Below are 115,343 nucleotides of genomic sequence, written 5' to 3' on the forward strand. Positions count from 1 at the left end.
CGCGACGCCGGGTTCCTGACGCCCCGGCACGCCCGCCGCTGACACCGTCGACGGGCGAGACCCTCAGGACATCTCGCGCATCCTGGTGATCTCGCTCGTCTGCTGTGCGATCACGTCGTCGGCCATCTCCTCGATCTGGATGTTGTTGCCCTGGGCCTTCACCTCGGTGGCCATGGTGATCGCCCCGTCGTGATGGGTGATCATCAGCTCGAGGAAGAGCCGGTCGAAGGTCTTGCCCTTCGCCGCCCGCAACTTCGTGAGCTGGGCCTTCGTCGCCATCCCGGGCATGGCGGCGTGCTCGTGTCCCTGGGCGGTACCGGCCTCGTCGTGCGCCTCGAGCCAGCTCTTCATGGTGGTGATCTCCGGCCCCTGCGCGGCCGTGATCCGTGCGGCGATCCGCTTCACATCGCCCGACTTCGCCCGGTCCGGGGCCAGTTCGGTCATCTCCAGGGCCTGGGTGTGATGGGCGATCATCATCCGCGCGTAGGCGAGGTCCGCCGAATTGGGGGAGTCGTCGTCCCCGCGCCGCTCGGCCGCGTCCTTGGCGGAGAGGGTTTCGGCCGCTTCTCCGGGCTTGCCGGGCGCGATCACCGAAGGGCCGCCGGTCTCGGCGGACTCGGTCCCGGAACCGGAGTCGCAGCCTGCCAGCGCGAGCACGGCGGCGGCCAGCGACGCCGTGACCAGGGAGGTACGGGACGTATGACCAGCGAGCACAGCGGCCTCCTGCGGCACACGAATCGGCGGACATCTCACGGGTGTTGATAACCGTCCTGGCACCTGCCCGAACGTGACTGATCAAAAAACGTTCGTTGCGGCTACGTTGCCATCTGTTGATCTGCCCATGGTGCGGACGATACTTCAGGGGTCCGTGAACCGTTCAACTGCGAACGGCTACAAGGGAGAACACAGTGACCCTGTTGAACAGCCCCCGAACGCGGCGCAGACGACTGGGAGTTGCCGTAGCCGCGGCCGGACTTCTGGCCGCGCTGTTAACGGCCGGCCCGGCGGCCGCCACCCCCGACCCCGGGGACGGGCCCACCGCGCGGCAGCAGATCTCCAAGAGCGACGAGGCCGAGGCGAGGGCGGCGATAGCGAGCGGCGAGATACCCGGAGTGGACGAGGTCGTCCACTCCGACAACATCGAGCATCTCGCCAACGTCCCCAAGGAGGCCTTCACCGGCCTCAATTCGGACCTGGCCTTCCAGGGCCGGTACGCGTTCGCCGGCAACTACGACGGCTTCCGCATCTTCGACATCAGCGACCCGAAGGCTCCGAAGACGGTCGCGCAGGTGCTCTGCCCGGGCTCGCAGAACGACATCTCCGTCTCCGGCGACCTGCTCTTCGTGTCGACCGACTCCTCGCGCAGCGACAACTCCTGCGCCAGCACCTCGCAACCCGCGACGGAGAAGTCGTCGTGGGAGGGCATGAAGATCTTCGACATCAGCGACAAGGCGAACCCGAAGTACGTCGCCGCCGTCGAGACGTCCTGCGGCTCGCACACCCACTCGCTGGTCCCCGAGCGCAAGAACGTCTACGTCTACGTCTCCTCGTACTCGCCGAACGCCACCTTCCCCGACTGCCAGCCCCCGCACGACGGCATCTCGGTCATCAAGGTCCCGCGCAAGGCCCCCGAGAAGGCGGCCGTGGTGAGCTTCCCCGTGCTCTTCCCGGGCGAGGGTCCCGACGGCGGCGGGAACCCGGGCGGGCCCACCAACCCGGGCGTCTCCAAGACCACCGGCTGCCACGACATCACGGTCCTGCCGTCGAAGGATCTGGCCGCGGGCGCCTGCATGGGCGACGGCATCCTGTTCTCCATCAAGGACCCGGAGAACCCGAAGGTCATCGACCAGGTCGAGGACAACGTGAACTTCGCGTTCTGGCACTCGGCGACCTTCAACCAGAAGGCAAACAAGGTCGTGTTCACCGATGAGCTGGGCGGCGGCGGTGCGGCTACCTGCAACGCGGCGATCGGTCCGAACCGCGGCGCCGACGGCGTCTACGACATCGTCGGCAGGGGCGACCACCGCAAGCTCGTCTTCAAGAGCTACTACAAGATTCCCCGCCACCAGGCCGACACCGAGAACTGCGTGGCCCACAACGGCTCGCTGATCCCCGTCAGGGGCAAGGACCTCATGGTCCAGGCCTGGTACCAGGGCGGCGTCTCCGTCTGGGACTTCACCGACTCCGCCAACCCCAAGGAGATCGCCTACTTCGAGCGCGGCCCGCTGTCCGCGGACACCCTCCAGATCGGCGGATCCTGGTCGGCGTACTACTACAACGGCTACATCTACTCGAACGACATCGCCAAGGGCTTCGACGTCCTGAAGCTCAGCGACCGGCGCACGGATCCGGCCAAGAAGGTCCACCTGCGCGAGCTCAACGTCCAGACGCAGCCGGACTACTTCGACTGACCGTCCTGCGGCCCCGGTTCGGTCGCGAAGAAGCGGGACAGATCCGTCTCGCGGGTGCCGCCGGACGCCTCGGCGTCCGGCGGCACCCCCATCTCCCAGTCCAGCCGGTAACGCTTGAACAGCTCGGCCCGCAGCACCGGAACGCTCATCGGCACCCCCGGGACCAGTGCCGCGTACACCGCGCCCATGAGCAGTGCGCGCAGCATCGGGTAGTCGCTCGTGACCTGCTGCGAGCCGTACCGTGCGACGGTGTCTCCGAGCAGTTCGGAGAGCCGCCGCTGCTCGGGGCACTGGACGAACCCCTCGGCCTGGAGCAGTCCGGCCATGTGCTGCCGCATCAGCACCGGCTGGTCCTGGGTGAGGCCCAGGATCGCGTCGATGGCCCGCGCCATCCGCTCCCTGCCGTCCTCGGTGCGCGGCTCGCGTTCGAGGGCCTCCTCCAGCGTGCGGTGCATCAGCCGGTGCACCGCCGACTGCAGGAGCTGTCGTTTGCCGGGGAAGTAGTACGACACGAGTCCGCGGGCCGATCCCGCGCGATCCGCGATGTCCCCGAGCGTCGTGGCCTCGTAACCGCGCTCGCTCACCAGCTCCACCGCGGCCTGCAGCAACCGTTCCCGGGAACGCCGCCGCAACTCTTCATTGACCGAGGCGCTTCGCGGGGACATGCTGTAACTCCTGCGTTGACTGGCTGCCAGCCAACTATACTCAACGCGTCCGGACCAAGGCCCTCCGCGGGTCGGTCCCGGGCTGCCGCCGACCTGGGGCGACGCGGGGGATCGCCTCAGGTCGGACGCGCGGCAGCGCGCGTCCGGGGAGCGCTGTCCGATCACCTGCCGGCCACCGGCTCATGAACCGGCCTCCCGCTCCGCGCCCTCCTCCCCGTGAAGCGGGCGCCGGGACGTCGCGAGGTGGACGCGCCACCAACTGGTGACCGTGTACCAGCCGACCGACAGACTCAGCAGCACGTTGCCGACGAGGGTTTCCCGGTCGTGGCTGCGAGCCGTGTTGTACAGGGCGGCGCCGGTGACGTACGTGAGCAGGCTGGCGAGGAGAATCCAGAACGCTGTCTTCATTGCGGACCTCGGGAGTGTGCGGCGGGGGCGCCAACTTAGCCATGGCCAACGCATTTGGGGTCCATTGCACTCTCTTGGTCTTCTCTTGACCGGACGGGGTCGCTTGCGACCAAAGGCCAGCCGTTCCGCGTCGGGATGCCTGGCGCGTTGTGATCTCGGAGCGCGAACAGCCGTTCCCGGGCTGACGTGGGCGTTCGTATGCCGACCTCGCCTGCCGGGGTGGCGCGGAAGATCGCCCCGGACCGGACGCACGGCTGCGCGGACCGTCGCCCGGGGCAGCTCCCCATCACTCGCAGAGCCCCCGAGTCCTCTTTAGAGTGGCCTGGAGCCCCGAGGAGGATTACGGACATGGATCAAGAGCAGATCCTGGCCAGGATCACGGCGATGGTGGACGACGAGCGGCGGCTGCGCGACGCGCTGGCGGCCGGGCGGATCGACGGCGCCACGGAGCACGCGCGGCTCGGACAACTGGAGCGCGATCTCGACCAGTGCTGGGACCTGCTGCGCCAGCGGCGCGCGAAGTCCGAGTTCGGCGAGAACCCGGACGAGGCACAGGTGCGTCCGTCGTCGCAGGTCGAGGGCTACCAGGGCTGACGCGGGGAACCTCCCGGCTCTCCTGTCACGAGGGCCGCCGGGCGCGCCGCCGAGGCCCGCACCCCGTGCGGAGCCGGCGGCCGGGCCGCCGCGCGCCCAGCGGGCGGCATCACGCGAAGGCCTTGGGCGAAGACGCCCGCACCCGGGTGTCGCACCTGGGCGAAGCCCACCGGCTGCCTGCCCTCTCCTGAGACCCCGGCCCGCCTGAGACCCCGGCCCGCCTGAGACCCGGGCCGGCGTGTCAGCCGGCGAGATCGAGAACCGGCCGCAGGCCGTCCGGGCGATCCGCCACCGGCAGATGGTCCACGAAGTGCACCGCGCACCCCAGGGCCGCCGCACCGCCGTCCGCCCGCCGGTCGTCGCCGACCATCAGGGCGTCCGCGGGAGCGACGCCGAGTTCGGCGCAGGCGATCGCGAAGAGCCGCGGATCCGGCTTCTGGATGCCGTGCTCGTACGACAGGACGTACGTACCGATGTACGCGTCGAGACCGTGCTCGCGGAAGACGGGTCGCAGGTCCCAGCCGATATTGCTGACCACCCCTACCGCGAGGCCCCGCTCGCGCAGCGTGCCGAGCACCTCGGCGGCGTCGGGATAGGGCTCCCAGGCGGCGGGCGTCATATGGCGGTCGTAGAGCGCGTCGTGCAGACCGGGATCAGGCAGCCGCACCTGCCGGGAGAGTCCGGTGAACGCCGCTCTGTGCTCCTCGGCGCTCCGGTCGCGGACCTCCCACGGCGCCGCGAGGTGCGCCGGTACCGGCCGGCCCGGGTGGGCGCCGCCCGGGAGCGCGCCCGCCGACTCCAGATCCCGCGCCTTCCGGGCCAACTCCCGCTCCGGGAGGGTGTGTCCGCTCTCCGTGAGCACAGCGCGCAGCCATGCTTCGGCGGGCTCGACGCGGAAGAGGGTTCCGGAGAAGTCGAAGAGCACGCCCTTGATCGTCATGAGGGCAATCCTTCGCGGCGCGGCCGGTGCCGGTCAAGGCGGCCTCGCTCGCCCCACCGTTCGTAGGTCGCCGTCGACAGGGCGACGATCAGGGCGCCGATGAGCCAGCCGCCCACGACGTCGGACACCCAGTGGACGCCGAGCCAGACTCGGGTCAGTCCTACCCCCACGGCGCTCACGACGGCCAGAGCCAGTGCCGTACGACGCAGGGCGCGCCCCGCGTCGTACAGGCGCAGCAGCCACAGCAGGAGGCCGCAGGCGACCGTGGCCGTCAGGGCGTGGCCGGAGGGGAAGGCCGCGTAGTGGGCGGAGTCGACGGGGTCGGGCCAGACCGGGCGCTCGCGTCCGACTGCCGCTTTCATCCCTTGCTGGGTCAGTGTGCCGAGCGCACATGTGGCCACCACCCATAGAGCCAGCCCCCAGGCCGAGTGGCGCCAGACCAGCCACACCACGGCTCCCGCGCACAGGGCTCGCATGGTCCAGGGGTCCCACACCCAGTCCGTCAGAATCCGGAACCCGTGGGTGACGCCCGAGGCGTCGACCGCCCAGATGTGCGTGGTCCGGGCGATGTCACCGTCGAGGCTGATCAGCGGGTCCCAGGAGAACGCGACGAGCAGGAGAAGGACGACGGCGACCAGGGCCAGTACGGCCGCACTGAGCGCCGCCGTGCGGGCGCCCGGCGTGGGGGAGTTCATGGAACGATCCTCGCCGACCCGATACGCGTGAGGGCGATAGTCGCCGCACAGGGGCCCATGGGCGGCCGGCCTCACGCACCCGCGGCCGCCGTCGCACGGCTCAGGCCTGCCCGCGGAGGCGCGGGCGCCCGACACCGGCGCCGGAACGGCTAGCCCAGCGCTCGCAACCCCGGCACGAACGCCACCAGGACCGGGACCACCGGCACCAGCGCGGCAGCCGCCGTCAGTTGCAGCCGACGGGCCGCGGTGAGCCGGTGCCGGGGAGTGAGGAGGCGGTCGACCCGCTGCGGGACATGCGCGCCCGGGGTCGGGCAGGGCCCGAACACGCCCCGGTCCTCGTTGAGTTCGACGAGTGCCAGAGCGATCGTGAGCCGGCCGAAGCGGTGCGACGCCACGTCGTCGGCGGCGAGTTCGACCAGCCGGTGCATCTCGTCGCGGAACGCGGCGAAGACGGGCACCTGGGGAAATCCGTTGGCCAGCGCGGCCGAACAGTGCAACAGCCAGTCGTGCCGGGCCCGGGCGTGCCCCTGCTCATGGGCGAGCACGGCGTCCAGTTGGCGCCCCTTGAGACGACGCAACGCGGCGGTGGTGATGACCAGTTGGGGAGCCGCGCCGGGCAGCCACCAGGCGTCGGGGCGCTCTCCCTCGAGGACGACGAGACGCTCGGCTCTGGGCTCCTCGCCGGGCAACAGCGGTGAGCGCACCAGGAGTTCGGACCGGCGCTGCCGACGGCGCAACCGCGCCCGGGTGATCTCGCGGGCCAGCATCGCCGCTGTCCAGGCGCCACCGCACGCCAGTGCCACGGCGGTGGTCGCGGCCCAGGGGCTTCCCGCGCTCAGCGCGTAGGCGTCGACGACCGACGCCGGTGCTCCGCCGAAGACATGGCCGCGCACGACCGCCCAGGCCGCGGACGCGCTGAGCGTCATCGACAGGGCGCAGCACAGCAGAACGCCCGCCACGACGCATTGCCACACCCACAGGGCGACCACCGGTTCCCGGTCCGGCCAGTCCGCCCGGGCGAGCAGTCGCGGAGCGACCACGGCGGCCAGGGCGCCGAGCAGCAACAGTGCCGCGGGGACCATCATGGGCCGAAGCCTATGAGCGGGGCGTCGCCGCTGGATACGGGCAGCGACGCCAAGTGACGTACGCCACGGCTCCGGATCAGAGCGTGACCAGCATCGCCAGCATCGAGATTCCCATCGACAGGCGGCAGGCCTGGGAGAGTTCGGGGCGGTCGCCCCAGCCGACGGCGCGTGGTCCCCCGCCCGAGGCGACGGTCCCCGACGCGACGGCCAGGGGCAGCAGGCGGACACCCGAGCGGAGTACGTAACCGGTGAAGTAGAGCAGGAGCACTCCGGTGAGGACGGGGACGCCCGCGCCGCCGTGGACGTGGTGCGCCGGGGAGGCGGTCATCACGGCCGCCATGTAGACCATCGCGAAGGCGCCCATCAGATGGTGCAGGTGGTGCCGGCTGCTCCGGGCCGTCCAGAGCGCGCGCAGCGCGGTGACGCCGAAGACGACCGCGCAGGCGAGCCAGACCCAGGGCGGCGGGGACGCCACGGCCGCGGGTACGGCCATCGCGGCCATGCCGAACCCCATGAGCGCCTCGCCGCCCGCGGTGCGGCGCTGTTCCTCGACCGGGCTGCGCATCCGCAGCAGGCAGTAGGCCCCGGTCGCCGCGCACAGCGCGACGAGCAGCCAGCCGGGCGAAGCCGGTCCGTGCACCGCGTACCTCCCCGTTCGACGATGTCGGAGACGCGATGCCGGGCGGGCGGTGCCGGACATCGACCAGTCGGTCAGGGCATGCCCCGGGCGGTCGGTGCGCATACGAGCGCAAGGGTGTACGCGGGGGAGCGTGCGGGAGTGCACCGCAGGTGGGGGCGATGGTGAACAAAATGCTTTACAGGTAAAACACCTGCTAAGGTCTGAGGTATGAGCAGTGCGACCCGTTCCGTCCCCTCGCGTGCCCGCCGCCTTCCGCTGGCGGGTGTGCTGCGCCTCGGCAGGCCCTCCGACATCTGGTTCAAGCCCGCCCTGAGTGTCGTCGTCGCGGTCGCCCCGCCGAATCTGACGCTGCTGGCGCTCGGCCGTCTGGACCTGGCGATGTACACCATGGCCGGGTCGCTCTGCGCGCTCTACGCCCACAACCGTCCCTACGCCGCCCGGGCCCGCGCCCTCGCCTGGGTGGTGGTCGGGATGCTCACCGGGCTCGGCGTCGCCCTGGTCACGGCCTCGCTCACCACGAACGCCGTCGAGCTGGTCACCGTCGGCGCGCTGCTGGCCGCCGCCCAGAAGGCCCTGTGCGACGCCACGCGCGTCGGCCCGCCCGGGCACGTGGTCCTCGCCTTCATCTCCTCCGCGTCGCTGTTCGTACCGCAGAGCCTCGGTCAGGTGCCGGGCCACCTCGCGCTGGGCGCGGCGGCGGGCGCCTGGGCGTGGATCGTCGGCATGGCCCCCGGCCTCGTCCGCCCGCACGGCCCGGAGCGGCGTGCCACCGCACACGCGCTGAACGCCGCGGCGGTGACCGCCGGGGCGCCGGACGACGCCCGTGCCCGCGCCGCCGCGGCCGCCGCCGTGCACGCCGCCTGGCAGTCGCTGCTGTCCACGGGAGCCCGCTCCGCGCCCCGGCGCGCCCTCGAGCGGCTCGTCGTACGGGCCGAGGTCGCGATCGCCGCACCCTCCGAGACGGACCCCGAGCGGTTGCGCGGCTGGGCCCGCGCCCTGTCCGGCACCGGCCCCGTCCCGCGCCCCGACGGCCTCGGGGAGGCCGCCGACGAACTGCTCGGCGTCGAGGCCGCGCTCGCCTCCACGGAACAGCCGCTGCTCCGCCGCCTCGGCCCGCTCGCCCCCATCGCCCTGCGCACCGCGCTCGGCTGCGCCCTCGCCGGTTATGTCTCCCTCGCCCTCGGCGTCGGCCGCCCCTACTGGGCGCTGGTCACCGCAGCCTCCCTCTATCAGGCCAACGTCACCCTGACCTGGAGCCGGGGTGTCCAGCGTGTGGTCGGCAACCTCCTCGGTGTGCTGGCCTTCGCCGCCCTGGCCCCGCTCGCCCACGTCGGCCAGGCGGCCCTCGTCCTGTGCTGCCTCGCCCTGAACTTCGGCGCCGAGGCGCTGATCGGCCGCAACTACTGGCTCGGCAGCGTCTGTGTCACCCCCATGGCCCTGCTGATCACCGAGTTCGCGCGCGCCCAGCAGCCCGGAGAACTGATCACCGACCGGGTCCTGGACACCCTCGTGGGCGCGCTGGTCGGCTTCGCCGCCGCCATCGCCGTCACCAACCGGCGGGTCGGCGACCGCATCGAAGGCGCACTCTCCACGGTGGAGCGCGCCCGGGAACACGCCGCCGGACTGCTGGCCGAGGAGCGCCCGGAGCCCGGCTCCCTGGAGGCCGCCCGACGCGGTCTGTCCGCCGCCGTCGTGGACCTGCGGTCCGCCGCGGACGCCGCGGCCGGCGAATGGTGGCAACGCGCCCTGCCGGAGGAGCGGGTGATGCGGGCCGAGCAGGCCGGACACCGTACGCTCGCGGCGACGGTACGACGTCAGGGACTGCACTGCTCGGAGGGCGCACAGGCATGACGACAGCGGACGGGCGGAGCGCGGCGGCGGACGGCGACCCGGCGACGGACCCGCCGGTGCCCGCCGACACGGTGGCGGCCGTGGTGCGCCAGTGGGAGACCGTGCGGCCGGATCTCGACACCGGGCCCATGGAGGTCATCGGACGGGTCAACCGCTGTGCCGCGCTCCTTCAGCAGGCCGAGGACGCGCCGCTGCGCCGGGCCGGGCTCACCCGTCCCGAGTTCGACGTGCTCGGGACGCTGCGCCGTACCGGGCACGAGCTGACCCCGAGCGAGATCGCCCGCGAGACCTTCTCCTCGGGTGCCGCCGTCACCAAGCGGCTCAAGCAGCTGACCGAGCGCGGTCTGGTCGAGCGGCGCGGTGACACCCGTGACCGGCGCGTCGCGCACGTCCGGCTGACCGACGCGGGACGCGAACTGGTCGACGACGTCCTCCCCGATCAACTCGCCTACGAGACGAAGGTCCTGTCCGGGGTCGACCGCGAACGGCAGCGTGAACTGGCCGGACTCCTGGGCGAGTTGCTCGGACAGCTGGAGGGCCGGCTGAGGCTGCCGCGCGCCTGACAGCACTCCGGCGGCGGCGCGTCCCCCCGTGCGCGCCGTCCCGCACCGCTCCCGCGGTGTCCGCCGTCGTCCGGCCCCGTTCGACCGTTGACACGCGTCGCGGACCCTCCTACGTTCGGCCGCATCGGTTCGGCCATTCGGTCGACGTGCGAAATGTCGAACCTCGGGGCTCCGGCGGGCGCCGAGGCCGCGGGGACGGGAGACGGCGTGACACTCACCATCGACCTGGGGACCGACACCGGGCCCTTCCACGGCGGTGCGAGCGGCACCCTCTACGGCCTGTACGGCGACGGCGTGCCCAGCCGCAACGTCGTCGAGGGCATGTACCTCCGCACGGTGTCCACCAAGGCCCAGGACGGCGCCCAGCACCCCGGTGCCGACGCGCTCGACATCCTGGCGCCGTTCGTCGGCTGCGGCGGCCGGGACGTCTACGTCTACCTGACCGACATCTACCGCGGCTTCCCCTACCAGTGGCCGGGGACCTCCGGGGAGGAGCGGCTCGCCGGATATCTGACGCTCGTCGAGCAGCAGGTGCGGCAGATCCGGGCGGCCGGTGCCCTCGCCTCCCATGTCGTGTACGTGCCGTTCAACGACCGCACAACCTGTCTGACCAGGCACGTCAAAGCCGTGGTCAAGGAGTTAGCGGGCCGGGCCGGGGCACGTTTGCTGGCGATACTCGCGATGGGCCTGTCTCGTCACACGGCACTGCGCACCCTGTTGCGTATTCCGTTGCCCGCCGGGCGGGTGCCTCGCGTGATCGGCGTCGACGATTTCGCTCTGCGCCGGCGGCACCGCTATGCCACCGTGGTGATCGACGCCGAGACCCATGAGCGGATCGACGTGCTGCCCGACCGCCGACACCCTGGAGACATGGCTGCGCGAGCATCCGGGCGTCGAGGTCGTGTGCCGTGACGGCTCCGCGACCTACGCTGAGGCCATCCGCCGCGCCCTGCCCGACGCAGTGCAAGTCGGTGACCGCTGGCATTTGTGGCACAACCTGTGCGAAGCCGCCCTGAGCGAGGTGAAGGCGCACAGCAACTGCTGGGCCACCGTGCTGGACGCGCCCCTGTACGACGGGCCCCGCGCACAGACGACCCTGGAACGCTGGCATCACGTACATGACCTGCTCGGCCAGGGCGTGGGCCTGCTCGAATGCGCCCGCCGTCTGCAGCTGGCCTTGAACACCGTCAAGCGGTACACCCGAGCCGATCAGCCCGAGCGGATGCTCCGCGTCCCCCAATACCGGGCCAGCCTCGTCGACCCCTACCGCGAACACCTGCGCGAACGCCGGGCCGAGGACCCCGCCGTCCCCATCCTGCACCTCTTCGAAGAGATCAAGGCCCTCGGGTTCACGGGCTGTCTCAACCTCCTGCACAAGTACATCAGCCAAGGCCGCGCGGACGCGGACCGCAGCCACATCTCCTCTCGCAGGTTCGCCCGGATGCTGCTGACCAGGCCCGACAACCTCAAGTCCGAGCATCACGACCTCCTGGCCCGGCTCATCGCCGCCTGCCCCGAAGTGACTCAACTGGCCGCCTGTATCTGGGCTTTCGCCCCACTCCTGAAGCCTCACCCAGGAAATGCCAGCGCGCTCGAGCTCTGGATTGCCCAGGTCCGCGCTGCCGATCTGCCGCACCTGCACGCCTTCACCCGGGGTCTGCAGCGAGACCGCGCCGCTGTGATCGCCGCGTTCACACTCCCATACAGCAACGGCCCCACCGAAGGCGTCAACACCAAGACCAAGCGGATCGCGCGGCAGATGCACGGCCGGGCGGGCTTCACCCTCCTCCGCCACCGAATCCTCCTCGGATAGCATCACCCTCCGCTACCACCGAATGTGAGCCAGGGCCGTTGACCGTACAGACCCACACAGGGCGGAGCCCGTCACAAGATCTCCGGCTGTAGTACCGGGAAATGGCCGGGTAGGGCGTGAAGAGGGGATTGGCGAGCCAGCTGCGCAGATCGGCCTCATCGACGCTGAAGTCCACGCCGATTCCCTCGAGCACCTGCATGAGGTCGGGACCGAGAGGCATGTCGCCTGCGGCCAAGGGCGCGCCTGTAGGAGTACCAGTTGTTCGATCGCCCGCAGTGCGCTCGCGTCGACGCTGATGTTTTCGCGGCAACTGCCCGAGCGCGTTCTCACGCCAAAGGGCCGCGTCGGTCCTGATCGGGCTCGGGCCGGGTTTGCGGAACTGATGCGGAAGGGGAATGCGGTGTCGGTTGGCGATGCAGCGCGCGATCTTGGCCTGGTCCTCGGCGGAATGGCGGCCCCTTCCAGCCCACGAGCCGACAGGAGTTCGATCACTTGCTGCTGACGGCCGACGTCCAGGGCCTTGAGGTGTCCGACGGCCTGCTGCGCCATGGCGTCGAGGTCACCGTCACCGGTCGTCCGGACGAGCCCGGCGGGAAGCTCAGGGAACGGGAACGAGCGGCTGCCGTCGCCGCGGTCGACGGCCGGCGCATCACGGTCGAGATCGAGGCCGGAAACGAGCTGTATTTCGAAGCCGGCGATCTGACACCCGCTCATTGACGCAGCGGCGTCCCCTGCCTGTCACCAGGAGAGCCGGGGGTACCAGTCGCCACGGCCTTGCGGGGTGAGGTCGAGCAGGTGCCAGACGGGGCTGAGCAGGTCGGTGGCCTGCTGGCCATTGCCGTCGGCCATCCGCACACGGGTGCTGTAGAAGTGGCGGACCGCGCCGCCTTCGTCGCGGGTGAACACCGACAAGGTGGCGTCCTGACCACCGGCGGAGTCCTCGCTGCCCAGGTCGTACTTGAAGCGGCTCGGTGCCGCGCTGAGCAGCCGCAGTCCCGTCCAGCCCCGGTCCCTGGCATACGCGCGCAGCGCGGGCAGCTCGGCGGCGGCCACGACGGCGAAGTCAACGGTCCCGGCCAGGTGGTCGGCCACCGAATTGAAGCCGTCGATCGACATCGTGCACGAGGCGCAGGGCCGGTCCTGTTCCTTGCCGTACATGAAGTGGTAGAGCATCAGCGGCCGGTCGGGCCCGGAGAACAGCTCGCTGAGCCGGACTTCGCGCACCGGATCGTCCCCGGCTGCCAGCTCGGCCGGCCCCTCGTGGAACAGATAGTCCTCGACGACCGGGCCCTCGGGCAGCCGTTGCTTCAGCTCGGCGACGTGCTCGCGCTGGCGCATCAGCTCGGTCTCCGCCCGGCGCAGTTCTTCCCTGGCGGCGGTGTACTGAGAGGATTCGTTGCCGAAGTTGGTCACGCGCATGCTTCCTCCTCGCCGGCCGTCGCTCGGCGCGGCACATGCGCCCAGAAGACCCGGTCGGCCCGCCGGGGTGTGCCAGGCGCGCTACGCGGGTCACCTGAAGCGACCAGTTGCGGCTGGTTCCGAGCGGTAAGTCCCCGCCCGGACGACCATCCGGCGCGGGGGCTCTCTGTTGCGCTCAGAACCGGCCCGTACAGGCCAAGCAGAATCAAGGGAGCCTTTGGCGGCGCTCCGCGCTGGTCTTGCGGCCACCCTGGACAGACCTGACCAGCCTGAACGACGGTCTGGCTATCGGGCGGCCCGGGAACCTCTGGCGCCCTGGGGATCTCGACGCACGGCCATCGTCCCCATGTCCACGACGGTCGCGACGCCACCGTCCCCTTGGCCCATTACGTGACGTTCGGGGTGGGGAATTACGCATCCGGTAGTCGAAACGACGCTGCACGGCCGCATCGGTGAGGTGCGGGTGGCGGGCCGTGTGGAACGCCAGCCCGAGCAGGACACAGTTCGGAGCTTGGGTGACGCGGCGTACAAGACCAAGGTCGGTGGACAGGAAGAGTGCCCGCCATTGGTCGGCGTACGGGCCGCCCGGTTCAGGCCACCCGGTGCGGTCGATGCGCGCGCACTGGCGGAGGAACTGCGCACCGGCGACGTGGCGGTGGCCGGGTCCCAGCCGGTCGAGGCGGGCCCGGCCCCGATGGTGATCTTTCAGCTCGTGTGTCAGCTTTAAAGATGCCCTGGGGGGCGTCCCGGCAGCTGGGACGAAAGCTGGTCGCACACTGGAGATGAGGCCGATGCCGGTCGTCGAACCCAAGGCAGCCCACGGAATGGTGGTGGTGGGCGAGGAGACGGTTTACCTGTCCCACCTCCCCATGTTCATGCCTCCTCATGACTTCCAGGTCCTGCTCGAAGTGACCCTGCAGAACGGGTCCGGCAACGCGCAGGAAATCTATGCCGAGGACCGCAGGACGACAGGAACGGACCTCTACACGCTGAACCCCGAGGCATTCCGTCTCTCCGATCTCGTCACGCCCGAAGGACAGCCCAGGATCACCTCGTTCAACGGGAAGCTGTTCCGGGGGCACTTCGAGCGGGGCGGCACCGAACTCATCGACCCCGTGCGGGTCGAGGTCCGACGTGTGGTGCATTTCCGGCACCTCGACGCGCATGCGTCCCGGCCGCCGGCTCTCACCTACCTCGCCTTCGGGAAGGGCAGCGAACTGTTCCTCGCGCATGCGGTCGTCACGCCGCCCGACTTCGACCACCTCATGGCCATCGGGAACGTCAGAAGTGTCTCGGGCACCTCGCTCACGGACGAAGTCCTGGCGAAGGGTCCTCGGCTCGTGATCCCCGGAAGGACCGACAGTCCGCAGGACAGACTGGGCGAAGGACAGCAGGTGGCCGCGAGTCTTCTGGACGAAGGGGACAGTGTCCCGGACGGCATCGATCTGCGGTTTTCGCTGGAGCGGGAGTTCTACCTCGAGGAGGGGGAACTGGCCTCAGGAGGCCATTCCCACTGATTCCCACTGATTCCCTGGAGTGGCCGTGCACCTCGACGATGTGGTCCGCTGCGAGATCCATCCCTCCATCGGTATCGCCCGAGTCGGCGACAGCCCCGACGGCTTCTTTCTCGGCCCGGAAGCCCCGGGCATCCCGCCACGGCCCGACGGAGGCTTCAAGGACTCCGTCGGCCGGATCAAACGCCAGGCCGCCCGGTTCCGGGTGTACGGGTACGACCGGGACGGCAACGTCCTCGGGGAGATCACCTCGGCCGAGGCGCAGATCACCTGGACAGCGGAACTGGCCAACGCCAAGGGCATGTGGTTCGAGTTCGCCGGGCGCTTCCCGCAGTCATCCAACCGCCGCAACCGGCACATCCACCCCGCCGATGCCACCGCCCGTGCGCGACTGGCCGTCCGGCCCGGTCCCCGCAGTGTGAGCGGACCCTCCCAGGGCGGCGTGGACGCCCGGTTCGACACCGGGACCTTCCTCGGGACTCCGGTACCGCTGGGTGAACTGCGTACGGACGAGGCCGGCCGGTTGCTGGTCCTCGGCGGGTTCGGAAAGTCCTTCTCGGCCAAGCCCGCCTACCCCGTCCACCACTACGCCAACAACGACTTCTGGTGCGACGACATCTCCGACGGCCCGGTCCGCGCGATCCTGTCCCTGGGGTCGGAGGGCCGGCAGGTACCGGTGACCCCCGCCTGGTGCCTGGTGGCACCCCCCGACTTCGCCCCGTACACAGCGAGCCTGATCACCCTGTACGACGTCGCCCTGGAGGTCGCCCGCGCGTCGGGGGCGCTGCCCACGCCGCCGGAGGTGTCCTTCACCCGCGACATCTACCCCATGCTCGCCCGGCCGGTCGGATTCGCCTGGGTCAATGAAGCGGCCCGCTTCCGGCACGGCGACCGCGCGAGGAACTTCTTCGAGCCCGCCCGCTTCGCCCGGCTGGCCTCGAACGCCGTCGCCGACGCCCCGATGCGCCGCGCCGTGTTCAGCAAGCTTCGTACGCCGGGGGCGATGGACGTCAGCCAGGCCAACAGGGGGTTCATGCCCCTCCTCGCGGCGGACGGCGACCCGCAGGACGACGAGCCGCGGACCTGGCTGACCCTGCTTCCGGGCCAGTACGAGCGGATGCGGCGCTGGGCCGACGGTGACTTCGTCGCCGACTGGGCCGGCCGGGTACCCGACCCGGTCCCCTTCGACGTCCTGCCACCAGCGGACCAGCCGCACGCCCTGGTGCGGGCGGCGCTGGAGCCGGCCAGCGGCGGAGGATTCTTCCCCGGCATCGAGATGACGTTCATCGCCGACGAACCGGCCACGTGGTCCGCGCCCTTCCGGCTGCGCGAGGACCTGACGGCCGGAGACCTCACCAAGTACATGGCCGTACCCTGGCAGGCCGACTTCTACGCCTGCCAGACCCACTGGTGGCCGGCTGCCCGCCCCGATGAGGTGCTACCCGAGTCGGAGCTCGACGCATTCCTCACCGGTGCGGCCGGAGCGTTCCAGGAGTGGGACCGCGGCGTCGGCGACGGCAAGGAGGCCGTCGGTATGAACGAGATGGTCACGAAGTGGAGCACCCTCGGATTCATCGTGGCCCGGCCGGACGGCAGCGAGTCCCTGGTCGAGACCGAGCGGACCGCCCCGGACTCCCCGTAGTCCGGGCTGGGCGGGCCGGGCAGGAGCGGTGCGGTGAGCGGAACCGGGTCGGGTGCCGGCGTGACGATCGGCAGCTGTGACGTTCTCGTCGCCGGTGGCGGCCCCGCCGGGTGCGCGGCGGCGCTGGCCCTCGTGCGAGCCGGGGCGGACGTCGTCATCGTCGCCCCCGTCGCAACGGCCGACTGGCAGGTCGGGGAGAGCTGTGCGCCGGCCGCCCGGCCGCTGCTGGAGCGTCTGGGCCTGCTCGACCGGGTTGCCCTGGACGGACATGCGCCCTGCTACGGAATCCAGGCTGCCTGGGGCGGGAACGGGCCCATGGAGGTGAGTCAGGTGTTCGGGCCGTACGGCGAGGGCTGGCACCTGGACCGGGCCCGGTTCGACGCCGCGATCCTGGAGGCGGCCCGAGCCGAAGGTGTCTGCCGGCATGTCGGGCGCGTCCGCACCGCCCGGCGGCTACCGGACCACTGGCAGTTCACCACGGGTGACGGCAGCGTGCTGCAGGCCGGCTATCTCGTCGACGCCACGGGCCGGTCGGCGCGGCTGGCCCGCCGTCTCGGAGCGGCGGTGATCCGCTCGGACCATCTGATAGCGGTCGCTGGGCAGTTGGGTCCGCCGAGGACGGAGGCGGGGGCGGGGGCGGCCGAGCCGGACCGAACGTCGCTGGTGGAGTCCACTCGCTGGGGCTGGTGGTACACCGCCCCGCTGCCCGGCGGTGGACGGGTGGTGATGGCCATGACCGACACCGACCTCCTTACTGGCTTGCACCTGCTCAATCCGGGCGTGTGGTGGGCCCAGGCGCAGCGCGCCGGTCACATCCAGGACCGCATCTCCGATTGGGAGGGCCCACCCCAGCGGCTGCGGGTGCTGGCCGCCGGCTCCGCCCGCACCAGTCCGGCGGCCGGACCGGGCTGGGCAGCAGTCGGTGATGCCGCCACCGCGACCGACCCCCTGGCCGCCCGGGGGATCATCACCGCCCTGGCCACCGGCCTGGCCGCAGCGCGTGCGATCCTCGCGGACCGGGCCGGTGACACCGGTGCCCTGCCTGCCTACGCTCGGCGCATCACGGCCGTCCACGCCGAGTATCTGCATGCCAAGGCCACACAGTACCGACGCGAACAACGCTGGGACACCCCGTTCTGGGACCGTCGGCACTGAGCGGTGCGGTTCTCCGACACGGGGTCGCCGCACCCTTCCGCGTGGCATCACCAGGGCTTTCGGGATGCCGGTCAGGCCCGCGGTCTCCGCGTACAGCAACTCATGTGGCAGGTCAGAGGTGACCTGCCGGTACATCGGCTCCCACATCGAGCGTGTCCGGTCCTCCGCTCTGACCGGATCGCCGAGACGGCTCTGGATGCTGCCGGGCGTCAGCACACCAGCCTGCCCGGCGAGAAACTGACCGCCAAGATGGTGCACACGCTCGCGCGGGAAGTGATGGCCCTCAACCAGCAGGTCGCCGAACTCGACAAGGCGATCGAGGCCCGCTTTCGCGAACATCGGGACTTCGAAGTGATCACCAGCATGCCGGGCCTGGGCGTGATCCTCGGTGCCGAGTTCCTGGCCGCGATCGGCGGCGACATGAATCTCTTCGGCACTCCTGACCGCCTCGCCGGCTTCGGCGGCGTTGCTCCCGTGCCCCGCGACTCCGGCAAGATCAGCGGCAACCTCCGCCGCCCGCGACGCTACAACCGCCGACTCCAACGCGTCTTCTACATCTCCGCGTTGTTCAGCATCCGAAGCTGTGAGGATTCCCGCCGGTTTTACGAACGCAAGCGAGCCGAAGGCAAACGCCACATCCAGGCCGTCCTCGCCCTGGCCCGCCGCCGAGTCAACGTCCTCTGGGCCCTCCTCCGCGACGGACGGACCTACGAACCCGCGCCACCAAGCACACTCGCGGCTTGACAGACCGCATTCGGAATCCTTGACCGTCAACGGCGAGAATCTGGGGAGCCTGGGAGACCTGAGGCGTTCCGGTCGGCGCCCGGGCGTCCCGCTGTTTCTCGCCGGGGGCGTCAACAAGCTGACGTTCACGGCGACTTCGGACCGGCTCGTGCTGGACCGGCTGCTGGTCGGACCCGGAACGGGCGCTCTGAGGTCCACCGTGCATCCCGCCGAGGAGGGGGTAGTGACGGGCACCGCCCACGTGACGGGCGCCCAGCGTCTCGCCACCGGGGGAAAGGCTGTCGACGGCATCGGGGGAGGAGCCGCCAACGCGCTCACCCTCACCGTCACCGCCGCCCGCACCGGCCGCCACGCCCTCACCGTCCGCTACTCCAACGGCGAACAGGCACCGGCCACCCACTACAACCCCGACCCGGTCTGCCGCCACGCGGACCTCTCCGTCAACGGGCAGCCGGCGCGGCGCGTGCTCTTCCCCACCACGTTCCACTTCAACGCCTTCTGCGACCTCACCGTCCCGGTAACCCTGGACGAGGGTCCCAACACCCTGACCTTCACCGCCGACGCCCCGCCCAACCGCGACGGCACCCGGCCCCACCCGGACCAGCACCGCAGCGCCCACGCCCCCGTCATCGACCGGGTGACGGTGACACCGGTCGCCTGACGTCCCTCGGCGCACCTTCCGCGACAGCGGCTCGCGCGTCATCCGTCCCCGGTCGACGCGTAGATCCCGAAGGCCGCGCCCTGCCGATCCCGCGCGACGGCGATGCGCCGGCCGGGGCCTTGCGACATGGGTTCCATCAGCAGGTGGCCGTCGGCCATGAGGACCGCGTTCGCCGTGGCGTCCACGTCCTCGACGGCGAAATAGGGCAGCCAGTGCGAGGGGACCTCGTGCGGGAAGTTCTCGTCCATCGTGACCATGCCGCCGAAGTCGGCTCCGTCGATTCCCCACTGCGGGTAGCTCTCCGACGCTCTCACGGTCCAGCCGAACACGGTCGTGTAGAACTCCGTCACCCGGTCCGGTGCCCGGGTCAGGAGCTCCACCCAGCCGAGGGCTCCCGGCGCGTTGAACAGCCCCGCACCGGGGAAGGCCCGTGCCTGCCACATCTGGAAGGCGGCGCCGCCCGGGTCGAAGGCGACCGCGAACCGGCCCACGTCGAGCACATCCATCGGGGCGAGGACGATCGTCCCGCCGGCGGCCCGCACGGCCTCCGCGGCCGCGTCCGCGTCGTCGACGGCGAACGACACGTTCCAGGCGACGGGCTGCGACTCCTGGTAGAGCGGGGAGATCGCCGCGACGGCCGCGTCCCCGATGTGCGCGACCGTGTACCCGCCCGCCTCCTGACGCGGGTCCGTCTCCGGACGCCAGCCGAACAGATCGGCGTAGAAGCCCTTGGCGCCCTCCAGATCGCTGGTGCCGAGCTCCGTCCAGCAGGGTCCGCCGGTCACCGGCCTGTCGAGCTTCATGAGGTTCCTTCCGCAGCGAGCCCCCTCAGCACGCTAAGCCCGCCATGGAGCACCGGCCAACCGGGCGCCGCGTCCGGCAGGCGGTCACCGCCCGCCCGGCGCCGTGCTGGACACCGTATAGGCCCCATATAGCGACCGAACCCACGCTCGACTCACTCGAACGAATGAGGGGGCTCGGACATGGGGCGGGACGGGAGCGCGACACGAGTGGCGGTGGTGACCGGCGGGTCGCGGGGCATCGGACGCTCGGTCGCCGTACGGCTGGCGCAGGACGGTTTCGACGTGGCGATCTGCTACCGGTCGGACGAGGCGGCGGCGCAGCTCGTGGCGAAGGAGATCGAGGACGGGGGCAGCAGGGCGCTGGCCCGCAGGGTCGACGTAGCCGTCCGCGAGGAGGTGCAGGAGTTCGTCTCCGCCGTGGAGACGGAGCTCGGCACCCCCGAAGCGGTCGTCACCTCGGCGGGCATCACCCGGGACCGGCCCCTCGCTCTCATGGGGGACGAGGACTGGCACTCCGTCCTGAGTACCAATCTGAGCGGCACCTACCATCTGCTGCGCTCGGTGATCCGGCCGATGATCCGCGAGCGGGCCGGAGCCGTCGTCACCCTCTCCTCGGTGGCCGGGGTGGCGGGCAACGCGGGCCAGGCCAACTACTCCGCGTCCAAGGCGGGGATCATCGGCCTCACCCAGTCGCTGGCCAAGGAGGCCGGGCGCTACGGGATCCGGGCCAACGCCGTCGCACCCGGCTTCATCGAGACCGAGATGGTCGCGGGGCTGCCCGACAGCGTCGTCGAGGGAGCGCTCACCCGTATCCCGCTGGGGCGTTTCGGACAGCCCCGCGAGGTCGCCGACCTGGTCTCCTTCCTGGTCTCCCCGAAGGCCGCGTACATCACCGGACAGGTGCTGCGCGTCGACGGGGGCATGGCGCTGTGACCTCCGACGCCCCGTGGTTCCGCCGCTATCCGGCGGCGCGTTCTCCGCGCGTCCGCCTGGTGTGTCTTCCGCACGCAGGCGGGAACGCGCAGCTCTTCCACGGCTGGCCGCACCGGCTGCCCGGCGACGTCGAACTGCTCGCCGTGCGCTACCCCGGGCGCCAGGAGCGGATGGCCGAGCCGTGCGCCACGTCGATGGAGGAGCTCGCCGACCCGATCGCCGCGGCCCTCTCCGGACACCGGGACGTACCGCTCGCGCTGTTCGGGCACAGCATGGGCGCCGCGGTGGCGTACGAGGTCGCGGCCCGCCTGGAGAAGACCGGTCCCGGGCCCCGCCACGTGTTCCTCTCCGCGCGCAACGCCCCGCACCGCGCGCCCCGCACCAGCCTGCACCGCGCGGCCGACGACGTCCTGCTCGCCTCCGTACGACGGCTCGGCACCCTGGGCGGGGACCCGTACGGCGTCCCCGAACTGCGCGAACTGCTGCTGCCCGTGCTGCGCGACGACTACCGCCTCATCGAGACCTACGCACCGAGGAATCCGCCCATGCTCCGGGCCCCGGTCACCGCGTACGTCGGTGCCGCCGATCCGGGCTGCGACGTCCGACGCGTGACCGCCTGGGCCGACCTGACCACCGGCGGCTTCGACCTGCGGACCTTCCCCGGCGACCACTTCTATCTGGCCCCGCGGGAGGCCGAGCTGACCGCGGACATCGCCGCGCGGCTCGCCGCACCGCCGCAGGGTCTCACCGCATCCGCCCGCCAGGCCGCACGACCGGCGGCCACGACCGCGAGGACAGCTCCATGACCAACACCGAGACCTGGGCACCGCTGGAGATCACGGCCGAGGACGGTGGCGGCGCCGACGAACTGCTCGCCCGGCTCGACACCCTGGACCCCGGCCCGGACGACCTCCTGGTCCGTGAGAAGGGCCTGGTCTTCCGTGGCTTCGGCATCACACCCGAGACGCTCGATTCGGCGTTCGACCGGCTGCTGCCGCACCGCCTGGCCTACGTCCACGGCAACTCGCCGCGCACCAAGGTCGGCGGAAACGTGTACACGTCGACGGAGTACCCGCAGGAGTACACCATCTCGATGCACAACGAGATGAGCTACGCGCACGCCTGGCCCACCCGGCTCGCCTTCTACTGCGAGGTGACGCCCGGCGGCGGTGGCGCGACCCCCGTCTCCGACGCCGCCCGCTGGCTGGCCGCGCTCGACGACGAGGTGCGCGAGGCCTTCGCGGGCGGCGTGCGCTACCTCCAGAACCTGCACGACGGGTACGGCCTCGGCAAGAGCTGGCAGGACACCTTCGAGACCAAGGAACGCGACGAGGTCGAGGAGTTCCTGTCCGGCACCGGCGCCGAATGGACCTGGCGCCGCGACGGCAGCCTGCGCGTCGAGTCGGTCCGCCCGTCCACCACCCGGCATCCCGTCACCGGCGCCGAGGTCTGGTTCAACCAGGCCGACCAGTGGCACCCGGCGGGCCTCGGCGACGACACCGCCGCCGAACTCGCCGCGATCCTCCCCGAGGACGAGCTGCCGCAGATGGTGAAGTTCGCCGACGGGAGCCCCATCCCCGCCGCGTACGTCACCCAGATCCGGGACCGGGGTCTGGCCGTGGCCGTCGACGTCGGCTGGCACCGCGGTGACCTGCTGCTCATCGACAACGTCCTGCTGGCGCACGGACGGCGGCCGTTCACCGGCGACCGCCGGGTCCTCGTCGCGATGTCCGACTGAGCCGGGGGACGACGACATGACGACCCCGGACCAGAAGCCGCTGCCCGGCTGGGCCGGCACCGGTACCGCACCCGCGCTGTACAGCGCGGCGGGCGACGGCGCGTCCGTCCTCGACGACATCCGCCGGCGCCGCGCCGAGCTTCGGCAGTCCCTGAACCGGCGGGGCGCGCTCCTGCTGCGGGGCTACGCCGTCGGCGGGGTCGACGGCTTCGACGCCGTCGTACGCGCCTTCTCCGGCACCCCGCCCCTGGCCTACGCCGAGCGCTCCTCACCCCGCAGCACCATCAAGGGCCAGGTCTACACCTCGACCGACTACCCGCCGGCCGAGGAGATCTTCCTGCACAACGAGAACTCCTACCAGGCCGTATGGCCCGGCACCCTCTACTTCTACTGCGCGGAGCCGCCCGTCACCCAGGGCGCGACCCCGCTCGCCGACACCCGGCGGGTGCTGGCGGGCCTCGATGCCGAGGTGCGCGAGGAGTTCGAGCGGCGCGGCTGGCAGGTCGTGCGCAACTTCCACACCGGCTTCGGCGTGCCCTGGCAGGAGGCGTTCAACACCACCGACCCGGACGCCGTGATCGCGTACTGCAAGGAGCGGGACATCGTCGCCGAGTGGCGGCCCGACGGCGGGCTGCGCACCACCGCGCACCGCGCTGCCGTGCACCGCCACCCCGTGACCGGCGAACACGTCTGGTTCAACCACGCCACCTTCTTCCACGTCAGCACGGTCGCCGCCGAGGTCGGAGCGGGCCTGCGCGCGATCTTCCCCGACGAGGACCTGCCCACGAACACGTACTACGGCGACGGGGGAGCCATCCCGGACGAGGTGACGGACCATCTGCGCGCCGTCTACCGGGCCAACTCCGTGCGCTTCGACTGGCAGCGCGACGACGTGCTGATCGTCGACAACATGCTCACCGCGCACGCGCGCGAGCCGTTCACCGGGCCCCGGCGGATCGCCGTGGCCATGGCCGAACCGTCCGACACCCGCTCGGACGAGGGGAATTGAGGACGTCATGTCACAACCCGAGGTGAGGAAAGCTCCGTTGGACACCTATCTGACCCCGCCGACCCACGGGTCCCGGATCACCGGCATCGCCGCCTACCGGCCCGCGCGGCTGCTCTCCAACGAGGAGCTGTCCCCGCGGACTACGGTCTCCCCGGAGTGGATCGAACAGCGCACCGGTATCAAGACCCGGCACCACGCGAGCGAGGCCGAGGACCTGGTCACCATGTCCGTCGCCGCGGGCGAGAAGGCCCTCGTGATGGCCGACATCGACCCGGCCGAGGTCGACCTGACCGTCGTCGCCACCGCGACCCGCAAGCGCCGTATGCCCGGCATCGCCCCGGAAGTGGCCAGCCGTATCGGACTGCCCAACTCGGGCGCCTACGACCTGAACGCGGTGTGCGCGGGCTTCACCTACGCGATGGCGATGGCCTCCAACGCGGTGCGGCTCGGTGAGGCACGGCACGTCCTGGTGGTCGGCGCCGAACGCACCAGCGACTGGATCGACCCGAACGACCCCGACACCTTCGTCATCTTCGGCGACGGAGCCGGCGCCGCCGTCGTCTCGCGCTCCGACCGCACCGGCATAGGCCCCGCCGTATGGGGGAGCGACGGCGCCCGGCACAGCGTCCTCGGCCTGACCGAGCGGCCCGACGGACGCGAGTACGTCTCCATGAACGGGCCCCTGGTCTACAAGTGGTCGACAGCCACCATGCCCGACGTCGCCCACCGGGCCTGCGCGGCCGCCGGGATCACCATGGCCGACATCGACTGGTTCGTGCCCCACCAGGCCAACAACCGCATCATCAAGACCCTCACCCGCGAACTGGAACTGCCGCCCGAGCGCGTCGTCAACGACGTCGTCGACACCGGCAACACCTCCGCCGCCTCGGTGCCGCTCGCGCTCAGCCGCCTCTACGACAGCGGCCGCTCCACGCCGGGCGAGCACGTCCTGCTGCTCGGCTTCGGCGCCGGTCTCACCTACGCCGGACAAGTCGTCCGCATGCCCTGACGGGCCCTTCCTCGGCACACCCGGCACCACCGCACTCCTACACAGAGACGGAACCTCATATGACCACGCACGAGCCCACCACCGATGTCCTGACCGCCGAGGTCATCGCACTCGTCAAGCGCACCGCCCCCGACCTGGAGGGCGACATCGACGCCGACTCCAGCTTCGAGGAGATGGGCATGGACTCGCTCACCCGGGTCGACCTGCTGGCCGCCGTCGAGAAGACCTACAGCCTCTCGGTGCCGGACGAGACGGTCGCCGACCTGCTGCGGGTGCGTGACGTCGTCGCCTTCCTCGCCACGGCGAAGGCGGAGGTCTGACCGTGCGACTCGACCACGGGGGGTCGGCGATGCAATCCGCCCACGGAACGCCGACGGCCGAACCCGTCCTCGACACCCGGCTCCCGCTGTCCGTCGGGCAGGAGGGCCTCTGGCTCCTCCAGCGCCTGACCCCCGACAGCTCGACGTACAACCTGGCCGGCGGCGCCCGGATGACGCCCGCGCCGGACCCCGCGATCCTCGCCCGCGCGGTCCGCGCGCTGACGGACCGTCACCCCATGCTGCGCTCCCTCTACACGGAGACCGATGGCCAGCCCTGCCGTGTCGTCCAGGAGGTCGGCACCCTGGGCGAGTTGACGGTCCATGAGATCCCGGACGCCTCGGACGAGGAGCTCGACGAGCTGGTGAAGGCCGAGGTGCGAAGGCCGTTCCGGCTGGAATCCGAGGGGCCCTTCCGTGCCGTACTGCTGCGCCGGCGCGGCGACGCGGTGGCACTTGTCGTCACCCACCACATCGCGACCGACGCCTTCTCGCAGTGGCTCCTGTGGCGCGACCTCCTCCAGGCCTACAAGGCCTTCGCGACCGGCGCCGGGCACCCCGGCTGGGACCCCCTTCCCGTCACCTACGACGACTCCGTCGAGCGGGAGCAACTGCTCCTGGAGTCCTCGCGGGGCAAGCGGCAGGCGGAGTTCTGGCAGGGGGAGGCCGCCGGAGCCCGCGCCGCCGAACTCCCCACCGACCGGCCCCGCCCCGCCGTCTCCTCGCAGTCGGGCGCGAGTCTGCTGCGCCGGCTGCCCGACCGGCTCTCCGACAAGGTGCTGCGCACCGCCGCGAGCCGCGGGGTCTCCCCGTTCGCCCTCACCCTCGGCGCCTTCCAGGCACTGCTGCACCGATGGGGCGGCCAGCGCGACTTCCTGCTCGCCTGCCCCGCGTCCACCCGGCGCTCCTCCGCGGCAGGGGTCGTGGGCTACTTCGTCAACCCGGTGCTCATCCGCGCCCGGTTCGACCGGCAGACCACGCTCGCGGACGCGATGGCCCAGGCCGCCGACCGGGTCCGGCAGGCCACCGCCCGCGTCTCCTACCCGTACCCTCTGGTCGCCCGTGACGCGGGCACGGCGGGTCCGCTGTACCGGATCTCCGTGACGATGGTCTCCACCGACCGGTTCGGATCCGGCATGGGCGGCGCCGCCTCGGGCGAGCCGATGAACGTGGCCGGCATCGAGACGACGTACATGGAGATCCCGCATCTCGAAGGCCAGTGCGACCTCTCGCTGGAGATCACCCGCGATGTGTACGGCCTGACGGTGGCCCTGCGCTACGACACCGATCTCTTCGAACAGGCCACGGTCGAGAGGCTGTTCGACCTTTTCGTCCGGTTCCTCGAAGCGGCCGCGGACGACCCCGACCAGCGCGTCTCCCGCATCCCGCTGACCGACGACGCCGAACGCCGGGCCCTGCTCGCCCTCGGCGGCACCGGCGGCTCTTCGTGAACGACCGCTCGGGGCACCGGCAGACCCGCCCCGCACGGCACCCCACGACCGACCACGACCCCGGCAGGAGTCCGCGGCCATGACGCCACGACCGGTGCTCGACGGCATCCTCGACGCCATCGGCGACACACATCTGGTGGAACTCGGCGGCCTGCTGCCCCGCTTCCCCTCCCGAGTCCTCGCCAAGCTCGAAGGGTTCAACCCCGGCGGCAGCGTCAAGGACCGGTCCGCGCTGTCCATGCTGCTGGGCCGGATCCGGGGCGGCGAACTGATCCCCGGCCGGTCCACGGTCGTGGAGTCCAGCTCCGGCAACCTGGCCATCGGCATCGCCCAGATCTGCCGCTACTACGGGATCGACTTCATCTGTGTCGTCGACCCCAAGACCACCCGGCAGAACCTGGCGATCCTGCGCGCCTACCAGGTCACCGTCGACATGGTCACCGAACCCGACCCGGACACCGGCGCCTACCTCCCGGCCCGGCTCGCCCGGGTCCGGGAACTGGTGGCCGCGACCCCCGGCGCCTACTGGCCCAACCAGTACGCCAATCCGCTCAACCCACGGGCCCACACCCGCACCATGCGGGAGATCGCCGAGGCGCTCGACGACCAGGTCGACTACCTGTTCTGCGCCACCGGCACCGGCGGCACCCTGCGCGGCTGCGCCGAGTACATCCGCGACCACGGCCTGTCCACGACGCTGATCGGCGTGGACGCCCTCGGCAGCGTGCTGTTCGGCGGACCGCCGGGACCCCGGCTGCTGCCCGGACACGGCGCGGCGGTCCGCCCGGCTCTCTTCGACCCGACGCTCGCCGACGAGGTGGTGCTGGTCTCCGACCTCGACTGCGTGGTCGGCTGCCGGACCCTGACCCAGCGCGAGGCCATCCTCGCCGGCGGCTCGTCCGGCGCCGTCACGTCCGCGCTGCACAGGTTCGCGGACCGCGTCCCGGCCGGCAGCACCTGCGTGCTGATCTTCCCGGACCGCGGCGACCGCTACCTCGACACGATCTACGACGACGAATGGGTGCGCCGCCAGTTCGGCGAGGTGAGCCACCTGTGGAAGGAACCGGAGCACACCATGGCGGTGGGAACATGCTGATCATCGGCCACCAGACGGTCGCGGGACTCCTCCAGGGCCGCGAGAAGGAGGTCATCGACCTCGTCGCCGACGCCTACCGGCGCCACGACGAGGGCCGCACCAGCCTGCCGCACTCCGTCTTCCTGCGTTTCCCCGACCGGCCCCGGGACCGGATCATCGGTCTGCCCGGCTACCTCGGCGGCAGCGGGGCAGAACGGGGTGCCGGCACAGGCGCGGACGCGGGCGACGACGGGATCGCCGGCATGAAGTGGATCGCCTCCTTCCCCGGCAACATCGCCGACGGAGTCCAGCGGGCCAGCGCCGCCATCCTGCTCAACTCGCTGCGCAACGGACAGCCCGAGGCGCTCATCGAAGGCTCCCTGATCTCCGCCCAGCGCACCGCCGCGTCGGCGGCCGTCGGCGCCCGCATGCTGCTCGGCGGCCGCAGGCCCTCCGGGATCACCCTCATCGGCTGCGGAGTCATCAACCGCGAGGTGCTGCGCTTCCTCGGCGTCGAACATCCCGGACTCGACCGGCTCACCGTGTACGACACCGACCCCGAGCGCGCCCGGAGGTTCACCGAGGACAACGCGCGGCTGCTGCCGTCCGCCGCCGTCCGCCACTGCGACTCGCTCGACGAGGCGCTGGCCGCCCACGACCTGGTGTCCATCGCCACCACCGCCGCGACCCCGCACACCGGACTCGACGCCTGCCCGCCCGGCACGGTGGTGCTGCACGTCTCGCTGCGCGACCTGACCACGAGCGCCGTGCTCGAAGCCCACAACGTCGTCGACGACCCGGACCACGTCTGCCGCGAGAACACCTCCGTGCACCTCGCCGAACTGGCCACCGGCGGACGGGAGTTCATCGACGCCAGCATCGGCGCGCTGCTGCGCGGCACCGCGCGCCTCAACCCGCTCCCGGGCAGGCCCCTCGTCTACTCGCCGTTCGGGCTCGGCGTCCTCGACCTCGCGCTCGCCCGCTTCGTACGGGACCGGGCCCGCGCCGGCGGACTGGGCACCGACGTGACGGACTTCCTGCCGGCCCCCGCCGCGTAACCACGGGCTTCCGGTGCGCGACCACCGGCCTCCGGGCGCCCACCACCGGAATCCGACGCGCACACCGGCCGCTGCCGCGCGCACCCTCCTTCGTCCTACGGGCCCCTGCCGCGCAGGGCCGCCGCACCGCCGCACGTGCGTTCACCATCCCTGGAGAAGAGATGACTGTCCCGCTGCACGAACTCATCGCCCATCAGGCCGTGTCGACCCCGCTCGCCGTCGCGGTCGACGGCGCCCAGGGGCCGCTGAGCTACGAAGCGCTCGACCGGCGCGCCAACCGCGTCGCACGGCTGCTCGCGGCCCGTGGCATCGGCGCCGAGGACCGGGTCGTCGTCTGCCTGCCACGGGGCCACGACCTGGTCGCGGCACTGCTCGGCGTCTGGAAGGCGGGCGCGGCCTATGTGCCGCTGGACGCCGGGCATCCGCAGGAGCGTACGGCCTGGGTGGTCGCGGACAGCGGTGCGGGCGCCGTCGTCACGACCGCGGCCGATGCCGGGACGTTCGAGAAGCTCCTGCCCGGTGGCGTGGTGACCCTGGACTCCGAGATCCTCGACGAACTCTCCGACACAGCGCCCCCGTCGAAGGTGACCGCGGACCACGCCGCCTACCTCACCTACACGTCGGGCTCGACCGGCCGCCCCAAAGGTGTTCTCGTGCAGCACGGCGGCATCGCGGGGCGCGTCGCCTGGTCGCTGGACAACCAGGGGCTGACGACGGCGGACCGGGTGCTCCAGAAGACCGTACTGACCTTCGACGCCGCCGGCTGGGAGCTGTTCACCCCGCTCGCCGCGGGCGCCACCGTCGTCATGGCGCCGCCGGGGGCCGAAGCCGACCCGGCACTGCTCGTGGCGACGGTCGCCGACACGGGGGTGACCGTCCTCCAGGGCGTGCCGTCCGTGCTGCGGCTCCTGGTCGCCGAGCCCCGCTGGGCGGACTGCGCGGACCTGCGCCTGGTGTGCTCGGCGGGCGAGCCGCTGGACGCCGAACTGTGCCGCCGCCTCGCGGAACCGGGCGGCGCCCGGGTCTGGAACACCTACGGGCCCACCGAGTGCTCCATCGACGTCACCGCCCAGCTCTTCGACCCCGAGCGGCACACCGAGGCGGTCCCCATCGGACGCCCGATGGACCACATGCGGGTGTACGTCCTCGACGCCGAGTTCGACCCGGTGCCGATCGGCGTCGTGGGGGAGCTGTACGCGGCGGGCGACGGTACGGCGCGCGGCTACGCGGGCCGCCCGGGACAGACCGCCGAGCGTTTCCTGCCCGACCCGCACGGCACCCCCGGCAGCCGCATGTACCGCACCGGGGACCTGGTGCGCTGGCGTTCCGACGGCGCCCTGGACTTCCTCGGCCGCGCCGACCAGCAGGTCAAGGTCAACGGCGTCCGGATAGAACCGGCCGAGGTCGAGGCCGCGTTGAACGCCCACCCGGACGTGCGGGGCGCGGTCGTCGACGCCCGGGTCGCGGGCGACACCAAGAGGCTCGTCGCCTATGTGACGGCCGGGCGCCGCATACCCAGGGACGAACTGCGCACCTTCCTGCGTGGCCGGCTGCCCGAGCCGATGATCCCCTCGGTCTTCGTGCCGCTGGACGCCTTCCCGCTGACCAGCAGCGGAAAGGTGGACCGCGGAGCCCTGCCCGACCCGGTCCAGGAGCAGGCACGCGGCGCCGAGTACATCGCCCCGCGCACCCCCGCCGAACGGCTCGTCGCCCAGGTGTGGGAGCAGCTTCTCCAGATCGAACAGGTCGGCGCGCACGACGACTTCTTCGCCCTCGGCGGCTCCTCCCTCGTCCTCACCCGGCTCGCCGACGCCCTGCGCAAGGCGTCCGGGGACGACATCCAACTCCGCGGCTTGTTCGGCGCGTTCACCGTCGAGGCGCAGGCGAGGCTGCTGGAGGACGCACGGCCGGCGGTGCCCGGTGTGACCCCGGTCGGCCGGGACCGGCCGCTGCCGCTCTCCTTCGGGCAGCACCGGCTGTGGTTCCTGGACCGCATGCACCCGGGCAGCCCCGAGTGGGTGGCACCCTTCTTCCTCCGGCTGCCGGCGGGTACCACCCGCGACGCCGTGCAGGCCGCGCTCGACGCCCTGGAGGCCCGCCACGAGTCCCTGCGCACCCGCTACCCGGTCGAGGGTGAGGAACCCCGTCAGGAGGTCGTCGCGCCCGGGACGGTCGAACTGCGTGTCGAGGACGCCTCGGAAGCGCACCTGGAGCGTCTGTTCGGCGAGCAGTTCGGCCGCGGCTTCGACCTCACCGACGGACCGTTGTGGCGGGCGTTGCTGGTCCGGGTGCCCAAGGGCGGCCCGGTCCTGCTGGTGACGACCCATCACATCGCCACCGACGGCTGGTCCACCGTCCTCCTCGACCGCGAACTGCGCGAGCTGTGCGCCGCGGCGAGCGAGGACCGTTCACCTCGACTCGATGAACTCCCGGTGCAGTACGCCGACTTCGCGGCCTGGCAGTCGGCACACGCCGACGACATCGCGTCGTCGCGGGAACTGGACCACTGGAAGCAGGCCCTCGACGGCCTGCCCGAACTCCGGCTCCCCACCGACCGGCCCCGACCCGCCCGGCGCGACGCGCACGGCTCCGGCGTCCGCTTCTCCGTGCCGGCCTCGCTCGCCGACACCCTCACCGGCATCGGCCGACGGCACGGTGCCACCCCCTATGTGACCCTGCTCGCCGCCTTCGGCGCGCTGCTCGGCCGCTACAGCGGCCAGGACGACTTCGGTATCGGCAGCCCGGTCACCGGCCGCACCCGCCCCGAGACCCAGAACACCGTCGGCTTCTTCCTCAACTCCCTCGTGATGCGCTGCGACCTGACCGGCGACCCGACCTTCGCCGAACTCCTCCAGCGCGTCCGCGGCACGGTCATGGCCGGCTTCGCCCACCAGGAGCTGCCCTTCGAGCGCCTGGTGGACGAACTCCAGCCCGCCCGTGACCTCTCCCGCACCCCGCTCTACCAGGTCGCCTTCGACCTCCAGGACGACGGCGCCACCTCCGTGGCAGCCGACGACGTCCTCATGGACGCCTTCCAGGGCGCCTGGCGGGTGGCCAAGACCGACCTGACCCTCTTCGTCTGGCGCCAGTCCGACGGCTCCCTGATCGGTGCCTTCGAATACGCCACCTCGCTCTTCGACCACGACACCGTCGAGCGCCTCGCCCACCACTTCGTGCAACTCCTCGAAGCCGTCGCGGCTGACGCGGACGCCTCCCTGTCCGCCGTCGACATCACCTCCGTCCAGGAACGGCGACTCCTCAAGGCCTGGAACGACACGGTGGTGCCGGTGGGTGAGGTGTCGGTGCCGGAGTTGATCGCGGAGCGTGCGGTGGTGTCGCCGGGTGCGGTGGCGGTGGAGGCGGGTGGTGTTCGTCTGACCTTCGGGGAGTTGGAGGTTCGGGCGAACCGGCTCGCGGGTGTGCTGCGTTCGCGTGGCGTCGGTGCGGAGTCGTCGGTGGCGGTGTTGCTGGATCGTTCGGTGGATCTGGTGGTGGCGTTGCTGGGTGTGTGGCGTGCGGGGGCGGGTTATGTGCCGCTGGATCCGGCGCTTCCGGAGGGTCGGGTTGCCGGGATGCTGGTGGATGCGGGTGTGTCGGTGGCGGTGACGTCGGCCGGGTATGCGGATCGGTTCGCGGTGGAGGTCGTCCGCGCGGACGAGGACCACCCTGAGCCGGTGGCGGGTGGTGTGTTGCCGTCGGTGGATCTGGACGCATTGGCGTACACGATTTTCACGTCGGGTTCGACGGGTCGGCCGAAGGGTGTGCAGGTCACGCATCGGAGTCTGGTGAATCATGTGGACTGGGCGGTGCGGGAGTTGGCGTCGTGTGGTGCGGGTGGTGCGCCGGTGTTCTCGTCGGTGGCGTTCGATCTGGTGGTGCCGAATGTGTGGGCGCCGTTGGCTGCCGGTCAGCGGGTGTGGCTCTACGGCGGTGAGCTGACCGAGCTGGGCGGGGCGTTGGTGGGGGCGGGGCCGTTCTCGTTCCTGAAGCTGACTCCCGGTCATTTGGAGCTGCTCGGTGGGCAGTTGTCGGACGAGGAGATCCGCTCGTTGACGACGCGGATCGTGGTGGCGGGTGAGGCGCTGCCGGGTGCTCTGGTGGAGCGCTGGCGACGGCTGCTCGGTAATGGACGCATGGTCAACGAGTACGGTCCGACCGAGGCGACCGTCGGCACGTGTGTCTTCCCGATCGAGACCGCCTACGAGGGTGTCGTGCCCATCGGCCGGCCCCTGCCCAATGTGCATATGCGTGTCCTGGACGTCGAACTGCGTCCTGTGCCGGTCGGTGTGGTGGGGGAGTTGTACGTGGGCGGGTCCGGTGTGGCCCGTGGCTATACCGGTGATGCCGGGCGGACGGCTCAGCGGTTCTTGCCCGACCCTTACGGTGGGCCGGGTGCCCGGTTGTATCGGACCGGGGATCTGGCGCGGTGGCGTGCGGATGGTGCGGTGGAGTTCCTGGGCCGGATCGATGACCAGGTGAAGGTGCGCGGGTATCGGATCGAGCTCGGGGAGATCCGGGCCGCTCTGGCCGCGCATCCGGCGGTGTCCGACGCGGCCGTGATCGTGACCGAGGACCAGCGTCTGGTCGCCTATGTCGTCGGTGAGATGGACGGTCTGCGCGAGGCTTTGGCGGGTGTGCTGCCCGAGTACATGGTGCCGTCCCTGTTCGTGGAGTTGGAGAAGATCCCGCTGACCGCGAACGGCAAGCTCGACCGGCGCGCTCTGCCCGATCCGGAGACCGGCGCCGCCACCGACGCGTACATCGCGCCACGCAGCGAGACCGAGGAGACGATCGCCGAGGTCTGGGGCCAGGTCCTGGGCCTGGACAAGGTCGGCGTCGAGGACAACTTCTTCGACCTCGGCGGCCACTCCATCCTCGCCGTACGGCTGATCTCCCGGCTCCAGGCCGAGTACGACCTCGATCTGCCGGTGCGGGTGGCCTTCGAACGGCCCACCGTGGCGCAGCTCGCCGTGGAGATCGAGGACCGGGTGCGGGCCGAGATCGACGCGCTCCTCACCGAAGCGCCCTGAGCGCTCCCGCCCCGCCATCAGCCCGCCCACGAGAAGGGACCCCCATCGTCATGGGATCCGTGCGACACCTCATCTCCATCACCGACCTGACCGACGACGAGCTGCGCGGGATCGTGGCGCGAGGCGTCGCGTTCGCCACCGGCGAGCGGGCGAGGACCATGGACGGCGCCGTCGTCGGCGTCTACTTCCGTCGTACGTCGACCCGGACCCGTACGGCGTTCACGGCCGGCGCGCTGCGGCTCGGCGCGCAGACCGTGACGTTCGGGCCCGCCGATCTCCAGACCAACACCGGCGAGACCAGCGAGGACACCGGCCGGGTGTTTGCCGGGATGCTGGACCTGCTGGTGGCCAGGACCGCCGACGCCACCGAGGAACTGCGGACCTGGGCGGCGGCCGGGGACATGTCGGTGGTCAACGCCATGAGCGCCGAGGAGCACCCCACGCAAGGGCTCACCGATCTGACCACGCTGCAAAGGCACTTCGGACGGGTGGACGGCATCCGGCTGCTGTACGTCGGTGAGGGCAACAACAGCGCCGCCGCCCTGGCGCTGGCCCTCACCCGCTTTCCCGGCACCGAACTGGAGCTGCGCACACCGCCCGGCTACGGAGTCGCGCCCGACGTGCTCGCCCGGGCCACGGAACAGGCCGCGCGAAGCGGCGCGAAGATCGTGGAGCGGCACGACATGAGCGCGCTGCCCGCGGATCTCGACGCCGTGTACACCACCCGCTGGCAGACCACCGGGACCAGCAAGCCCACCGAGGACTGGCGGGAGGTCTTCGCTCCGTTCCAGGTCACGCGTGCCCTGTGGGAGGGCAGCCCGAAGGCCGTGTTCCTGCACGACCTGCCCGCCCACCGCGGCGAGGAGGTCACCGCCGAGGTGCTCGACGGGCCGACGAGCATCGCCTTCACCCAGGCCACGCACAAACTGCACAGCGCGATGGCTGTCCTGGAGTGGTGCTGGGCGGGCAGTCGATGAGCACGGAACTCCAGGTGCGGGACGGCGGCGAGGAGAAGCCGCCTCCGCTGCGCAGCAACGTGCGTTTCCGGTTGCTGTGGGGCGGATCCGCGCTCTCGGTCATGGCGGAGCGCTCCTCCACGATGGCCTTCACCCTGCTCGTCCTGTGGCACACCGGGTCGAAGAGCGCCGCCGGACTGGTCGGCTTCAGCGCCCTGCTGCCCATGCTGGTCATGCAGTTGCCGGCTGGTGTACTGGTGGACCGCTGGGACAGGCGGCGGGTGATGCTCTTCTGCGTGGCGGGCCGGGCGCTGGCCATCGGGTCGGTCGCGGTGTCGCTCGTCGGGGACGACGTGCGCGTCTGGCACATCGCCCTGGTCGCCTTCGTCCAGGGCAGCCTCACCGTCTTCTACCAGCTGTCCGAACGCGCGGCGGTACGCGGTGTCGTACCGCCGCAGCAGGTGTCGACCGCGATGGCGCAGAACGAGGCGCGGTCCCGGGCCGTGAACTTCGTCGGACATCCGGCGAGCGGTGTGCTCTTCGGCCTGTCGGCGTGGGTACCGTTCCTGTCCAGCACCGGCCTCTATCTGCTGTCCCTGCTGACGCTCACCCGGCTGAAGATCCCGAAGCGGCAGGCCGGCGGAGCGGGCAAGAGCGCCCGGGGGATGCGTGAGGAGATCTCCAGCGGACTGCGCTGGGTGTGGGAGCGCGCCTACTTCCGCTCGGCGCTGCTCGTCATCGCGGGGAGCAACCTGGTGTTCCAGGGACTCATTCTCACGGTCGCCGTGCTGGTCAGGGAGCAGGGCAGACCGGCGAGCACGGTCGGCCTGATCATGGCGGCCGGCAGTATCGGCGGACTCCTCGGGGCCTTCAGCGGAGGGTGGCTGACCCGGAGGCTGCCGATGCGGCGCGTCATGATCTACGCCCATGTCGCCTGGGCCCTGATCATGCCCGGAACGGTATTTCTCCTTCATCCGGTGACACTTGGGATTCTCTTCTTCATAACGTCGCATATAGGAGCGGCTGTTACCGTCTGCGGCATGTCCCATCAGGTGCGCATCACACCCGACGCCATGCAGGGGAGGGTCGGCAGCGTCGTCATGCTCCTGGTTTCCGGGGCGAGTTCGATCGGCGCGCTCGGCACCGGCTATCTCCTCGAAGGTGTCGGCACGCGCGGGACGCTGGCCATCGCATCCGGAGTGATGGCCCTGCTCGCCGTGGTGGCGACCGTCGTGTTCACCCGCCGAGGGGCGGAGCTCGAAGACCGGAGCGCCCAGGACGAGGCGTCCGGACATCAGCGGGAGCTGACGGCCGGTCCCCCCACCACCATGACGCTACGGAGAATCGATGAATGACGCAGTGCGGCTGGAGTCGCTCAGCAAAACCTATGGCTCGGGCAGCGGCGCGGTCAGCGCGTTGCGCGACGTGGGCCTGTCCTTCCCGCGCGGCAGTTTCACGGCCGTCATGGGGCCTTCGGGTTCGGGCAAGTCCACACTGCTGCAGTGTGCCGCCGGGCTCGACCGGCCCACGTCCGGGCGGGTGTTCATCGACGGTACGGACATCGGCGGCCTGAACGAGACCCGGCTGACAGAGTTCCGCCGGGAATCCACCGGCTTCGTCTTCCAGGCGTTCAACCTGCTGCCCTCGCTGACGGCCGCGCAGAACGTCGGCCTGCCGCTGCGGCTGGCCGGCCGCAAACCCGGTCGCCAGACCGTGCTGAAGGCCCTTGCCCAGGTCGGCCTCGAGGATCAGGCCGGCAAGCGGCCCAGCCAGCTCTCCGGCGGCCAGCAGCAGCGGGTCGCGGTGGCCCGAGCCCTGGTCACGCGCCCGGCCGTGCTCTTCGCGGACGAGCCGACCGGCGCCCTCGACATCACGACCGGCCGTGAACTGCTGGAAGTCTTACGGAAGCTGGTGGGCACCCCGGTGACCGGGGGGCGGGGTGCCGACGACCCCGAGCCCGACCAGCCGACCACGATCGTGATGGTCACGCACGACCCGAACGTCGCCGCGTACGCGGACCGCGTGGTCTTCCTCGCCGACGGCGCGCTGGTCGGCGAGCTGAAGGACCCGACGGCCGAGGCGGTCGCCGCCCGCATGACCGATCTGGCGGTGTCGTAGTGCTCGGCATCGCCCTTCAGACGCTCCGGGCGCGCTGGGTGTCCTTCCTCGGCACCATCGTGGCCCTCGTGCTCGGCGTGGCGCAGGTCGCCGCGATGGGCATCCTGCTGATGACCATGCTCGACCTGCCCGACCGGCCGCCGGAGCGGTTCGCCCGGGCGTCCGCCGTCGTGCTGCCCACCGACCCCGACTGGGACCCCGCCCACCACGACCTCGGTGTCCGCTCGCTGCCCGAGGCCGAAGGCGTCTCCCCGGACCTGCTCGACCGCGTCCGGGCCACCGGCGAGACCGTCGTCGACCGGGCCTTCTACGCGCAGCTCCACGACGGCCCGCGCAATCAGGTCGGTCACCCCTGGGCGGTCGCCCGGTTCGGCGGCTACAAGCTGACGAGCGGCTCTCGGCCGTCGGGCGACCGGGAGATCGTCGTACCCTCCGACCAGGCGCACACCGGCGACAAGGTGACGGTCATGACCGCCGCCGGCGTCGCCCCCTACACGGTGTCCGGCACGGTCGCCCCCGTCGGCTGGGAGAACGCGGTGTTCTTCGGCGACGCCGAGGCGGCCCGGATCTCCCCGCGCATCCAGGCACTGGTGGCGCTCGGCCCGCCCGCCCAGGTGCGCGACGCCGTCGGCAAGGACGCCGAGGTCCTCACCGGCAGCGACCGGCACAAGGCCGACGCCAGCGAGGCCGAGGACCGCGAGACCCTCGACAACACCATCACGCTCGTCCCGGTGATGGCGTCCGTCGCGGGCACCACCTCCGTGTTCGTCGTCGCGTCCACCTTCGCCTTCGCCGTCATCCAGCGCCGCCGCGAGGTCGCCCTGCTGCGCACCGTCGGCGCCACGCCCAAGCAGGTCCGCCGCATGATCCGCGGCGAGGCCCTGCTCGTCGGCACCCTGGCCTCCGCGCTCGGCGCGGCCCTCGGTGTGTACGGGGCACAGCTGCTCACCGACATGCTCATCGACCTCGACATCTCACCGCCCTGGTTCCAGGTGCGGCCGTCCCTGCACTGGACGGTGACCGCCCCGCTGGCCGGCGCGTTCCTCGTCGGTGTCCTGGTCGCGCTCTGCGGAGCCGCCACCGCCGCGTACCGCGCAGGACGGGTGCGGCCCGTCGAGGCGCTGCGCGAGGCCGCCGTCGACGACTCCGGCATGACACCGTCGCGGCTGCTGATCGGCGCCCTCGGTATCGGAGCGGGCATCGGCTTGGCCGCCTGGATCGCGGTCGGCAAACCGGCCACCATCCTCTCGCCCAACACCTACGTCACCGAACTCCTCGTCCCCGTCCTGGCCGCCGCCGTCATCGCCCCCCTGGCGATCGGCCCACTGGCCCGGCTGCTGATGTGGCCGTTCCGCAACACGGCGGGACCCACCGCGATGCTCGTGCGGGAGAGCGTGCTCAGCTCACGCCGCCGCACCGCCGCCACCGCGGCACCGATCCTGCTCACCGTCGGACTCGCCCTGTCGCTGCTCGCCGCCACCGACTCGCTCGGCGCGGCCCGCGACCACGGCCTGCGCAACCAGATCGCCTCTCCGTACGCCCTCGCCCCCGACGGCACCCCGGGCATCAGCCCCGAAGTCGTCGACAGGGTCAAGAAGATCGACGGCGTACAGATCGCGGCACCGCTCCTCACCACGGTCTACACCCGCGACGAGGACCGCTACGACGAGAACGACGGCATGGTCGTGGACACGTCCGTGCTCAAGTCGACGATGGACCTCACCATCACCCAGGGGTCCCTGGACAAGCTCGACGACAACAGCATCGCCGCCCCCGACCTGTGGGGCTGGGACGCCGGCACCTCGCAGAAGATCCTGCTCGGCGACGGCTCGGAAGCGACACTGAAGGTCGCGGCGGTCTACAAGGCCATGCGGGGCGAGGACGTCGCCTACCTTCCGGAGCGCTTCGCGCCCTCGGCCGCGTACGCCCGGGACGGACTGGCCCGGCGTGCCTACATCAACCTGGAACCCGGCACGGACGAGGCCGCCGCGACCGCGGCGATCACCAAGGCCGTCCAGGGCAGCGGGGCACACTTCCTGACCCGGGCCGAACTGGTCGCCTCGGAAGCCGCCTACGCCCGCCATCTCATCGAGGTGAGGCAGCGCTCCACGGCCGTGATCGTGGTGCTGTTCTGCTTCATCGCGATCCTGAACACCCTCCTCATGGCGACCGCCGACCGCCGCCGCGATCTGGCGGTCCTCCGTCTGGCCGGAGCCACGCCCCGACAGGTCGTACGGTTCTTCGTCGCCGAATCCCTGCTGGTGGCCGCGATCGGTGTCGTCCTCGCCCTGATCGCGTCCGCTCTCAACATCGCCGCCCTGTGGGCGGCACTGCTCCAGCTCTTCGGTACCACCCCGATCGTGGCGCCCTGGCTCGTGGTCGTCGGCATCGCCGCCGTCTCCACGGTCCTCGCCGTCATCGGCACGGTGCTGCCGGTCACGGCGGCACTGCGCTCCCGGATCGTCCAGCTCGTGGGCGCCCGGGAGTAGCCCCGGCCGGGGTGCTCGCGCGGCGCGCGAGCACCCGTCCCGAAAGACCGCGCGCGGCCTGGTCCCTCCCCCCGTGGGGACCGGGTCGCGCGCTTCGTCGTGCCCGGCGCACCACCCGCAAACTCCTTCACCCGTACGACAGTTCGCGTAGAGGCCCGGTATAGGCCCCCACCGGAAGCTGACGACGGATCCGGAATCGCCTTCCGGTCCGCTGTCCGAACAGACCTCCGAGAGGGAGAGCCGACATGGCTGACGAGCAGACCGACGACCGCGTGTACCGGGTGGTCCTCAACGACGAGGAGCAGTACTCCATCTGGGCCGCGGACCGGGACCTGCCCGCGGGCTGGCACGCGGAAGGAACCGAGGGGACCCGGCAGGAGTGCCTGGACCGCATCGAGGAGGTCTGGACGGACCTGCGCCCGGCAAGCCTGCGCCGGCGCATGGAGCAGACGTCCGCCTGACCCGCGCACTCCGCACAGTCAGGCACACGCACACAGCACCACGGCCGGAAACAGAGAAGCACACGGTGGGGGAGGAGCGCTCAGCATGAGCACGGGCGAAGTTCGTACGGGCCAGGAAGCCAGGGACCAGCGCGAGGAACTGGTGCGCGCCCGGCTCGCCGGCGCCCGCCGGGGGCGGCGCGCCGCACTGCGGCGGGCCGACCGGGACGGCCCGCTGGCCCTCTCCCACGGCCAGCAGCAGATGTGGTTCCTCAGCCGCCTCGACCCGGACAGCTGGGAGTACAGCGTCCCGGTCGTGCTGCGGCTGCGGGGACCGCTCGACACCGACGTGCTGCGCCGCGCCTTCGAGGCCCTGCGGTCCCGCCACGAGATCCTCCGCACCCGCTACCGCCTCGACGGCGCGGAACCGGTCCAACTCATCGGCGCGCCGGGCCCGTTCGACCTCCCCGTCGACGACCTGACCGGACTCGCCGACGGGCCGGAGCGGGAGCGGCGCGCGCTCGCCCTGGCCGAGGCCGAGCCCGGCCGCCCGTTCGACCTGGAGCGGGGCGACCCCCTGCGTGCCCGGCTGATCCGCGTCGCGGAGAACGACCACATCCTCGCGGTCGTCCTGCACCACGTGGCCTGCGACGAATGGTCGGTCGGGCTGATCCTCGGCGAACTCGCCGCCCTGTACGAGGCGTTCGGCGCCGGCCGGCCCGACCCGCTCACCCCCGTCGACTTCCAGTACGCCGACTACGCGGCCTGGCAGCGTTCCCGCCTCGCCGACGGCACGCTCGACACCCACGTCACCTACTGGCGCGAGCAGTTGCGGGGCATCACCCCGCTGGAGGTGCCCACCGACCGGCCCCGCCCCGCCACCCGCAGCTGGGCGGGCGACGCCGTACCCGTCGTGCTGCCCGCCCCCCTCGCCGAACGGCTCCGCGCCCTCGGCTCGGCACACGGCGCCACCCTCTTCACCACCCTGCTCACCGGATATCAGGCCCTGCTGTCCCGCTACACCGGACGCGACGACATCCCCGTGGGCACCGTCGTCTCCGGCCGCGGCCGCCCGGAACTCGAGCAGCTCGTCGGCTACGCCGTGAACACCCTTGTCCTGCGCGGCCGCTGGCAGGGCGACCCCTCGTTCCATGCCCTGCTCGACGGCACCCGCGACACCGTCCTGGACGCCTTCGACCACCAGGAGTACCCCTTCGCCCGGCTGGTCGACGAGCTCCAGCCCGAACGCGACATGTCCCGCACCCCGCTGTGCCAGGTCGCCTTCACCCTGCACCAGGAACGCACCGAGGGATTCCGGCTCCCCGGCGTGGCCGCCGAACCGCTGCGCGCCCCCTCCCGGGTCTCCCGCTTCGACCTCACCCTCCAGCTCGGCGAGCGCGCCGACGGCTCCGTCCACGGCACGCTGGAGTACAGCACCGCGCTCTACGACCGGGCCACCGCCGAGCGGCTCGCCCGACACTACGTACGCCTGCTGGAATCCGCCGCGGCCGACCCGGACCGCGCGCTCTCTCTGCTCGACCTGCTCGACGACACGGACCTCGCCGTCCTCGTCCCCGAACCCCGGCTCTTCCCCGACCCGGACCGATGCGTCCACCAGGTCTTCGAGGAACGGGCCGCCGCCACCCCGGACGCCACCGCCGTCGTCTGCGGCGGACAACGGCTCAGCTACGCCGAACTCGACGCCCGCGCCAACCGGCTCGCCCACCATCTGCGCGAACTCGGCGCGGGAACAGGAGCGTTGGTCGGCGTCAGCCTCGACCGCGGACCCGACCTCCTGCCCACCCTGATCGGCGTCCTCAAATCCGGCGCCGCCTACCTCCCCCTCGACCCCGAGCACCCGGCGGAGCGCCTCGCGAGCACCCTCCAGGACGCCGGCGCCCGCATCGTCGTCACCTCCGACGCCCACGCCGCCCACCTTGCCACCGCCCACGACGGCCACCTGGTGAACCTCGACGGCGAGCGCGAGAGCGCCGCCCTCGCCGCGGCGCCCACCACCGCACCGGCCGTGGACGTCCGCCCCGGCGACCTGATCTACACCATCTACACCTCGGGCTCCACCGGCCGGCCCAAGGGCGTCGGACTCACCCACGCGAACGTGCTCCGCCTGTTCACCATCACCGAGGAGCACTACGGCTTCGACGAACACGACGTCTGGACGCTCTTCCACTCGTACGCCTTCGACATGTCCGTCTGGGAGATGTGGGGCGCCCTGCTGTACGGGGGGCGCCTCGTCGTCGTACCACCCGACACCGCGCGTTCCCCCGAGGACTTCCTGCGCCTGCTCGCCGACGAGCGCGTCACCGTCCTCAACCAGACCCCCTCCGGCTTCCGCGGCCTGGTGGCGCTGGCCGGGGACGGCCACCCGCTGATCGACGAACTCGCCCTGCGCGTGGTCACGTTCGGCGGCGAACGCCTCGACATGCCCGCCCTGCGCCCGTGGGTCGCGCGCCGCGCCCTCGACCGCACGGCCCTCGTCAACATGTACGGCATCACCGAGACCACCGTGCACACCACCTACCACCCGGTCACCGAAACCGACCTGGACGCCGACCACGGCAACGACATCGGCGTCCCGCTCCACGACCTTCAGGTACAACTGCACGGGACACACGGCGAGTTGGTGCCCATCGGTGTCCCCGGCGAGATCCACGTCGGCGGACCCGGGGTCGCCCGCATGTACCTCGGCCGCCCCCGGCTCACCGCTGAACGGTTCATACCCGACCCGTACGGCCCGCCCGGCACCCGCCTCTACCGCAGCGGCGACCTCGCCCGCCGCCGCCCCGACGGCGGCCTCGACTACCTCGGCCGCATCGACCACCAGGTCAAGATCCGCGGCCACCGCATCGAACTCGGCGAGATCAAGGCCGCGTTGACCGCCCACCCGCTGGTCCGCGACGCCGTCGTCGTCGCCCGCGAGGACACCCCCGGCGACAAGCGGCTCGTCGCCTACGTCGTCCCCGCCGGTGAGGCCGTCGCCGCGCCCAGTGAACTACGGGCCCTGCTCGGCCGCACCCTGCCCGCCTACATGATCCCCACCGCGTTCCTCGCGCTCGGCAGGATCCCGCTCACCGTCAACGGCAAACTCGACCAAGCCGCCCTGCCCGCCCCCGACCGCGACGCGCTCGCCGTCGGGCGCACCCAGGTCGCCCCGCGCACCGCCGCCGAGGAGCGGATGACCGACCTCTGGCGCGAGGTCCTCGGCCTCGACCGCGTCGGTGTCACCGACAGCTTCTTCGACCTCGGCGGCGACTCACTGCGGGCCGTGTCTCTGGCCGCGGCCCTGCGCGACGCCGACTACGACGTCACGGTCCGTGACGTCTTCGCGCACCGAACCCCGGCCGACCTGGTCGAATACCTCACCGGCCGCCCGGCCCCGGCCCGCCCCGAGCCCGGCGTGACCCCCTTCGCGCTGCTCGCCGACGAGGACCGCGAGCGCCTGCCCGAGGGCGTCGTGGACGCCTACCCGCTCGCCCAGGTGCAGCTCGGCATGGTCGTGGAGATGCTCGCCGACGACGGCCGCAACCACTACCACAACTCGACCTGCTTCCGGATCCTCGACGAGCACACCTTCTCCGCCGAGGCACTCCAGCAGGCGGTACGGGTCGTCATCGGCCGCCACGAGATCCTCCGCACCTCCTTCGCCCTGGACGGCTACTCGGTACCGCTGCAACTCGTCCACGACCCGGCACGGGTCGACACCACCGTCCGCACACGGGATCTGACATCCCTCGACGCCGCGGCGGCCGAACGCTCCCTGCGCGCCTTCATGACGGAGGAACGCGCCGAACTCTTCGACCTCACCCGCGCCCCGCTGATCCGCTTCACCGCGCACACCCGCGACGACGGCAGCTGGTGGCTCACCCTCACCGAATGCCACGCCGTGCTGGAGGGCTGGAGCCATCACTCCCTCCTCATGGAACTCGTCACCACCTACCGGGCCCTGCGCGACGGACAGCCGCTCCAGGAGCCGGAACCCGCCGCCGTGCGCTACGCCGACTTCGTGGCCGCCGAGCTCAAGTCCCTCGACTCCGAGGAGGACCGTGCCTACTGGCACGGCGTCGTGGAGAGCCACCCCAAGTTCGTCCCGCCGGCCGGATGGGGCGACGACCCCCTCACCACCCCGCGCGGTCTGCACCGGGCCTGGGTCCCCTACCACGACCTCGAAGCAGGGCTCCGCGCCCTGGCCTCCGAGGCCCAGGTCCCGATCAAGAGCGTGCTGCACGCCGCGCACCTCAAGGTGATGAGCCGCCTCACCCCCGACGAGACCTTCCGTACCGGCCTCGTCACCAACGCCCGCCCCGAGGCCGTCGGCGCCGAACGCGTCCACGGTGTCTACCTCAACCCCCTGCCCTTCGCCTTCCGGCGCGGTGCCCGCACCTGGCGCGACCTCGTCCGCCAGGTCTTCGACCAGGAGATCGAGGTCTGGCCGCACCGCCGCTACCCGCTCGGCGCCATGCAACGCGAGTTCGGCGCCGCGGAACGCCTCGTCGACGTCCGCTTCAGCTATCAGAACTTCCGGCAGGTCGACCAGGACGTCATCGACTACGCCGCCACCATCGACGACAGCCCCACCGAGTTCCCTCTCGGCGTCTCGACCCGCGCCGGCTTCATCGTGATCACCGCCAACCGCCACATCATCGGCCGCACCGGCGTCGACCGCCTTGCCTCGATGTACCGCACCGTCCTCGAAGAGATGGCCACGAACGCCGACGGCGACGCCGAACAGGCGATCCTGCCCGGTGGCGAGCGGGAGTTGGTGCTCTCCGCCTGGAACGACACGGTGGTGCCGGTGGGTGAGGTGTCGGTGCCGGAGTTGATCGCGGAGCGTGCGGCGGTGTCGCCGGGTGCGGTGGCGGTGGAGGCGGGTGGTGTTCGTCTGACCTTCGGGGAGCTGGAGGTTCGGGCGAACCGGCTCGCGGGTGTGCTGCGTTCGCGTGGCATCGGCCCGGAGTCGTCGGTGGCGGTGTTGCTGGATCGTTCGGTGGATCTGGTGGTGGCGTTGCTGGGTGTGTGGCGTGCGGGGGCGGGTTATGTGCCGCTGGATCCGGCGCTTCCGGAGGGTCGGGTTGCCGGGATGCTGGTGGATGCGGGTGTGTCGGTGGCGGTGACGTCGGCCGGGTATGCGGATCGGTTCGCGGTGGAGGTCGTCCGCGCGGACGAGGACCACCCTGAGCCGGTGGCGGGTGGTGTGTTGCCGTCGGTGGATCTGGACGCATTGGCGTACACGATTTTCACGTCGGGTTCGACGGGTCGGCCGAAGGGTGTGCAGGTCACGCATCGGAGTCTGGTGAATCATGTGGACTGGGCGGTGCGGGAGTTGGCGTCGTGTGGTGCGGGTGGTGCGCCGGTGTTCTCGTCGGTGGCGTTCGATCTGGTGGTGCCGAATGTGTGGGCGCCGTTGGCTGCGGGTCAGCGGGTGTGGCTCTATGACGGTGAGCTGACCGAGCTGGGCGGGGCGTTGGTGGGGGCGGGTCCGTTCTCGTTCCTGAAGCTGACTCCCGGTCATTTGGAAGTGCTCGGTGGGCAGTTGTCGGACGAGGAGATCCGCGCCCTGACGACGCGGATCGTGGTGGCGGGTGAGGCGCTGCCGGGTGCTCTGGTGGAGCGCTGGCGGCGGCTGCTCGGTAATGGACGCATGGTCAACGAGTACGGTCCGACCGAGGCGACCGTCGGCACCTGTGTCTTCCCGATCGAGACCGCCTACGAGGGTGTCGTCCCCATCGGCCGGCCCCTGCCCAACATGACCATGCACATTCTGGATTCACGTCAACTGCCGCTTCCGGTCGGTGTCGTCGGGGAGTTGTACGTCGGTGGCTCCGGTGTGGCGCGTGGCTATACCGGTGATGCCGGGCGGACGGCTCAGCGGTTCTTGCCCGACCCTTACGGTGGGCCGGGTGCCCGGTTGTATCGGACCGGGGATCTGGCGCGGTGGCGTGCGGATGGTGCGGTGGAGTTCCTGGGCCGGATCGATGACCAGGTGAAGGTGCGCGGATATCGGATCGAGCTCGGTGAGATCCGGGCCGCTCTGGCCGCGCATCCGGCGGTGTCCGACGCGGCCGTGATCGTGACCGAGGACCAGCGTCTGGTCGCCTATGTCGTCGGTGAGATGGACGGTCTGCGCGAGGCTTTGGCGGGTGTGCTGCCCGAGTACATGGTGCCGTCCCTGTTCGTGGAGTTGGAGAAGATCCCGCTGACGGCGAACGGCAAGCTCGACCGGCGCGCTCTGCCGGATCCGGAGACCGGCGCCGCCACCGACGCGTACATCGCGCCACGCAGCGAGACCGAGGAGACGATCGCCGAGGTCTGGGGGCGGGTTCTCGGCTTGGAGAGGGTCGGCGTCGAGGACAGCTTCTTCGATCTCGGAGGCCACTCCATCAAGGCGATCGCCCTGGTCGGAGCCCTGAGGGCCCAAGGTTTCGAGGCATCCGTCGGCGACGTGTTCCGGCACCGGACCGTGGCCGGACTCGCGGCCGCGCTCGGCACGCCCGCAGGCACTCCCGAGGAAGCGCCCCCTGTCGTGGCCCCGTTCTCGCTGCTCTCCGAGGCGGACCGGGCCGGCCTCCCTGAGGGACTGGCGGACGCCTTCCCGCTCGCGCAGGTGCAACTCGGCATGCTGGTGGAGATGCTGGCCGACGACGGCCTGAACAAGTACCACAACACCACGACGTTCCGGATCAGGGACGGAAGGCCCTTCGACACGAGCGCGCTGGAACTGGCCGCACGGGCCCTGGTGGAGCGCCACGAGATGCTGCGGGCGTCCTTCGCTCTGGAGGGCTACTCGTTGCCGCTCCAGCTGATCCATCCGAGCGCGGAGATCCCGGTCACCGTGCACGATCTGCGGGGCCAGGACGAGGAGAGTCAACTGGTAACCCGGCGCGAGCACATCGCGTCCGAACGCGCGACCACGTTCGACCTCGAACGCCCGCCCCTGCTCAGGATCTCCGCGCTCGTGGAATCCGACGAGGCATGGTGGCTCTCGGTCAGCGTCTGCCACCCCATCACCGAGGGGTGGAGTCACCGTTCCCTGCTCAGCGAGATCGTCGAGAGCTATCTGCGCGTCCGGGGCGGGGGGACACTGCCCACGCCCTCGCCGCCCGCGGTCCGGTACGCGGACTTCGTCGCGGCCGAGCGGGCCTCCCTGGAGTCGGACGACGACCGGTCCTACTGGCGCGGTGTAATCGAGGGCCATGCCAAGTTCGAGCTGCCGAGCGGTTGGAGCGATGCCTCCACGTCGGGCGGCGCGGCGCACACGGTCCGCGTACCGCTGGCGGACCTCGCGCCGTCGTTGCGTGCCGCCGCGAGCGACACCGGCACCTCTCTCAAGGCCGTGCTGCACGCGGCGCACCTGAAGGTGATGAGCCTGCTCACCCCGGAGGAGTCCTTCCACACCGGGCTCGTGTGCAGCGGACGCCCCGAGATCCTGGGTGCCGAGCGCGTCTACGGCATGTATCTCAACACCGTGCCGTTCGCGTTCCGGAGCGGTGCCCGCACCTGGCGCGAACTCGTGCGCCAGGTCTACGACCAGGAAGCCGCCCTCTGGCCCCACCGTCGCTATCCGATGCCGGTGATGCAGCGCGAACTGGCCGACGGTAGCCGCCTGTTGGACGTCCGCTTCAGCTACCTCGACCTCAAGGACGCCCAGGCCGAATCCGACATCGTCGATGCGGACTCCGGCATGGGCGAGGGCGCCACGGAGTTCGGCCTCGCCATCGCGGCCCGCGCGAGCGGACTGCTCCTCACGGCCGACCCCCGCCGGCTGGCCCGGGACGCCGTGGACCGACTCGCATCGATGTACCGCACCGTCCTGGAGGCGATGGGCCGGAACGTCGACGGTGACGCGGAGTCCACGTACCTCCCCGACGGTGAGCGGGAGTTGGTGCTCTCCGCCTGGAACGACACGGTGGTGCCGGTGCGTGGGGTGTCGGTGCCGGAGTTGATCGCGGAGCGTGCGGCGGTGTCGCCGGGTGCGGTGGCGGTGGAGGCGGGCGGTGTCCGTCTGACCTTCGGAGAGTTGCAGGAGAGGGCGAATCGTCTGGCGCATCGCCTGCGCAGTGAGGGCGTCGGTGCCGAGCAGTCCGTGGCGGTGTTGCTGGATCGTTCGGTGGATCTGGTGGTGGCGTTGCTGGGTGTGTGGCGTGCGGGGGCCGGTTATGTGCCCCTCGATCCGGCACTTCCGCAGGAGCGGATTGCCGGGATGCTGGTGGATGCGGGTGTGTCGGTGGCGGTGACGTCGGCCGGGTATGCGGATCGGTTCGCGGTGGAGGTCGTCCGCGCGGACGAGGACCACCCTGAGCCGGTGGCGGGTGGTGTGTTGCCGTCGGTGGATCTGGACGCATTGGCGTACACGATCTTTACGTCGGGTTCGACGGGTCGGCCGAAGGGTGTGCAGGTCACGCATCGGAGTCTGGTGAATCATGTGGACTGGGCGGTGCGGGAGTTGGCGTCGTGTGGTGCGGGTGGTGCGCCGGTGTTCTCGTCGGTGGCGTTCGATCTGGTGGTGCCGAATGTGTGGGCGCCGTTGGCTGCGGGTCAGCGGGTGTGGCTCTATGACGGTGAGCTGACCGAGCTGGGCGAGGCGTTGGCGGGGGCGGGGCCGTTCTCGTTCCTGAAGCTGACTCCCGGTCATTTGGAAGTGCTCGGTGGGCAGTTGTCGGACGAGGAGATCCGCTCGTTGACGACGCGGATCGTGGTGGCGGGTGAGGCGTTGCCGGGTGCTCTGGTGGAGCGCTGGCGACGGTTGCTCGGTGATGGGCGCATGGTCAACGAGTACGGTCCGACCGAGGCGAGCGTCGGCACATGTGTCTTCCCCATCGAGGCCTCGTACGAGGGTGTCGTCCCGATCGGCCGGCCCCTGCCCAACATGACCATGCGGGTGCTCAACGCGCTACAGCAGCCCGTTCCGGTCGGTGTGGTGGGGGAGTTGTACGTCGGCGGGTCCGGTGTGGCGCGCGGCTATACCGGTGATGCCGGGCGGACGGCTCAGCGGTTCCTGCCTGATCCGTTCGGTGGGCCGGGTGCCCGGTTGTATCGGACGGGGGATCTGGCGCGGTGGCGTGCGGATGGTGCGGTGGAGTTCCTGGGCCGGATCGACGACCAGGTGAAGGTGCGCGGGTATCGGATCGAGCTCGGGGAGATCCGGGCCGCTCTGGCCGCGCATCCGGCGGTGTCCGACGCAGCGGTGATCGTGACCGAGGACCAGCGTCTGGTCGCCTATGTCGTCGGGGGTGACCCGGAGGACCTGGGGGAGTGGCTGGGCGGCACACTCCCGGAGTACATGGTCCCGTCCGCGTTCGTGCAACTGGACCGGATTCCGCTGACGGCCAACGGCAAGCTCGACCGGCGGGCTCTCCCCGACCCGGAGGCCATCGCCACCGACACGTACATCGCGCCACGCAGCGAGACCGAGGGGACCATCGCCGAGGTCTGGGGGAGGGTCCTGGGCCTGGACAAGGTCGGAGTGGAGGACAACTTCTTCGACCTCGGAGGCCACTCCATCAAGGCGATCGCCCTGGTGGGCGCCCTGCGCGCCGAGGGCTTCGACGCGGCGGTCAGCGATGTGTTCCGGCACAGGACCGTGGCCGGACTCGCGGCGGCGCTCGGCGCGCCGGCCGACACGCCGGGAGAGGCTCCCTCCGCCGTGGAGCCCTTCGCCCTGATCCCCGCCCGGGTGCGGGACGCACTGCCCGAGGACGTCGTCGACGCCTACCCGCTCTCGCAGGTGCAGCTCGGGATGGTGCTCGAAATGCTCGCCGACGACGGCCTGAACAAGTACCACAACAGCTCGACCTTCCGGATCAAGGACGGGCGGCCCTTCGACCGGGACGCGCTCGCGCGTGCCGCGCGTACGGTCGTGGGCCGGCACGAGATGCTGCGGACCTCCATCGAGTTGGAGGACTTCGAGGTGCCGCTGCAACTGGTCCACGCGGCGGCCGAGGCGCCCGTGGCCGTAAGTGATCTGCGGGGCGGGACGGCCGAGGAGTTCGAGGAGGCGCGCCGCCGGCACATCGCCCAGGAGCGCCGTGACCTGTTCGATCTCAAGAGGGCGCCGCTGCTGAGGATTTCCGCGCTCGTCGAGTCGGACGAGGCCTGGCACCTCGGATTCACCCACTGCCACGCCATCACGGAGGGCTGGAGCCAGCAGTCCCTTCTGATGGAAGTGCTCGGCCTCTACCACGCCTACGGGAAGGGAGAAGAGCCCGCGGAGCCGGAGCCCGTGGCCGTGCGGTACGCCGACTTCATCGCGGCCGAACTCGCCTCCCTCGACTCCGGGGCGGACCGCGCGTACTGGCAGCGGATCGTCGACGAGCACCATCCGTGGAGCCTGCCGGCCGACTGGGGCGACGAACCCGGCACGCCGCGTGAGGACTTCAAGCTGTCGGTGGAGTTCCGCGACATCGAACCCGGGCTGCGGGCGCTGGCGGCCGAGACGGGGACCTCGTTCAAGGCCGTGCTGCTGGCCGCGCATCTGAAGGTGCTCAGCACCCTCACCCATGAAGAGGCCTTCCAGACAGGTGTGTTGTACAGCGCGCGGCCCGAGGTCCCGGGCGTGGAGCGGGTGTACGGCATGTACCTCAACACGCTGCCGTTCGCCCACCGGCGGGGCGTCCGCACCTGGGGCGAGCTCGTCCGCCAGGTCTTCGACCGCGAGGCAGAGGTGTACGAACGCCGACGGCATCCGCTGCCTGCAGTGCAGCGACTCGCGGGCGGCCGAAGGCTGTTCGACGTCATGTTCCGCTACCAGGACTTCCACCAGGTCGACACCGGAACGGTCGACGTGCGGGCGGGCGCCGGCGACAGCTCGAACGAGTTCACCCTCTCCCTCGCCAATGTGCCGGGGCGGCTCGTCCTGCGAGCGATCAGCACCGGGCTGAACCGGTCCAACGCCGAGCGGCTCGCCGGAATGTACCGGGCCGTGCTCGAAGCCATGGCCGCCGGCCAGGGCGGCGACGCTCAGGCGACGGTCGTCCCGGAGGCGGAGCGCGCGCAGATCCTTGAGGACTGGAACGACACCGAGGTGGAGTGGGAATGAGCAATCCCCGACAAGGACCACGCCGCGTGCACCAGGTGTTCGCGGACACCGCCGCCGACCGCCCGGACACCGTGGCCGTCGAGGCGGTGGACGGAACCCTGACGTACGGCGAACTGGACCGACAGGCCAACCGTGTCGCCCACCGGCTGCGGGCGGCGGGGGTGGGACCCGAGTCCGTGGTGGGCGTGCTGCTGCACCGCCGCCGGGGCCTGCTGCCCGTGCTCCTCGGCATCTGGAAGGCAGGCGGCTCCCACCTCCCGCTGGACCCGGCACTCCCGCGCGAACGCCTCGCCTACATGCTCGGCGCGGCAGGCGCCCGGCTCGTGGTGACCGAGACGGACCTGGCGGAGCGCGTGGCGGCCCGCCCCGACCGGCCGCGACCCGACTCATCGCGCCCCGACGCCCCGCGTACGGGCGACCCGCGTTCCATCGAGCCGCGTTCCCTTGAGCCGCGTTCCCTTGAGCCGCGTTCCCTTGAGCCGGGGTCCGTTGAGCCGGGGTCTGTTAAGCCGCGGTCCTTTGAGCCGGGTCACGTCGAGCCGGGTTCCGGCGGGCCGGGGCCGGACGTCACCGGCCGCTTCGACGGCGTACTCCTGGATCTGGACCAGGAACGGGACGCGATCGCCGGACAGCCGGACACGGCACCCGAGTCGGACCTCGGGGCGTCCGACGGACCGCGGGACAGCCTGCAACACAGCCTCGCCTACACGCTCTTCACCTCCGGCTCGACCGGACGCCCCAAAGGCGTGCAGATCGCCCACCGTTCGCTCCTGAATCTCCTCTTCTCGATGCGGGAGCGCTTCCGGTCCGGCCCCGATCACATCTGGCTGGCGGCGACTTCGCTGTCGTTCGACATCTCCGCGGCCGAGCTGTACCTGCCGCTGATCACCGGTGGCAGGATCGTGCTCGCCGGTGACGAGCAGACGGGCGACTCCGGGGCGCTGCTGGAGCTGATCGACGGCCGGGGTGTCACCCATGTGCAGGCCACCCCCGCGGGCTGGAAGCTGCTGCGAGCCGCCGGGTTCGAGCACCGGACCGTCACCGCCATCACCACGGGGGAGGCCTGTCCGCCGCCCCTGGCACGGGAGTTGCACGGGCATGTGGAACGGCTCGTCGACCTGTACGGGCCGACCGAGACGACCATCTGGGCCACCGGATGGGAGGTCGAGGCCGGAGTGGCCACGGTGCCGATCGGCCGCCCGATCCACAACATGCGGGCCTACGTGCTCGACACGGCGCTCCAGCCCGTCCCGGTGGGCGTGGTCGGTGAACTGTATGTGGGCGGCACCGGTGTGGCCCGCGGCTATGTGGGCCGGCCCGCCCTGACCGCCGAGCGGTTTCTGCCCGAGCCGTTCGGCGGGGCGCCGGGCTCGCGCATGTACCGGACCGGTGACCTGGCGCGCTATCGCGCGGACGGCGAACTGGAGTACCTGGGCCGCGAGGACCATCAGGTGAAGATCCGCGGCTACCGCATCGAACTCGGTGAGATCGAGGAGCGGTTGCTGCGCCGGGAGGGTGTGCGGGACGCCGTCGTCGTGGTCCGTGAGGACCCGGGCGGGGAGAAGTGGCTGGCGGCGTACGTCGCCGTCGACCCCGCCTCGGCCACGGACCAGGAGACGCTGCGCGCCGGCCTGACGGCGGAACTCCCCTCGTACATGGTGCCCGCGGCGTTCGTCCTGCTCGACGAGCTCCCGCTGAACGCGGCCGGCAAGATCGACCGCAAGGCGCTCCCGGCCCCCGGCCGTTCGGCGCTGGCCGCCGACGGGGCGTACGTCGCGCCGCGCACCCCGACCGAACAGCGCATGGCGGACGTCTGCGCCGAGGTGCTGGGCGTCCCGGACGTGGGTGTTCGTGACCGGCTGGCCGATCTCGGGGCCGATTCCATGCGGATCGTCCATGTTCTCGCGGCCGCCCGTCGCGCAGGCCTCGCCCTTACCTTGCGCATGCTCCTCGACAACGGAACGATCGAGGACCTCGCGACGGCCCTCGAAGCGACGAGAACGACTACGGGAGAGACACCGACGATGACGACCGGCGGCGGCAGCGGTCCCTCCTCGGACGAGATCGAGCGGGTCATGGCACAGCACCGGATCCCGGGCGCGGCCGTCGCGCTGCTGCGCGACGGAGAACCCGTCGGCGTGCACGCCCACGGAGTCCGCTCGACCGAGACGGGCGCGCCGGTCACCCTGCGCACCCGCTTCCAGGCCGGTTCCATCAGCAAGCACATCTCGGCCTACGCCGCGCTGCGCCTCGTCGACCGCGGCGCGCTCGACCTCGACGGGGACCTGGACGGCGTGCTCATCAGCCGTACGCTGCCGAAGGCGCCCGGCGGACGGCCCGTGACGCTGCGCCAGTGTCTGTCCAACACCTCGGGTCTCGCGGGCACCCAGGCCACCTGGTGGCGTCCCGACGAGGTGATGCCGGACCTCTCCGGCATCCTGGACCAGGTCCGGGCGGAGCACGAGCCCGGCTCCCTGTTCCGCAAGGACGGTGCCCAGTGGGCGGTGGTCGAGCAGGTCGTGGCCGATGTCACGGGCCAGGACTTCGACAAGGCCGTCCAGGAGCTGGTCTTCGAGCCGCTGGGTATGCGGGACAGCGCCTTCGGGGCGCCCGGCGGCGCGGACGCGGCGACGGGACACGACCAGCACGGGCGTGAACTCGCCGGCGGCCACCGGGTGCGACCGGTGCGGGCGGGCAGCGGTCTGTGGTCCACCCCCGCCGACCTGGCCGTCTTCGCGGGGGCCCTGCGGCGCGCGCACCGAGGCCTGTGCGACCTGTTGTCCGCACGCCTCGCGGGCGTGATGCTCACCGAGGCCTTTCCCGGCAGCTTCTACGGATTGGGCACCGTGATCGACGGCACGCAGGGTGAGCCCGAGTTCGGCCACGGCGGCCAGACCGCCGGATTCCGCGCGCTCTCCTCGGTGCGGCTGCGGTCCGGCACCGGCCTCGTCGTGATGACGAACTCGGACAACGGCAAGGAGGTCCACCGGGCCGTCGCCGCCGCTCTCGGAAGGATCATCTCCGCCTAGCGCAAGGCGCAGCCAAGCCAAAGAAGGCGACGGATAACGCAGGAATAACGGTCCTCCATAGTTTTTCCACCGAGTCGAGTTCCGCACATGTCAGAACGGGGGGTGCCGAATGGACTTCCAAGTCCTCGGCCCGGTGGAAGCCCGCAAGGGTGGCGTAAGAATCGCACTGTCCGGATCCAAGGTGCACACGGTCCTCGCGAGCCTGTTGCTCGCCCGGGGACGCGTCGTCTCCGACGATCGACTGAGCTCCATGCTGTGGGGGTGGGAGCCGCCCGCCACGGCGGGAGCGCAGATCTACACCTACATGTCGCGCCTGCGCAAACTGCTCGGCGCCGACGTCGAGATCGACCGGCGCCCGCCGGGCTACGTCCTGCGGGCGCCGCACAGCACGATCGACCTCCTGGAGTTCGAGCAGCTCGACCGGGAGGGACGCACGGCTCTCGGCCGCGGCCGCCATCGGGAGGCCAGCACCCTGCTGAGCCGGGCGCTCGGCCTGTGGCGCGGCGCCGCGCTCGGCAACGTGACGGAGTACTTGGCGGGTGCCGAACTGGCCCGCCTCGAAGAACTGCGTCTGCACGCCCTGGAGAGCCGCGTCGAAGCCGACCTGGAGCTCGGCCGGCATGAGCAGCTCACCGCCGAACTCACCGGCCTGGTGGCCGAGTTCCCGCTGCGCGAGAAGCTGCGCGCCCAGCTGATGACGGCCTTCTTCCGCTGCGGCCAGCAGGCCGACGCGCTGCACACGTACCACGAGGGCCGCAAGGTGCTGGACGAGCAGCTGGGCATCGAGCCCGGTGAGGCCCTCGGCGCCACCTATCAGGCCGTCCTCGTCGGCAGCCTCGGTGCCAGGAGCCGGAGCGTCACCCCGCTCCGGACGGCCGTGTCCGCCGCGTACGCCGACGGGGACAGCGGCGACCCCTACGGGCCGAGCCCGGCCACCCTTCCTCCGGACATCGAGGACTTCATCGGGCGTGAGGAGGAACTGGCCGCCCTGTGCGGGCAGTTGGCCGAGTCGCGCAAGGGCGGCGGACCGCGCGCCCTGTTGGTGACCGGCATGGCGGGCGTCGGCAAGACGGCGCTCGCGGTACGGGCCGCGCATCGCAGCGCCGGGCACTTCCCCGACGGCCAGCTCTTCGCCGAACTCGCCCACCCCGACGGCCGCCCCAAGCGGTTGGAGGAGGTCCTGACGGTCCTCCTGAACGCTCTCGGGGCACCGGTGGAGGGTACGGGGCGCGGCGCCGGGATCGACGAACTGATCCGCCGCTACCGGACCCGTACGGCGGGCAGGCGCCTGCTCGTGGTCCTCGACGGCGCCGTGGACAGCCGGGAGCTGGACCTGCTGCTGCCGGGGTCGGCCGCGGCCGCCGTCCTCATCACGGGGCGGGCGAGGCTGACCAGAGTGACCCAGGCGAGGACCACCGTCCTCACCCCCTTCGAGCGGGACACCTCGTACGAGCTGCTGGCGGCCGGTGTCGGCCGGCGAAGGCTGCTCGCCGAACCCGAGGCCACGAACGCGGTTCTCGCCTCCTGCGCGGGGCTGCCGCTCGCGGTGCGCATCGCGGGCAGCCGGCTGGCCGCCAGGTCGCACTGGCCGGTCTCCTGGCTGGCGTCGCGGCTCGCGGAGCCCGAGCATCGGCTGCGCGAACTCTCGTACGGAGGGCTGGAGTTACGTCGCTCACTCCTTCCCTCCTTGAGGCAGCTGCCCGGACAGGCCGGGCGCACGCTCGTCCGCCTCGCGGGGATCGGCACCGAGCCCTTCCCCGCCCAGCGGGCCGCCCGCCATCTGGCCGAGCCGGAGTCCGCGGCCGAGGAGAGTCTGGAACACCTGGTGGACGCCGCGCTGCTCGACATCTGCGGAGTCGACCGTCTGGGCCGGCCGCTGTACCGCTTCCACGAGCTGGTCCTGCTCTTCGCGGAGTCTCTTGCGAGTGCACATTGCGAACGGGAGTGGTCCGCCGCGGCGAGCTGATGACAGCGGCGCCCGCAGTTCGGGATACGGCCTGAATCGGGCCGACACTGGTCCGGCTCCGCCGATGCGGGGCCGGACCGGTCTGTCGACGGTGGCTGCTCAGTGCCAGTCCTCCTCGTCGAGGCCGACGACCGTCGAACTGGCCGGACCGGCGGCGGTCGTGGCGGCGCCGGCGAGGGGTCCCGCCGCGCCGAGCGCGCAGAGCGCGATGATCCAGACCGTGACTATCTGCCTCGCGGCCGTACTCCAGTTGTGCTGCATGGCGACTCTCCGTTCGTCGGCGGTGGCGGGTGCGCCGGGTGACGGTGCCCGGCACCGACGCCCTCGTTCGCAATCGAAACTACGGGCGCCGGGCTTCGGCCCCCTATCGATCCGCTTTCGTCCCACACCTCACCGACCCCCGCTACACCGAAAACCGCCACGCCCGCCCACCGGCTCAACACCACCCACCGACCCGCCGGCCTGCCGACCCGCCTGCCCACCCGCCCCTGGTCCGCCGGCCTCCTGGCCCACTGGCCCCTGGTCCGCCGACTCGCCGGCCCACCGGCCCCTGGTCCGCCGACCTGCCGACCCGCGTGCCCACCGGCCCCGGCCCGCCGACCTCCCGGCCCACTGGCCCTTGGCTTACCGGCCCCCGGGCCCCCGGGCAACAGGCCTCCCGGCCCACCGACCCCCCGACCCGCGCAGGGCCCCGCCCGGATCCCGGCCCCGGCGCACCCGACAGCCCCGCTCGTGCCGTTCCGGACGGACGAGGGGACGAGCCGGGTCCTGCTCCGGGGAGCGTGGCGGACGTCGGTCCGGGTCCCGCTTCGGGGCGTACCGCGACTCAGTGCCGGCGGGCCGGCGCCGTGGCCGCGGTGCGTGTCGCGCCTCCGCGTTGCTGGGAGTCGCCCGACGAGGCCCGCGTCGGCGGCTGCGACGAAGCGCTCTCCGGACGCAGCGCGTCCAGGGCACCGTCGACCCGTTCCAGCCAGGACTTCACATCGATCCGGGCGAAGCAGTCCCGGGCCTCCGTCAGATGGCGCAGGGCGCGGGCCCGGTGACCGCACTTGGCGCAGGCCTCGCCCAGGACCAGCTTGATCCTCCCCTCCACCAGCGGATTGCTGACCTGCTCCGCCGCGTCGAGGGCCTGCGTCAGCGTCATCCGGGCCTGCTCCCAGCGGCCCGCCCCGAGCCGGACCTCGCCGAGCGCGAGGAGCCCGTGCGCGAGCCCCAGCGTGTCGGAGTTGTCCTGCACGATCCGGACCATGCGCAGCAGGGCCTCCTCGGCCCGGACGAAGCGCCCCTGGGCGAGCAGCACCCGGCCCAGCCGGTGGGTGGCGAGCGCGAGACTGCGTGAGCCGCCCTCCCCGATGGCCTCGGCGACCCGGACGGACTCCCGGGCCAGCTCGGCCGCACGGTCGACGGAGCCGCGGTCGAGCTCGATCTGCGCCATGTTGTTGAGCACGTGGGCCTCCGAGGAGAGGTCGCCCACCGCACGGAACACCTCGAGAGCCTCTCTGCTGCGGCTCATCGCTCTCGTCAGCTCGCCGCGCATCTCGTCGATCATTGCCATGCTGCGCAGCACCAGCGCCCGGCCGTGCCGCTCCCCGGCCCGGGTGTGCAGGGCCAGCGCGGCGGCGAAGTTCTCGTCGGCCTCCGGGAAACGCCGCAGCCGCATCTCCAGGGCACCCAGGATGTGCAGCATCGCGCCCTGCCCCCGGACGTTCCCGGCGGCCCGCGTCGCGGCCAGGGCGTTCTCCGCGCAGGCGCGCCAGTCGTCGGTGTGGTCCCGGGTCTCGAAGAGCACCACCGTGGACATGGCGAGATCCCAGGCCAGTTCGTCCAGGCCCAGCTCCGCCGCCTGTTCCACCACGGCGGACAGGGTGAGGCGTTCCGCCTCCAGCCACTGCAGGGGCCGGTCGGCGAGATCGGCGGCCACGTCGGCGGGCAGCGGACGGCGGACGGCGGTGCCGTGGATGATGCTGAAGTCGCCGCCGTAGAAGCGCCGGTGGGCCTGGTCGGCCAGGGACAGCGCACCGCTGAAGACCCGCTCGCGCGCGGCCTGCCGCTGCGGCTCGGACTCCTCGTCGTGGGCACGCTCGTGGGCGTACAGCCTGAGCAGGTTCTGGAAGCGGTAACGCGGCCGGCCCGTCGGGTCGGTGCCGGCGACGTCCAGGAACTGCGCGTCGACCAGCTGCTCCAGGAGACGCTCCGCCGTCGCGGAGTCCGTGTCGAGGGCCGCGGCGCCGAGCCACGGAGCGAAGTCGGGGATCTCCAGCAGGCCGAGCAGCCGGTAGAGCCGGGCGGCCTCGTCGCTCAGGCAGCGATAGCTCAGCGCGAAACCCGCTCTGACCTGTGACTCGCCCTCGCTCAGCTCGTCCAGCCTGCGCCGCTCGTCACTGAGCAGCGCGACGAGCCGCGCCACGGTCCAGTGCGGTTTGGCGGCGAGCCGGGCTCCGGCGATCCGCAGGGCGAGCGGCAGCCGGTCGCAGAGCTCGGCGACCCGGGCGACGGACGCGGGGTCGTCCGCGACACGCCGTTCGCCGACGATCCGCCCGAGCAGCTCGACCGCCTCGGGTGCGGTCAGGCGGCCCAGCTGCACCCGGCAACGCGGTGGCCAGGCCACGAGCTCGGCGAGCTGCTCCCGGCTGGTGATCAGCACGCAGCAGCCGGGGCTGCTGGGCAGCAGCGGCACGATGTGCGGGTAGGAGTGCACATTGTCGAGGACCACGAGGACCCGCCGATCGGCCAGGATGCTGCGGTACAGCGCGGCCCGCTCCTCGAGGCCGACGGGTATGCGGTCGGCGGGCGCCCCGAGCGCGCGCAGGAACCGGCCGAGAATCTCACCGACCGGGGTCGGTTCGTGGTTCTCGTCGTAGCCGCGCAGATCGGCGAAGAGGTGGCCGTCGGGGAAGTGCTCGGCGACGCTGTGCGCCCAGTGCACGGCCAGGCAGGTCTTGCCCAGACCACCGACTCCGGTGATGAGACCGGCCGTCGGCCCCCGTACTTCCTCCGTGCGATCCAGCAGAGCGTCCAGCAGCGTCATTTCCTCCGTGCGACCGGTGAACCCCGCGACGTCCGGCGGTAGTTCGAACGGCTTGGCCGCCGGGTCGCGTGGCCGCTCGTGCTCCGGGGCGGCCTGCTCCCGGTCGCGCGCGGCGGGCACGAGGTCGTCGTGCAGGATCGCGTCGTGCAACTCGCGTAGAGCCGGGCCGGGTTCGAGCCCGAGTTCGCTGACGAACAGCCGCCGCCCTAATCGGAACGTCTCCAGCGCCTCGGCACGACGGCCGGAACGATACTGCGCGGTGATCAGGTGGTGCCGGGTGCGCTCCCGCATGGGGTGCGCGCGGACCGTGGCGGCCAGTTCCGGAATGACTCTCTGGTGATGGCCGAGTTCCAGCTCGACGGCGATCGCGTCGTCGTAGGTGTTGAGACGCAACTCCTCCAGCCGCCGCGCCTCGTCCTCCACCGCCGCTCCGGTCACCCCCGCGAGCGCCGGGCCGTGCCACAGACGCAGTGCGTCGGAGTAGTGCCGGGCGGCGTCGGCGAGCCGCTTCTCCTGGACGGCGTGTTCGGCCCGGGAGACGAGCGCCGAGAATTCGAGGTTGTCCAGCTGATGACCGCCGACGCGCAGCAGATATCCCGGATGCGCGGTGACGATGACTTCCCCGGTGATTCCAGCTTTCCTGATTGATTTGCGCAAGGCGGCGATGCAAATCGAAACCTGGGTGCGTGCCGTGGCGGGAGGTTGGTCTCCCCAGACCGCGTCGACCAGTTTGTCTACAGATACGGTCCTCTCCGGATTGAGCAACAAGAGTGCCAGAATGGTGCGATGGCGCGGCCCGCCCACCTTCACCTGTACATCGTGTGCGAGTACGCCCAGCGGACCGAGAATCTTGAAGCGCAACGGCTTCTCCACTTGCCCTCCCCTGCTCCGAAGTCCCTGCCGAAGCTCGTGGGTGCCCCGTGACGGGCCATGGTTGATCCATTCTATGCACCCGGAGATGTGGAATTGTTAATTCCAGAGGAAGGGCCGGATTTGGTTGTTTCTGAATACGCGTCAGTAGGGTTGATGTTGAGTAAAGGATTCTGTTTGCGGATCAATAACCTGGGCGAAAGTTATTTCCTGAACAAGTCTCAGCTTCCCCGGCGGAGTTCGGCGCTATCGGCTGCGCTTCTTAGCCGGCCCCTTCAGGGCCGGTGGCGCAAGGGGTGATCGGCCGGGATCTCGACGAGCACGATTTCGGTTCCGTCCGGGTCCGCGATCCACATCTCGATCAGCCCCCACGGCTCCCGCACCGGCCCGCGCACCACCTCGACACCGGCGGCCGTCAGCTCCTCGTGGGCCGCCGTCAGGTCCGCGACCTGGAGCCACAGCTTCAGCGCGGGGGAGGGCGGCGTCTCGGACCGGCCGGCGACCTCCAGGAAACCGCCGCCGAGGAAGTACACGGTTCCGCGCTCGGGCCCCGTACCGAACTCGCGGTAGATGTCCAGGCCGAGCTGCCCACCGTAGAAGGCGCGCGAGCGCTCCGGGTCGGTCGGGCGCAGAAGGGTCCGGCTGCTCAGTACATGCACCATGCAGCCGGAGCCTAGAGGAGGGTTACGCTCGGGCGTGCCCAGCCGCGCCACTGAATGGAGAACCGCTTCCATGGAAACCGCCGCCGCCACCGGACTGACCTTCCGCGACGCCACCGACAGCGATGTGGACGCCCTGGTCGCGCTGATCGACTCGGCGTACCGAGGGGACTCCAGCCGGATCGGCTGGACCACGGAGGCGGACATCCTTCAGGGCCAGCGGACCGATGCCGAGGCGGTGCTCGCCGTCGTGAAGGCGCCCGACAGCCGGCTGCTGATCGTGGAGCGGGACGGCGCGCTCGTCGCCTGCTGCCAGCTGGAGCACCGCGGCGACCACGCCTACTTCGGCATGTTCGCGGTCAGTCCCGCACTCCAGGGCGGCGGGCTCGGCAAGGTGATCATCACCGAGGCGGAGCGGACGGTCCGCGAGACGTGGGGCGTCACGGAGATGCACATGACCGTGATCTCCGTACGCGAGGACCTCATCGCCTGGTACGAGCGGCGCGGTTACCGCCGTACGGGACGGATGACGCCCTTCCCGTACGGCGACGAGCGCTTCGGCATCCCGCAGCGGGACGACCTGCGCTTCGAACTGCTTGTCAAGCCGCTCGCCCAGGTCTGATCCTGGCGAGCGCGGCGGAGGCGGTCCGGGGCGGTCGGGCGTCCTGCCCCCGGTGAGGCTCGCGATCACGAGTGAACCCGGCCGCCCCGGCCCGGCTGCCGACCGCCAACCTCCGACCGCACACGGCGGTCGAGCCGCTCGGGCTGTCCTGCCCGGGCGGCTCCTGTGGCGCCGCTGCCTGCCTCGTCCCCGTCAGGCCGTGAAGCGGCCGGTGCGCTTGATCTCGGGGTAGTCGGTCGTGGCGCCGTCCAGCTCCAGTGCGCGCACCAGCCGGAGCTGGTCCTGGGTGTTCACGACCCAGCCGATGATCCGAAGGTCGGCCTTGCGGGCCGCTTCGACGACCTCCAGGCTCAGCCTGCGGATGTTGAGACAGACGGTCGCGGCGCCGACCTCCACGGCGCGGTCCACGACATCGATGCCATAGCGGCTGGCGATCAGCGCGGTACGGACACCCGGCACCAGCCGGGCGATCTCGTCGACCGCCTCGTCGTGGAACGACGACACCTCGACCCGTCCGACCAGGTCGCGCCGCTGCATCACCTCGGCGAGGGCCCTGGCCGCCGCGACGTCCTTGATCTCGGCCTGCAACGGCGTCCTGACGGCTTCCAGCACCTCCTCGAAGACGGGGACGCGCTCACCGCGCCCCGCGTCCAGCGCGCGCAGCTCCGCGAGAGTCTTCTCGGCGATCGGCCCCGAGCCGTCGGTCGTACGGTCCACGTCGAAGTCGTGCATGACGACGAGGGCGCCGTCCTTGCTCAGGTGCAGATCGAGTTCGATCAGGTCGAGGCCCGCGTTCTGGGCGGCGACGAAGGAACGGAGGGTGTTCTCGGGCTCGACACCCATCACTCCGCGATGACCGATGGTGAGGAAGTTCAAGATTCGACTCGCTTCCGTCGACGGCGGCTCGGCTCGCGCGTGGTTCCGACGGGGGCGTCCACGCGGCAAGGCCGCAGCCTAATGGCCTGACTGTGCGATGTACCCGTTCCTACGCGGGTCAATGGGAGTGTCGGGCTCACTCGGGGCACGGGGGGTGTCGGACGGGGCGGAACGGGGGAGTCATGCCCCGCGCCGCCGGACGGGCCGTTCCGGCTCGTTCGACGAGTCCCTCCGCCCTCCCGGAAGCCGAGTCCCTCCGTCCGCCCCGGAAGAGGTGCCTTTGATGCCGACCGAACCCGCGCCCGACGTCCTCGCGCTCATCGACGCCATCAAGGCGTACTTCCCGGACATCGGCGGCACCGTGACCGAAGCGGCGGAGGCCCGCCGCATCCTCGCCGCCGCACCCGCGTGGCCCTTCGAGCCCCCGGTGGTCGGCTCGGTCGAGGACCGGGCGATACCCGGCCCCGAGGGAGCGCCGGACATCCCCGTACGCGTCTATCTGCCCTCTCCGGCGCCGCCGACCGGAACCGAACCCGTCGTCTCCCCCCGCCCCACCGTGGTCTTCTTCCACGGAGGCGGCTGGGTCATCGGCGGTCTGGACACGCACGACCCCGTCGCGCGCGCCCTGTGCCGGGACGCCGGTGCGGCCGTCGTGTCGGTCGGCTACCGGCTCGCCCCGGAGGCACGCTTTCCCGCGGCCGTCGACGACGCGTACGCCGCGCTGTGCTGGGCCGCCGAACACATCGGTGAACTGGGCGCGGATCAGGACGCGTTGGTCGTCGCCGGCGACAGTGCGGGCGGCAACCTCGCGGCCGTCGCCGCGCTCGTCGCCCGCGACCGGGGCGGCCCCGACCTCGCGCTCCAGGTGCTCCTCTACCCGGCGACGGACGCGCGGCCGGGAGCGGGCGCGCCTTCCACGGAGGGCCCCGCGGACGGCCCCGCGTACTTCCTCACGGCGACGCAGGGCCGATGGTTCGCCGAGCAGTACTTCGGTCCCGACGGCGACCGCGCGCACCCGTACGCCTCGCCCCTCCTGGCCGATCCGCACGGTCTGCCGCCCGCCCACGTCGTGACCGCGGGCTTCGATCCCCTCTGTGACGAGGGCCACGCGTACGCCGTCAGGCTGAGGGAAGCCGGAGTACGGGTCACGGAGATCCACTACCCAGGCATGTTCCACGGGTTCTTCGGCTTCCCCGAGCTTCTCGCCGACGCCCGCGCCGCCCACGAGGCCGTGGCGGATGTCATCGCCTCGACGGTGTCCGGCAGGAAAAAGAGCGGTGAAGGTGGGGGGTGCGCAGGATAATCTCCCGGGTTCCCACTTGCGGGAAGGATCCTCGCAAACATACGGTGTCCATACGCGAGGTTTTCCTGTGGAGGATGGGACATGACGGAAGTTCTTGAGCAGGTGGGTACGGAGGAGCGGGTTCCTCCCGTGGTCAGGGTGGTGGAGCACCCGGCATGGCCCGTGCTCAAGGCTGCCGTGGAGGAGATCCGGCCGTGGCAGTCCAAGGACGGCTCCATCGACTTCGACGGTGACGCCGCCCCCGACGCCTCCGACATCGACCTGGCCGTGCGCCGGGCGATAGACGCGATCGAGCAGCTCTCCCCGCTGGTACCCCACGACGTGGCCTACCACGAGGCGCTCGTGAAGGACCTGCGCGGCTGGGCCGACGGCGGCTTCAAGGTGCCCGACTTCCTGGACTCGCTGCTGGCCTTCCAGCCCGCCGCGAACCGTGAGGACGGCCTCCAGCACCTGGTCGTCTTCCCGATGTACACGCAGAACGGCAACCTGGACCGCAACTTCGAAGCGGTCGTGCTGCGCATGGTGTGGCCCGACTGGCTGGCCGAACTGGAGCGCACCCGCTACGACAATCCGCTGTTCTGCGGCATCACTTTCGAGGACTTCACCGCGGGTTACGACACCAATTCGGCCGTTCTCTTCCCGGAGACGATCGCGGTGCGCGAGGCGCCCGAGCGCTTCTCCTGGGGCGGCATCTTCTGCGACCGCGAGGCCGCCCGCTTCCGTGCCGTCACCGACGCCGCCGTGGACATCCTCGGTCTCGAGCTGCCCGAGGACATCGCCGCCATGGTCCACGACCAGGAGCGCTGCGAGAAGGCCTTCGTGCTCTGGGACATGGTCCACGACCGCACCCACAGCCACGGCGACCTGCCGTTCGACCCGTTCATGATCAAGCAGCGCCAGCCGTTCTGGATGTACGGCCTCGAGGAGCTGCGCTGCGACCTCACCGCCTTCAAGGAGGCCGTGAAGCTGGAGTCCGAGGGCAACGAGCACGGCCGCGACGTGCAGTACGCCGTTCTCTTCGACCGGATGTTCCGCTTCCCCGTCACCGGCGACCGCGTCCGCAACTACGACGGTCTCGGCGGCCAGCTCCTCTTCGCCTACCTGCACAAGCACGACGTCGTCCGCTGGACCGACAACAAGCTGCACATCGACTGGCAGCGCGCCCCGCAGGTCACCAACCAGCTGTGCTCCGAGATCGAGGACCTGTACCGCGCGGGCATCGACCGCCCCAAGCTCGTCCACTGGTTCAAGGCGTACGAGCTCGTCTCCACCTACCTGGCACCGCACCCGGGCTCCCGCTGGGCCAAGGGTCCGGACGCTCTCGACCTGTCCCAGCCGCCGCGCAAGCTCGTCGACGACGTGCTTCCGGACGAGTTTCCCCTGAGCATGTTCTATGAGGCGCTCTCCAAGAAGCTGAAGAACGTGATCGCCTCCACCAAGGGCATCACCGCGGCCGACTCCGAGCGGATCGCCGCGTGACCGACCGCGGTACCGAGAACATTGCTCAGGAGGCGAAGACCATGGGGAACGGGGCTCTCAGCGGTGCGGTGATCGCGGTGGCGGGCGCGGGTGGACCCGCCGGCCGGGCGGCACTGCTCAGGCTCGCCGAGGCGGGCGCGACCGTCATCGGCGCGGACAACGACGCGGAGCGGCTGGCGGAGGCCGTGGACGCGGCCCGCTACGCCCACGGCGGTTCCACCGTCGTCGGCGACACCGTCGACCTGCTGGACCTCCAGTCGACCCGCGACTGGGCCGCGCGCATCCAGAAGGACTTCGGCCAGGTGGACGGCCTCGTCCACCTCGTCGGCGGCTGGCGCGGCAGCGAGACCTTCACCAAGACGGTTCTCGACGACTGGGACCTGCTGGAACTGCTGCTGATCCGCACGGTGCAGCACACCACGCTCGCCTTCCACGAGGCGCTGCAGAGCAGCGAACGCGGCCGGTACGTCCTGATCAGCGCGGCCGGCGCGAGCAACCCCACCGCGGGGAACGCCGCGTACTCAGCGGCCAAGGCCGCCGCCGAGGCGTGGACGCTGGCCATGGCGGACTACTTCCGCAAGGCCGGGAACGCCGAGGGCGCGGAGGGCCCGACGTCCGCCGCTGCCATCCTGGTGGTGAAGGCGTTGGTGCACGACGCGATGCGCGCCGAGCGGCCGAACGCGAAGTTCGCGGGCTTCACGGACGTCAAGGAACTGGCCGAGTCCATCGTCGACGTCTGGGACCGGCCCGCCGGTGAAGTGAACGGAAAGCGTCTGTGGCTGACCGAGAAGCCGTGAATCCTCCGAAGACCGACGCCCGGCGTCATCACGACCCAGCCGTCCGCGGCTTCGCCAGCGACAACTACGCGGGGACCCACCCCGAGGTGCTCGCCGCCCTGGCCCTGGCCAACGGCGGGCACCAGGTCGCGTACGGCGAGGACGCCTACACGGAGAACCTCCAGGGGGTCATCCGAAGTCACTTCGGCGCCACCGCGGAGGCCTTCCCGGTCTTCAACGGCACCGGCGCGAACGTGGTCGCGCTCCAGGCGGTCACCGACCGCTGGGGCGCGGTGATCTGCGCGGAGAGCGCGCACATCAACGTCGACGAGGGCGGCGCTCCCGAGCGCATGGGCGGCCTCAAGCTGCTCACGGTGCCCACGCCCGACGGCAAGCTCACGCCCGACCTCATCGACCGGCAGGCATTCGGCTGGGACGACGAGCACCGTGCGATGCCGCAGGTCGTCTCGATCACCCAGAGCACCGAACTCGGCACGCTCTACACGCCCGGCGAGATCCGCGCGATCTGCGACCACGCCCACGCGCACGGCATGAAGGTGCATCTGGACGGGTCCCGGATATCCAACGCGGCCGCCTCCCTGGACGTCCCGATGCGGACGTTCACCAACGCGGTCGGCGTCGACATCCTGTCGCTGGGCGGCACCAAGAACGGCGCCCTGTTCGGTGAGGCGGTCGTCGTCCTGAACCAGGACGCCGTCAGCCACATGAAGCATCTGCGCAAGCTGTCGATGCAGCTCGCCTCCAAGATGCGCTTCGTCTCGGTGCAGTTGGAGGCGCTGCTCGCCAAGGATCTGTGGCTGCGCAACGCCCGGCACGCCAACGAGATGGCACAGCGTCTGGCCGAGGGTGTCCGCGCCGTGCACGGGGTGGAGATCCTCTATCCGGTCCAGGCCAACGCGGTCTTCGCCCGGCTGCCGCACGACGTGAGCGAGCGGCTGCAGAAGCGCTTCCGCTTCTACTTCTGGGATGAGGCCGCCGGCGACGTCCGCTGGATGTGCTCCTTCGACACGACCGAGGACGACGTCGACGGGTTCGTGGCCGCGCTCAAGGAGGAGATGGCCCAGCGGTAGGCGGGGCACTCCGAGCACGCGCGCACCACGCAGCGATGCATAGATATGCGGTCACCTGAAAAGTCATTGACTCTCGGGTGATCGCATTCCTATGCTCTACGGGTATGGAGCTGATCCAGGAAACCAGCGACCTGTCCGCGTACTTGGCCGCCGACGAGGTTGTCGACCATCATCATCCGCTGGTCCGCGAGACCGCCGCACGGCTCGCGGAGGGAGCCGTCGACTCGTATGCCTATGCGCGCTCGGCGTTCGAGTACGTGCGCGACGCCATCCCGCACTCGCACGACTCCGGTGATCTGCGGGTCACCTGGCGTGCCTCCGACGTGCTGGAGCGGCGTACCGGCATCTGTTACGCCAAGGCCCACGCGCTGGCAGCGCTCCTGCGGGCCGAGGACATCCCGACCGCGTTCTGCTACCAGAAGTTCGACGAGGTGCACGGACTCGTCGCCGTGCGCTTCCGCGGCGCCTGGCACCGGCAGGACCCCCGTGGCAACAAGCCCGGCGTGGACGCCCAGTTCTCCCTCGACGGCGAGCGGCTGGCCTTCGCGCCCGACCTCAAGTCCAATGAGTTGGACTACCCGGTGTTGTACGCTGAACCTCACCCGGCCGTGCTCAGCGTCCTGAAGGCCGCCCCCGACCGGCTGTCCCTGTGGCGGACGCTCCCCACCGCACTCTGAGGCGAGGCAGACGATGACTCTCACGCTCACCGTGTCCGACGAGGTGCGTGCCCTCGCACCCGGATTCACCCACGTCGCCGTCGAGGCGGACGGACTGGTCAACGGGCCCAGTACCGAGGGGACTTCGGCGCTGCTGGACGACGCGGCCCGGCGGCTGTCCGGACGGCTGGCCGGGCGGGCTCCGCACGAGGACCCGCACATGGCGGCCTGGCGGGAGCTCTACACGGCGTTCGGCTCCAAGCCGTCGCGCACCCGCAACTCCGCCGAGGCACTGGCCAAGCGGGCGCTCTCGGAGGCGGGTCTGCCGCGGATCAACGTCCTCGTGGACGTCTACAACGCGATCAGCGTGGCCCACCTGATCCCGGTCGGCGGCGAGGACACCGATCACATCCGGGGCGCGATGCGCCTGGTGCGCGCCACCGGCGACGAGGACTTCGTGACCGCCTCCGGCGGCGAAGAGGTCGTCGAACACCCCGACGCGGGCGAAGTGGTGTGGCGCGACGACACAGGCGTCACCTGCCGCCGCTGGAACTGGCGCCAGGGGCCGCGCACCCGGCTCACGGAGGAATCCACCGCGGCGGTCTTCCTGCTGGAGAGCCTGGCCCCCATGCCGGTCGCCGACGTCGAGGCCGCGGGCGCCGAACTCGCCGAGCTGCTCCAGAAGTTCAGCCCCGGGGCGCGGATCACCGTCCACGCCCCGGAATGACGACTCGGCGCGCTGGGCGCGCCGTTCGAGACGGGCTCAGCGCTTCTCGGCCGCACGCACCTCTTCGGGGGTCGGCGCGGTGCCACCCAGGTGGGCGGGCATCCACCAGGTGTCGTCCGGCCCCTTGGGGCGTACGGGATAGGCGCGCTGTGCCGCTTCGAGCAGCTCCTGGACCCGCTCGCGCAGCCGCCGTGTGATGGCCCCCGCGTACTGGTCCTGCGGGGCCTCCACCGGCTCGCCGACCCGGATGGTGATCGGGGTGTGGCTGCGCTTGAAGTTGCGCGGGTGGCCCTTGGTCCACAGCCGCTGGGTGCCCCACAGGGCCACGGGGATCAGCGGGACGCCGGCCTCCTGGGCCATGCGCGCGGCACCGGACTTGAAGCTCTTCAGCGTGAAGGACTGCGAGATGGTCGCTTCGGGGAAGACGCCGACGATCTCACCGGAACGCAGCGAGTCCAGCGCGTGCTGGTAGGCGGTCTCGCCCTGCTGACGGTCCACGGGGATGTGCTTCATGCCCCGCATCAACGGACCGGAGATCTTGTGACGGAAGACCGATTCCTTCGCCATGAAACGCACCAGGCGCTTCTGCGGAAGGGCCGCCAGGCCGTCGAAGATGAAGTCCAGATAACTGATGTGGTTACTGACCAGCACGGCGCCGCCCGAGCGCGGAATGTTCTCCGACCCCTGGCAGTCGATCTTGAGGTCCCACGCCTTGAAGAGCGTTTGGGCGAGGCCGACGACGGGACGGTAGACAAGCTCTGCCATGGACGGGGTGGACCCTTCTCTCTGCCTGGGAAGGGGTCTCCCGGCGGGAAAGTTACGCAGCCGTAGGTTTACGGCATTGCGCAGATCGTGCCCGAAGAACGGACGGGAGGCCAGCCCCGGTGCCCCGGAACGGCGAGATCCTTGTCACGTCGTCCCCTTGATCCACCTCGGAGTTTTAACCCGCCTTTACTCGACGCGTACCGTCACGCGACGCACGAACAGGTACATCTCACACCCGAGGCAGTACCCGAACGCCGCATTGAGAAACGCCGCCGCGAGCGCGCACCCGGTTGCCGCGGACCCCAGCCACTGCGGGCCCACGGTCCAGCCGATCAGCGCCACCACCGCGAAGGCGAGCCCGACCGCCTGCGCGAACCGCGGCGGCTGCGGCGGTTCGAACTCCGTCGGCGGCCCGAGCCGCGGCCGGACGGCCTTCCTGAAAATCCAGCCGTACGGCGAGCGCGCCACGCCGCCCGCCGCGCCCAGCGCGAACGCCAGCGTCTGCCACGCCAGCAGCCAGACGCTCCCGGTGATCAGCGTCACCGCCAGCACGACCGTCGTCACGGCCGCACCGAACCGCGGCCCTCTCGCATCGATGTCCATGAATCAAGCATTCCGTATGAAGGCCTCGGCGCGGACCCGGGAATCTTTGCGGTCTCATGAATGCTTGTGCATGTGATGAACGGACTTGTGGTGTGCGTGGTGGTGCTCGCGGCGGCGAGCGTCTACGGAATGCTGCACCGGTGGCGGAGCGGGAGGGTCAGAGTGCGCGGGCGCGACGGCGGAAAGCGGCTCGGCGCGGCGGAACTCGGGGAGGGACTGGGTGAACGGGCCACGCTCGTGCAGTTCTCCAGCGCCTTCTGCGCCCCCTGCCGGGCGACCCGGCGGGTGCTCGGCGAGGTGGCCGGCCTGGTCCCCGGCGTGTCCCACGTGGAGATCGACGCCGAGGACCACCTGGACCTCGTACGCGATCTCGGCATCCTCAAGACGCCCACCGTGCTCGTGCTCGACGCGGACGGGCGGATCGTGCGGCGGGCCACGGGACAGCCGCGCAAGGCCGATGTCATCGCCGCGCTCGGAGAGGCCGTGTGACCCGTGACGATCATGGTGAGGGATCTCCCATCTGCCAGTACGCCCTTGACTGCGCCCATCGCCTCTCGTCAGCCTGACCGTATGCCCCCGGAACTCCTTCTCCCCGAGCTCGTCCACGTGGACCCGGCCCGCACCACGAGTGCGCGCTGTCCGGGCTGTTGAGCAGCCAAGGACCACTCCCCGCACTCGGCTCCGCCCAGGCGGGGGGACGCCCACGTCGGCCCTCGCAGAAGGACACCTCCATGACGGCCACGCCCCGCCTCGGCACTCCTCGGCCCGCCTCCCCGGATCTGCTGCGATCGGTGTTCCGGCGGCACGCCGCCGGTGTCGCCGTGATCACCGCCTCCGACGCCCGCGGTCCCGTCGGTTTCACCGCCACCTCGCTCACCTCGGTCTCGGCCGAACCCCCGGTCGTCTCGTTCGGCATCGGCACCGGTGCCTCCAGCTGGCCCGCGATAGCCGAGGCCGACCATGTCGGCGTCCACGTGCTCGGCGAACACCAGCGGGAGCTGGCCGCCACCTTCGCCCGCAGCGGCGCCGACCGGTTCGGCTCACCCACCCGTTGGAGCAACGGGCCCGAGGGAGTTCCCGTGCTCGACGACGTCCTCGCCTGGCTGGTGTGCCGTGTCGTCGCGCGGGTACCGGCAGGAGATCACCGCATCGTCCTGGCGGAGGTCGTGCAGGGCGATCCGACGGGCGCGGGCAGTCCGCTCCTGTACCACCAGGGGCGTTTCAGCGGCCTGCGCGACTGAAGAGGCGGCCGGGCTACTCGCCGGTTCTACTCGCCGGTTACGCAGAGTTGCGAAGGTCACAGTCCAAAGCGCTTGCTTAGTGGGCGTCCAGTGGGTGTACTGACGAGTAATATTCCGGTCGGAGCGCGGGCCGCCCCGACCGGGAACGGCCGCTTCAGGCGCCTATGCTGCCTGAAAGAAGGCAGCCCAGAAATGACGATGCAGTAGGAGAGCCGGCGTGAGCTTGAGGATCGTTGTCACTGTGAAGTACGTGCCCGACGCCACTGGCGACCGGCACTTCGCCGATGACCTGACCGTCGACCGTGACGACGTGGACGGTCTGCTGTCCGAACTCGACGAGTACGCCGTCGAGCAGGCGCTGCAGATCGCCGATGACGCGGACGACGCAGAGATCACCGTGCTGACCGTCGGCCCCGAGGACGCCAAGGACGCCCTGCGCAAGGCGCTGTCCATGGGCGCCGACAAGGCCATCCACGTCGAGGACGACGACCTGCACGGCACCGACGCCATCGGCACCTCCCTGGTGCTGGCCAAGGCGATCGAGAAGGCCGGCTACGACCTGGTCATCTCCGGCATGGCGTCCACGGACGGCACCGCGGGCATCGTCCCGGCCCTGCTGGCCGAGCGTCTCGGTGTCCCGCAGGTCACGCTGCTCTCCGAGGTCTCCGTCGAGGACGGCGTGGTCAAGGGCCGTCGCGACGGCGACACCGCCTCCGAGCAGCTGGAGGCCTCCCTCCCCGCGGTCGTGTCGGTGACCGACCAGTCGGGTGAGGCGCGCTACCCGTCCTTCAAGGGCATCATGGCCGCCAAGAAGAAGCCGGTGGAGTCCTGGGACCTCGAGGACCTGGAGATCGAGGCGGACGAGGTCGGCCTCGAGGGTGCCTGGACCAAGGTCGACTCCGCCACCCAGCGTCCGGCGCGCACCGCAGGCACGATCGTCAAGGACGAGGGCGAGGGCGGCAAGCAGCTCGCTGAGTTCCTCGCGGGCCAGAAGTTCATCTAGTCGCCGAGGGTCCGGGGCTCGCCCCCGGACCGTTGCAGCGGCCAAGGTCCACCCCGCTTACCGCCCCTCAGACTTCGCAATCCGCAGGAGCATTCCCATGGCTGAAGTTCTTGTCTACGTCGACCACGTGGACGGTGCCGTCCGCAAGCCCACCCTGGAGCTGCTGACGCTGGCCCGCCGCATCGGCGAGCCCGTCGCCGTCGCCCTCGGCTCCGGTGCCGAGAACACCGCCGCCGCGCTCGCCGAGCACGGCGCGGTGAAGGTCCTCACGCACGACGCCGCCGAGTACGCCGACTACCTCGTCGTGCCGAAGGTGGACGCCCTCCAGGCCGCGTACGACGCCGTCTCCCCGGCCGCCGTGCTCGTCCCGTCCTCCGCCGAGGGCAAGGAGATCGCGGCCCGCCTCGCGGTCCGTATCGGCTCGGGCATCATCACCGACGCCACCGACCTGGAGGCCGGTGACGAGGGTCCGGTGGCCACGCAGTCCGCGTTCGCCGCCTCCTTCACCACCAAGTCCCGGGTCGCCAAGGGCACCCCGGTCATCACGGTCAAGCCGAACTCGGCCGCCGTGGAGGCCGCGCCGGCCGCCGGCGCCGTCGAGGCCCTCGCGGTCTCCTTCTCCGAGAAGGCCACCGGCACCAAGGTCACCGCCCGTACCCCGCGCGAGTCGACCGGCCGCCCCGAGCTGACCGAGGCCGCGATCGTCGTCTCCGGCGGCCGTGGCGTCAACGGCGCCGAGAACTTCTCGATCATCGAAGGTCTCGCCGACTCGCTCGGTGCCGCCGTGGGTGCCTCGCGCGCCGCGGTCGACGCCGGCTGGTACCCGCACACCAACCAGGTCGGCCAGACCGGTAAGTCCGTCTCGCCGCAGCTCTACATCGCCTCCGGCATCTCCGGCGCCATCCAGCACCGCGCCGGCATGCAGACGTCGAAGACGATCGTGGCGATCAACAAGGACGCCGAGGCGCCGATCTTCGACCTGGTCGACTACGGCGTGGTCGGCGACCTCTTCGAGGTCGTCCCGCAGCTCACCGAGGAGATCAAGACCCGCAAGGGCTGATCGCTCAGTGCCGTACGAGGCCCCCGTGACCGCGCGCCGGTCACGGGGGCCTTCGTTCGTCCCGGGCCCGGGTTCACCCCAGCGTCAGTGAGGCCTGCACGGGCAGATGGTCGCTCGGGAACTGGCCGTTCCGCGAGAAGGTGCCGATCGACGCCCGGTGTGCGGTGACGCCCGGGGTGGCGAGGATCCAGTCGATGCGTTCGCCGTCCGGCGTCAGCGGCCGGTAGCCGTGGAAGGTCGCGTAGAGCCCGCTCCGCTCGGCCGCCGTGTCCCAGGTGTCGGTGAGGCCGGCGCCCAGCAGGATGTCGTAGACCGCGTTCCCGTGCGCCGCCGCGTTGAAGTCGCCGGTCACCAGGCACGGCAGGGACGCGTCGAACTGCGCGATCCTGTCGACGATGAGGGAGGCGCCCCGCGTACGGGCGTACTGCTTCGCGTGGTCCAGATGGGTGTTGAGGACGTGGAACTCCCGTCCGCCGTCCCGCAGATCGCGAAAGCGCACCCAGGTGGCGATGCGGGGAAGTGTGTTGCCCCAGGTCCTCGAGCCGATCACCGTGGGCGTGTCGGAGAGCCAGAAGGTCTCGTGTTCGACCGGGGCCAGGCGGCGCGTGTCGTAGAAGATCGCGACGGACTCGTCGCGGCTGCCGCCCTCACGGCCGCTGCCGATCCACTCGTAGTGCGGTGCGAGATCGGACTCGATGTCGAGCAGTTGCTGGTAGAGGCCCTCCTGGGTGGCGAGGACGTGCGGCGTCTCGCCACGCAGCAGCTCACGCATCACCGGGCGGCGCACCGTCCAGCTGTTGGGTCCGGCCGTGCTCGCGTAGCGCAGGTTGAAGGTCATGACGTCCAGGCGGGGGCGGGCCCGCCAGGTGGCGGAGGCCGGCTCCGCGGTGAGCGGGGGCATGGCGAGCAGGGGGAGGACGAGGGCGGCGACCACCGCGGTCCTGAGCCCCGCGCGTCGGGTCACTCTGCTGGAGTCGGGCACGCGTGCTCCTTCGGTCGCGGGTCAGGATGGGGGTGCGCATCACCGGAGGGGAAGAAGGAACCGAGACAGGCTGCCCGAAGCGACCGAGGCGCGAGCGAACGCTGCGGGGCGGCGGAGTGTCCCGCGATGCAAGAGGGTGTTGACCCGCGGGAAGCTCGCCGGATAACTTCGTTCTACGGATTGTTGATTCCGCACTGCGGAAAACGGGAGGGTGTGGGATGGGTCAGGGTCAGCAGGAGCAGGTGGCGACGAGCCTCGCGGGCGCCGTCAGTGAAGCGATCAGCGCCTCTCTCGCCCCCGTCGACGCCGAACTGGAGCGCCTCTACCCAGGAGACCCCGGCACCCGGCAGCCCGTCCATACCGTGTACGTCCCCGGGGACGCCTTCGCCGCAGACACCATCCGCACCTGGGGCGACCGCGCCCTCGCGGCCCTCGACGAACACGCCCCGGACGCCGCCTCCTTCGCCGCGGTCCTCGGCCTCACCGACGAACTCGCCGGGCCCGTGTACGACCGCGTGCGCGCCAAGCTGGAGCGTGAGCCCGTCGAGGACCTGCGCGTCGACTTCGAGGACGGCTACGGCCCGCGCCCGGACGCCGAGGAGGACGCGACGGCGGCCCGCGCGGCCCGGCTGATCGCCGAGGCCTACGAGAACGGCACCGCGGCCCCGTACATGGGCATCCGCATGAAGTGCATGGAGGCACCGGTGCGCGACCGGGGCATCCGCACCCTCGACATCTTCCTGACCGGCCTGATGGAGGCGGGCGGCCTGCCCGAGGGGCTCGTCCTCACCCTGCCCAAGGTGACGTACCCGGAGCAGGTCACGGCCATGGTCCGGCTCCTCGAGGAGTTCGAGAAGGCGCGCGGCCTGGAGTCCGGCCGGATCGGCTTCGAGATCCAGATCGAGACCAGCCAGTCCATCCTCGCCGCCGACGGCACGGCCACCGTCGCCCGCATGATCCAGGCCGCCGAGGGCCGCGCCACCGGTCTGCACTACGGCACCTTCGACTACAGCGCCTGCCTCGGCGTCTCCGCGGCGTATCAGTCGAGCGACCACCCGGCCGCCGACCACGCCAAGGCGATCATGCAGGTCGCGGCCGCCGGCACCGGCGTACGCCTCTCGGACGGCTCGACCAACGTCCTGCCCATCGGCCCCACCGGGAAGGTGCACGACGCCTGGCGCCTGCACTACGGCCTCACCCGCCGCGCCCTGGCCCGCGCCTACTACCAGGGCTGGGACATGCACCCCGGCCACATCCCGACCCGCTACGCGGCCGTCTTCGCCTTCTACCGCGAGGGCTTCGAACAGGCCGCCGCCCGCCTCGCCCGCTACGCCGGCCACGCGTCCGGCGACGTGATGGACGAGCCCGCCACCGCCAAGGCCCTCAGCGGCTACCTCCTGCGCGGCCTGGACTGCGGCGCCCTGGACATCCCCGAGGTGGCCCGAGCGACCGGACTGACCCGCCGGGACCTGGAGAACTTCGCCGGGCCGCGGCGGGGGGACCTGACGGTTTCGGGTCATTGACATCCTCCCGGGCTCGAAGGCCCGGGATTCCCGTCCGCTCCCGCACTGGCCGCGGACGGGCCGACGCCGGCACGGCTCCACCGAACGGCACGCGGGGCCTCGACGGGGCAGCGCCCTCAGGGCGGGCGGGGGCCGAAGAGGCCACCGGTTCAGAGCGCCGGCGGCAGTTCCCCCGATCCCCGGGTGATCAGCCGGGTCGGGAGTTCGATCCGTTCCGGGGCGATGAGGTTGCCGTCGAGCTGGCGGAAGAGGCGTTCGGCGGCGGTACGGCCGAGGGCGGCCGCGTCCTGGGCGACGACGGTGACGCCGGGCTCCAGGAGGTCGGCGAGCTCGATGTCGTCGAAGCCCACGAGGGCGACGGGGCGCCCGCGCTCGGCGATGACACGCACGACGGTGACGGTGACACGGTTGTTGCCCGCGAAGACCGCGGTGACGGGCGAGGAGCCGGAGAGCATGTCCTCCGCCGCCTTGCGCACCCGCTGTGGATCCGTGACGCCGAGGGACATCCACTCGTCCTCGACCGGTATGCCGGCGTCCTCCATCGCGGCCCGGTAGCCGCGCAGGCGCTCGGCGGCGGTGTGGATGCGCGGCATGTCGCCGATGAAGCCGATCCGGCGGTGGCCGTGGGCGATGAGGTGGGCGACGCCGTCGCGGGCGCCGCCGAAGCTGTCCGACAGGACGACGTCGGCGTCGATCCTCCCGGCCGGGCGGTCCACGAACACCGTGGCCACGCCCGCCTTTATCTCCGGCTCCAGATAGCGGTGGTCGTCGCCGGCCGGGATCACGACCAGCCCGTCCACGCGGCGCGCGCACAGCGCGAGAACCAGTTCCTGCTCGCGGTCCGGGTCCTCCGCGCTGGAACCGTTGATCAGCAGCGCGCCGTGGGCACGGGCCACCTCCTCGACCGCGCGGCTCAGCGGGCCGTAGAAGGGGTCGGCGAGGTCCTCCAGGACCAGCCCGATGCTCGCGGTGCGGCCCTTGCGGAGCACCCGGGCGCTGTCGTTGCGGCGGAAGCCCAGCGCCTCGATGGCCTCCTGGACGCGCCGCTCGGTGTCCGGGGTGACCCCCGGCTCGCTGTTGACCACGCGGGAGACCGTCTTCAGACCGACTCCCGCACGCGCCGCTACGTCCTTCATGGTCGGACGGTTTCCGTAGCGGTTATCGGATCGGCGGGCGGTCTCGGCCACGATGTGCTGTCCTGTCCTGTCGTCCACGGGGATGCGTAGGTCCATGGGGTTGTATGAGGATGTGGCGTCGAGCATAGAGCCTGGACAACGTTGTCAGATGCGGGAGACACTGTCCACCGCAATCTCCGGCCTGCGCCTTCCCCAGGGCGCACGGTCCCCGTCGTCCGCCGACGCCCTCCGCGCGGCGTGCGACAGGGCCCGATCCTGCCCGGTTCCCGGCCGGGGACCCCGGGCCCGCGGCGCGACGGGCCCGTTTCGACACCCCATGGGAGACCTGACTCTGATGCACACCGACCTCGTGGCCGCGCTCGACATCGGCGGCACCAAGATCGCCGGAGCGCTGGTGGACGGCCACGGCCGGATTCTTCTGCGCGCGCAGCGCGCGACGCCCGCGCGGGAGGACGGCGACACCGTCATGCGCGCCGTCGAGGACGTGCTCGGCGAGCTGACGGTCTCCCCGCTGTGGAGCAGGGCCGGAGCCCTCGGCATCGGCAGCGCGGGCCCGGTTGACGCCTCCGCCGGCACGGTGAGCCCGGTGAACGTGCCCGGCTGGCGCGGCTATCCCCTGGTCGAGCGGGCCGCCAAGGCCACGGGCGGACTGCCCGTCGAGCTGATCGGCGACGGCGTGGCCATCACGGCGGCCGAGCACTGGCAGGGCGCCGCCCGCGGCCACGACAACGCGCTGTGCATGGTGGTGTCCACCGGTGTGGGCGGCGGCCTTGTCCTGAACGGTCAGCTGCACGCCGGCCCCACCGGCAACGCGGGCCACATCGGACACATCAGCGTCGACCTGGACGGCGACCTCTGCCCCTGCGGCTCCCGCGGCTGCGTCGAGCGCATCGCCAGTGGCCCGAACATCGCCCGCCGCGCGCTGGACAACGGCTGGCAGCCCGGCCCCGACGGCGACACCTCCGCCGCCGCGGTCGCCGAGGCGGCCCGCGCGGGCGACCCGGTCGCCTTGGCCTCCTTCGAGCGGGCAGCGCAGGCCCTCGCAGCGGGCATCGCGGCGACCGCGACCCTGGTCGAGATCGACATCGCCGTCATCGGCGGGGGAGTGGGCAAGGCGGGCGAGGTGCTCTTCACGCCGCTGCGCAAGGCGCTGGCCGACTACGCGACGCTGTCCTTCGTCCAGCGGCTGACCGTGGCGCCCGCGCTGATGGGAACCGACGCCGGCCTGGTCGGCGCGGCCGCCGCCGCGCTCACCCGGATGGCGCACGCGCCCGCCTCCCGCGTCTGACCGTGGTGGTCCTGTCGGCGGACCGCGACGTGCCTGCCGCGCTCAGGTGGAAGGCACGCGTGCCGGTTTCCCGCGTGTGACTGCGGTGGTCCTGCCGGAGTGACCGCGACGCGGTCGCTTCGGGGGTGGAGCACCGTGTCAGTCCGGTTCGGCGTGGTCGAGTGGACTCGTTTCGCACTGATCTTTTCCGAGCCGAGCTCACTCGCGCCGAGGGCGGTTCTGCCAGAGTGCTGGGCATGCCCGGGGTGCCGAGCGCCGGACCGGATGAAGGTGCCTGATCCACCCGTGACTCCGTCCGGCCTTCGTAGTTGAACCGGGCATGAAGAAGCGCAGCATGCTCGCCATCGCCTCCCTCGCCACCGGATTCGTCGTCGCGGCGATCACCCCCTCCCACGCCCTGGGCGCGGACGCCCTGAACGATCTGAACGTCAACGACACGCTCAGCACCGTCGACCACACGCTCAGCAGCGACAGCCTGGCGGTCGACGAGGGTGCCCTCGGCGGTCAGGAGAGCTGAAGGACCGCACGTCGCGCCGGTGTCCCCGTCATGGGGCACCGGCGCCGCGCTGTCGGCGCCCTCATCAGCGGCTGGTTTCCATGGCAGGGTGGAGCGGGCAAGCCTCAGGGTGCCAACAGAAGAGGGGGAATCGTGATCGTCTGGATCAACGGTGCGTTCGGTGCGGGGAAGACCACCACCGCACGGGAACTGATCGAGCTGATCCCGAACAGCACGCTCTTCGACCCCGAGGTCATCGGGGGCACACTCACGCACCTGCTCCCGCCCAAACACCTCGCGGAGGTCGGCGACCTCCAGGACCTGCCGATCTGGCGCCGGCTCGTGGTCGACACCGCGGCCGCCATGCTCGCCGAGCTCGGCGGGGTACTCGTCGTCCCGATGACCCTGCTGCGCCAGGAGTACCGCGACGAGATCTTCGGCGGGCTCGCCGCGCGCCGGATCCCCGTCCGCCATGTGCTTCTCGCCCCGGCGGAAACGATCCTGCGTGAGCGAATAGCCGGGCGCGAGGTGCCCCCGGAGCTGCCCGACGGCGAGATGCGGGTGCGCCAGTGGTCCTACGACCAGATCGAGCCCTACCGTGCCGCCCTCGGCTGGCTCACGGCCGACGCCCACCCCGTGGACACCAGCGCGCTCACCCCGTACGACACCGCCCTGCGCGTCGCCGAGGCCGTGCGCACCGGGGAGGCACCCGTGTGCGCCATCGTGCAGACCCCCGAACCCACCGCCGAGACGGTCGCCGCCGGGGTGCTCCTCTTCGACGAGCACGACCGGGTCCTGCTCGTCGACCCGACGTACAAGGCCGGCTGGGAGTTCCCCGGCGGAGTCGTCGAGGCGGGCGAGGCCCCCGCCCGCGCCGGAATGCGCGAGGTCACGGAGGAGACCGGCATCACCCTCGACGAGGTGCCCGCGCTCCTCGTCATCGACTGGGAGTCGCCAGCACCCCCCGGCTACGGCGGTCTGCGGCTCCTGTTCGACGGCGGACGCCTCGACGAGCAGGCCGTCCGCGGACTCCTGCTGCCCGGACCGGAGCTGCGCGGCTGGCGCTTCGTCACCGAGCAGGAGGCGGCCGACCTTCTGCCGCCCGTGCGCTACGAACGGCTCCGTTGGGCCCTGCGGGCCCGCGAGCGCGGCGCGGCGCTGTACCTGGAGGCCGGAGTCCCGCTCGGCTGACCCCGCGACCTTCGCCGGCGCCATCCTTCAGCGGCCGTGCCGCGCACGCCGGGCGCGTACGGACCACGGTTCGGTCCGCGCAAGGGGGCGTCGCGGCCTACCGATTGGCCGCGGGACTATCGCGGGTCGGCTCGCGCAACAGGCGTGTGCCGACCCGCCGGTCGACCCGCACGTCCCGTCGGTCGGCCCGTGCGTCCGGTCGGTCGGTCCGCACGTCCGGTCGGTCGGCCCACGGATCGCTGTGTGCGGATCACTGGTCGGCGCGGCCATCCGCGGGCGTGGCGCGGCGCCCGCCCTCACCGCGCGAAGCGGCGCGAGGCGCGCGTGGCAGCCCCGGTGTCCTGGGCGTCCTGGGTGTCCTGGGTGTCTCGAGTGTCCCGGCGGACATCTCAGGAGGGCCCTCCGGCGCGTCCGGACACCCAGGCCTCGGGACGGTGTTGGTCGGGGACGACCCCGGCAGCCAGAAGTACGTCGCGGACAAGCACCGCGACTGCGCTCAGGTGGGCCGAACGCGGCAGGGGCCCACGTCCGACGACGTGGGCCCCTGCCGTACCGCTGCGGATCAGCTCGCCGCGTAGTTCCGCAGGAACAGCGCCTCCGCGACCGACAGCCGCTCCAGCTCGTCCGGCGAAACGCTCTCGTTCACCGCGTGGATCTGCGCCTCCGGCTCGTTCAGGCCGATGAGCAGGATCTCCGTCTGCGGGTACAGCGAGGCCAGCGTGTTGCAGAGCGGGATCGAGCCGCCCATGCCCGCCGACTGCATCTCCTGGCCCGGGTAGGCGACCGCCATGGCCTCGGCCATCGACGCGTACGCGGGGCTGGACGTGTCGGCGCGGAACGCCTGGCCCTGACCGATCTGCTCGGTGCTCACCCGCGCGCCCCACGGCGTGTGCGCCTCGATGTGCGCCTGCAGCAGCTTCGTCGCCTGGGCCGCGTCGACGCCCGGCGGCACCCGCAGGCTGACCAGCGCACGGGCACCGGCCTGCACCGACGGCGTCGCGCCGACGACCGGCGGGCAGTCGATACCGAGCACCGTGACGGCCGGACGCACCCACACGCGGTCGGCGACGGTGCCGGAGCCGATGAGCTCCACCCCGTCGAGCACCTTGGCGTCGTCGCGGAACGCCTGCTCCTCGTACTGCAGGCCGTCCCAGGTGAAGTCGCCCGCAAGGCCGTCGACGGTCGTCGAACCGTCCTCGTCCCGCAGCGAGTCCAGTACGCGGATCAGCGCCGCCAGCGCGTCGGGCGCCGCCCCGCCGAACTGTCCCGAGTGCAGGTTCCCTTCGAGGGTGTCCACCTGCACCCGTACGAGGGTCATGCCGCGCAGCGTCGCGGTGACCGTCGGCAGGCCCGCACGGAAGTTGCCCGCGTCGCCGATGACGATCGTGTCGGCGGTCAGCAGCTCCGGGTGCTCCTCGGCGTACCGCTCCAGACCCCCGGTGCCCTGCTCCTCCGAACCCTCGACGATCACCTTGACGTGCACCGGAACGCCGCCGTTCGCCTTCAGGGCGCGCAGGGCCAGCAGATGCATGACGACGCCGCCCTTGCAGTCGGCGCTGCCCCGCCCGTACCAGCGGCCGTCGCGCTCCACCAGCTCGAACGGAGGTGTCGCCCAGGACGCTTCGTCCAGCGGCGGCTGCACGTCGTAGTGCGCGTACAGCAGGACCGTCTTCGCGCCCTCGGGTCCGGGCAGGAAGCCGTACACCGACTGCGTGCCGTCCGGGGTGTCGAGCAGGGCGACGTCCTGGAAGCCCTCGGAGCGCAGCGCGTCGGCGATCCAGTTCGCGGCGCCCTCGCTCTCGCTTCTCGGAAATTGGTCGAAGTCCGCCACCGACTTGAAGGCGACCAGCTCGGTGAGCTCCGCCTTCGCCCGGGGCATGAGCGAGGCGACGGTCTCGGCGACCGGATTCGACGACATGGGCACGCTCCTCGTAGGTGCGACGTTGTACTTCTGTGTACAGATGATCGAGTGATGCGTACTGGTGTGCAGGACGCATACGCTGCCGATCCTCCCACAGCGGCCTGCGGCGATGCCCGCCGTAGGATGCGGGAGACAGGTGCGGCAGACGGCTGGACTGGGAGCAGTAGACCAACGTGAGCAGCGAGAACTCTTCGGCGGACGACGGGCGACGTACGGCGGACGACGGGCAGCAGGTGTGGGACGTCGTGGTCGTCGGCGCGGGGCCGGCGGGCGCTTCGGCCGCCTACGCGGCAGCGGTCGCGGGACGCAGCGTCCTGCTGCTGGAGAAAGCCGAACTGCCCCGCTACAAAACATGCGGCGGTGGCATCATCGGCCCCTCGCGCGACGCCCTGCCACCCGGCTTCGAACTGCCGTTCAGAGACCGGGTGCACGCGGTCACCTTCTCGATGGACGGCAAGTTCGCCCGCACCCGGCGGTCCCGGCACATGCTGTTCGGGCTGATCAACCGGCCGGAGTTCGACCAGCAGCTCGTCGAGTTCGCGCAGAAGGCGGGCGCCGAGCTGCGTACGGGTGCCACGGTCTCGCGCGTCGAGCAGCACGGCTCGGCGGTGCCGGACCGGCGCACCGTCGCCGTGGTCCTGCAGGGCGGTGAGACCGTGCTGGCGCGGGCGGTGGTCGGTGCCGACGGCAGTGCGAGCCGGATAGGAGCGCACGTCGGGGTGAAGCTCGACCAGGTCGATCTCGGTCTGGAGGCCGAGATCCCGGTGCCGGAGACGGTCGCCGAGGACTGGCAGGGGCGCGTCCTGATCGACTGGGGCCCCATGCCCGGCAGTTACGGGTGGGTCTTCCCGAAGGGGGACACGCTCACCGTCGGCGTGATCTCCGCGCGCGGTGAAGGGGCCGCCACCAAGCGGTACTTGGAGGACTTCATCGCCCGGCTCGGCCTCGCCGGCTTCGAACCGGCCATCTCCTCCGGCCACTTGACGCGCTGCCGCGCCGACGACTCGCCGCTGTCCCGCGGCCGGGTGCTCGTCTGCGGCGACGCGGCGGGGCTGCTCGAACCCTGGACCCGGGAGGGCATCTCGTTCGCGTTGCGCTCCGGGCGGCTGGCGGGCGAGTGGGCGGTCCGGATCGCCGAGGCGCACGACGCGGTGGACGCCCGCCGGCAGGCCCTGAACTACGCCTTCGCGATCAAGGCGGGGCTCGGCGTCGAGATGAGCGTCGGCAAGCGCCTGCTCGCGGCCTTCGAGCGTCGTCCCGGCATGTTCCACGCGGGACTCACCGGCTTCCGTCCGGTCTGGAAGGCCTTCACGGGGATCACCCGCGGCTCCACCACACTCGGCGAGATCATCCGGTCCCGTCCGATGGTCGGACGCGCGCTGACCGCGATCGACCGCGGGCCGCAGGCGGCGGAGGGCGAGCAGCAGTAGGCGAGCAGTTGTAGACGAGCAGTTGTAGACGAGCAGTTGTAGGGGGGATGGCCGCCGTCGACCGCACTCGATCGTCGGCCACCTTCGATCGTCGGCCACCTTCGATCGTCGGCCACCTTCGATCGTCGGCCACCTTCGATCGTCGGCCGCCCTCGATCCTCGGCCGCCTCCACCGTGGGGCCGCCGGGGGAGGGGCGGGTGGCGGCGGTGGCGGTCGTCAGCTCGTGACCGTGATCCGGAAGACCGGGTGGTCGGGAGCGATGCGCCGCAGCTCCTCGTCGGACGAGTCGGGGCCGACGCCGCCGAAGAACACCCCGACCTCGGCCTTCCAGCGCTTGAGGTAGGCGCGCAGCAGCGAGACCTTGTCGTCGTCGGCGACCTCGACGGCGGTGAAGGTGTCGACCTTCTTGCCGAGGCGCAGCTCGCCGGCGCCGGCCGCCCGCATGTTGTGCGTCCACTGGACGTGTCCGCGGGGGGCCACGAGGTACTGCTCGCCGTCCACGACGAGCAGATTGACCGGGGTCGTACGCCACTCGCCGCTCTTGCGGCCCCGGACGGCCAGGACGCGCGACCCCCAGACGCTGATGCCGCGCCTGGTGATCCAGGCCACGGCGCGGTTGAAGACGTTGACGGTGAACCAGCCCGGCTTCTGGACGTGTGTGGACACGGTGACCCCTCGAGATCTGTGATGAGAGCGCCGATCTCTTTTGTGAGCACCGCTCTCGCTTGAGAAGAGTCTGCATCAGATCGGTGATCCAATGCAAGAGCACTGCTCTCGTTTTTGGGCACCGCTCTCCCTGGCGGGCGCTGATCGCAAAGCGGAGCACTGATCCATATTCGGATCACCGCTCACCTTTGTGTGCACCGCTCTGGATTCGTGGGACACTGCTGCCCATGAGTACCGCGCGAGGGGCACGTGCCCGAGCCAGGATCGAGGTCACCGCCGCCATCAAGGAAGAGGCGCGCAGACAGCTCGCCGCGGAGGGCGCCGCCAAGCTCTCGCTGCGGGCCGTGGCCCGTGAGCTCGGGATGGTCTCGTCCGCGCTGTACAGGTATTTCCCCAGCAGGGACGACTTGTTGACCGCGCTCATCATCGACGCCTACGACTCCCTGGGCGAGGCGGCGGAGTCGGCGCACGCCGAGGTGGCCGCCGCCGGTCCCCGGGAGCGCTGGATCGCCGTGTGCGTGGCGGCGCGGCGCTGGGCGCTGGGGCATCCGCACGAGTACGCGCTCATCTACGGTTCCCCCGTCCCCGGGTACACGGCGCCGCAGGAGACCGTTCCGGCCGCCTCCCGGGTCGGCCTGCTCCTGATCGGCATCGTCCGGGACGCGTACCGGGGCAAGGGTGTGGCCCGCACACCACTGCCCGTCGAACTGAAGGCCGAGGCGCGGCGGATCTCCGCCGACCTCGCGCCCGATCTGCCGCCCGAGGTGATCGTGGCGCTGGTGGCCGCCTGGGCACAGCTCTACGGGTTGATCGGATTCGAGCTGTTCGGCCAGTTCAACCGGGTCGTGGAGGACCGTGAGCCGTTCTTCCGGCATGCCGTGGGCCGGCTCGCGCACGATGTGGGGCTCGTCCACCCGGAGCCGGGTGCGACCGCCGGTGGAGCGCCTTCGTCGTAGCCCCGGTCGCCTCCGTCGTAGGCCCGGGCTCACCGACGCCGTACTCCATCCGGAGCCGGGCACGACCGCCGGTGGAACGCCTTCGTCGTACGCCCGGGCTCACCGAGGCCGTACTCCGCGGGGAGTACGGGTGATCACCTCGCCCGGCGGACGCCGCCGCCGTGTCCGTCCGTCTAGCGTGACGGTCATGGAAGAGCAGCACACGCCCGCGGGTCCGACGTGGGGCGGTCCACCGCGGCGGTGGCACGGGCCGCCCGGGTGGAACCGCTGGAACGACGAGGAGCGCCGCGCGCGCTGGCCGTGGCGTTCCACGCTGCTGCTGACCGCCTTCGTGCTCCTCGGCTCCACCTTCGCGGCCCACGCCCAGCACGGCGACCGGCTCGCCCTGGACTTCTTCGCCAGGGCGCTCCTCGTGGTGGGTTCCGGTCTGCTGCTCTGGCGACAGCGGTACCCCGTGTTCGTCGTGTTCGGCACCGCTGCCGTCGCCCTGGTCTATGTGGCCGCGGGATACCCGTACGGTCCGGTCTTCCTTCCTGTCGCCGTGGGCTGCTTCAGCGCCGTGGTCGCCGGGCACCGCCGGGCCGCCTGGACGGCGATCGGCCTGCTGTGGGCAGGGCATCTCGTGGTGGCCCACTGGCTGTACCGCCGCCTGCCCCCGACGGGCGACGGCCCTCCTTCCTGGATGCAGGAGATCGGCATCGCCACCTGGGTCGTGGCGGTGCTGGCGCTGTCGGAGCTGGTCCGTGTGCGCCGCGAGCAGTGGGCCCGCGACCGCGCGGAGCGCGCGCAGGCCGCCCGGAGGCGCGCCGACGAGGAGCGGCTGCGGATCGCCCGGGAACTGCACGACGTGCTGGCGCACAGCATCTCGGTGATCAACGTCCAGGCGGGCGTCGGTCTGGCGCTGCTGGACTCCGACCCCGAGCAGGCGCGTACGGCGCTGACCACCATCAAGGCGGCCAGCAAGGAGGCGCTGGGCGAGGTCCGCCAGGTGCTCGACACGCTGCGCGCGCCGGGTGAGGCGCCGCGCGCGCCCGCGCCGGGGCTCGACCGGCTCCCCGAACTGGTCGAGCAGGCGGCGGGCGCCGGCCTGACGGTCGAGATCGAGGGCGAGGTCCCGACGCCAGGGCCCGGCACGGATCTCGCCGCGTTCCGCATCATCCAGGAGGCGCTCACCAACGTCGTACGGCATTCGGGTTCGCGCCGCGCGCGCGTGCGGCTCGAACACGCGGAGGGCGCGCTGCGCCTGCGGATCGACGACGACGGGCCGGCCACCGGCGCGGACGCGGGCGGCAGCGGCAACGGGCTCGCGGGTATGCGGGAGCGGGCGGCGGCACTGGGTGGCACGATCGAGGCGGGTCCGCGCGACGACGGAGGGTTCCGGGTGCTGGCCGTACTGCCGTGGAAGGTCAAGGAGGACCGGTGATCCGCGTACTGCTCGCCGACGACCAGTCACTGGTCAGGGCCGGCTTCAAGGCGCTGCTCGACGCGCAGCCGGACATCGAGGTGGCCGGAGAGGCCGCCGACGGCGAGGAAGCGGTGCGCGTCGTCCGTGAACTGCGCCCCGACGTCGTCCTGATGGACATCCGGATGCCCCTGATGGACGGCCTCGCGGCCACGCGCCGCATCACCGGCGATGCGGACCTGAAGGACGTCAAGGTGGTCATGCTCACCACCTTCGAGCTCGACGAGTACGTCTTCGAGGCCATCCGTTCCGGTGCTTCCGGCTTCCTGGTCAAGGACACCGAGCCCGAGGAACTACTGCGGGCCGTACGGGCGGTGGTCGAGGGCGACGCCCTGCTCTCGCCCGGGGTGACGCGCCGGCTGATCTCCGAGTTCGCGGCCCGTTCCAAGGAACCCGAGTCCGCCGCGTCCCTCGCCGAACTCACCGAGCGGGAAAGGGAGGTGATGGCCCTGGTCGGCATCGGCCTCTCGAACGACGAGATCGCCCGCCGCCTGGTCGTCAGCCCGCTCACGGCCAAGACCCATGTCAGCCGGACGATGGTGAAGCTCGGGGCGCGCGACCGGGCCCAACTGGTCGTGCTGGCCTATGAGTCGGGGTTGGTGCGGCCGGGCTGGCTGGGCTGAGGCTCCGCCTGGTCGTGGAAGCGGAACAGTACGGTGGCCACCCGTAGAGCGAAGAGGACGGCGGCCAGGGCGGCCCCAGCGGTGACGAGCGCCCGTACCGCGCCGTGCGACAGGTCCAGGAAGAGGGCGGGCCCGCTGACGACCCCGAAGGCGACCGCCGCGACGAACGCCGCGCTGGCCAAGGCGTATCCGATCTCGACAGTGGCCGCGTCCCGCTGTGCCTGGGTGCGCCGGGCGCGCGTCCCTTGCGCGCGGCTGCGGTAACTGTCGCTGCTCTCCCCGTTGTTGCTCATGCCTCGAGTCAACAGGCACGCGCCCGGCGGGGCAAGGACCCGCCGGGCGCGTTCGTCGGAGCGTCCTCTAGTCGCGGACGGCGACCCGCTCCGACTCCGCCGCCTTCCGGACGGACTGGGCGACGACGACAGATTCCTGTGGACGTCGCGTGCGCAGGCCGGGCAGGGTGATCAGCAGACCCACGAAGGCGATGCCGGTCACCACCATCAGGCCGGGCCGGTAACTGTCGAGAACGTCCTGGGGCGAGGAGCCCTCGGAGGAGTTCGCGGTGACGACCGCCGTGACGACCGCGAGGAAGATCGCGCCGCCGACCTGAACGGAGGTGTTGAGCAGGCCCGAGACCATGCCCTGTTCGTGGTCGTCGACGCCGTTGGTCGCCTGGATGTTGAGGGACGGGAAGACCAGGGCGCACGCGGCGCCGATCAGCAGCATGGTCGGCAGGATGACCGCCGCGTAGACCGGGTCGAGGTCGACGCGGAGGAAGAGCGCGTACCCGACGACCATCAGGGCGAAGCCCGTCGCGATGAGCCGGGGTGTGCCGAACCGGTCGACGACGGCCCCCACCTTCGTGGAGGACAGCGCCACCAGCGCGCCGGCCGGCAGGAAGGCGAGCGCGGTGTGCAGCGCCGACCAGCCCAGCAGCGACTGCATGTAGAGCGTCACCAGGAACTGGAATCCGACGTACGAGCCGAAGAACGCCATCGCGCCGAGCTGGGCCCGGATCTGGCTGCCGGAACGCAGGACGCCGAGCCGGATCAGCGGGCTCGGGCTGCGTCGCTCGATGCCGACGAAGACGGTGAGCAGTACGGCGACGGCGAGGAAGGACAGCAGAGTGCGGGCCGATCCCCAGCCGGCCTCGGGCGCTTGGACGACCGTGAAGACGAGCAAGAGCATCGAGGCGGTGCCGAGGATGGCTCCCGGGATGTCATAGCCGCGGTGGTCCTTCTCGCGCTCGCTGCGCGGGATGAGCTTCAGGCCCGCGAACAGGGCGACGACGGCGATGGGCGCGGGAAGCAGCATGGTCAGCCGCCAGCTCGCCTCGGTCAGCAGCCCGGACAGGACCAGGCCCATGGAGAAGCCGGTGGCCGCGCACGTGGTGTAGATCGAGAGCGCGCGGTTGCGCAGCGGGCCCTCGGCGAACGTCGTCGTGATGATCGACAGGCCGGCGGGCGCGGTGAACGCGGCGCTCAGCCCCTTGATGAAACGGCTGGCGATCAGCAGCGGGCCCGAGTCGACGAGCCCGCCGAGCAGCGAGGCGAGCGCGAACACCGCGAGGGCCACCAGGAAGACCTGGCGGCGGCCCAGCAGGTCGGCGGTGCGTCCGCCGAGGAGGAGCAGCCCGCCGTAACCCAGGATGTAGCCGCTGACGATCCATTGGAGCGTCGAGGTGGAGAGGTCGAGTTCGGAGCCGATGGACGGCAGTGCGACGCCGACCATCGACACGTCCAGCGCGTCCAGGAACATCGCGGCGCAGAGCACGAGCAGGGTGCCCCACAGACGAGGGGTCCAGCGTCCCTGCGGCGCGGGGTGGGTGAGCGGAGAGGTCATGCGTCAGACAGTACATGCACATGCATTCAATGCAAGCGCATTTAATTCCGATGCAACAAAGTCGATTCTTTGCTACGGTGCGCGCATGGCGGCGACGAATGCCGAGCAAGGGCTCGTGGACCAGTGGCGCGACATCCTCGCGGTGCACGCCCGCACCCTCTGTGAGCTCGATCGCGAGCTGCATCGACACGGGCTGGGCGCCAGCGACTTCGAGGTCCTCGACGTGCTGGCGGAGGGCACCGCGACGGACGGCGGCCCCTCCTACCGTGTCCAGGAGATCGCCGAGCGGGTCCATCTCAGTCAGAGCGCCCTGTCCCGGCTGATCGGCCGCCTGGAGAAGGACGGTCTCGTGACGCGCGGGATGTGCCCGGAGGACCGACGGGGTGTGCGCGTGTGCATCACGCCGAAGGGGCGTGAACTGCACGGCGAGGTGAAGCCGTTGCAGCGCGCGGTCCTCACTCGGATGCTGGCGGGCGGCCCGGCGGCCTCCTGCGAGTGACCGGGCGGTCCCGCCGGCCGTGGTCGCCCGGCTTGCCCGGTTCAGGCCGCGCGAGGGGCCACGGCAGTCCGTTCAGGCCGCGCGAGGGGCCACGGTCGTCCGGATCGGGGCCCCAGCCACTCGTCGGCAGTCTCCGGGCGCCCCGGACTCCGGCCTCGGGCGTCAGCTCCAGGTGATGCCGGACTTCTCCCGCCACAGGCCGGCGAGCGAGGCGTCCCCCGTCACGCTCGGGAACGGCACACGGTTCCACAGCGCCAGGTAGAGACGCGCGGCCGGACCTGCCAACTCACAGTCCACATCCGCGTGGACGTCCACGTGAGCGTGCTCCCCGCGTTCGCTGAGCGGCGGCTGGGACGAGAGCCGTACGGTCCACACCGCGTCCGGGTGGTCGGTGGCACGCACCCGCAGCACACGAGGCTCCTCGGTGCGCACCCCGCTCTTCGAGCGCCCGTGGAACCCGCGCAGCAACTCGTCGATCCCGTCGACCGCGAAGCCCGGTGGGATCGCGACCGCCACCCCGCCGAGCGCCGATTCGGCGTCGACCCGGTGCACGGTGGTCTCGTGCGCCTGCCTGCGCGCCCAGAAGGCCAGCGGCGAGGGCGCCGGCAGGAAGCTCCAGCACCGCACGTCCGGCGAGGCGCCCGCCAGGGTGTCCACGAGCGTCCGGTGCCCGTCCCTGAACCAGGTCAGCAGCTCGTCGCCGTCGAGATCAGGCAGTCCGCCGTCGGGGTGGTACGAGGTGTGTCCCTCCGCGACGAACGCGGTGGCCCAGCGGTGGACCATGCCCGTGTGCCGCACCAGATCCCTGACCTGCCAGTCGGGACAGGTCGCGACCTTGGCGTCGACCCCCGCCAACTCGGCGGCCGCGACCAGCAACCGGCCTTCCCGGTCAAGGGTTTCCACGAACTCAGGAATCTCCATGCCGCGAGTGTGCCGGATGCGGGGCCGTCGGGGGAGCAGGGGAGCAGAGAGCAGCGGAGTGGAGAGGACAGAGCGTGCGGCCGGTTGTGACGTGCGGCACGGCCCGGCGGATCGCCTCCGAACTGATGGACCGCCTCGACGCACGCAGCCGTTTCGAGGCCGGCGTACGCGCCGTTCAGCAGGGCTGGTTGCCGGCCCGCCCCTGAATCGCGGTCCAGGGGGCCGGACGACGATGTCCGGGGCGGGACGGATGACCTCAGGAGCGGCCGTCCCACTCGGGCGACGTGCTGAAGGAGCCCTGTCGACGGCATGCGGCCGTTCCGCCGGTGTCCGCAACGATGGTGGAGCAGGCCCCACAGGCGGCCGAGCCGTGCCGCAGGGACCACCGGCACTCGCGGCGGATGCCACAGGCCGGAAGTGCGCCCGGGCGCGTCCCGTGACGGTGCTCGATGCACTCGCTCGGGGGCGTCGTCCAGTACGTGGTCGACTCGCGGGAGTCATCACCGGCCGAGGTCCTCGGTCCGGTGGCGCAGCTCGTGTGCGGGGATCGTTCTTCAGGCGGTAGCCGGAGTTCGGGCCTTCGCGGAGGGAGCCGGTGCGGACCGGCGGAGAGGCAGAGGGCTCCGCGGAGCCGCCGGCGGCGGCGCTCGGAGCCCCGCGCCCGCTCACCCCACCGCGGCCCGGCGCGTGGCGAATCCGATGAGGGCGGCCACGGCCGCCAGTGCCGCGACGCTCGTGAGCGCCGTCGGCAGGGAGTACCAGTCGGCCATGAACCCGATCGCGGGCGGCCCGAGCAGCATGCCCCCGTACCCGAGGGTGGAGGCGATGGCGACCCCGCTCGCTCCGGCGAGCGCTCCGGCTCGCTCGACCGCGACAGGGAAGATATTGGCGAGGCCGAGCCCGGTGACGGCGAAACCGAGCAGCGCGGCCCAGGTGGAGGGCGCGAGCGAGCCGAGCAGCATGCCGAGCGCGGCCGTCGTGCCGCCCGCGACCAACGTCCGGGTCCGGCCGAGGCGTTCGAGCAGGGCCGTCCCGCTGAGGCGGCCGATCGTCATGGCGAGGGCGAAGCACGAGTAGCCGGCGGCGGCGATCCCCGGGTGTGCGTCCAGGTCCTGCTCCAGGTGGAGCGCGCCCCAGTCCGCGAGCGCGCCTTCGCCGTACGCCGTGCACAGGGCGATCAGGCCGAAGACGACGACCAGACCACGGGTACGGCCGTCGGGACGCGCCTGCGCCGGGCTCCCGTCGCTGCGTGGGCGGTCCGGTGCATCGGGGACGTCCTGCCGCAGCAGCGCGCGTCCCGCGACGGCGGTCACGAGCAGGCCGAGGACGGCCATCCCGAACAGATGGCGCGTCGGTGACAGATGTGCGGCGACCAGCCCCCCGAGCCCCGCCCCGAGCATGCCGCCCAGGCTGTACGCCGCGTGGAAACTGGGCATCACGGGGCGCCGCAGTGCGGCCACGAGATCGACGGCCGCGCTGTTCGCGGCGACGTTCATCCCGCCGTACGCGGCGCCGAAGACCAGCAGGACGAGGCCCAGGGCCGGGACCGAGTGGGTGAGCGGGGGCAGGACGACGCTCAGGGACAGCACCACGCCGCAGACCACGGTCACCGGGTGGCTGCCGAACCGTCGGCAGAGCCGTCCGGTGAGCATCATGGTGATCACGGCACCGGCGGAGACGCCGAGGAGGGCGAGGCCGAGAGCGCCGGCGGAGGCACCGGTCTGGTGCTTGATGGCGGGGATGCGGACGACCCAGCCGGCGAAGACGAAGCCGTCGAGGGCGAAGAACGCGGTGAGCACGACGCGGAGTCGGGTGAGGGAGCGGTCCGGCACAACGCTGTGCGGGCTGGTTTTGTTTATTAGCGGCACAAACTCACGTTAGACGGGTGCCCGGCTCAGGGCAAGGGAAGCGTCGGGCGGGTGCCGCGCTGGGGCGAAAGGAGACGTGGGCCGGAGCGCGCCGGGCGGGGCACCACGAAGGAACGGGGCGACCGGGGCCCCGATGGGAGGGGAATCCCTGTCGCCCCGCGGCCCGGCGTTCGCCGTCCCACCTGCCCGGACGGCGAACCACGCGCTGCTTCCGGCTCAGACCGCCGGAGCCGGGTAGGTCGGGTACTCCACGCCGGAGACGTGCTGGACGACCCGGATGACCTGGCAGGAGTAGCCGAACTCGTTGTCGTACCAGAGGTAGAGGATCGCGTTGTCGCCGTCGACCTTGGTGGCGCCGGCGTCGACGATCGAGGCGTGACGCGAGCCGATGAAGTCGCTCGACACCGCGTCGGGGGCGCTGATGAAGTCGATCTGGCGCTTGAGCGGCGAGGTCAGCGAGACGTTGCGGAGGTAGTCGAGGACCTCCTCGCGGGTGGTCTCGCGGCCCAGCCGCAGGCTGAGGATCGCGATCGAGACGTCCGGCACCGGGACGCGGATCGAGCTGCCGGTGATGGGCGCCTTCAGGTCGGGCAGCGCCTTGGCGACCGCGGAGGCGGCACCCGTCTCGGTGATGACCATGTTGAGCGGCGCGGAACGGCCTCGGCGGTCGGAGCTGTGGTAGTTGTCCAGCAGGTTCTGGTCGTTGGTGAACGAGTGGACGGTCTCCACGTGCCCGCGCAGAACGCCGTACTCCTCCGCCATCGCCTTCAGCGGCGGGACGATCGCGTTGGTGGTGCAGGAGGCGCAGGACAGGATCTGCTCGTCCGGCTTGATCGTGTCGTGGTTGACGCCGTGCACGATGTTCGGGACGTCGCCCTTGCCCGGCGCGGTCAGGACGACCTTGTCGATGCCGGGGCGCAGGTGGTTCGAGAGGCCCTCGCGGTCACGCCACTTGCCCGTGTTGTCGACGAGGATGGCGTCCTTGATCCCGTACGTCGTGTAGTCGACCTCGGACGGGTCGTTGGCGTAGATGACCTTGATCTCGTTGCCGTTGGCGATGATCGTGCTGTTCGCCTCGTCGACGGTGATCGTGCCCTGGAACTGCCCGTGGATGGAGTCGCGGCGCAGCAGCGAGGCGCGCTTGACGATGTCCTGGTCGCCGCCCTGGCGTACGACGATGGCACGCAGCCGCAGGCCGTTGCCGGAGCCGGTCTTCTCGATGAGCAGGCGGGCGATGAGGCGGCCGATGCGACCGAAGCCGTAGAGGACGACGTCGCGTCCCTCGCGGCGCTCGATCTTGTTCTCGCCCGTGGCGCCTGCGACGGACAGGGCGGTGAACTCCTCGACCGACAGCCCGCGGTCGTCGGCCCGGTACGTCGCGGCGAGCATGCCGAGGTCGATCTGGGACGGGCCGAGGTCGAGCGTGGTGAGCGCCCGCAGGAACGGCAGAGTGTCGGTGACCGAGAGCTCCTCGCCGGCGATCTGCCGGGCGAAGCGGTGGGTCTTGAGAATGCTCACCACCGACTTGTTCACCAGGGAGCGGCTGTGCAGGAGGATCGTGACGTCCTGCTCCCGGTGCAGCCTCCCGATGATCGGGATCATCGACTCCGCGATCTCTTCGCGGGTCTTCCAGTTGGTGAACGCGTCGTCGTTGACAGTCACAGAATCATCTTTCGAGCTAGGTGGCGCTCATATGCTAACCGGCCGTCGTTCCGGTCGTTCACGTGGTGTCCACTCGAACGGAAGGCGGCGTCGGCGGGGGTCGTTCGCGGCCTCGGAATCCGGCCCTCCATGCGGCTCGCCGTCGGGCTCGCTTTGTCGTCCACCAGTACGACAAACCCTCTGTCTTCCGACCTGGACTCATTCGTTGCGGTAGGCACCCTTGACAGCGTGCGTACTGTTTCGCGACGTTTGAGCCCCCGCCGATTGGCTCGGATCTCGGTGCTCGACCGGGAGACGCGTCCATGCGCGGCGCGGGACGGCGGAAATCAGAAAAGTGGCAGGACGCGGACAGCGCGTCACGGGGGGAGCTGTCGCCCATGCGATCCAGCAGCAAGGATCCACACGCCCTACTGGCCTGTGCTGTGACCGGTACGTTCCTCGCAGCGCCCACGGAAGGGTGGTCGATCTGAGGTGGAGATCACGATCCACAGACTCGACGGCTTGAGCGTCGAGCTGCGCGAGGCCTGGCACCGGGCGATGGACGAGTCGCCCGAGTACGCCAATCCGTTCCTGGCACCGGAGTTCGCGACGGGGGTCGGCAGATACCGCAGCGGTGCGCAGGTCGCGGTCCTGCGCGAGGACGGGGAGCCCGTCGGTTTCCTGCCGTACGAGCGCAACGTCTTCGGCGTCGGCAGAGCCATCGGCCTCGGACTCTCCGACTGCCAGGCCCTGGTGCACAGACCCGGGGTCACCTGGGACGCGCCGGAGGTGCTGCGCGCCTGCGGGATGTCCATCTTCGAGTTCGACCATCTCGTCGAGGAGCAGAAGCCGTTCGGGCGCCATGTGACGGGAACGTTCGCCTCCCCGGTCATCGACCTGAAGCCGGGCGACAGCGGCTACCCGGAGTGGCTGCGCGGCGCCTACCCGGGTCAGGCGAAGACGACCCTGAAGAAGGAACGGCGGCTCGGGCGTGATGTGGGCGAGGTGCGGTTCGCCTTTGACGAGCGCGACCCGCGGATGCTGCGCACGCTCATGCGGTGGAAATCCGCCCAGTACCGCAGGACGGGACGCATGGACCGCTTCGCGCGGCCCTGGATCGTCGATCTGGTGAACCACCTGTTCGATGTGCGCGAGGAGCATTTCACCGGCGTGCTGTCCGTGCTCTACGCCGGGGACCGGCCGGTTGCCGCCCACTTCGGACCCCGGTCGCGCACGGTGCTCGCGGCCTGGTTCACCGCGTACGACCCCGAGTTCCACCGCTACTCGCCCGGGCTGATGATGCACCTGCGGACCGCCGAGGCGGCCGGTCGGCACGGCGTGAGCCTGCTGGATCTGGGGCGCGGGGACAAGGAGTACAAGGACTGGCTCAAGACCCGCGAACTGCGCGTGGGTGAAGGGTTCGTGGCCCGCCCCCATCCGGTGGCGGCGGCCCACCGGCTGTGGCGCAGGCCCGTGCGCGGTCTGCGGAACACGGTCCTCGCCCATCCGACGCTGCGTGACCCGGCCGACCGCCTCCTCAAGACCGTCGGCACGCTGCGTGCGTCGCACCGCGCGCAAGCCGGCGGAGCGGGACCCGGGGCACGCTGACCGGGCGGCACGGCAACCCCCCGGGGGGGTGGGAGTTTTCGAGGCCGGACGGCCCGGCGAGGGGGCCTTCGGGCATGCTTCGAGAGCGGCCGTGCTTGTAGGCAGCCGCGCCCGAAGAGCGAGTGCGGCTGTGCGGCACGGTTCGGCGCCGCTCGCTGAGCTCCGCCCCTAGGGTGCGGGCCTCTTTCGGGCGGAGAGGGGCCCGCGGGCGTCCACATCGGCTCGCGGTCGTGCCCGGTCTCAGGTCGGGCCCGGGGAACGGTGACACGAGCAGGCGGCACCGTATGCCCACGACGAGCGCGGGCGACGGCCCCGAAGTCAGGCGATGACCTCGGAGTCGGGTGACGGTCTCGGTGTCATACGGCGATGACCTCGATCCCCGCCTCCTCGAACCGCCCGATCGTCTCCGGCCCCGCCGCCACGTCCGTGACGAGCGTGCCCACCGACTCGGCGGCGCAGATACGGGCGAACGCGCGCTGTCCCAGCTTGCTCGAGTCGGCGGCGACGATCACGCGCTCGGCCCGCTCGCACAGGAGGCGGTTGATCGCGGCCTCCGCCTCGTCGTGGGCGGCGGCGCCGTGCGTGGCGTCGAACGCGACCACGCCGAGCACCGCGACATCCAGGGTGATCTGCCCGAGCACGCCGTCCGCGAGCGGCCCGATGAGCTCGTAGGACTGCGGCCGCGCGACCCCGCCGGTCACCACGATCTTGAACTGGGGACGCACGGCGAGTTCGTTCGCGATGTTCAGCGCGTTCGTGACGACGGTCAGCGCGGGGGAGCCCGAGGCCAGATCCGGGCGTACGGCCAGGGCGCGGGCCACTTCGGTCGTCGTGGTGCCGCCCGTCAGGCCCACCGCCTCGCCGGGGGCGATGAGGTCGGCCACCGCCTTCGCGATGCGCTGCTTCTCCGAGGCGTGGCGGGCGGTCTTGTAGCGCAGCGGCAGTTCGTAGGAGACGCCGTGCACGACCGCGCCGCCCCGGGTGCGCACGAGCATCTGCTGCTCGGCGAGCTGGTCGAAGTCGCGCCTGATCGTCGCCGCCGAGACCTCCAGCCGCGTCGCCGCTTCCTCGACATCCAGGCGGCCCCGCTCCACGAGCAGTTCCAGCAGCGCCTTCCAACGGGCGTCGCGCGACATCCGCACCCTCCAGTCCTCGATCTTCCGCGACCCTAGCGCACCCCACCTCCGCTCGAATGCTTGATTGTGCTCGAAACTTCGCTATATCTTGCAAGAACGAGCATCCGTGGGAGGGGTACGGCATGACCTATGTCGAGGACGAGCTGAGCAGCCAGCCCGAGTGCTGGATCCGCGCCGCGCAAGAGGCGGCGGTGCACGCAGCCGCGCTGCCCGCGGCGGGGGAACGTGTCGCGATCGTGGGGTGCGGCACCTCGTTCTTCATGGCGCAGGCAGCGGCCGTACTGCGCGAACAGTCCGGGCAGGGCGAGACGGACGCCTTCGCCGCCTCGGAGTTCCCGGAAGGCCGCTCCTACGATCGCGTGGTCGCCCTGACGCGCTCCGGCACGACCACCGAAGTGCTCGAACTCCTCGGGCGGCTGCGCGGACAGACCCGTACGACCGCCGTCACCGCCGATCCGCACACGCCCGTGATGGAGTACGCCGACGGCGTCGTCGTGCTCGACTTCGCCGACGAGCGGTCCGTCGTGCAGACCCGCTTCGCGACCACCGCGCTCACCCTGCTCCGGGCCCACCTCGGACTGCACAGCGACGCCGTCGTCGCCGACGCGCGCACCGCGCTCGCCACCCCGCTGCCCGAAGAACTCGTCGGCTGCGCGCAGTTCACCTTCCTCGGCCGCGGGTGGACCGTCGGCCTCGCCAACGAGGCCGGGCTCAAGATGCGGGAGGCGTCCCTCGCCTGGACCGAGGCCTACCCGGCGATGGAGTACCGGCACGGCCCCATCAGCATCACCACCCACGGCACGGCCACCTGGATGCTCGGCGAGGCACCCGAGGGGCTGGCCGAGCAGGTCCGGAGGACCGGCGGACTGTGGGTGGACGGCGGCCTCGACCCGCTCGCCGAACTCGTCCGTGCCCAGCGCCTCGCCGTCGCCGTCGCCGCGGCACGCGGCCTGGACCCCGATCAGCCGCGCCACCTCACCCGCTCCGTGATCCTCGGCGACTGAACCGGCCCGACCACCCACGGAGAAGGAGGAGTTGTGCCCCTCGCAGCAACCGGTGAGCTGGTCGCCCGGGCCGCCCTGGCGCGGACCGCCGTCGCCGCGTTCAACGTCATCACCCTGGAGCACGTCGAGGCCGTCATCGCGGGGGCGGAGTCCGCCGACGCGCCCGTCGTGCTCCAAGTCAGCGAGAACGTGGTCAAGTTCCGCTACGGCCGGCTGCTCCCGCTGGCCCGTGCCGCGACCGCCGCCGCCGAACGGGCCTCGGTGCCCGTCGCGTTGCATCTCGACCACGTCCAGAGCGACGACCTGCTCCGGCAGGCGCCGGGTGCCGGGTTCAGCTCCGTCATGTACGACGCGTCGCGCCTGCCGTACGAGGAGAACCTCGCCTCGACCCGCGCCGCAGCCGACTGGTCGCATGCCCAAGGTCTCTGGATCGAGGCCGAGTTGGGCGAGGTCGGCGGAAAGGACGGTGAGCCGCCGCGGGACGCGCACGCGCCCGGCGCCCGCACCGACCCGAGTGAGGCCCGCGCCTTCGTGGCCGACTCCGGCGTGGACGCGCTGGCCGTGGCGATCGGCAGCTCGCACGCGATGACCACCCGGACCGCCGCCCTCGACCACGGCCTGCTCAAACGCCTGGCCGCGTCCCTCGGTGTCCCCCTCGTCCTGCACGGCTCCTCCGGGGTCCCGGACGGCGAGCTCCGGGCGGCCGTCGAGGGCGGTATCGCCAAGGTCAACGTCGGCACCGCGCTGAACATCGCGATGACGGGCGCCATCCGGGAGTTCCTCGCGGCCCGCCCCGAAGCCGTGGACTCACGGAAATACCTCAGCGTGGGACGGGAGGCGATGGCACGCACGGTGGCGGGACTCATCGGCGTGCTCCAGGGGTGAGCGTCGATTCCGCTTCCTAGTCGCGAAACCGACCCGGTCGCCGCGGAACCGACCCGGTCGCCCCTGGGCCGGCTCCCGCCCGGCGAACAGCCTGCCGGGCCTCCGCCCGGCGAACAGGCGGCCCGGCCTCCGCACGGCGAACAGCCGACCGGGCCTCCATCCGGCGAACAGTCAGCCGGGCCTCCGCCGCGGATGACAGGGGCTCGCTCCAGTCCGCGAAACCCGTGAACCCCCGCTTGGCCGCGGGCCGTTCGGCGGCTGTGGTCCTCCCGCCGCACGGTCCGCCCTTCGCATACCTGCTTCTACAGCCGGATATGCGGCCCAAAGCCGCCATACTGCCGGCGCCGACTCCGTCCGGAGCCGCTCCTGACGCATGTGCTTTTGCACCCACGGCAGTTCGAGTGGGTGACAAGGTGGCTAGTGTGAACAAGTATGAGAAGGCCGAAAGGGCACGGCAGGCTCGCGGGCGAGACATCGGCCCCAAGGCCACTCGGGCAGGCGTCCGTATGCCCCTTTGACGCGGGGAGCAGGGGTTGGCGGTGTTTTCGGGGCAGAGCCGGCGCTGGACCGGGCGCGGAACGGAGGAGGCCTTGAGCGGTCAACTTCTGGCCGGAACCAGCACATCGGTGCGCGGCTCGAACACGTGCACCCTGGTGAACATCGGGCTGTCCGCGACCGGTCCGCGAACCGCGCATCGAGACGTGCGCCGCCGATCGCCCTTGGGCCCGATGTGAACGGACTGATCTACTACCTGGCCGCGGCAGTCCTCTGGATGGGACTCGCCGCCCAACTGCCCGACCTGCGTCGCCACTGGAGAGACCCGCTGAAGCGGTCCTTCTGCGCCGTCATCCTCCTGTCGGGTCTCTGCTTCGTGCTCGGCGCGCCGCCCACCGTCGCCCTGGTCAACAGCGTCACGGGCATACCGAATGTGGCAGCGCCCCTGACGTACGGCGCGGTGACCGCCTTCGGCGCGGCGTCCCTCATCCTCATCGTGCACTGGCGGGGCAGCGACCCCGTCCGGGTCCGACGCACCTCCCGGGCATGGCTGTTCAGCTACCTGGGAGTGATCGCCGCCGAGGGCGTCCTGTTCACGCTGGGCGACGCGCCGGTGGAGCGCCGGGCCGACTTCGACACCTACTACGCCTCGACTCCGTTCATCCGAGAGATGATCGTGCTGTACCTGGTGGCGCACACGGTGGCCGCGGTGACGACGACCCTGCTGTGCTGGCGCTGGACACGGAAGGTCAAGCGCTGGACGCGTGGGTCGCTGGCCCTGCTCGTGGTGGGCTGGCTGTTCACCAGCGCCTACAGCGTCGTCAAGGCCGTCGCGCTGACCGCTCACTGGCTCGGGCACAGCTGGGACGGTCTGAGCACCAGCGTCGCACCGCTCGTGGCCGTCGGCTCCTGCCTCGCCTCGGCCGGCTACATCCTTCCCCTCATCGGTCCGCGCATCGATTCCGCCATCACGTTCGTACGCCTGCGTCCGCTGTTCTGTCTGCTGGCGGGGCCGAGCAGCCGTCGGCGCTGCGTCACGGCGCTGTCGTGGCGGACGATCAGCGACGTCGAACTGCAGCTCACCACGCGGGAAACGGCCATCCGGGACGGCCTCAAGCGACTGGCCGGTCAACTCGACGACCAGGTGCGGCGCCGCGCCTACCGGGAGGCGCTCGCCGCCGGGTCCTGTGCGGCGGACGCCGAAGTGATCGGGCTGGCCGCGATGGTCGCCGTGGCCGCCCTCGCCGAGGCTCCGTCCCCCGTCGCGGAGACCGGCACCATCGGCATCTCGGTCGGGGACGTCGACGTGGTGGTCTCCGTCAGCGCGCGCGTGCGCCGCCCCGCCGCCGGTTCGCGGTCGTTGGACACGGGCCAGCCGTCGTTGCTGAGTCTGTCCCGGGCGGTGCGGACCCCCATCGTGGACGCCGCGATCCAATCGAGGAGAACCACGGTGCGCCAGCTCTCCTGACCCCGAGCCCGCGGTGACCTACGGATCGGCTCATCGGCCGGCCCGACCGCCCCGCCGGCACCCACGACCGGAGCGAGGACCCCTGACCCGCGCTCGCACCGCGGACGCCGTCACACGGGGACGGGGTCCAGGGCGCCGATCGTCACACGGGGACGGGGTCCAGGGCAGCGAGGAAGCCGCTCTCCTCCGGGGTCAGCGGCGGCCCGGACAGGGGCTCCATGACGGGCCCTCTCAGAGTGGCGAGCAGCAGCTTGGGGTGCACGAGACGGCTCGTGTCGGCCTGGAGCGTGATGACCGAGGACAGGGCCGCGGACACGGGGTAGGAGGTGGTCGCCACGCGCGCCATCCGGCCCATGTAGAGGCTGAGGAGCCGGTCGACGAGCGTCGGAGCCCTGCCGATGACCTCCGGGAACCACTGGTCCTGGGAGGTGCTCAGGGTGTACGCGGCCGAGACGGACTTGGCGGCGGCCCGCTGGACCCCGCGGGCGAACCCCGGAGCGGTGACATCGGCCTGCTGCGACCGCCGGCTCAGAGCCAGGGCGCCCAGGGCCGCGACGGACATGCCCTGTACGTAGACGGGGTTGTAGGTGGCGACGGCGTCACCCAGCACCACCAGGCCCTCGGGCATGGCCGCCTTCTCGAAGTCGCGGCGCCTGTTGCGGGTGCTGCGGCTGAGGGACACCTCGCCGAGCGGCTCGGCACCGGAGATGAGCTGCCCGAGGAGTGGATGGCGCAGGCCAAGCGCGAAGCGGGTGAACTCCTCGGGATCGGCGGTGAGTTCACCGCCGCGGGTACCCGCCAGGCTGACCATCCAGCGGCCGCCCTCGATGGGCACCAGAGTTCCGGAACGCCCCGGCCGGGAGTGGTCGGGCTCCGCCCCGACCTGGGTCAGCGGGAAGTGCTCCGCGCCCGGCGGAACGCGGAAGACGCGGCTGGCGCAGACGAGACCCGAGTCGACCTCGTCGGTGGGTATGTCCGTCACGCCGAGCGACTCGAGCCAGTGCTCGACGCGTGATCCCCGTCCGCTCGCGTCGACGACGAGATCGGCCCGCAGATCCTCCTCGGTGCCGTCGGCGAGGACGCGTACGCCGGTGACGCGCTGGGCCGTTCCCAGCAGGGACACCGCCTCGCCCCGGCGGACCGTGACCGAGGTGGTGCCGAGGACGGCCTCACGGACGGTCCAGTCGAGCAGGTCGCGGCTGCACAGGGTGAGCAGCAGCTCGTCGACGACGGGCGGCCAGCGCCGGAACCAGCCCTGCGGGCCGAAGCCCAGTATGTCGGTGAGGGACTGTTCGTGAGCTCCCGACGCGACCAGGCGCTCGCGTACGTCGACTCCGGGAAGCAGTTCCTGGATGGCGTCGCGTCCGCTGGGCAGGAGGACGTGAGCGTGCCGTGCCTGCGGAATCCGCCTGCGCGGCTGCGGCCCTTCGCGGAGCTCGTCGCGCTCCAGGACGGTCACCTCGTCCATGGACCGGGAAAGAGCCGCGGCGGCGAGCATGCCGGTCACGCTCCCACCGATGACGACAGCACGGCGCGACATGGTTCCCCCAGTTGTCATGGACGAGCGCCCACACTCTACGGTCGTGCACGTGGGCGCATACGGGAGATCAGAAAGTGTGCCGATTCTGTCTTCCGGCGACGATCGGGGGTGTCCACGAGCCGCCGGACCTCCCCATGAGCCGGTCCGGCGAGCAGCCTGCGAAGGGGGCTTGCCTGCCGCTGGGCGGCACCCCACCTGAGCTCACATCACCCGGGGTCACGGCACCGGGGGCGTCTCACTCCCGGGCTCGCTCCCGGCGTCGACCAGCCTCTCGAAGAAGAACTCGTGCTTGAGAAACGAGACGTCGTACTCGTGCCCCGGATACGGCGGGATCAGCTGGGCCGCCTGGAACAGCCGCCAGCCGTCCCGCAGGGCGTGCACGCCCGACGCGTACGGAGGCTCGTCGCTGTCGCCGGTCGTGGGGGAGGTGCGGCCGGTGCCGTCGTAGAGCGACCAGCCCACCACCTCCGCGTCCAGCGCCGAGGTGGCCAGATAGAGGACGAGAACCTGTTGACGGATCGTCACGCGATCCTCCTCTCGGGGCGGTTGGAGACCCGGGTCACCCAGTGGTCCAGGTCGAAGGAGCCGTCCCCGGTGAGCGACCGCCACAGCAGGACGCGGTTGTAGACCTCCAGGCGGCCGGTGGCGGGCTCGTACCACGGGAACGTGGTGGCGAGTTCCTCGGCGACGCCCGGATCGGCGAGGTCCGAGGTGTCCCACAGCCGCCGCTGTCGCACCGTCGGGTTGAAGCGGATCTTGAACATGGAGCGCGCGATGTCGCTGTCGTTGCGTCGTCCGCCGTGCCACAGGCCATGGTGCAGAAACACCACGGTCCCTGCGGGGCAGACGAGCCGGCTCTGCCCGCGAAGGTTCTGGTAGCGGCCGGTGTCCGACTCGTTGGTGCGGCGCAGATGGCTGCCGGGAACGCTGAGGGTGCCGCCCATGTCGAGCGTGACGTCGTGCGGGTAGTACATCAACTGGACGTCGAACGCGTCGGTGCGCACATCGATGATCGCGTCACCGTGGAGCGGCTGGGCCTGCCCCTCGTGCGGCTCGCGGATGTGGACCGCGTGGTGGTCGACGGCGGGTCCGGGACCGACCAGACTCCGCAACGCTCCTGCCACCAAGGGGAGTTCGAGGAGGCGGCGGACGAACGAGCCCTCGGGATAGGCCTCCGGGACAGGCGTGCCGTACGGCACGGCGGGCAGGCCCTCGCGGAGCATCCCAATGCCTTCGGCGTTCATCCCGGGCGGCACCACGGCGTCCAGCCGCAGCGAGCCGTGAGCCACGAAGTGCGCCATGCGCACCGAACTCAGAAGCTTGGCGTCGGTCATGGCCCCACCGTAGGAGCGGCACCCTCCGATGCGCGTTGGCCCCATTCACCATCGCTGGTAATTTCTCACCATGCGTGAGACGCGCCTGCACCTCGGCGAGCCGCCCGAAGTGGCCGGTGCCGGCGTCGGCGTGCACGGGGTCGCGAGCGCGACGGACGTCTTCCGGCTGCCGGAACTGTGGCAGCTGCACCTCTACCGGTACGACGCCGAGCTGACCGTCGACGGCACGGCGCACCTCATCCGTCCCGGACGCGTCAGCCTCGTACCGCCCGGCGCCACGGTCCGCTACCGCTACCGGGGCCTCTCGGAGCACCTGTACGCGCACCTGCGCATCGCCCCCGTCGGACCGTCGCGGACCGTCCCCGTCGTACAGGACGCCGGACCCGAACTTCCCTTGCTGTCGGGGCTGTTGCTGCACGCCATCGCGGCGGCCCCCGGAGCGCCCGAACGCACCAGGTCCGAGATCTGGACCGCGCTGTGGCACATCGCCGGCCTCACCCCGGCCGTCGTGGCGAGCCCGGGTCCGCACCCCGCGGTCGGGACCGCCATCGCCCACATCGAAGCCCGGCTGGCCGCTCCGCTCACCGTCCCGGAGATCGCCCGCGCCGCCGGGATCTCCCACAACCACCTCACCCGGCTCTTCCGCGCCGAGACCGGCACCACGGTCGTGGCCTACATCCGCCGTCGCAGACTGGAGCGCGCCCACCACCTGCTCCGCGCCTCGACCCTGTCCATCCCGGCCGTGGCGGCTTCGGTCGGCATCCCCGACCTGCAGGCCTTCAACAAGGCCTGCAGGAGAGAACTGGGCGCCCCGCCCCGCGTGCTGCGCGGGGCTACGGGCTGACGTCCTTCTTCACGGCCCGCAGAATCACGAACTTGGCGTCACCCGCGACCAGTTCACTGTTGCCGAAGAGCCGGCGCAGCTTCAGGTGGTAGCCCAGGTGGCGATTGCCGATCACCCACAGCTCGCCGCCCGGCCGCAAAGCGCGCCGCGCGTCAGAGAACATCCGCCAGGCGGTCGTGTCCGTCGTCGCCTGGTGGGAGTGGAACGGCGGATTGTTCAGGACGAGGTCGACGCTCCCGGCGGGGACGCCCGCCAGTCCGTCGGCGACACGGAACTCGGCGACCCCGTCGGCGTTCGTCCGGTAGGTCGCCTCCGCCGAGGCCACCGCCTGGTACGACTCGTCGGCGAACAGCAGCTCCGCCTCGGGATTGGCCAGCGCCATCGCCGTACCGACCACGCCGTTGCCGCAGCCCAGGTCCACGATCAGCTCGGCGCCCCGGCTGCGCGGCAGGTGCTGGAGGAAGAAGCGGGTGCCGATGTCGAGGCGGTCGGCGCAGAAGACGCCCGCGTGGTTGACGACCGTGCGGCCGGACACCACGCCGACGCCGTCAGGGAGCTCGTAGCTGTACGGCCAGGGGTTCGATTTCCGGGCGATCCCCTGGAGCGGGGTGCAGAAGATCAGCCGGGCCTTCTTCTCGGCCAGCGAGGTGCGGGTCGGACCGAGGATCCGCTCGAAGAGGTGCAGCGTCGAGGTGTGGATCTCCTTGACCATCCCGGTGCCGACCACGACCGTGCCCTCGTGCACGCCGGGCGCCAGCCGGTGCAGCTGGTCTTCGAGCAGGGCGAGGCTCTTCGGCACCCGCACGATCAGCACGTCGATCCGCTCGGGAGGCGGGTCCTGGGTCGTCAGGAGCCGGACGGCGGACTCCTCGGCACCGGCCCGCGCCAGATTCGCGCGGGTCGCCTCCTGCGCCAGGAGGGAGTCGGTGATCTGTGTCGGCCGCCGCGACGACAGTGCCGTGGCGAGCGCGCCCCACCGGTCGCCGACGATCACGACCGAACCCGTCAGGGAGATGTCGCTCTCCGCGAGGTGCTGCAGCAGATAGGTGTCGGCGGCGTCCCAGGCGCGCAGCCGCTCGCGAGGGTCCTCGGGAAAACGGGCGAGCTCGTAATCGCCCCAGGGTGTGGTCATACGGTCGTTCATCGTGGGTCCAGGCTATGCGACGCGGAGCGGCCCGGGTGCGCGAGGATGGGGGCATGTCGATGGACGCGGAGCTGTTCCCCCGCAGCCGGACGGAGATCGCGCCCGGCGCGGTGCACCTCCCGGACTGGCTGGACGCGGACCGTCAGCGGCGGCTTCTGGAGGCCTGCCGGGGCTGGGCCCGCCCGCCGGCGGGCCTGCGCACCGTCCGCACCCCCGGCGGCGGCACGATGACCTCCCGGCAGGTCTGTCTGGGCTGGCACTGGTACCCGTACGGCTACGCCCGCACCGTGGTCGACGGCGACGGTTCCCCGGTGAAGCCCTTCCCCGACCTGCTCGGCGACCTGGCCCGGGAGGCGGTCGCGGACACCCTCGGCGCCGACGCCCTCGGCACGGACGCCCCCGCCACGTACGACATCGCACTGATCAACTTCTACGACGCCGAAGCCCGCATGGGCATGCACCGCGACAGCGACGAATCGTCGGACGCCCCGGTGGTGTCGCTGAGCCTGGGCGACACCTGCGTCTTCCGCTTCGGGAACACGGAGTCCCGGACACGGCCGTACACCGACGTCGAGCTGCGCAGCGGCGATCTCTTCGTGTTCGGCGGCGCGTCACGGCTCGCGTATCACGGGGTACCGAGGGTGTACGGGGGCACGGCGCCCCCAGAGTTGGGACTGGCCGGGCGGCTGAACGTCACGCTCCGGGCCGGCGGCTTCTAGGACCTGTCCGGTCGGGGCCCGCCCCGGACCCGCAGGGCCCGGGTGCGATCCGAAAGCCAGGTCCCGCGCCCGCGTGTCTCCTCGCCGGGGCCGCCGGGACCGGACGGGCCCCGCGGGAGCGGATCATGGGAGACTCGCCCTCATGAACGGCAAGGCGGGCCCCCGGACGGCGGGGGATGGGAACACGCGGACACGGCTCGACCGGGGGCGCGGAGCGCTCGGACCGGCGCTGGAGCTCGTGCACACCGGGCGCGCGCCGACACGTGCCGTGCTCACCGCCGAGCTGGGAGTCACCCGGGCGACCGCGGGCGCGGTGGCCGCCGAGCTGGAGGCGCTGGGGCTGATCCGGGTCGACGCGCGGCCCGGTGCCGCCGCCGGTTCCCAAGGGCGCCCCTCGCACCGGCTGGAGGTCGCCGAGGACGGGCCCGTCGCGCTGGCCGCGCAAGTGCACGCCGACGGGTTCCGCGCCGCGCTGGTCGGCCTCGGCGGCCGGATCGTGGCGACCGCGCCCGGCTGCGAGATCGTCGACGCCGATCCGGCCAAGGTCCTCGGCTCCGTCGTCGACGCCGGCGCCGAACTGCTCCGTGAGACCGGGCGCCGCTGTGTGGGCGCCGGGCTCGCCGTCCCCTCCGCGGTCGCCGAACCCGAGGGGCTGGCCCTCAACCCCCTGCACCTGGCCTGGCCCGCGGGCGCCCCCGTCGAGCAGATCTTCGCCGAGCGGGTGCGGGCGGCCGGTATCGAGGGGCCGGCGTTCGCCGGCAACGACGTCAACCTCGCCGCCCTCGCCGAGCACCGGCACGGAGCGGGCCGGGGCGCCCGCGACCTGCTCTGCGTGGCCACCGGACACCGTGGTGTCGGCGGCGCGCTGGTGCTCGACGGGCGCCTGCACACGGGCAGTTCCGGGCTCGCGCTCGAAGTCGGCCACCTCACCGTCAATCCCGAGGGCCGCCCCTGCTACTGCGGCAGCCGGGGCTGTCTCGACGTCGAGGCGGACCCGCTGGCCTTCCTCACCGCGGCCGGCCGCGCCCCGGGCCCTGAGGTGTCGCTGCTCCAGCAGGCCAACGAGCTGATCCGCGACGAGTACGCCGATCCGTCCGTCCGTACGGCCATCGAGGCGCTGATCGACCGCCTCGGCCTCGGCCTCGCGGGCCTCGTCAACATCCTCAATCCGGACCGCATCATCCTCGGCGGACTGCACCGCGCCCTGCTGGACGCCGACCCGGACCGGTTGCGTGCCGTCGTCGCCGACCGCAGCCTGTGGGGACGGAGCGGCGGGGTACCGATCCTCGCGTGCACCCTGGACCACAACAGCCTGGTCGGGGCTGCCGAGTTGGCGTGGCAGCCGGTGCTGGACGATCCGTTGACGGCGCTGCCCGTCTGACGCTCATGAGCGCCAGGCGACGGCGAAGGCGCGCCCGGCGTTCTCGGTGAGGATGCGGTCCACCAGGTCCGTGCCCAGGGCGAGTTCGAGCCTCGGGCGGACCCGGCGCAGCAGATGCGGCATCCCCGGGCCGCCGTTGACCGAGCGCGCCGCCGCGGTCGTCGTGTCGCCGCCGAGGAGCAGCCGGTGGCCGAAACCGGCGTCGGCGAGGGCGCGTACGGCGTCGGGCATGCGCCAGTCCGTGGCGTGGTGGGCACGGGAGGGGCCGTCGAAGGCGAGGAAGGCGCCCGTCGCGGCGGCCTCGCGCTGCACCACGAGGTCGGGCGATCGATTGAGGTGCCCCAGAATCACCCGGTGGGGCGGCACGCCCAACTCGCCGCACAGCAGGTCGAGTACGTCGAGGGCGCCGGTGCCCAGCTCCAGGTGTACGGCGATCGGCGCTCCGGTGGCGTGATGAGCCTCCGCCGCGGCGGTCATCGTCCAGCGGGCGTGCGCGTCCAGGGCGTGGAAGCCGCCCGCGACCTTGATGAGCCCGGCCCGGACGCCGGAGGTCCCGATGCCCGAGGTGAGTTCGGCGACGAGGACGTCGGCCAGCCTTCCGCGCAGCCGGTTCAGCAACTCCGTTGTGTAGTGCGCCGCTTGGTGCAGTCCGGTCGCCGCGACGACGTGGACCCCGGCGTCGCGGGAGATCAGCGGCAGATCCGCGGCCCGCCTGCCCAGACCGTACGGCGTCCACTGGACCACGGCGGCGCCGCCCTGCGCGCGGAACGCGGCGAGTTCGGCCCGTGCGGCGGACGCGGCGCGCAGTTCCTCGCCCGGCAGCACGGGACTGCTGAAAAAGAGATGGTCGTGCGCGTCGCACACCCCGAGCTGCTCGGGGAGCACGTCGCCCAGGACCGTACGGACCGCGGCGGCAGGGCTCACCACTGCCGGCCCCGCGGCAGCCGGTCGCGTTCCGGTTGCGACAGGTGCAGCACCTGGAAGACCTCACCCGACGCCTTGGGGGAGTCGTGGTCCCAGAGCGAGATGTGCACGACCTCCCAGTGCCGGGGATCCACGGCGGCGGCCGCGCCGACGGCCCCGTCCATCGCGGTGAGCCGCCCGGCCTCGCGCACCGCGTCCTCCATCGCCTCGGCCAGTTCCACCCCCTCGGCGACGGGCCGGCGCCGACGCACCGCGACCCTGGCCGGCGAGCCCGCGGAGCCTCCCTCCTCGTACGCGAGTCCGGTCCAGTGCTGCACGACGGGGCGCCCGAAGTCGTTCACCAGGCCCTGGAACGCCCCGCCCCAGAGAAAGGAGTTCATGCCCTGGGTGGTGTTCCACAGGTAGAACGGCGCGTACTGGTTGACCGGAGAGCCGTCCACCCCGCGCTCGCGGATCAGATACGCCTTGAACCCGAGGCCGTCCCACGTGTCCAGCAGATGGCCGATGCGGGAGACCCGGTCGCGGATCACGGTCATGTCGTAGTCGGCGGGAAGCGTGAGCTCGTACTGCATGGCGTGCATCGGAAGGTCCTTCCTCGAGCTTCCTGGGTCATCCTCGGAATGCCGTGTCCGCGCCCTGCCGGTCGTCCTTCGCGGGGAGTGTGGACGCACGCCCGGGGGCTTCGGTGCGGCGGTGTCAGCGGGCGGGGGCCAGCAGGGCGAGCAGTCCCCGAACTCCCGTGTCGAACGCGGCCGGTGAACCGGAGGCGCGCGCCAGGACATAGCCGCCCTGGACGGTGGCGAGGATCGTCGCCGCGATCTCCGTGCTGTCGAGCCTGGCCGCGAACTGGCCTTGTTCCTTGCCCTCTTCGACGATGGCGGCCAGTCGCCCGCGCAGCCAGTCCAGTGTCTCGTCGACCGGTGCGCGCAGCTCGTCGCTCGCGATCACGTCCGGGTCCATCGTGAGCCGCCCGATGGGGCAGCCGCGCAGGACGTCGCGTTCGCGGCGCAGATAGGCCTCGATCCGCTCGTACGGCGATCCGGGCGAGCCGAGGACGGCCTCGGCGCCGGCCCGCATCTCCTCGGCGGTGCGGCGGATCGCGGCGAGCGCCAGGTCGGGCTTGCCCCGGAAGTGGTGGTACATGCTGCCCTGCCCCGCGCCCGCGTGCTCCAGGATCGCTTTGGGGCTGGTGCCCACGTACCCGCGCTCCCACAGCAGCTCGCGCGTGGACTCGATCAGTCGGTCCGGAGTGCTCATGAATTCACTGTACATACTAGTAGGTACAGAGGCGAGGGTTCCTGGCCTATCGAGCCCGGACGCGCGGCGAGCGTGCCGGCCGCCGCACCACCTGGGGGAGGGCACCCCGCACGAAGCAGCGCGTGGTGCCCGGCGTACTCCCCGGGGGGTACGCGCAGTGCCGCTGGCCGTACGACGACCCGGACCCCCTGTCTGGGCGAGTCTCGAAGCATCGCAAAGAGATCCCGCGGAAACGCGCGATTCCCACCCGCGATCCCCACCGAGGAGATGACTCGAGATGCAGACCCTGGCGAACTGGGACGGCGGCCCCGGCCCGTGGATCCTGTTCCTTCCGCTGATCTGGGCGGCCGTCGTGATCGGCGTCGTGACCGTGCTGCGCCGCACCGTCTGGCGCGGACGCCGCGGCCCGTGGCGTGCGACGGGCGGATTCGGCCCCGGCGGCTCCCTCCCGGCCGGTGACTCGCCGATCGCCGTGCTCGGCCGCCGTTTCGCCTCCGGAGAGATCGACGAGGACGAGTACTGGCGCCGGCTCTCCGTCCTCGACGAGCAGTTCGGGCGCACGGGCAAGGGCGGTGCGGCATGACGGCCACCACCGCCCGCCGGGACGCGGCACGCGTCACCGACGCCGTGAAGGTGTACGGCGGCGGCGACACCGCCGTGAGGGCCCTGGACGGGGTGAGCGTCGGCTTTCCGGCCGGCCGCTTCACCGCGATCATGGGGCCCTCGGGCTCCGGCAAGTCCACCCTGATGCACTGCGCGGCCGGCCTGGACACGCTCACCTCGGGGGCCGCCTACATCGGTGACACCGAGCTCGGCACCCTCGACGACCGCCGTCTCACCCTGCTGCGCCGCGACCGGATCGGCTTCGTCTTCCAGGCGTTCAACCTGATTCCGACGCTCACCGTCGCCGAGAACATCGCGCTGCCCATGGACCTCGCCGGAACCAAGGGCTCCCGTGAATGGACCGACGCCCTCGTCGACGTCGTCGGCCTGCGCGACCGGCTCCATCACCGCCCCAGCGAGCTATCCGGCGGACAGCAGCAACGCGTCGCCGTGGCAAGGGCGTTCGCCGGACAGCCCGACGTCGTCTTCGCCGACGAACCCACCGGCAACCTCGACTCCCGCTCCGGCGAGGAGGTCCTGAACCTGCTCGGCCGGGCGGTGCGCCAGATGGACCGGACGGTCGTCATGGTCACGCACGACCCGGTCGCCGCCGCGCACGCCGACGAGGTGGTCTTCCTCGCCGACGGACGCCTCGTGGACCGGATGGAGAACCCGACGGCCGACAAGGTCCTCGACCGTATGAAGGCCTTCGACAGCAAGGGGGCACCGGTATGAACGCCGCCCTGCGCCTCAGCGCCTCCTCGCTGCGCTCCCACAAACGCCGCTTCGCGGGCACGTTCTTCGCCGTGCTCCTCGGCGTCGCCTTCCTGGCCGGCACCCTCGTCATGGGCGACACCCTGCGCGCCGGGTTCGACACCATGTTCGGCAACGCGACCAAGGGCACCGACGCCGTCGTCCGCAGCGCCGACACCATCACCACGCCGGGGGAGAGCCAGGGCGTGCGCGCGCCGGTCGCCACCGATCTGGTGAACACGATCGAGCGGACGCCCGGTGTCGCGGCCGCCGCGCCGGAGATCCAGGGCGCCGGCCAGCTCACCGGCTCCGACGGCAGGCCCATCGGAGGCCAGGGCCCGCCCACCCTCGCGGGCAACTGGATCGACGACCCGCTGCTCAACGCGTACCGGCTCGCCGAAGGCCGCGCCCCGTCGAAGTCCGGCGAGGTCGTGGTCAACAGGGGAGCCGCCGAGAAGGGCGACCTGAAGATCGGCGACACGACGGTCCTGCGCACGCCCGACCCCGTCCGGGTGACGATCGTGGGCCTCGCGACCTTCGGCGGCGAGGACGGCATGGCCCAGGTGACCTTCACCGGGATGACGCAGGCCGACGCGGAGAAGTACCTGACCGCGAAGCCCGGAGAAGCCGCGAGCATCCGGGTGCGCGCGGGTCCGGGAGTCGGTCAGGACGAGCTCGTCTCCGACCTGACTCCCGTGCTTCCCCAGGGAGTCGAGGCCATTTCCGGGCAGGAGTCCGCGCAGGAGAACACCGACATGATCTCCAGCCAGTTCCTCACCGTCTTCACCACGCTCCTGCTCGTCTTCTCCGGCATCGCGCTCCTCGTCGCGACCTTCTCCATCCACAACACCTTCGCGATCGTCGTCGCCCAACGCACCCGCGAGAACGCGCTGCTGCGCGCCCTGGGCGCCTCGCGCCGGCAGGTCACCGTGTCGACCCTGGCCGAGGCGAGCGTCGTCGCCGTGACCGCCTCGGCCGCGGGACTCCTCGGCGGCGTCGGTATCGCGGCCGGACTCCAGGCGCTGTTCCCGGCCATCGGGTTCCCTTTCCCCGAGGGCGACTTGGTGATCAGCGCTCTCTCCATGGTGCTGCCGCTCGGCGTCGGCATCGTGGTCTGCCTCGGTTCCGCGCTGCTGCCCGCCGTACGCGCGGGACGCACCGCGCCGCTCGCCGCGCTGCGTGAGACGGCGGTCGACAGCTCCGGTGCCTCCCGCGGACGTGCGGCCGTCGGCGGGGGACTGGCCGCCCTGGCGGTGGGCGTCACCCTGACGGGTGTCCTGTTGACGCCGTCGCTGTGGCTCGCCGGACTCGGCGCCGTGCTGGCCCTCGCCGCCTTCGTGGTCCTCGGTCCGGTCGCGTCCTCGACCGCCGTACGCGTCCTCGGCGCACCTCTCGACAAGCTGCGCGGAGTCACCGGCGGACTCGCCCGGCGCAACGCGCTGCGCAGCCCCAAGCGGACCGCCGCCACCGCCGGCGCCCTCATGATCGGCGTCGCCGTCGTCTCGCTGTTCACGGTCTTCGGCGCCTCGCTCAAGGCCACCATGGACCAGACGGTCTCCCGCTCCTTCGCGGGTGACGTCGCCGTCAGCACACCGTCGTTCGGCGCGGGCGGCAGCGGACTCAGCCCGGGACTGGCCCCGGCCATCGCCAGTCAGTCGACGGTCGAGAACGCCGTCGGGCTGGGCAAGGGCGTCGCCGAAGTCGACGGAAAGGGGCGCGCGTTGACGGTCACCGACCCGGTCACGCTCGGCAAGGTCTTCGACCTCGGCGACGTACACGGTTCGCTGAACGACCTCGGCACCGACGGCATCGCCATCACCCGCACGGAGGCCGACAAGCAGCACCTGGTGACCGGTGACACGGCCCGGCTCGCCTTCACCGACGGACAGAAGGCCGACTTCACCGTCCGTGCCGTCTACGGCCGGTCGGAACTGGCGGGCGACTACGTCATCACCCGCGCCGCCTGGGCCCCGCACCGCACCCAGGACTCCGACACGCTCGTCGCCGTCTCGTTCAAGGACGGCGTGAGCACCGCAGAGGGCAAGGCCGCGGTGGAGAAGGTCGCCGAGCGGTACGGCAACCCCGAGGTGCAGACCCGGGACGAGTACGCGCAGTCCTCGGCGGGCGGCATCGACATGATGCTGACCCTGGTCTACGCCCTGCTCGCCCTCGCGGTGCTGATCGCGCTGCTCGGCATCGCCAACACCCTCACGCTCGCGATCCACGAGCGCACACGGGAACTCGGTCTGCTGCGGGCCGTCGGACAGACCCGGGCGCAGCTGCGCGCCATGGTCCGCTGGGAGTCGGTCCTCGTCGCCGCGTTCGGCACGGCGGGCGGTCTCGCCCTCGGTGCCTTCCTCGGCTGGGTGCTCGTCGAGGCCTCCGACGGAGCGTCGGACAGCGCTTTCGCCTTCGCGATACCGCCGCTGCGGCTCGTGGTGGTGGCACTGGTGGGCCTCGCTGCCGGAGCCCTCGCGGGACTGCGCCCGGCACGGCGGGCGGCGCGCCTGGACGTGCTGCGCGCCATCGCCACCGAGTGAGCCACCCGCGGCCGTACGACGCCCGCGAACGAGCGGCGTACGAGGCGGGGGTCACCGCCCGGTCAGCCGGCAACGGCTGACCGGGCGGGAGCGTGTTCCGGCCTGCGTACGTCGACCGTGTGCCTGAGAGTGGCCTCGCAGGCGATCTCGTACGGCGAACGGAGGGCGGCCGTCACCGCGGGCGACGACGCCGGAAGCGTGAACCACACGACCTTGCCCGATTCGCCGTCGGGCTGTACGCCCCAGCTCTCGCTGACCGCCGCGACCATGGCGAGGCCGCGTCCGCAGGTGGAACCGGGGTCCGCCTCCCGCACCACGGGAAGCCGGGGGTCGTGGTCGTGTACCGAGACCGTGAGCCGGTCGAGCAGCAGCTCGATCTTCACGGTGCACTGCTTGTCCGGCTGGGCGTGCCGGTGAACGTTGGTCAGCAGCTCGGTGACTCCGAGTGCGGCCCGGTCTATCAAGGGGTCCAGATGCCAGTAGCGCAACTGCGCAGAGACGATTCTGCGGACCTGGCCGATCCGCGACGGCAGGGCTTGGAGCTCCACCGTGCAATGCCTGCTTGGCTGGCTGATCACGGCTGCGACTCCCCGAATTGAGGTCCGGAAGAAGACGGAGATCGGATCCAGCAGAGTGGCTGAGTGGAACGGCCGCCTGCTGTGGTGGCCGGCGGGCTGGTTCGCAGCGTTATCGCCGGTAAACCCAGAGTGATGTGACATCAGAGTGACGCAGGGGGCGCGGTCCTGCAACTCGCGGTGCCTCACGAGGGGTAGCGGGCGCGGAGCGCACCTCAGCCGTTGCGTCCCGCCGCCCTGCGGACCGCCTCGATGAAGCGGCGTGCCGAGGGCGGCCCCGGCCTGCCGGGGGCCGGATCGTGCTCGCCGAGCGTCAGGGAGTAGCGCGTGCCGTTGACGTCCGCCAACGCCCGGTCCTCGTGCGCGAACCAGGGCTTCGACGCGCGCACCGCCTGCACCGGCGCGCTGTCGATCTCGCTGCCGTAACTGGTGAGCAGTTCCAGCCTGCCGTCGCTGATCCGGACCTGTCCGGCCCGGGTGAGCGAGCGCAGCCTCTTCCCGATCCGCACGCCTGTGGCTGTGAACTCCGGCTCCGCCATGATGCCCCGCCCCCTTGTGCGCTCCGGCCGTGCCTTGACGTGACCCAGTGTGCATCTCCGCCGGGGGCGACCGCCCCGTGCGGTGCAGTCTGCCCGCGGGCGGCGTCGAGCACCAGTGCGCATGACGAGGTGGTGGAGGCGGCGGGAGCAAAGGCCGGGATGCGCCCCCTCCCTTCCGGCTCCCCTCTGCTCCCCCAGGGGTGCCTTTGGGCTGCTCAAAGGTGTGTTTATGCAGGTGAGAAGCGTGTGGAAGGTGATTATGATCGAGGCGTCCGGCCAGCTGAAGCGGTGTCGGCGCCATGCGTTAGGAGCCTTCCCGTGAGCACTCCCCGGCAGTCCCGGACCGGCGAGACCCTCGATGTCGACCACAGTGACGCGGAGTACCGGAGCTGGCTCAAAGAAGCCGTCCGCAAGGTCCAGGCCGATGCCAACCGCTCGGCCGACACCCATCTGCTCCGCTTCCCGCTTCCCGAGGAGTGGGGCATCGACCTGTATCTGAAGGACGAGTCGACCCACCCCACCGGCAGCCTCAAGCACCGCCTCGCCCGCTCCCTCTTCCTGTACGGCCTGTGCAATGGCTGGATCCGGCCGGGCCGCCCGGTGATCGAGGCGTCCAGCGGTTCGACCGCCGTGTCCGAGGCCTATTTCGCGGGGCTCATCGGCGTGCCTTTCATCGCGGTCATGCCCCGCACCACGAGCGCCGAGAAATGCCGCTTGATCGAATTCCACGGCGGGCAGTGCCATTTCGTGGACGACGCGCGAAAGATCTACGAGGAGTCCGCCGCCCTCGCGGTCGAGACCGGCGGCCATTACATGGATCAATTCACCTATGCGGAACGGGCCACGGACTGGCGCGGGAACAACAACATCGCCGAATCCATCTTCCGCCAGCTGGCGTTGGAGCGATTCCCCGAGCCCGCCTGGATCGTCACCACGGCAGGCACCGGCGGCACGTCGGCGACCCTCGCGCGCTATGTCCACTACATGCAGGCGGACACCCGTATCTGTGTCGCCGACCCGGAGAACTCCTGCTTCTTCGAGGGCTGGACCACCGGCGATCCGGACGTCACCTGCGACAGCGGCTCACGCATCGAGGGCATCGGCAGACCGCGCATGGAGCCGAGCTTCGTCCCCGGGGCCATCGACCGCATGATGAAGGTGCCGGACGCGGCGAGTGTCGCGGCCGTACGCGCCCTGGAGCAGTCCATCGGCCGCAAGGCGGGCGGCTCGACCGGCACGGGCCTGTGGAGTGCCCTGAAGATCGTCGCCGAAATGGTGGCCGAGGGGCGCACGGGAAGCGTCGTGACGCTGCTGTGCGACCCCGGGGACCGTTATCTCGACAAGTACTACTCGGACGCGTGGCTGGCCGAACAAGGCCTGGACATCGCGCCGTACACCGCGGCGATCACCTCCCTGCTGGAGACGGGTATCTGGCCGACCTGACCCGACCCGGCGTCCGGGCACGCCTGGTGGGCCGGAGTCCAACACCCGCCCGGGGGAGCGCAGTTGGTCTGGTCGCTGGTCGCTGGTCGCTGGTCGCTGGTCGCTGGTCGCTGGTCGCTGGTTGCGGGTCGGGGGTCACCGATCACCGTGCCGGGGCGTGCCGGGGCACGGTGGGCCGGATGCCGGATGCCGGATGCCGGATGCCGGATGCCGGATGCCGGATGCCGGATACCGGACGCCCGACCTCGGTGGGGTCAGGCCGGACCTCAGGGTCGGGTCAGACAGGAAGCCGGACGCGCAGGGCCTGATGCGGTGCGTCGGGGATTCAGGCCGGTGCCGGCGTCAGTCGCCGATCCAGTGCCGTGACCGCGCCGCGGAAGGCGCGGCCCAGGCCTCCCCGCCCCACGGTGAGAGCCGCCCGGAAGAGGGCCGTTCCGTCGGCGGCGAAGGTCCACTGAACGTGGGTCCCCTTGCCCGCGGGCGTCAGCCGCCACTCCTCCACCAGGGCGCGTATCCCCGGCGCGTTCGTGACATCGACCCGGTACGCGTACACCTCGGGGGCCTCGGCGACGAGGACGGTCTCCTCGAAGCGTGTCCCGCCGCGGAGCCGCACCTCGCGCCCGGTGCCGTCCGTGGTGGGCCGGGCGAGCGTCACGGCCGAGAACCACTCGCTCC

The 115,343-nt window shown here is 71.4% G+C and carries 95 protein-coding genes and 5 pseudogenes (2 of these 100 cut by a window edge); 65 read left to right on the forward strand and 35 right to left on the reverse strand.

Features of this window, described 5'->3' with window-relative positions; genetic code table 11:
- Window positions 1-42 carry the 3' portion of a DUF6214 family protein gene (locus tag OOK38_RS28540; RefSeq protein ID WP_266765573.1) on the forward strand. Its footprint begins 429 nt before the window's first position, so 42 of the gene's 471 nt are visible here — the last part of the coding sequence; the start codon falls outside the window, past its left edge; the stop codon is at window positions 40-42.
- A gap of 21 nt (window positions 43-63) precedes the next feature.
- On the opposite strand, the gene OOK38_RS28545 is transcribed toward OOK38_RS28540, so the two are convergent.
- Complete coding sequence (locus OOK38_RS28545) at window positions 64-714, reverse strand: DUF305 domain-containing protein (protein WP_266755853.1); 651 nt, start codon at window positions 712-714, stop codon at window positions 64-66.
- 194 nt (window positions 715-908) lie between these two features.
- On the opposite strand from OOK38_RS28545, the gene OOK38_RS28550 reads away from it, so the two are divergent.
- Window positions 909-2,411 (forward strand): LVIVD repeat-containing protein, encoded by a 1,503-nt coding sequence (locus OOK38_RS28550; RefSeq protein WP_266755852.1) that lies wholly within the window; start codon window positions 909-911, stop codon window positions 2,409-2,411.
- Here OOK38_RS28550 and OOK38_RS28555 read toward each other — a convergent pair.
- Both OOK38_RS28555 and OOK38_RS28560 read right to left on the reverse strand, forming a co-directional pair.
- The gene (locus tag OOK38_RS28555; protein ID WP_266755851.1) at window positions 2,399-3,076 is read right to left on the reverse strand and encodes a TetR/AcrR family transcriptional regulator; all 678 of its coding nucleotides are present in this window, start codon (window positions 3,074-3,076) and stop codon (window positions 2,399-2,401) included. The genes OOK38_RS28550 and OOK38_RS28555 overlap by 13 nt on opposite strands.
- A 180-nt stretch (window positions 3,077-3,256) precedes the next feature.
- Window positions 3,257-3,484, reverse strand: a complete 228-nt coding sequence (locus OOK38_RS28560; RefSeq protein ID WP_266755850.1) for a hypothetical protein — start codon at window positions 3,482-3,484, stop codon at window positions 3,257-3,259.
- 348 nt (window positions 3,485-3,832) lie between these two features.
- Here OOK38_RS28560 and OOK38_RS28565 point away from each other — a divergent pair, with 348 nt between their 5' ends.
- Window positions 3,833-4,078: a DUF2630 family protein gene (locus OOK38_RS28565; protein ID WP_266755849.1), complete on the forward strand. Its 246-nt coding sequence runs from the start codon at window positions 3,833-3,835 to the stop codon at window positions 4,076-4,078.
- 241 nt (window positions 4,079-4,319) lie between these two features.
- On the opposite strand, the gene OOK38_RS28570 is transcribed toward OOK38_RS28565, so the two are convergent.
- From OOK38_RS28570 to OOK38_RS28585, 4 genes are all read right to left on the reverse strand, one after another.
- A complete protein-coding gene (locus OOK38_RS28570; RefSeq protein WP_266755848.1) occupies window positions 4,320-5,018 on the reverse strand; it encodes an HAD family hydrolase in 699 nt (232 codons plus the stop codon).
- Window positions 5,015-5,713: a phosphatase PAP2 family protein gene (locus OOK38_RS28575; RefSeq protein ID WP_266755847.1), complete on the reverse strand. Its 699-nt coding sequence runs from the start codon at window positions 5,711-5,713 to the stop codon at window positions 5,015-5,017. Before OOK38_RS28575 ends, OOK38_RS28570 begins: the two co-directional genes overlap by 4 nt.
- Before the next feature lie 149 nt (window positions 5,714-5,862).
- Window positions 5,863-6,798 (reverse strand): M56 family metallopeptidase, encoded by a 936-nt coding sequence (locus tag OOK38_RS28580; RefSeq protein WP_266755846.1) that lies wholly within the window; start codon window positions 6,796-6,798, stop codon window positions 5,863-5,865.
- A gap of 76 nt (window positions 6,799-6,874) precedes the next feature.
- Entirely contained in the window at window positions 6,875-7,438 is a 564-nt protein-coding gene (locus OOK38_RS28585) for a DUF5134 domain-containing protein (RefSeq protein ID WP_266755845.1), read from the reverse strand.
- Window positions 7,439-7,645: 207 nt separating this feature from the next.
- Here OOK38_RS28585 and OOK38_RS28590 point away from each other — a divergent pair, with 207 nt between their 5' ends.
- The 5 genes and pseudogenes from OOK38_RS28590 (at window position 7,646) to OOK38_RS28610 (ending at window position 12,382) form a co-directional block, all read left to right on the forward strand.
- Window positions 7,646-9,289: an FUSC family protein gene (locus tag OOK38_RS28590; protein ID WP_266755844.1), complete on the forward strand. Its 1,644-nt coding sequence runs from the start codon at window positions 7,646-7,648 to the stop codon at window positions 9,287-9,289.
- Window positions 9,286-9,852 carry a MarR family winged helix-turn-helix transcriptional regulator gene (locus OOK38_RS28595; protein WP_266755843.1) on the forward strand — a complete coding sequence of 189 codons (567 nt, stop codon included), beginning with the start codon at window positions 9,286-9,288 and terminating at the stop codon, window positions 9,850-9,852. Before OOK38_RS28590 ends, OOK38_RS28595 begins: the two co-directional genes overlap by 4 nt.
- 153 nt (window positions 9,853-10,005) lie before the next feature.
- Window positions 10,006-10,446 (forward strand): annotated as a pseudogene (locus tag OOK38_RS28600) (cellulosome protein); the annotation flags it as partial.
- A 12-nt stretch (window positions 10,447-10,458) separates the two neighbouring features.
- Window positions 10,459-11,665: pseudogene (locus tag OOK38_RS28605) on the forward strand (ISL3 family transposase); the annotation flags it as partial.
- 492 nt (window positions 11,666-12,157) lie between these two features.
- A complete protein-coding gene (locus OOK38_RS28610) occupies window positions 12,158-12,382 on the forward strand; it encodes a hypothetical protein (protein ID WP_266755842.1) in 225 nt (74 codons plus the stop codon).
- Between the two features lie 21 nt (window positions 12,383-12,403).
- On the opposite strand, the gene OOK38_RS28615 is transcribed toward OOK38_RS28610, so the two are convergent.
- Window positions 12,404-13,084, reverse strand: a complete 681-nt coding sequence (locus OOK38_RS28615) for a DUF899 family protein (protein ID WP_266755841.1) — start codon at window positions 13,082-13,084, stop codon at window positions 12,404-12,406.
- A gap of 511 nt (window positions 13,085-13,595) precedes the next feature.
- Between OOK38_RS28615 and OOK38_RS28620 the strand changes: the two genes are divergently transcribed.
- From OOK38_RS28620 to OOK38_RS28645, 6 genes and pseudogenes are all read left to right on the forward strand, one after another.
- A complete protein-coding gene (locus OOK38_RS28620) occupies window positions 13,596-13,811 on the forward strand; it encodes a hypothetical protein (protein ID WP_266755840.1) in 216 nt (71 codons plus the stop codon).
- A gap of 64 nt (window positions 13,812-13,875) precedes the next feature.
- On the forward strand, window positions 13,876-14,601 hold the full coding sequence (locus tag OOK38_RS28625) for a hypothetical protein (protein ID WP_266755839.1): 726 nt from the start codon (window positions 13,876-13,878) through the stop codon (window positions 14,599-14,601).
- A 25-nt stretch (window positions 14,602-14,626) separates the two neighbouring features.
- Complete coding sequence (locus OOK38_RS28630) at window positions 14,627-16,240, forward strand: LodA/GoxA family CTQ-dependent oxidase (RefSeq protein WP_266755838.1); 1,614 nt, start codon at window positions 14,627-14,629, stop codon at window positions 16,238-16,240.
- Window positions 16,241-16,273: 33 nt separating this feature from the next.
- On the forward strand, window positions 16,274-17,395 hold the full coding sequence (locus OOK38_RS28635) for an NAD(P)/FAD-dependent oxidoreductase (RefSeq protein ID WP_266755837.1): 1,122 nt from the start codon (window positions 16,274-16,276) through the stop codon (window positions 17,393-17,395).
- 168 nt (window positions 17,396-17,563) lie between these two features.
- A pseudogene (locus tag OOK38_RS28640) lies at window positions 17,564-18,139 on the forward strand (transposase); the annotation flags it as partial.
- Window positions 18,140-18,158: 19 nt separating this feature from the next.
- The gene (locus OOK38_RS28645; protein ID WP_323178834.1) at window positions 18,159-18,800 is read left to right on the forward strand and encodes a hypothetical protein; all 642 of its coding nucleotides are present in this window, start codon (window positions 18,159-18,161) and stop codon (window positions 18,798-18,800) included.
- 38 nt (window positions 18,801-18,838) lie between these two features.
- Here the strand turns inward: OOK38_RS28645 and OOK38_RS28650 are convergent, their stop codons facing one another.
- Window positions 18,839-19,603 carry a VOC family protein gene (locus OOK38_RS28650; RefSeq protein ID WP_266755836.1) on the reverse strand — a complete coding sequence of 255 codons (765 nt, stop codon included), beginning with the start codon at window positions 19,601-19,603 and terminating at the stop codon, window positions 18,839-18,841.
- A gap of 207 nt (window positions 19,604-19,810) precedes the next feature.
- Here OOK38_RS28650 and fabG point away from each other — a divergent pair, with 207 nt between their 5' ends.
- The 18 genes from fabG to OOK38_RS28740 all read left to right on the forward strand — a co-directional run bounded on the left by fabG (window position 19,811) and on the right by OOK38_RS28740 (window position 55,271).
- Entirely contained in the window at window positions 19,811-20,536 is a 726-nt protein-coding gene (gene fabG, locus OOK38_RS28655; RefSeq protein WP_323178835.1) for a 3-oxoacyl-[acyl-carrier-protein] reductase, read from the forward strand.
- Window positions 20,533-21,342 (forward strand): thioesterase II family protein, encoded by an 810-nt coding sequence (locus tag OOK38_RS28660; protein WP_266755834.1) that lies wholly within the window; start codon window positions 20,533-20,535, stop codon window positions 21,340-21,342. Before fabG ends, OOK38_RS28660 begins: the two co-directional genes overlap by 4 nt.
- Entirely contained in the window at window positions 21,339-22,274 is a 936-nt protein-coding gene (locus OOK38_RS28665) for a TauD/TfdA family dioxygenase (RefSeq protein ID WP_266755832.1), read from the forward strand. Before OOK38_RS28660 ends, OOK38_RS28665 begins: the two co-directional genes overlap by 4 nt.
- A gap of 16 nt (window positions 22,275-22,290) precedes the next feature.
- The gene (locus tag OOK38_RS28670) at window positions 22,291-23,283 is read left to right on the forward strand and encodes a TauD/TfdA family dioxygenase (protein WP_266755830.1); all 993 of its coding nucleotides are present in this window, start codon (window positions 22,291-22,293) and stop codon (window positions 23,281-23,283) included.
- A gap of 37 nt (window positions 23,284-23,320) precedes the next feature.
- Window positions 23,321-24,292 carry a beta-ketoacyl-ACP synthase III gene (locus OOK38_RS28675; RefSeq protein ID WP_266755828.1) on the forward strand — a complete coding sequence of 324 codons (972 nt, stop codon included), beginning with the start codon at window positions 23,321-23,323 and terminating at the stop codon, window positions 24,290-24,292.
- A 59-nt stretch (window positions 24,293-24,351) separates the two neighbouring features.
- The gene (locus OOK38_RS28680; RefSeq protein WP_266755827.1) at window positions 24,352-24,612 is read left to right on the forward strand and encodes an acyl carrier protein; all 261 of its coding nucleotides are present in this window, start codon (window positions 24,352-24,354) and stop codon (window positions 24,610-24,612) included.
- A gap of 29 nt (window positions 24,613-24,641) precedes the next feature.
- Window positions 24,642-26,060, forward strand: coding sequence for a condensation domain-containing protein (locus OOK38_RS28685; protein WP_266848912.1), 1,419 nt, complete (start codon window positions 24,642-24,644; stop codon window positions 26,058-26,060).
- Between the two features lie 79 nt (window positions 26,061-26,139).
- On the forward strand, window positions 26,140-27,156 hold the full coding sequence (gene sbnA / locus OOK38_RS28690; RefSeq protein WP_266755825.1) for a 2,3-diaminopropionate biosynthesis protein SbnA: 1,017 nt from the start codon (window positions 26,140-26,142) through the stop codon (window positions 27,154-27,156).
- Window positions 27,150-28,193, forward strand: a complete 1,044-nt coding sequence (sbnB, locus tag OOK38_RS28695; RefSeq protein WP_266755824.1) for a 2,3-diaminopropionate biosynthesis protein SbnB — start codon at window positions 27,150-27,152, stop codon at window positions 28,191-28,193. The genes sbnA and sbnB overlap by 7 nt, the downstream gene beginning before the upstream one ends.
- 161 nt (window positions 28,194-28,354) lie before the next feature.
- Window positions 28,355-33,223, forward strand: coding sequence for a non-ribosomal peptide synthetase (locus OOK38_RS28700; protein WP_266755823.1), 4,869 nt, complete (start codon window positions 28,355-28,357; stop codon window positions 33,221-33,223).
- Window positions 33,224-33,273: 50 nt separating this feature from the next.
- Window positions 33,274-34,200 carry an ornithine carbamoyltransferase gene (locus tag OOK38_RS28705; protein ID WP_266755821.1) on the forward strand — a complete coding sequence of 309 codons (927 nt, stop codon included), beginning with the start codon at window positions 33,274-33,276 and terminating at the stop codon, window positions 34,198-34,200.
- Window positions 34,197-35,534, forward strand: a complete 1,338-nt coding sequence (locus OOK38_RS28710; protein ID WP_266755819.1) for an MFS transporter — start codon at window positions 34,197-34,199, stop codon at window positions 35,532-35,534. Before OOK38_RS28705 ends, OOK38_RS28710 begins: the two co-directional genes overlap by 4 nt.
- A complete protein-coding gene (locus tag OOK38_RS28715; RefSeq protein ID WP_266755818.1) occupies window positions 35,527-36,297 on the forward strand; it encodes an ABC transporter ATP-binding protein in 771 nt (256 codons plus the stop codon). Before OOK38_RS28710 ends, OOK38_RS28715 begins: the two co-directional genes overlap by 8 nt.
- The gene (locus OOK38_RS28720) at window positions 36,297-38,786 is read left to right on the forward strand and encodes an ABC transporter permease (protein ID WP_266755816.1); all 2,490 of its coding nucleotides are present in this window, start codon (window positions 36,297-36,299) and stop codon (window positions 38,784-38,786) included. The genes OOK38_RS28715 and OOK38_RS28720 overlap by 1 nt, the downstream gene beginning before the upstream one ends.
- A gap of 245 nt (window positions 38,787-39,031) precedes the next feature.
- Window positions 39,032-39,247 (forward strand): MbtH family NRPS accessory protein, encoded by a 216-nt coding sequence (locus tag OOK38_RS28725; protein WP_266755814.1) that lies wholly within the window; start codon window positions 39,032-39,034, stop codon window positions 39,245-39,247.
- Between the two features lie 85 nt (window positions 39,248-39,332).
- Window positions 39,333-50,276: a non-ribosomal peptide synthetase gene (locus OOK38_RS28730; RefSeq protein WP_266848914.1), complete on the forward strand. Its 10,944-nt coding sequence runs from the start codon at window positions 39,333-39,335 to the stop codon at window positions 50,274-50,276.
- The gene (locus OOK38_RS28735) at window positions 50,273-53,305 is read left to right on the forward strand and encodes an amino acid adenylation domain-containing protein (RefSeq protein ID WP_266755811.1); all 3,033 of its coding nucleotides are present in this window, start codon (window positions 50,273-50,275) and stop codon (window positions 53,303-53,305) included. Before OOK38_RS28730 ends, OOK38_RS28735 begins: the two co-directional genes overlap by 4 nt.
- A gap of 109 nt (window positions 53,306-53,414) precedes the next feature.
- Entirely contained in the window at window positions 53,415-55,271 is a 1,857-nt protein-coding gene (locus OOK38_RS28740) for an AfsR/SARP family transcriptional regulator (RefSeq protein WP_266755810.1), read from the forward strand.
- Window positions 55,272-55,370: 99 nt separating this feature from the next.
- Here the strand turns inward: OOK38_RS28740 and OOK38_RS28745 are convergent, their stop codons facing one another.
- From OOK38_RS28745 to OOK38_RS28755, 3 genes are all read right to left on the reverse strand, one after another.
- The gene (locus OOK38_RS28745; RefSeq protein ID WP_266755809.1) at window positions 55,371-55,532 is read right to left on the reverse strand and encodes a hypothetical protein; all 162 of its coding nucleotides are present in this window, start codon (window positions 55,530-55,532) and stop codon (window positions 55,371-55,373) included.
- Window positions 55,533-56,097: 565 nt separating this feature from the next.
- Complete coding sequence (locus OOK38_RS28750) at window positions 56,098-59,109, reverse strand: BTAD domain-containing putative transcriptional regulator (protein WP_266849383.1); 3,012 nt, start codon at window positions 59,107-59,109, stop codon at window positions 56,098-56,100.
- A 335-nt stretch (window positions 59,110-59,444) separates the two neighbouring features.
- A complete protein-coding gene (locus tag OOK38_RS28755) occupies window positions 59,445-59,831 on the reverse strand; it encodes a VOC family protein (protein ID WP_266755808.1) in 387 nt (128 codons plus the stop codon).
- A gap of 70 nt (window positions 59,832-59,901) precedes the next feature.
- Here OOK38_RS28755 and OOK38_RS28760 point away from each other — a divergent pair, with 70 nt between their 5' ends.
- Window positions 59,902-60,450: a GNAT family N-acetyltransferase gene (locus OOK38_RS28760; protein WP_266755807.1), complete on the forward strand. Its 549-nt coding sequence runs from the start codon at window positions 59,902-59,904 to the stop codon at window positions 60,448-60,450.
- Window positions 60,451-60,642: 192 nt separating this feature from the next.
- Here the strand turns inward: OOK38_RS28760 and OOK38_RS28765 are convergent, their stop codons facing one another.
- Window positions 60,643-61,326 carry a glycerophosphodiester phosphodiesterase family protein gene (locus OOK38_RS28765; protein ID WP_266755806.1) on the reverse strand — a complete coding sequence of 228 codons (684 nt, stop codon included), beginning with the start codon at window positions 61,324-61,326 and terminating at the stop codon, window positions 60,643-60,645.
- A gap of 283 nt (window positions 61,327-61,609) precedes the next feature.
- On the opposite strand from OOK38_RS28765, the gene OOK38_RS28770 reads away from it, so the two are divergent.
- The 6 genes from OOK38_RS28770 to OOK38_RS28795 all read left to right on the forward strand — a co-directional run bounded on the left by OOK38_RS28770 (window position 61,610) and on the right by OOK38_RS28795 (window position 67,358).
- The gene (locus tag OOK38_RS28770; RefSeq protein WP_266848916.1) at window positions 61,610-62,629 is read left to right on the forward strand and encodes an alpha/beta hydrolase fold domain-containing protein; all 1,020 of its coding nucleotides are present in this window, start codon (window positions 61,610-61,612) and stop codon (window positions 62,627-62,629) included.
- Window positions 62,630-62,710: 81 nt separating this feature from the next.
- On the forward strand, window positions 62,711-64,108 hold the full coding sequence (locus tag OOK38_RS28775; RefSeq protein WP_266755804.1) for a DUF6421 family protein: 1,398 nt from the start codon (window positions 62,711-62,713) through the stop codon (window positions 64,106-64,108).
- A 41-nt stretch (window positions 64,109-64,149) separates the two neighbouring features.
- Window positions 64,150-64,905, forward strand: a complete 756-nt coding sequence (locus OOK38_RS28780; RefSeq protein WP_266765571.1) for an SDR family NAD(P)-dependent oxidoreductase — start codon at window positions 64,150-64,152, stop codon at window positions 64,903-64,905.
- Complete coding sequence (locus tag OOK38_RS28785; protein WP_266755803.1) at window positions 64,902-65,975, forward strand: low specificity L-threonine aldolase; 1,074 nt, start codon at window positions 64,902-64,904, stop codon at window positions 65,973-65,975. The genes OOK38_RS28780 and OOK38_RS28785 overlap by 4 nt, the downstream gene beginning before the upstream one ends.
- A 104-nt stretch (window positions 65,976-66,079) precedes the next feature.
- Window positions 66,080-66,652: a transglutaminase domain-containing protein gene (locus OOK38_RS28790; RefSeq protein ID WP_266755802.1), complete on the forward strand. Its 573-nt coding sequence runs from the start codon at window positions 66,080-66,082 to the stop codon at window positions 66,650-66,652.
- Between the two features lie 13 nt (window positions 66,653-66,665).
- The gene (locus tag OOK38_RS28795; protein ID WP_266755801.1) at window positions 66,666-67,358 is read left to right on the forward strand and encodes a B3/4 domain-containing protein; all 693 of its coding nucleotides are present in this window, start codon (window positions 66,666-66,668) and stop codon (window positions 67,356-67,358) included.
- 36 nt (window positions 67,359-67,394) lie between these two features.
- Here OOK38_RS28795 and OOK38_RS28800 read toward each other — a convergent pair whose 3' ends face one another.
- Complete coding sequence (locus OOK38_RS28800) at window positions 67,395-68,123, reverse strand: 1-acyl-sn-glycerol-3-phosphate acyltransferase (RefSeq protein ID WP_266755800.1); 729 nt, start codon at window positions 68,121-68,123, stop codon at window positions 67,395-67,397.
- 186 nt (window positions 68,124-68,309) lie between these two features.
- Window positions 68,310-68,726: a DUF4395 domain-containing protein gene (locus tag OOK38_RS28805; protein ID WP_266755799.1), complete on the reverse strand. Its 417-nt coding sequence runs from the start codon at window positions 68,724-68,726 to the stop codon at window positions 68,310-68,312.
- A gap of 75 nt (window positions 68,727-68,801) precedes the next feature.
- Here OOK38_RS28805 and OOK38_RS28810 point away from each other — a divergent pair, with 75 nt between their 5' ends.
- The 4 genes from OOK38_RS28810 (at window position 68,802) to OOK38_RS28825 (ending at window position 72,030) form a co-directional block, all read left to right on the forward strand.
- Window positions 68,802-69,215 (forward strand): thioredoxin family protein, encoded by a 414-nt coding sequence (locus tag OOK38_RS28810; protein ID WP_266755798.1) that lies wholly within the window; start codon window positions 68,802-68,804, stop codon window positions 69,213-69,215.
- Window positions 69,216-69,457: 242 nt separating this feature from the next.
- On the forward strand, window positions 69,458-69,967 hold the full coding sequence (locus tag OOK38_RS28815) for a flavin reductase family protein (RefSeq protein ID WP_266755797.1): 510 nt from the start codon (window positions 69,458-69,460) through the stop codon (window positions 69,965-69,967).
- 217 nt (window positions 69,968-70,184) lie between these two features.
- Window positions 70,185-70,970: an electron transfer flavoprotein subunit beta/FixA family protein gene (locus OOK38_RS28820; protein WP_266755796.1), complete on the forward strand. Its 786-nt coding sequence runs from the start codon at window positions 70,185-70,187 to the stop codon at window positions 70,968-70,970.
- Between the two features lie 97 nt (window positions 70,971-71,067).
- Entirely contained in the window at window positions 71,068-72,030 is a 963-nt protein-coding gene (locus tag OOK38_RS28825; RefSeq protein ID WP_266755794.1) for an electron transfer flavoprotein subunit alpha/FixB family protein, read from the forward strand.
- Window positions 72,031-72,103: 73 nt separating this feature from the next.
- Here the strand turns inward: OOK38_RS28825 and OOK38_RS28830 are convergent, their stop codons facing one another.
- Window positions 72,104-73,012, reverse strand: a complete 909-nt coding sequence (locus OOK38_RS28830) for an endonuclease/exonuclease/phosphatase family protein (protein WP_266755792.1) — start codon at window positions 73,010-73,012, stop codon at window positions 72,104-72,106.
- A 218-nt stretch (window positions 73,013-73,230) separates the two neighbouring features.
- Between OOK38_RS28830 and OOK38_RS28835 the strand changes: the two genes are divergently transcribed.
- Complete coding sequence (locus OOK38_RS28835) at window positions 73,231-74,535, forward strand: aldolase/citrate lyase family protein (RefSeq protein ID WP_266755790.1); 1,305 nt, start codon at window positions 73,231-73,233, stop codon at window positions 74,533-74,535.
- Between the two features lie 149 nt (window positions 74,536-74,684).
- On the opposite strand, the gene OOK38_RS28840 is transcribed toward OOK38_RS28835, so the two are convergent.
- On the reverse strand, window positions 74,685-75,767 hold the full coding sequence (locus tag OOK38_RS28840) for a LacI family DNA-binding transcriptional regulator (protein WP_266755788.1): 1,083 nt from the start codon (window positions 75,765-75,767) through the stop codon (window positions 74,685-74,687).
- A 238-nt stretch (window positions 75,768-76,005) separates the two neighbouring features.
- Here OOK38_RS28840 and OOK38_RS28845 point away from each other — a divergent pair, with 238 nt between their 5' ends.
- The 4 genes and pseudogenes from OOK38_RS28845 to OOK38_RS28860 all read left to right on the forward strand — a co-directional run.
- On the forward strand, window positions 76,006-76,959 hold the full coding sequence (locus OOK38_RS28845) for an ROK family protein (protein ID WP_266765570.1): 954 nt from the start codon (window positions 76,006-76,008) through the stop codon (window positions 76,957-76,959).
- A 319-nt stretch (window positions 76,960-77,278) separates the two neighbouring features.
- Window positions 77,279-77,476: a hypothetical protein gene (locus OOK38_RS28850; RefSeq protein WP_266755787.1), complete on the forward strand. Its 198-nt coding sequence runs from the start codon at window positions 77,279-77,281 to the stop codon at window positions 77,474-77,476.
- A gap of 129 nt (window positions 77,477-77,605) precedes the next feature.
- A complete protein-coding gene (locus tag OOK38_RS28855) occupies window positions 77,606-78,646 on the forward strand; it encodes an NUDIX domain-containing protein (protein ID WP_266765569.1) in 1,041 nt (346 codons plus the stop codon).
- Between the two features lie 419 nt (window positions 78,647-79,065).
- Window positions 79,066-79,152: pseudogene (locus OOK38_RS28860) on the forward strand (bifunctional methylenetetrahydrofolate dehydrogenase/methenyltetrahydrofolate cyclohydrolase); the annotation flags it as partial.
- Between the two features lie 56 nt (window positions 79,153-79,208).
- Here the strand turns inward: OOK38_RS28860 and OOK38_RS28865 are convergent.
- A complete protein-coding gene (locus tag OOK38_RS28865; RefSeq protein WP_266755785.1) occupies window positions 79,209-80,564 on the reverse strand; it encodes a dipeptidase in 1,356 nt (451 codons plus the stop codon).
- 176 nt (window positions 80,565-80,740) lie between these two features.
- On the opposite strand from OOK38_RS28865, the gene OOK38_RS28870 reads away from it, so the two are divergent.
- Window positions 80,741-81,997, forward strand: a complete 1,257-nt coding sequence (locus OOK38_RS28870; protein ID WP_266755783.1) for a geranylgeranyl reductase family protein — start codon at window positions 80,741-80,743, stop codon at window positions 81,995-81,997.
- Window positions 81,998-82,214: 217 nt separating this feature from the next.
- Here the strand turns inward: OOK38_RS28870 and OOK38_RS28875 are convergent, their stop codons facing one another.
- Entirely contained in the window at window positions 82,215-82,664 is a 450-nt protein-coding gene (locus tag OOK38_RS28875) for a nitroreductase family deazaflavin-dependent oxidoreductase (RefSeq protein ID WP_266755781.1), read from the reverse strand.
- 227 nt (window positions 82,665-82,891) lie between these two features.
- On the opposite strand from OOK38_RS28875, the gene OOK38_RS28880 reads away from it, so the two are divergent.
- The 3 genes from OOK38_RS28880 (at window position 82,892) to OOK38_RS28890 (ending at window position 85,705) form a co-directional block, all read left to right on the forward strand.
- Window positions 82,892-83,620 (forward strand): TetR/AcrR family transcriptional regulator, encoded by a 729-nt coding sequence (locus tag OOK38_RS28880; protein ID WP_266755779.1) that lies wholly within the window; start codon window positions 82,892-82,894, stop codon window positions 83,618-83,620.
- 187 nt (window positions 83,621-83,807) lie between these two features.
- Complete coding sequence (locus tag OOK38_RS28885) at window positions 83,808-85,043, forward strand: sensor histidine kinase (protein ID WP_266755777.1); 1,236 nt, start codon at window positions 83,808-83,810, stop codon at window positions 85,041-85,043.
- The gene (locus tag OOK38_RS28890) at window positions 85,040-85,705 is read left to right on the forward strand and encodes a response regulator transcription factor (RefSeq protein ID WP_266755775.1); all 666 of its coding nucleotides are present in this window, start codon (window positions 85,040-85,042) and stop codon (window positions 85,703-85,705) included. The genes OOK38_RS28885 and OOK38_RS28890 overlap by 4 nt, the downstream gene beginning before the upstream one ends.
- Here the strand turns inward: OOK38_RS28890 and OOK38_RS28895 are convergent.
- Window positions 85,666-85,998, reverse strand: a complete 333-nt coding sequence (locus OOK38_RS28895) for a DUF6332 family protein (protein WP_266755773.1) — start codon at window positions 85,996-85,998, stop codon at window positions 85,666-85,668. The two genes, OOK38_RS28890 and OOK38_RS28895, sit on opposite strands and share 40 nt — an antisense overlap.
- 67 nt (window positions 85,999-86,065) lie before the next feature.
- A complete protein-coding gene (locus tag OOK38_RS28900) occupies window positions 86,066-87,547 on the reverse strand; it encodes an MFS transporter (RefSeq protein ID WP_266755772.1) in 1,482 nt (493 codons plus the stop codon).
- Between the two features lie 85 nt (window positions 87,548-87,632).
- Here OOK38_RS28900 and OOK38_RS28905 point away from each other — a divergent pair, with 85 nt between their 5' ends.
- Window positions 87,633-88,046: a MarR family winged helix-turn-helix transcriptional regulator gene (locus tag OOK38_RS28905; RefSeq protein WP_266755771.1), complete on the forward strand. Its 414-nt coding sequence runs from the start codon at window positions 87,633-87,635 to the stop codon at window positions 88,044-88,046.
- Between the two features lie 162 nt (window positions 88,047-88,208).
- On the opposite strand, the gene OOK38_RS28910 is transcribed toward OOK38_RS28905, so the two are convergent.
- Window positions 88,209-88,967 carry a maleylpyruvate isomerase family mycothiol-dependent enzyme gene (locus OOK38_RS28910; protein ID WP_266755770.1) on the reverse strand — a complete coding sequence of 253 codons (759 nt, stop codon included), beginning with the start codon at window positions 88,965-88,967 and terminating at the stop codon, window positions 88,209-88,211.
- A gap of 98 nt (window positions 88,968-89,065) precedes the next feature.
- Between OOK38_RS28910 and OOK38_RS28915 the strand changes: the two are divergent.
- Window positions 89,066-89,173: pseudogene (locus OOK38_RS28915) on the forward strand (helix-turn-helix transcriptional regulator); the annotation flags it as partial.
- Window positions 89,174-89,632: 459 nt separating this feature from the next.
- Here OOK38_RS28915 and OOK38_RS28920 read toward each other — a convergent pair.
- Both OOK38_RS28920 and OOK38_RS28925 read right to left on the reverse strand, forming a co-directional pair.
- Complete coding sequence (locus OOK38_RS28920) at window positions 89,633-90,799, reverse strand: MFS transporter (RefSeq protein WP_266765568.1); 1,167 nt, start codon at window positions 90,797-90,799, stop codon at window positions 89,633-89,635.
- 252 nt (window positions 90,800-91,051) lie between these two features.
- Window positions 91,052-92,497 (reverse strand): glyceraldehyde-3-phosphate dehydrogenase, encoded by a 1,446-nt coding sequence (locus OOK38_RS28925; RefSeq protein ID WP_266755768.1) that lies wholly within the window; start codon window positions 92,495-92,497, stop codon window positions 91,052-91,054.
- A 471-nt stretch (window positions 92,498-92,968) separates the two neighbouring features.
- On the opposite strand from OOK38_RS28925, the gene OOK38_RS28930 reads away from it, so the two are divergent.
- Window positions 92,969-94,084 (forward strand): GNAT family N-acetyltransferase, encoded by a 1,116-nt coding sequence (locus OOK38_RS28930; protein ID WP_266755767.1) that lies wholly within the window; start codon window positions 92,969-92,971, stop codon window positions 94,082-94,084.
- Between the two features lie 356 nt (window positions 94,085-94,440).
- Here OOK38_RS28930 and OOK38_RS28935 read toward each other — a convergent pair whose 3' ends face one another.
- On the reverse strand, window positions 94,441-95,220 hold the full coding sequence (locus OOK38_RS28935; RefSeq protein WP_266755766.1) for a DeoR/GlpR family DNA-binding transcription regulator: 780 nt from the start codon (window positions 95,218-95,220) through the stop codon (window positions 94,441-94,443).
- A 122-nt stretch (window positions 95,221-95,342) separates the two neighbouring features.
- Here OOK38_RS28935 and OOK38_RS28940 point away from each other — a divergent pair, with 122 nt between their 5' ends.
- The 3 genes from OOK38_RS28940 (at window position 95,343) to OOK38_RS28950 (ending at window position 99,072) form a co-directional block, all read left to right on the forward strand.
- Window positions 95,343-96,224 carry an SIS domain-containing protein gene (locus OOK38_RS28940; protein ID WP_266755764.1) on the forward strand — a complete coding sequence of 294 codons (882 nt, stop codon included), beginning with the start codon at window positions 95,343-95,345 and terminating at the stop codon, window positions 96,222-96,224.
- A gap of 33 nt (window positions 96,225-96,257) precedes the next feature.
- Window positions 96,258-97,109 carry a class II fructose-bisphosphate aldolase gene (locus OOK38_RS28945; protein ID WP_266755762.1) on the forward strand — a complete coding sequence of 284 codons (852 nt, stop codon included), beginning with the start codon at window positions 96,258-96,260 and terminating at the stop codon, window positions 97,107-97,109.
- Window positions 97,110-97,839: 730 nt separating this feature from the next.
- A complete protein-coding gene (locus OOK38_RS28950; protein WP_266755761.1) occupies window positions 97,840-99,072 on the forward strand; it encodes an MAB_1171c family putative transporter in 1,233 nt (410 codons plus the stop codon).
- Between the two features lie 142 nt (window positions 99,073-99,214).
- On the opposite strand, the gene OOK38_RS28955 is transcribed toward OOK38_RS28950, so the two are convergent.
- The 3 genes from OOK38_RS28955 to OOK38_RS28965 form a co-directional block, all read right to left on the reverse strand.
- On the reverse strand, window positions 99,215-100,612 hold the full coding sequence (locus OOK38_RS28955; protein ID WP_266755760.1) for an NAD(P)/FAD-dependent oxidoreductase: 1,398 nt from the start codon (window positions 100,610-100,612) through the stop codon (window positions 99,215-99,217).
- 216 nt (window positions 100,613-100,828) lie between these two features.
- Window positions 100,829-101,131, reverse strand: a complete 303-nt coding sequence (locus tag OOK38_RS28960; protein WP_266765567.1) for a hypothetical protein — start codon at window positions 101,129-101,131, stop codon at window positions 100,829-100,831.
- A 2-nt stretch (window positions 101,132-101,133) separates the two neighbouring features.
- Window positions 101,134-101,946, reverse strand: coding sequence for a phytanoyl-CoA dioxygenase family protein (locus OOK38_RS28965; RefSeq protein ID WP_266755759.1), 813 nt, complete (start codon window positions 101,944-101,946; stop codon window positions 101,134-101,136).
- Window positions 101,947-102,016: 70 nt separating this feature from the next.
- Between OOK38_RS28965 and OOK38_RS28970 the strand changes: the two genes are divergently transcribed.
- Window positions 102,017-102,790, forward strand: a complete 774-nt coding sequence (locus tag OOK38_RS28970; RefSeq protein ID WP_266755757.1) for a helix-turn-helix transcriptional regulator — start codon at window positions 102,017-102,019, stop codon at window positions 102,788-102,790.
- Here the strand turns inward: OOK38_RS28970 and OOK38_RS28975 are convergent.
- Window positions 102,780-103,922, reverse strand: coding sequence for a methyltransferase (locus OOK38_RS28975; protein WP_266848918.1), 1,143 nt, complete (start codon window positions 103,920-103,922; stop codon window positions 102,780-102,782). The genes OOK38_RS28970 and OOK38_RS28975 overlap by 11 nt on opposite strands.
- A 71-nt stretch (window positions 103,923-103,993) precedes the next feature.
- Between OOK38_RS28975 and OOK38_RS28980 the strand changes: the two genes are divergently transcribed.
- Both OOK38_RS28980 and OOK38_RS28985 read left to right on the forward strand, forming a co-directional pair.
- Complete coding sequence (locus tag OOK38_RS28980; protein WP_266765566.1) at window positions 103,994-104,653, forward strand: alpha-ketoglutarate-dependent dioxygenase AlkB; 660 nt, start codon at window positions 103,994-103,996, stop codon at window positions 104,651-104,653.
- A gap of 142 nt (window positions 104,654-104,795) precedes the next feature.
- A complete protein-coding gene (locus OOK38_RS28985) occupies window positions 104,796-106,034 on the forward strand; it encodes an ROK family protein (protein WP_266755754.1) in 1,239 nt (412 codons plus the stop codon).
- A 3-nt stretch (window positions 106,035-106,037) separates the two neighbouring features.
- Here OOK38_RS28985 and OOK38_RS28990 read toward each other — a convergent pair whose 3' ends face one another.
- The 3 genes from OOK38_RS28990 to OOK38_RS29000 all read right to left on the reverse strand — a co-directional run bounded on the left by OOK38_RS28990 (window position 106,038) and on the right by OOK38_RS29000 (window position 108,230).
- On the reverse strand, window positions 106,038-106,958 hold the full coding sequence (locus tag OOK38_RS28990) for a phosphotriesterase (protein WP_266755752.1): 921 nt from the start codon (window positions 106,956-106,958) through the stop codon (window positions 106,038-106,040).
- On the reverse strand, window positions 106,955-107,539 hold the full coding sequence (locus tag OOK38_RS28995) for a DUF4865 family protein (protein ID WP_266755750.1): 585 nt from the start codon (window positions 107,537-107,539) through the stop codon (window positions 106,955-106,957). The genes OOK38_RS28990 and OOK38_RS28995 overlap by 4 nt, the downstream gene beginning before the upstream one ends.
- A gap of 115 nt (window positions 107,540-107,654) precedes the next feature.
- Window positions 107,655-108,230 carry a TetR/AcrR family transcriptional regulator gene (locus OOK38_RS29000; protein ID WP_266755748.1) on the reverse strand — a complete coding sequence of 192 codons (576 nt, stop codon included), beginning with the start codon at window positions 108,228-108,230 and terminating at the stop codon, window positions 107,655-107,657.
- A 262-nt stretch (window positions 108,231-108,492) separates the two neighbouring features.
- On the opposite strand from OOK38_RS29000, the gene OOK38_RS29005 reads away from it, so the two are divergent.
- The 3 genes from OOK38_RS29005 to OOK38_RS29015 are packed head-to-tail and all read left to right on the forward strand — an operon-like array spanning window position 108,493 to window position 112,111.
- The gene (locus OOK38_RS29005) at window positions 108,493-108,798 is read left to right on the forward strand and encodes an SHOCT domain-containing protein (protein WP_266755746.1); all 306 of its coding nucleotides are present in this window, start codon (window positions 108,493-108,495) and stop codon (window positions 108,796-108,798) included.
- Window positions 108,795-109,553: an ABC transporter ATP-binding protein gene (locus OOK38_RS29010; protein ID WP_266755744.1), complete on the forward strand. Its 759-nt coding sequence runs from the start codon at window positions 108,795-108,797 to the stop codon at window positions 109,551-109,553. Before OOK38_RS29005 ends, OOK38_RS29010 begins: the two co-directional genes overlap by 4 nt.
- Complete coding sequence (locus OOK38_RS29015) at window positions 109,550-112,111, forward strand: ABC transporter permease (RefSeq protein ID WP_266755742.1); 2,562 nt, start codon at window positions 109,550-109,552, stop codon at window positions 112,109-112,111. The genes OOK38_RS29010 and OOK38_RS29015 overlap by 4 nt, the downstream gene beginning before the upstream one ends.
- A gap of 62 nt (window positions 112,112-112,173) precedes the next feature.
- Here the strand turns inward: OOK38_RS29015 and OOK38_RS29020 are convergent, their stop codons facing one another.
- Window positions 112,174-112,689, reverse strand: coding sequence for an ATP-binding protein (locus OOK38_RS29020; protein ID WP_266755740.1), 516 nt, complete (start codon window positions 112,687-112,689; stop codon window positions 112,174-112,176).
- A gap of 212 nt (window positions 112,690-112,901) precedes the next feature.
- Window positions 112,902-113,225 carry a hypothetical protein gene (locus OOK38_RS29025; RefSeq protein WP_266755738.1) on the reverse strand — a complete coding sequence of 108 codons (324 nt, stop codon included), beginning with the start codon at window positions 113,223-113,225 and terminating at the stop codon, window positions 112,902-112,904.
- A gap of 318 nt (window positions 113,226-113,543) precedes the next feature.
- Between OOK38_RS29025 and OOK38_RS29030 the strand changes: the two genes are divergently transcribed.
- The gene (locus OOK38_RS29030; RefSeq protein ID WP_266755737.1) at window positions 113,544-114,668 is read left to right on the forward strand and encodes a PLP-dependent cysteine synthase family protein; all 1,125 of its coding nucleotides are present in this window, start codon (window positions 113,544-113,546) and stop codon (window positions 114,666-114,668) included.
- 325 nt (window positions 114,669-114,993) lie between these two features.
- Here the strand turns inward: OOK38_RS29030 and OOK38_RS29035 are convergent, their stop codons facing one another.
- Window positions 114,994-115,343, reverse strand: partial view of an SRPBCC family protein gene (locus OOK38_RS29035; RefSeq protein ID WP_266755736.1) — the 3' portion only. It continues 130 nt past the right edge of the window; the window shows 350 of its 480 coding nt (coding positions 131-480); its start codon lies beyond the right edge, outside the window — the gene reads right to left on this strand; it ends in the stop codon at window positions 114,994-114,996.

It is taken from the genome of Streptomyces sp. NBC_00568 (assembly GCF_026341855.1).
In the GTDB taxonomy this organism is placed as follows: domain Bacteria; phylum Actinomycetota; class Actinomycetes; order Streptomycetales; family Streptomycetaceae; genus Streptomyces.

Coding starts and splice junctions, on each gene's coding strand:
- OOK38_RS28555 (WP_266755851.1), bottom strand. CDS start 3,076: ATGTCCCCGCGAAGCGCCTCGGTCAATGAAGAGTTGCGGCGGCGTTCC.
- OOK38_RS28560 (WP_266755850.1), bottom strand. CDS start 3,484: ATGAAGACAGCGTTCTGGATTCTCCTCGCCAGCCTGCTCACGTACGTC.
- OOK38_RS28565 (WP_266755849.1), top strand. CDS start 3,833: ATGGATCAAGAGCAGATCCTGGCCAGGATCACGGCGATGGTGGACGAC.
- OOK38_RS28570 (WP_266755848.1), bottom strand. CDS start 5,018: ATGACGATCAAGGGCGTGCTCTTCGACTTCTCCGGAACCCTCTTCCGC.
- OOK38_RS28575 (WP_266755847.1), bottom strand. CDS start 5,713: ATGAACTCCCCCACGCCGGGCGCCCGCACGGCGGCGCTCAGTGCGGCC.
- OOK38_RS28580 (WP_266755846.1), bottom strand. CDS start 6,798: ATGATGGTCCCCGCGGCACTGTTGCTGCTCGGCGCCCTGGCCGCCGTG.
- OOK38_RS28590 (WP_266755844.1), top strand. CDS start 7,646: ATGAGCAGTGCGACCCGTTCCGTCCCCTCGCGTGCCCGCCGCCTTCCG.
- OOK38_RS28595 (WP_266755843.1), top strand. CDS start 9,286: ATGACGACAGCGGACGGGCGGAGCGCGGCGGCGGACGGCGACCCGGCG.
- OOK38_RS28615 (WP_266755841.1), bottom strand. CDS start 13,084: ATGCGCGTGACCAACTTCGGCAACGAATCCTCTCAGTACACCGCCGCC.
- OOK38_RS28625 (WP_266755839.1), top strand. CDS start 13,876: ATGCCGGTCGTCGAACCCAAGGCAGCCCACGGAATGGTGGTGGTGGGC.
- OOK38_RS28650 (WP_266755836.1), bottom strand. CDS start 19,603: ATGAAGCTCGACAGGCCGGTGACCGGCGGACCCTGCTGGACGGAGCTC.
- OOK38_RS28665 (WP_266755832.1), top strand. CDS start 21,339: ATGACCAACACCGAGACCTGGGCACCGCTGGAGATCACGGCCGAGGAC.
- OOK38_RS28670 (WP_266755830.1), top strand. CDS start 22,291: ATGACGACCCCGGACCAGAAGCCGCTGCCCGGCTGGGCCGGCACCGGT.
- OOK38_RS28680 (WP_266755827.1), top strand. CDS start 24,352: ATGACCACGCACGAGCCCACCACCGATGTCCTGACCGCCGAGGTCATC.
- OOK38_RS28685 (WP_266848912.1), top strand. CDS start 24,642: ATGCAATCCGCCCACGGAACGCCGACGGCCGAACCCGTCCTCGACACC.
- sbnA (WP_266755825.1), top strand. CDS start 26,140: ATGACGCCACGACCGGTGCTCGACGGCATCCTCGACGCCATCGGCGAC.
- sbnB (WP_266755824.1), top strand. CDS start 27,150: ATGCTGATCATCGGCCACCAGACGGTCGCGGGACTCCTCCAGGGCCGC.
- OOK38_RS28700 (WP_266755823.1), top strand. CDS start 28,355: ATGACTGTCCCGCTGCACGAACTCATCGCCCATCAGGCCGTGTCGACC.
- OOK38_RS28705 (WP_266755821.1), top strand. CDS start 33,274: ATGGGATCCGTGCGACACCTCATCTCCATCACCGACCTGACCGACGAC.
- OOK38_RS28710 (WP_266755819.1), top strand. CDS start 34,197: ATGAGCACGGAACTCCAGGTGCGGGACGGCGGCGAGGAGAAGCCGCCT.
- OOK38_RS28715 (WP_266755818.1), top strand. CDS start 35,527: ATGAATGACGCAGTGCGGCTGGAGTCGCTCAGCAAAACCTATGGCTCG.
- OOK38_RS28725 (WP_266755814.1), top strand. CDS start 39,032: ATGGCTGACGAGCAGACCGACGACCGCGTGTACCGGGTGGTCCTCAAC.
- OOK38_RS28730 (WP_266848914.1), top strand. CDS start 39,333: ATGAGCACGGGCGAAGTTCGTACGGGCCAGGAAGCCAGGGACCAGCGC.
- OOK38_RS28735 (WP_266755811.1), top strand. CDS start 50,273: ATGAGCAATCCCCGACAAGGACCACGCCGCGTGCACCAGGTGTTCGCG.
- OOK38_RS28740 (WP_266755810.1), top strand. CDS start 53,415: ATGGACTTCCAAGTCCTCGGCCCGGTGGAAGCCCGCAAGGGTGGCGTA.
- OOK38_RS28745 (WP_266755809.1), bottom strand. CDS start 55,532: ATGCAGCACAACTGGAGTACGGCCGCGAGGCAGATAGTCACGGTCTGG.
- OOK38_RS28755 (WP_266755808.1), bottom strand. CDS start 59,831: ATGGTGCATGTACTGAGCAGCCGGACCCTTCTGCGCCCGACCGACCCG.
- OOK38_RS28760 (WP_266755807.1), top strand. CDS start 59,902: ATGGAAACCGCCGCCGCCACCGGACTGACCTTCCGCGACGCCACCGAC.
- OOK38_RS28770 (WP_266848916.1), top strand. CDS start 61,610: ATGCCGACCGAACCCGCGCCCGACGTCCTCGCGCTCATCGACGCCATC.
- OOK38_RS28775 (WP_266755804.1), top strand. CDS start 62,711: ATGACGGAAGTTCTTGAGCAGGTGGGTACGGAGGAGCGGGTTCCTCCC.
- OOK38_RS28780 (WP_266765571.1), top strand. CDS start 64,150: ATGGGGAACGGGGCTCTCAGCGGTGCGGTGATCGCGGTGGCGGGCGCG.
- OOK38_RS28790 (WP_266755802.1), top strand. CDS start 66,080: ATGGAGCTGATCCAGGAAACCAGCGACCTGTCCGCGTACTTGGCCGCC.
- OOK38_RS28795 (WP_266755801.1), top strand. CDS start 66,666: ATGACTCTCACGCTCACCGTGTCCGACGAGGTGCGTGCCCTCGCACCC.
- OOK38_RS28800 (WP_266755800.1), bottom strand. CDS start 68,123: ATGGCAGAGCTTGTCTACCGTCCCGTCGTCGGCCTCGCCCAAACGCTC.
- OOK38_RS28805 (WP_266755799.1), bottom strand. CDS start 68,726: ATGGACATCGATGCGAGAGGGCCGCGGTTCGGTGCGGCCGTGACGACG.
- OOK38_RS28810 (WP_266755798.1), top strand. CDS start 68,802: ATGAACGGACTTGTGGTGTGCGTGGTGGTGCTCGCGGCGGCGAGCGTC.
- OOK38_RS28815 (WP_266755797.1), top strand. CDS start 69,458: ATGACGGCCACGCCCCGCCTCGGCACTCCTCGGCCCGCCTCCCCGGAT.
- OOK38_RS28825 (WP_266755794.1), top strand. CDS start 71,068: ATGGCTGAAGTTCTTGTCTACGTCGACCACGTGGACGGTGCCGTCCGC.
- OOK38_RS28835 (WP_266755790.1), top strand. CDS start 73,231: ATGGGTCAGGGTCAGCAGGAGCAGGTGGCGACGAGCCTCGCGGGCGCC.
- OOK38_RS28840 (WP_266755788.1), bottom strand. CDS start 75,767: ATGGACCTACGCATCCCCGTGGACGACAGGACAGGACAGCACATCGTG.
- OOK38_RS28845 (WP_266765570.1), top strand. CDS start 76,006: ATGCACACCGACCTCGTGGCCGCGCTCGACATCGGCGGCACCAAGATC.
- OOK38_RS28850 (WP_266755787.1), top strand. CDS start 77,279: ATGAAGAAGCGCAGCATGCTCGCCATCGCCTCCCTCGCCACCGGATTC.
- OOK38_RS28865 (WP_266755785.1), bottom strand. CDS start 80,564: ATGTCGTCGAATCCGGTCGCCGAGACCGTCGCCTCGCTCATGCCCCGG.
- OOK38_RS28880 (WP_266755779.1), top strand. CDS start 82,892: ATGAGTACCGCGCGAGGGGCACGTGCCCGAGCCAGGATCGAGGTCACC.
- OOK38_RS28885 (WP_266755777.1), top strand. CDS start 83,808: ATGGAAGAGCAGCACACGCCCGCGGGTCCGACGTGGGGCGGTCCACCG.
- OOK38_RS28895 (WP_266755773.1), bottom strand. CDS start 85,998: ATGAGCAACAACGGGGAGAGCAGCGACAGTTACCGCAGCCGCGCGCAA.
- OOK38_RS28900 (WP_266755772.1), bottom strand. CDS start 87,547: ATGACCTCTCCGCTCACCCACCCCGCGCCGCAGGGACGCTGGACCCCT.
- OOK38_RS28905 (WP_266755771.1), top strand. CDS start 87,633: ATGGCGGCGACGAATGCCGAGCAAGGGCTCGTGGACCAGTGGCGCGAC.
- OOK38_RS28910 (WP_266755770.1), bottom strand. CDS start 88,967: ATGGAGATTCCTGAGTTCGTGGAAACCCTTGACCGGGAAGGCCGGTTG.
- OOK38_RS28935 (WP_266755766.1), bottom strand. CDS start 95,220: ATGTCGCGCGACGCCCGTTGGAAGGCGCTGCTGGAACTGCTCGTGGAG.
- OOK38_RS28940 (WP_266755764.1), top strand. CDS start 95,343: ATGACCTATGTCGAGGACGAGCTGAGCAGCCAGCCCGAGTGCTGGATC.
- OOK38_RS28955 (WP_266755760.1), bottom strand. CDS start 100,612: ATGTCGCGCCGTGCTGTCGTCATCGGTGGGAGCGTGACCGGCATGCTC.
- OOK38_RS28965 (WP_266755759.1), bottom strand. CDS start 101,946: ATGACCGACGCCAAGCTTCTGAGTTCGGTGCGCATGGCGCACTTCGTG.
- OOK38_RS28970 (WP_266755757.1), top strand. CDS start 102,017: ATGCGTGAGACGCGCCTGCACCTCGGCGAGCCGCCCGAAGTGGCCGGT.
- OOK38_RS28975 (WP_266848918.1), bottom strand. CDS start 103,922: ATGACCACACCCTGGGGCGATTACGAGCTCGCCCGTTTTCCCGAGGAC.
- OOK38_RS28980 (WP_266765566.1), top strand. CDS start 103,994: ATGGACGCGGAGCTGTTCCCCCGCAGCCGGACGGAGATCGCGCCCGGC.
- OOK38_RS28985 (WP_266755754.1), top strand. CDS start 104,796: ATGAACGGCAAGGCGGGCCCCCGGACGGCGGGGGATGGGAACACGCGG.
- OOK38_RS28995 (WP_266755750.1), bottom strand. CDS start 107,539: ATGCACGCCATGCAGTACGAGCTCACGCTTCCCGCCGACTACGACATG.
- OOK38_RS29000 (WP_266755748.1), bottom strand. CDS start 108,230: ATGTACAGTGAATTCATGAGCACTCCGGACCGACTGATCGAGTCCACG.
- OOK38_RS29005 (WP_266755746.1), top strand. CDS start 108,493: ATGCAGACCCTGGCGAACTGGGACGGCGGCCCCGGCCCGTGGATCCTG.
- OOK38_RS29010 (WP_266755744.1), top strand. CDS start 108,795: ATGACGGCCACCACCGCCCGCCGGGACGCGGCACGCGTCACCGACGCC.
- OOK38_RS29015 (WP_266755742.1), top strand. CDS start 109,550: ATGAACGCCGCCCTGCGCCTCAGCGCCTCCTCGCTGCGCTCCCACAAA.
- OOK38_RS29025 (WP_266755738.1), bottom strand. CDS start 113,225: ATGGCGGAGCCGGAGTTCACAGCCACAGGCGTGCGGATCGGGAAGAGG.